Origin of the sequence: Yinghuangia soli (assembly GCF_021502675.1) — a bacterium.
Taxonomy (GTDB): Bacteria; Actinomycetota; Actinomycetes; order Streptomycetales; family Streptomycetaceae; genus Yinghuangia; species Yinghuangia soli.
In genome coordinates this window covers 269,346-357,212 of the sequence record NZ_JAKFHA010000005.1, presented here as the reverse complement: position 1 = coordinate 357,212, position 87,867 = coordinate 269,346, and the positions used below count along the sequence as shown (strand labels likewise).

Here is an 87,867-nt window from a genome sequence, read left to right as displayed (position 1 = left end):
CCCCCCTCGCTCCGTCAGCCGCCGCGCCCGCCGCGGGCCGGGGGGCGGGGGGGGGGGGCGCCCCCCCCCCGGGCCGGGGGGGGGGGCGGCGCCCGCCTGGTGTGTCCTGGGTGTGTCGTGGTTCTGAAGGTCAGAGCTTGCGGCAGAGCAGGGCGTCCGGGGTCTTGCCCTTGGCCCAGGCGCCGGTGAACGCGATGCCTGCGGCGTACTCGTCGGTGGCGCACTGGCCCTTGTAGTTGCCGGAGGCGAACTCGCCGCCGGGGTTGCCGGCCGGGCGGTTGTCGCCGCGGTCGAACCACACGGTGCGGCCGCTGGTGCCCAGGGCCCGGACCGCGGTCGCGCACAGGACGCCCGAGACGGCCTGTCCGCGCACGCTGTAGCCGGTCATGACCTGGTTCGGCGCGCACTGGAACTTGGTGTAGCCGCCTGCCCAGTCGCCCTGCTGGACGAAGCGCTCGTCGCGTACGACGGTGAGCGCGCCGGACGGGTCGACCAGGCCGGGCGCGCCCGCGTCGGTGCACAGGCCGCGGCCGCCCTTGTGCGCGACGCCGACGACCCGCTGCCCGTCCGGGCAGACCGCCTTGCGGGCGCCGGAGTCCCAGTCGGGCATGCTGCGGACGCGGCGCGACTGCACGGCGTCCGCGAAGTCGAGGTTCAGCATGTCCCACGTGGACGTCGCGGCGACCGGTCCGGTCCGGCCGGCCGCGGAGACCAGCCGCTGCCAGTCGGCGGCGCGCCAGTCGCCGCCGTCGAGGATGCCGTCGCGGGTGCCGTCGGTGCGGTACTCGAGCAGGTTCCACGAGTTGTGCCCGGCGAACCCGAGTGCGGGCCAGTACGCGAAATCGGTGTCGTTCGCGACGAGGTAGTCCACGAAGTTCGTGAACCAGGTGCGGGCCTGCGGATTGGTCTCGGCGGCACCGATGCCGAACTCGCTGATCCACAGCGGCGCGGTGTAGTGCTGCCCGGTGTCCGCCGCGACGAAGAACGCCTGGCGCTGCAGCGTCGCGAACAGGTCCGTGCGGGACAGCTCCTGGTAGCGCCAGTCGTGCGTCTCGCCGGTGCCGGTCGCGCCGGTGTGGTTGGGGCCGGTGTACCCGTAGAAGTGCGCGGAGTAGACCAGCTTCCCGGAGTCGACCAGCGTGTGCGAGAGAGTCCGGGCCGGCTCCAGGGTGGGCCGCCAGTGCGAGAAGCCGTCGGCGGGGATGCCCTGCCAGTTGATGCCTTCCACGACGATGAGCAGGTCGCGGTTGACCTGGGTGAGGATGCGGTCGGCGACGCGCTGGGATGCGGCGTACCAGTCGTGGTCGTTGCCCCAGCCCCAGTTGGCGTCGTCGGTGATCGTGCGCCGGACCTCGTTGTAGAGGTCGACGCCGACCACGCGCTTGTTCGCCTTGTAGCGGTCGGCCATGAACAGCCAGTCGGCTTCCCACTGGGCGGTCGACTGCGAGGTGTTCCAGCGTTCGTTGCCGTCCAGGCCGCAGCACCAGCGCGAGGTGTTGGTGTGGTTGTTGAGGACGACCGCGAAGCCTTCCGCGGTGCTTGCCGCGATCACCGCGTCGAAGACCTGGAGCGGTGTCTTGCCGCGCAGCTGCGGGTTGGCCGCGACGGAGGCGTCGGACACCGGCCGCTGGTCGTGCAGCATCTCGTTGGAGAACGGCAGCCGGAAGCTGTTGACGCCCAGGCTGCGGAAGTCCGCGAGGATGGCCGCGATGGGAGTGCGGTCCAGGCCGAGCGGCATCTGGTCGGACTTCTCGCCGGCGTTGTGGTTGGCCGGGTCGGCGATGTCCCCGGAGCCGGTCCACGAGCCCTGTGCGCCATGCCAGTTCGCGGACTTGAGCTTGAAGCGGTCGCCGTTCGCGTCGACGATGTAGCGCCCGCGGGTGCTGAGCGGGGGCGCCCACGTGTCGGCGAGCGGTACGTTCGCGGACGCGCTGCCGGCGGCATTGCCGTCGGCGGGCGCGCCCGAGGCGGCGCTGCCGGTCGCGGGGGCGGCGAGTGCCCCGGCGAGCAGGCCGCCGGCCAGCACGGCCCCGATGAGGGTCTTCTTCACGATGTCCTTCGGTCGGTCAGTCCGGGGCCGGGGGCATGCCGAGGCTGGATCCGTCGTACGCCCTCGACCCGATGGGTAGATGCGTGAAGCGGTAGTGCGTGGTCGAACGGTGGAGCTCCCCGGGCCGCAGGACGGTCGGGGGGTAGGTGGGCCGGTTCGGCGCGTCCGGGAAGTGCTGGGTCTCCAGGCACACCGCGGAATGGCTGCCGAAGGGCGGCGTGGGGCCGTTCGCGGTGTAGACCTGCAGGCCGGGTTCGGTGGTGGCCACTCGGAGGATGCGGCCGCTGCGCGGGTCGGCGAGGCGGGCGGCGAGACGCGGCGCGGAGGGCTCTTCGCCGCCGGAACGCCGTAGGACGAAGCAGTGGTCGAGGCCGCCTGCTGCGGCGAGTTGCGGGTGCCGGGCGCGGACGTCCGGGTCGAGCACGTCGCGCAGCGGCTGCCCGTGCCGGGCGAGGGGCGTGCCGTGGAGCGGCACTTCGGGACCGTACGGGATGCCGTGCGCGTCCACCGGGAGGTAGGTGTCCGCGGCGACGTCGAGCAGGTGGGCGCCTATGTCTCCGTTGTCTCCGTTGCCTCCGTCGGCGCTTCGGTTTCCGCTGCCGGAGAGGTTCCAGTAGGCGTGCTGGGTCGGATTGACGACGGTCGGCCGGTCGGTGCGGGCCTGGTAGTCGACGGCGAGCGTTCCGGAGCGGTCGACCGTGTAGGCGACTTCGATGTCCAGGGCGCCGGGGAAGCCCATGTCGCCATCGGGGCTGTGCAGGCGCAGGCGTACGCCCACGCGGTCGGCGCCGACGATTCCGGCGCTCGTCCAGACGCGGCGGTGGAAGCCGTCGGGTCCGCCGTGCAGGGTGTTGCCGCGGTCGTTGGCGGGCAGGCGGTACTCGGTGCCGTCGAGGACGAAGCGGGCGCCGGCGATGCGGTTGGCGTAGCGGCCGACGAGGGCCCCGAGGTAGGTCTCGTCGGCGGCGTAGTCGGCGACTTCGGGAAGGCCGAGGACGACGTCCCCGGGCACGCCGTCCCGGTCCGGGACGCGGCAGGACTGGAGGATGGCGCCGTAGGTGAGGACGGCCGCGGTGACTCCGGCCGGGTCGCCGAACGTCCAGCGGTACACGGGAGTGCCGTCGGGGGCGGGGCCGAAGGGTTCGCGGCGCAGGGTCAGCGGTCCGGGTGCCGGGTGCGCGAGGAGGGCCATCACCTCGTCCTCCCCCGCCGCGGTCAGGTTTGCGCTCACACCGCCACGCGCCGGGCTCCGGCCGCCGGGGCCACCGGGAACACCTCGGGGGCGGCGAGGCGGCGGCGTTCGGCGGCGGACTGCACGATGTGGGTGACCCACTCGCGTTTTCCGGCGTCGACGAGGGCGACCGCCGAACCTCCGAAGCCGCCGCCCATCATGCGGGCCCCGTACGCGCCTGCGGCCAGGGCCGCTTCGACCGCGGTGTCGAGTTCGGCGCAGGAGACTTCGTAGTCGTCCCGCAGCGAGTGGTGCGAGGCGGTCAGGAGCGGGCCGAGGGTGCGCAGGTCCGCGCCGGCGTCCAGCAGGGCGATGGTGTCCAGCACCCGGGTGTTCTCGGTGACGACGTGCCGGACGCGGCGGGCCGTGACGGGGTCGAGCACGGCAAACGCCCGGGGCAGGTCTCCGGCGTCCAGGTCGCGCAGGGCGGCGACGCCCAGGGCCGTGCAGGCCTCGGCGCAGCTGCGGCGGCGGCGCGCGTACTCGCCGTCGACCAGGCGGTGCGGGGCGCGGGTGTCGATGACGAGGAGTTCGAGTCCGGCCGCGGCGGGGTCGATCGGGACCTGCCGGGTGGCCATGGCGCGGGTGTCGAGGAAGAGTGCGTGCCCCGCGGTGCTCAGCACGGATGCGGCCTGGTCCATGGCGCCGCACGGCATGCCGACGAAGTCGTTCTCGGCGGCCCGGGCGATTTCGACCAGGGTGAGCGGGTCGAGACCGAGGGACCACAGGTCGTCGAGTGCGGTGGCGGTGGCGCATTCCATCGCGGCGGAGGACGACAGACCGGCGCCGGGCGGGACGTCGCCGTCGATGCGGATGTCGACGCCGGCGACCGGCAGTCCGCGGCGGCGCATCTCCCACACCACCCCGGCCACATACGCGATGCCGCCGCCGACCACGCCGGGGGCGAGCGCATCGAGCGGTATCTCGGCGGGCTCGCCGCCGAGTTGGGCCGAGACGATGCGCACGAGTCCGTCGGTGCGGGCCGCGACCTGGGCGGTCACGCCGTACGGGATGGCGGCCGGGAGGACGAACCCGTCGTTGTAGTCGGTGTGCTCGCCGATCAGGTTGATGCGGCCCGGGGCGTGCCAGGCCAGGTCGGGGGTGCGGCCGAAGGCTTCGGCGAAGCCGGTCATGTGCGCTCGTTTCGGGTGCTGGTGCGGCGGGCGGAGGACCGGGCATCCACGGCGATGCGGTACGGGCCGCGGGTCATCGGTCCGGCTCCCCTGCCGTGCGCAGCATTTCGGCGGCGCGTTCGGGGGTGATGTCGTTGATGAACACGTCCATTCCCGCCTCCGAGCCGGCCGGATGCTTGAGCTTGCCCGGGGCGCGCCGCGAACTGAACAACTCCAGGTGCAGCCAGGCCAGTTCGCGGTCGGCACGGACGGGCGCCTGGTGCCAGGCGGCGACGTACGGCATCGGCACGCCGAACAGGGCGTCCAGGCGGCGCAGTACGTCGAGGTAGAGCCGGGCGAAGTCGTCGCGTTCGGCGTAGTCGAGGGCGGGCAGGTCGGGCACCTTGCGGTGCGGGTAGAGGTGGATCTCGAACGGCCAGTGCGCGGCCTCCGGCACGAATGCCGTCCAGTGCTCGGTGCGGGCCACGATGCGGCTGCCGTCCGCGTGTTCGGCGTCGAGGCGCTCGGCGTGGAGGTCGCCGCCGGTGCAGTCGCGGTGGGCGCGGACGATGTCCAGGGTGCGGCGGGTGCGCGGGGTGACGAACGGGTAGCCGTAGATCTGGCCGTGCGGGTGGGCGAGCGTGACGCCTATCTCCGCGCCGCGGTTCTCGAAGACGTAGACCTGCTCCACGGACGGCAGTTCGGAGAGCGCCCGGGTGCGTTCGGCCCAGGCGTCGACGACGGTCCGGGCGCGCAGCGGGGTCAGGTCGCGGAACGAGGCCTGGTGGTCGCTGGTGAAGCAGACGACTTCGCAGCGTCCGGTGTCCCCGGCCAGGGACGGGAAGCGGTTCTCGAAGACGGCGACGTCGTAGGCGTCCGCGGGTATCTCGGTGGCGCGGTCCGCGGTGGACGGGCACAGCGGGCACTGGTCGTCGCTGGGCAGGTGGGTCCGGGTCTGGCGGTGGGCGGCGACGACCACCCACTCACCGCGCAGCGCGTCGTGGCGGAGTTCGGACCGCGGTCCGCCGGTCTCGGCAAGGTCGCGGGTGTCCGCGGGGACTCCCGCGGCGGGTGCCGCGGTGTCGAAGTAGTAGATGAGCTCGCGCCCGTCGGCCAGCCGCGTCTCGATGCGTTCCATGGTTCGCTGTACCTGGTCCTGTTCCTGGGGGCCGGCTTCGTTCCCGGGGGCCGGCCTCGGTCAGTCGGTGCGGGGAGCGGAGAGTGCGGTGCCGCCGAGGACGGCGACGGCGCGCGGGGCGAGGGTGACGCGGCTCAGGGCGGGGCGGTCCGCGGCGAGCATGTCGCAGCGCTCCAGGGGGAGTTCGATCTCGTGCTCGTCCTCGGTGTGGTTGAGCAGGATGAGCACGTCGTACGCCGGGCCGCTGTCGGGGGTGCTGTGCCGGATGACGGCCTGGACGCCGTGCGGCAGTCCGGGCAGGACCGGGGCGACCTTGGCGTCGGCCAGGGCGCGGGCGGTGAGTTCGGCCATGGTGGCGGGGTCGGGCCGGGTCGCGATGTACCGGGCGGTGCCGGCGCCGTACGTGTGCACGGTGGCGGCGGGGCGGTCGTCCCAGTCGGGTCCGGCGAAGAGGAGTTCGGGGCGGGCGCCGTGCAGGGCGACGTCCTCGCGCCACAGGGATGCGGCGCCGGCCGGCTCGGGGGTGCCGTCGGCGGCCCGCACAGGTATGCCCTCGCCTTCCGCAGTGGGCCAGAACTCCTCGACGCGCACCCCGAGTACGTCGCGCAGCGGGCCGGGGTACCCGCCCAGGTGCACGCGGTCGTTCTCGTCGACGATGGCGGAGAAGAAGGTGGCCAGCAGCGAGCCGCCGCGTTCGACGAACTCGGCGATGCGGGCGGCGTTCTCCTCGGAGAGCATGTAGAGCCCGGGGAGGACGACCAGTTTGTAGCCGCTCAGGTCGGCGGACGGGTGGACGACGTCGATGCCGACGCCGTGCGCGAACAGCGGGGCGTACAGGTCGAGGACGCGGTCCAGGCACTGCACGGCGTCCGAAGGGTGCGAGTCGAGTTCGACGGCCCACCAGGAGTTCCAGTCGAACAGCACGGCGACGTCGTTGCGGGTGCGGGTGCCGACCAGCTCGGGGGCGAGGGCGAGTTCGCGACCGAGAGTGCGGACCTCGCGGTACACGCGGCTCTCTTCTCCGGCGTGCGGGACCATGCCGGAGTGGAACTTCTCGGCGCCGCCGCGGGATTGGCGCCACTGGAAGTACATGATGGCGTCCGCGCCCTGGGCGACGGCCTGCCAGCTCCACAGGCGCATCTTGCCGGGGACCTTGCCGGCGTTGCGGGCCCGCCAGTTGACCGCGGAGGGGGCCTGCTCGGTGAGCAGCCACGGCTCGCCGCCGGTCGCGCCGCGGAGGGCGTCGTACGAAAGGGCCGCACCGATGTGGGCGTGCTCCCAGTGCGGGTCGGGGTAGCTGTCGAGGGCGGCGACGTCCATTTCGGGGGCCCAGGCGTACCAGTCGACGGTCTTGTGGCCGGCCAAGAAGTTGGTGGTGACCGGGACGTCGGGGGTGATGCGGCGCAGCGCGTCGCGTTCCAGGCGGAAGCAGGCGAGGAGGGCGTCGCTGCTGAAGCGCTTGAAGTCGAGCTGCTGCGAGGGGTTCGGGTAGGTCGGTGCGCTGCGCGGTGGCAGGATCTGGTCGAACGACGTGTAGCGCTGCGACCAGAAGTCGGTGGACCAGGCGGCGTTGAGCGCGTCGATGCCGCCGTAGCGGTCGGCGAGCCAGCGGCGGAAGTCGGCGGCCGAGGTGTCGCAGTAGCACTCGGCTATGTGGATGCCGTACTCGTTGCCGACGTGCCACAGGCCGAGTGCGGGGTGGTCGCGGTAGTGGGTGGCGACCGCTTCGACGAGGCGGACCGCGCGGTCGCGGAAGACGGGGCTGGAGGGGCAGTAGTGCTGGCGGCCGCCGGGCGACAACACGAGGCCGTCGGCGGTGACCGGGAGGATCTCGGGGTGCTCGGCGGCCAGCCAGGCGGGCGGGGAGGCGGTCATGGTCGCGAGGTCGGCGACGATGCCGTTGGCGGCGAGGTCGTCCATGACGGCATCGAAGTAGCTGAAGTCGTAGGCGTCGCGCGCCGGTTCGACGCGGCCCCAGGCGAAGATCGCGAGGTTCACCAGGTTGACGCCGGCGGCGCGCATGAGGCGCATGTCCTCGGCGCGGGTGGCGTCGTCCCACTGCTCGGGGTTGTAGTCGCCGCCGAAGCCGATGCCGCCGAGGCGGTCGCGGAGGCGGCGTACGCGCTGGGCGGGGGTGGCTTCCGGAGTACTCACGTGGGTCCTTCGCAGGAGAGTTCGGTGGATGTCGGCTCGGCACACGCCGGCCGAACACGTTCAGTGGCCACCGGCCGCCGGGCATGTTAGCGCTAACATCACCAGGCGTGCGGATGCGATGCCACCGGAACAGCCCTGAGGGGCCGGTCCTATGACGCAGCGTCAGGAGCGGGGGGCGGAGCCGCGCGGAGAAGCATCCGACGGGGGACGCGCCCGCCGGGTGGTGCTGGACCGGACGACGATCCGGGGGGTGATCGTGGTGACCCCGCGGGCCTCCGGGGTGTCCGTGCCGGCCAGCTGCGCCATCAGCAGCTCGACACTCTCCCGGCCGATGGCCTCGAAGTCCTGGTCGATGGTGGTCAGCGGGGGGAGGAAGTAGCCGGATTCGGGGATGTTGTCGAAGCCGACGATGCTGACGTCGCCGGGGACCGACCGGCCGGCTTCGTGCAGTGCGCGCATCAGGCCCAGGGCCATCTGGTCGTTGGCCGCGAACACCGCGGTCATCTCCGGGATCCGGGCCATCTCGCGGCCCACCTCGTATCCGGAGGCCGCCGTCCAGTCCCCGTACAGGACCTGGGGAACCGGGCGGTCGGCGTCGTTGAGCGCGGCCAGCCAGGCCTCGGCCCGGCGGCGGGCCGGGATCGAGAGGTTCGGTCCGGCCAGGTGCCAGACCGTCTCATGGCCCAGGTCCAGCAGGTGGCGCACCGCGATCGCGGAACCGGCGGCGTGGTCGGTCTGCACTCCGCGGTACCGGTGCTCGATGTCGCCGTCCACGACGACGACCGGCACTCCGGTGGGCAGCGACAGGAAGCTGTCGAGGACCTGCGCCTGGTTGACGATGATCCCGTCCACGTTCTGCCGGCGGAGCCGCTGGAACGCCTTGGCGATGTCGCCTTCGTTCGAGTGCTTCACCGTGACCACGTCGACCGAGTAGTCGTGCGACTGCGCGCGGGCGACGATCGCCTGCAGGGCACGGGCGTTGCCGTACGCCTCCAGGTCGAAGCTGATGATGCCGATCATCTTGTTCCGGCCCGTGGCCAGCGCCCGGGCGGCGCTGTTGGGCTGGTAGTTGATCATGCGCATGGCCCGCTCCACGCGGTCCTGCGTCTCGGGGTCGACATTGCGGCTGCCGTTGACCACCCGCGAGACGGTCTGCGCGGAAACACCCGCAAGTGCCGCGACGTCGGCCATGGACGGCGGACGACCGCGGTGATTCTCGACGGCCTTGCGGCGGCCGGCCTCAACCATGAACGGCATCCTCTCACTTCGGCACCCCGGGCGTCGTGACGACCGGGAGGCGCGTCGTCATGTTTGCGCAAACATGACGGAGAGGTCAACAGGCCTGGCGAAGCCGCCCCGGATGCCCCGCTGCGGGAATCATCCCGCGCTTATTTCATTCCAAATACGGATTGTTCGCCCAACCAGAATCACGGAATGCCTTCCTCTTGACACTATCGGAGGCCGGTGGACACACTTCCGATCGCGCAGCCATGTTTGCGCTAACACGACACGGAGGACTTCCCGTGAGAGTCGAGCAGGCCCCGGGCCACCGCCGGGGCCACCACCGGGGCCGGCGGTGAGGCGCAGCGCCGTCCGGCGCAACCTCACCGCACACGCCTTCTTCCTGCCGTTCCTGGCGGTCTTCGCCATCGGCGTGGTCGCCCCGCTGGTCTACGCGGTCAACCTGAGCCTGTATCAGGAGCGGATGATCGGCGGCACGTCGTTCGTGGGCCTGGACAACTACGCCAAGGCCCTCGAGGACACCCTGTTCCACGTGGGCCTGGGCCGCGTCGCGCTGTTCTTCGCGATCCAGGTCCCGCTGATGCTGGGCCTCGCCCTGCTCGCCGCCCTGGTCATCGACAGCGGCCGGCTGCGCGCGCCGGGGGTCTTCCGGATCGGCATCTTCGTGCCGTACGCGGTGCCCGGCGTGGTCGCCGCACTGATGTGGGGCTACATATACGGCGACCGCTTCGGCCTGGCCGGCGAGGTCGAGGACCTCTTCGGCGTGGACCTGCCGGACTTCCTGGCGAGCGGCTGGATGCTCGCCTCGATCGGCAACATCGTCACGTGGTCGTACGTGGGCTACAACATGCTGATCTTCTACGCGGCGCTCCGGGCGATCCCCGACGAGCTCTACGAGGCTGCCGAGATGGACGGTGCAGGATCCATCCGAAAGGCGTGGAGCATCAAACTCCCGGCGCTGCGGCCCGCGTTGCTGCTCGCCACGATCTTCTCGGTGATCGGCACGTTCCAGCTGTTCAACGAGCCGAGCGTGCTGCAGGCCCTGGCCCCCGCGGTCATCACCACGAACTACACGCCCAACATGTACGCGTTCAGCCTCGCCTTCGAAGGCCGGCAGTTCAACTACTCGGCGGCGATCGCGGTGATGCTCGGGCTGGTGACGGTGGTGGTCGCGTACGTCGTGCAGCTGGTGACCGCCCGAAGGGAGCGCATGCTGTGAGCGCAGAGACCACCGAGGCGCAGCCGTCGGCCGCTCCCGTCCCGGGTCCGCGAAAGAGGCCGGTCCGCCCGCTGAGCCGCAAGCCGCGCCGCCGGCGCGGCAAGAGCACCGCGCTGACCGTGGCCATGGGTCTGATGCTGGCGTACGCCCTGGTCCCGCTCGTGTGGCTGACCATCAGCGCCACGAAGTCGAACCAGACCCTGTTCGACTCCCCCGGCCTGTGGTTCGGCGACGGCTTCCACCTCTTCGAGAACATCCACGACGTCTTCACCTACGACGACGGCATCTACCTGCGCTGGTTCGGCAACACCCTCCTCTACTCGGTGGTCGGCGCCGGCGGTGCGGCGATGATCGCCACGATGGGCGGGTACGCGCTGGCCAAGTACGACTTCGTGGGCCGCAAGTTCCTGTTCGCCCTCGTGCTCGGCGCCATCTCGATCCCGGCGACCGCGCTCGCGGTCCCGACGTACCTGCTGTTCAGCGAGATGGGCATCGTCAACACTCCGTGGGCGGTCCTGCTGCCCACGCTGGCAAGCCCGTTCGGCCTGTACCTCATGCAGGTGTACGCCAAGGACGCCGTCCCGGACGCGATGCTCGAAGCGGCCCGCATCGACGGGGCCGGCGAGCTGCGCATCTTCTTCACCATCTCGCTGCGCCTGCTCGCCCCCGGGTTCGTGACCGTGCTGCTCTTCACGCTCGTGGCGACCTGGAACAACTACTTCCTGCCGCTGATCGTGCTCAACGACCCGGACCTGTTCCCGCTGACCGTCGGCCTGCACCAGTGGAACTCGATGGCCCAGGGCGGCAGCGGCGCCGGCGCCATCCCGATCCTGCCGCTGGTGCTGACCGGCAGCCTGCTGGCCATCGTCCCGCTGGTGGTCGCCTTCCTGTTCCTGCAGCGCTTCTGGGAGTCCGGCCTGTCCGCGGGCGGCGTCAAGCAGTAAGCGCACCGCACCGCGCCCCGTCCCGGGCGCCCCCATACGCACGTCCCCCGATCGCTCACACCTGCCTTTGGAGTGCCCGAAATGCGCAGTTCGATGAAGCATGCCCTGACGACGGCCACGGCGGCCGCGCTGGCCCTGGCGCTGGCCGCGTGCGGCGGCGGCTCGGGCGGCGGCAAGTCCGACGACGGCCCCAAGGTCGACCCGGCCGCCGTGCAGGGCGCGCTGGACAAGCCGGCCACGATCACCTTCTGGTCGTGGGTGCCGAACATCGAGAAGACCGTCGCGCTGTTCGAGAAGAAGTACCCGAACATCAACGTCGAGGTCGTCAACGTCGGCCAGTCCAAGGACCAGTACACCAAGCTCACCACGGCCATGAAGGCCGGCAACGGCGCCCCGGACGTCGCGCAGATCGAGTACTTCGCCCTGCCGCAGTTCGCCCTCACCAAGTCGCTGGTCAACCTGGCCGACTACGGCGTGGGGAGCCTCAAGGACAAGTTCGCCGCGTCCGCGTGGTCGCAGGTCAACGTCGCGGGCGGCATCTACGGCGTGCCGCAGGACACCGGGCCGATGGCGATGTTCTACCGCAAGGACATCCTCGACAAGCTCGGCGCGGCCGCCCCGAAGACGTGGGAGGAGTTCGCCGCGCTGGCGAAGAAGGTGCACGAGGCCGACCCGTCCTCGTACGTCACCTACGTCGACCCGGGCGACCCGGGCACCGCGACCAGCTTCATGTGGGACTTCGGCGGCAAGCCGTTCAAGGTCGAGGGCACCACCGACGTCACGGTGAACCTGAAGGACGACGCGGGCGCCAAGGCGTATGCGGACACCATGGGCCCGCTGATCAAGGACAAGCTGATCGACGTCACCGGCAGCTGGAACGACGAGTGGTGGAAGTCGATGGCGGCCGGCAAGTACCCGATCTGGATCACCGGGGCGTGGGCGCCGGCGGTGCTGGAGAAGAACATCCCGCAGAGCAAGGGCCAGTGGTCGGTCGCCCCGATGCCGGGCGGCGCCAGCGCGGAGAACGGCGGCTCGTCGGTCGCGGTGACCACGCAGGCCAAGAACAAGGAGGCCTCGGTGGCCTTCGCGCAGTGGCTGAACTCCGACCCGGAGGCGGTCAAGTCGCTCAACAGCGAGGTCGGCCTCTTCCCGGCCACCAAGGTGCTGCTGGACGACCCGGGCTTCCGCTCCGCCGAGGTGCCGTTCTTCCCGGGCAGCAAGCCGAACGAGGTCTTCGCGGACATGTCGAAGGCGGTCCGCCCGGACTGGCAGTACCTGCCGTTCCAGGTGTACGCCAACAGCGTCTTCAAGGACACCGTCGGCCAGTCCCTGCAGGGCGGCGGCGACCTGGGCCAGGGCCTGGCGGCCTGGCAGGAGCGCATCAAGACGTACGGCAAGGAGCAGGGCTTCACCATCAAGTAGCCGGGACGGCCGGCCGGGCCGAGACGCGTGCAGTACGTCTCGACCCGGCCGGTCCCCTGGGCGCTGCCCCCGATCGAGGGGCGTATTCACCCGGACGATTCCAGGAGCACCCCACTCATGACCGCCGTACGCGAGACCGCCCCCGGCACGCCGCTCACCCTCCCGCTGCTCGACGGCGAACGCTGGTGGGGCGGCGCGTCCGCGGAAGGGCGCAGCATGCCGTACCCGGCGGGCTACTCCTTCGACCTGCGCGACCTGCTCGGCAACCAGGGCATGCCGCTGCTGCTGTCGAACCGGGGGCGCTGGGTGCACAGCACCGACACGTTCTCCTTCACGGTCGGCACCGAAGAGCTGACCGTGACTCCCCACTCCGCCACCGCGGTCCTCGAATATGCCTCCGAATTCGGCGACCTGCGCGGCGCGTACCGAGACGTCCTGGCCCGCCACTACCCGGCGAGCGGCACGATGCCCGAGCCGCTGCTCTTCACCGCGCCGCAGTACAACTTGTGGATCGAGACCGTCTTCGAGCCGACGCAGGAGAAGGTCCTGGCGTACGCCGAACGCGTACTCGCCGAGGGCTTCGCGCCGGGCGTCATCATGATCGACGACCAGTGGAGCAACGACTACGGCAACTGGACGTTCCATCCGGGCCGTTTCCCCGATCCCGCAGCAATGGTCGCCCGGCTCCACGAGCTCGGCTTCAAGGTGATGCTGTGGCTGGTCCCGTACGTCACCCCCGACTCGCCGACCGCCCGCACCCTCAACGACGCGGACCTGCTGGTCGCCGACCCAGAGGCGCGCTACCGGGCGGCAGTCGGGCACTGGTGGAACGGCTGGAGCTCGGCACTCGACCTGCTCAACCCCGAGGCAGTCACCTGGCTGCAAGACCAACTCACCCGTCTCCAGTCCGACTTCGGCATCGACGGCTTCAAGTTCGACGGCGGCGACGCCGAGTGGTGGCGGCGGATGGGGATCGCCGATCCCGAGGCGTACGTCCTGGCCTGGAACCGCATAGGCCTCGCCTGGCCGCTCAACGAATACCGCGAGGCCTGGCGTACGGCAGGCTTGCCCCTCGCCCAGCGCCAGCAGGACAAGTACCACCAGTGGGAGGACCGCTTCGGGATCGAGAGCCTGATCCCAAACGCGCTGGCCCAGGCCGTCACCGGCCACGCGTTCACCTGCCCGGACATGATCGGCGGCGGCGAATTCCGCTTCGTGCCCTCCGATGACGGCGACGGCTTCGACGCCGAACTCTTCGTCCGCTACGCCCAGATCGCCGCCCTGTTCCCGATGATGCAGTTCTCGGCCGCGCCGTGGCGCCTGCTCTCCCCCGAACACCTGGAGATCGTCCGGCAAGCCGCGGCCCTGCACACCGCCTTCGGCGCCGAAATCCTGGCCATAGCCGAAGAGTCGGCCAAATCCGGCGAACCCATCCAGCGCCCCCTGGAGTGGGCGTACCCCGACCAAGGCTACGCCGACGTCACCGACCAGTTCCTGATCGGCGACACCCTGATGGTCGCCCCCGTGACCATCCAGGGCGCCACCACCCGCACCGTCGAAATCCCCCCAGGCACCTGGACCGCCGACGACACCCGGACATACGAAGGCCCCACAACAGTGACAGTAGACGCCCCCCTCGCCCGCCTCCCCTATTTCAGGCTCACGGCGCCCGCGTCGAACTGAGCAACGCCGCCCATGCGGGCGCCGGTATACCCGGCGCCCGCATGGGCTTCTTGCTGTCCGGGAACCGCCGCAGCGCGCGGCGGCACCGTGCCACCCGCTAGTTCGAGCCGCTCCAGGCGGCGGGGGTGATGACCCAGACGACTTCGGTGGTGCCGTCACCCGTGTTGCGCCAGGTGTGGGGTTCGCCGCCGGGGAAGGTCAAGGTGGCGCCGGGGCCCAAGGGGACCTCGTGACCGGCGAAGACGACGGTCAGGGCGCCGGAGATGACGTGCACGACCTCGACTTCGCAGTTGATGGTGTACAGCCGCTGGCCGCCGTCCGCGCCCGGCTTCAGGGTGGAGCGCAGGACCTGGACCTTGGCCTGGCCGCGCGGGGTCACCATGCGGTCGGTGGCGCCGGTGCCGCCCAGGTTGACGAGGGGGGCGTCGGCGAGTTCGACGGTCGCGGTGTCCGCTTCCTCGAACAGTGAGCCGATCGGCAGCGACAGGACCTGGCACAGCGTGACGAGGGTCGCGACGCTCGGGGACGTCTCGTCGCGCTCCACCTTGCTGATGAAGCCCTTGCTGAGCCGGGTCGCGGCGGCGACCTGCTCGACCGTCATGCCCTGCGCGAGGCGGCTGCCGCGCAGCTTGGCCCCGATTCTGACCGGCGAGTCGGAGGCTTCCGGGCCGACCGCTCTCATCGCCCCTCCATCTGGCTCGTCCACGGGTCTCCACATCTTGACAGAGCTTTCCGGCGCTCGGATACTTGCCCGAGTTTCTCAGTAGACATCAAAAGTTTCTTATTTGGAAACATGCAGAGCGGCGGCCCGGCCGGGAGCCGCCGCCGCTCCGTCTCCTCCGAGGAGTCCTGCCCCATGAGTCGCCATCTGCGCCTGACCCTTGTCCAGGCCGCCGCCGAGTCGTTCGCCGACTTCGCCGAGGGCCTGCGCCGCCGCATGAAGTCCCCCAATGCCGGACAACTCGTCGTCTATCCGGAGCTCCACCTGTGCTCGCTCGGCCTCGGCGAGATGTCGGACGAGGAATTCACCGCCCGGTACGCCGAGCCTCTCGACGGACCGCGCGGCCGAGCACTCGGCGACCTTGCCCGCGAGCTCGGCATCTGGCTGATCCCCGGCACCGTCCTGGAGCTGACCGACGACGGCCGGGTCTTCAACACCGCCGTGGTCTACGCCCCGGACGGCCGCCTGGTCGCGAGCTACCGCAAGATCTTCACCTGGCGGCCGTACGAACCCGTGGACGTGGGAAGCGAGTTCGTGGTGTTCGACATGCCCGGCACCGGTCGCGTCGGACTCTCGATCTGCTACGACGCCTGGTACCCGGAGGTGACGCGGCACCTGGCCTGGATGGGTGCCGAGCTGGTGGTCAACATCGTGCAGACGCCGACCGCCGGCCGGGCCCAGGAGATCCCCGTCAACCAGGCCAACGCCATCGTCAACCAGATCTGGGTGGCCAGCGTCAACGGCGCGGCGCCCACCGCGGTCGGCAAGACGCTGCTGGTCGACCCGGAAGGCAACATCCGGGTCGCGACGTCGGGCAGCGAGGACGCCACGATCCTCAGCGTCGTCGACTTCGACCACGTCCCGGCTGCCCGGAAGTTCGGGACGAGCGGCGACTCATGGCCCTGGGACCACTTCCAAGACGGCGACTCGCCACTCGAACTCCCGCTCTACAACGGCCGTATCGACCCCGCCACCTGGCGCCCGGCGATCTCCCCCGAGACGCCGGAGCCCCTGCGTCCGGCTGCTCCGGCCGTGTTCCGCCGCCCCGCGGCAGCCAAGGAGGACGCGTGAAAGCGAGCAGAACAGGCGGGAGTGCACCGGCCACCGATGCAGACGCCGGCCGGCTGGCTCCGACGCTTTCGCTGGGTTCCGTGGTCGCGTTCGGGGTCGCGTACATGTCGCCCGGCATGGTCATGGCGATCTTCGGGGTGATCGCGGCGAGCAGCAACGGCACGGCCGCCGGCGCACTGCTCCTCGCCACGGCGGCGATCAGCCTCACCGCCTTCAGCTACGCCAAGATGGCACGCGCCTATCCGGTCTCCGGATCGGCGTACGTCTACGCGCGCCGCACGCTCGGTGCACCGGTCGGGTTCCTCGTCGGCTGGAGCGTACTGCTCGACTACCTGTTCCTCCCGATGGTCGCGTGGCTGCTGCAATCGCTTTACCTGAACGCCCAGTTCCCCGGTATCCCGGTGTGGACGTGGCTGCTGGTCAACGCGGCGCTGACCACCGCGGTCAACATCGTCGGACTCGCCCTGTCGGACCGGGTCAACAAGGTGCTGACCGGGCTCGCGTTCCTGCTGGTCCTGGTGTTCGTCGCGTACTGCCTGGTGTTCCTCGTCGACCACCCGCCGGCGTCGTACGGCGCGCCGCTGTGGAACGCGGAGAGCAGCGCCGCGGCGGTCACGGCGGCTGCAGCGGTCGCGGCGTACTCGTATCTGGGCTTCGACGCGGTCACCACGCTCTCCGAGGAGACGCGTGATGCACAGCGGACCATTCCCCGGGCCGTGGTCCTGGTCGTCGCGATCGGCGGCGTGCTGTTCACCACCGCCGCTTTCGTCATGCAACTGGTGCACCCGGGCGGCGTGTTCGAAGACCCGGAGATCGCCGCGTACACGATGTCCGTCCAGGTCGGCGGCGAGCGGTTCGCCGACTGGCTGAACATGGCGACCATCGTGGGCGGGTTCGCCTCGGGGCTTGCCGTCCAACTCAGTTCGAGCCGGCTGCTGTACACCATGGGCCGCGACGGGGTGCTGCCCAAGCGGGTCTTCGGTGCACTGAACGGCCGTACCCGGACGCCGGTGTTCTGCGTGCTCGCCACCGGGGCGATGTGCCTGCTCGGGCTGGGGCTCTCGCTGGAGACGGCCACGTCGTTCATCAATTTCGGGGCGTTCACCGCGTTCACGGTCGTGAATCTGTGTGTGGTGACCCACTACTTCCGGAACCGCCGCGGACACCGGCTGCCGGTGTTCGGGTACGTGGTGCTGCCGGCGGCCGGCGCGCTCGCCACGGTGTACATGCTCACCCGGCTCAGCGGGACGGCAGTCGCGATCGGTGCATGCTGGTTCTCGGTCGGCGTCGTGTACCTGCTGGTCCTCACCCGCGGGTTCCGCCGGCCGACGCCGAAGCTGAGCGCGTCCGGCGCCGCCCCGCCCCCGGACCTCCCCGGTCCTGCGGGCCACGGCTCGAACCCGGCGTCCGCTGCTCCTGCCCAGTCGACCTGACCGGCTGCCTCCCCGACCGAAAGACCGAAAGCCGATGAACCACCACCCCCGCGGCCCCGTCGACTCCTCCCGGATCCCGCGGTACGCCGGACCGGCGACCTTCGCCCGCCTCCCCCGGCTGGACGAAGTCCCCCGCGCCGACATCGCGGTCGTCGGGATCCCCTTCGACAGCGGTGTCTCCTACCGCCCCGGCGCACGCTTCGCGCCGACCGCGGTACGCGAGGCCTCCCGGCTGCTGCGCCCGTATCATCCGGGTCTGGACGCCGAGCCGTTCGCGGTCCGGCAGGTGGCGGACGCCGGGGACATCGCGGTCAATCCGTTCGACATCGGGGAGGCGATCGAGGCCATCGAGCACGCCGCGGACGAACTCCAGGCGGACGGGACCCGCTTGGTGACGATCGGCGGCGACCATACGGTCGCGCTGCCGCTGCTGCGAGCCGTCGCGAAGCGCCACGGCCCGGTCGCCGTCCTGCACTTCGACGCGCACCTCGACACCTGGGACACCTACTTCGGTGCCGAGTACACCCACGGCACCCCGTTCCGGCGCGCCGTGGAGGAGGGCGTCGTGGATACCGAGGCGCTGAGCCACGTCGGCACCCGCGGCCCGCTCTACGGCAAGCGCGACCTGGAGGAGGACCGCCGCCTCGGGTTCGGCATCGTGACGTCGGCGGATGTCATGCGGCGCGGCGTCGACGAGACCGTCGGTGCGCTCCGCGACCGGATCGGCGGCCGCCCGCTATATGTCTCGATCGACATCGACGTCCTGGACCCCGCGCACGCGCCGGGCACCGGCACGCCGGAGGCGGGCGGCATGACGTCCCGCGAACTCCTCGAGATCTTGCGGGGGTTGGCAGGACTGAACCTCGTCGGCGCCGATGTGGTCGAGGTCGCCCCGGCGTACGACCACGCGGAGATCACCGCGGTGGCGGCCTCGCACGTGGCGTACGACCTGGTCACGCTGCTCGGCCTGGGGGCTGCCGAAGAGGTGACCGGCCGGGCCGGCGCCGGGGCAGCTGCACACGCGGCCGCCCCGGCGCCGGCATGCGCTGCTGCCGGGGAGCGGCGGCAAACTGCGATGCGGGTGGGGTGTTGCGTCTGGAAGCATGCGCAGGATGGTTCACCCTCTGGATGCCCTCGTCGTACGCCACACGCTTCGCATACCCCTGCCTGCCGGACCTTCCGGAAGGGGCGAGGTCGCTGCTCGGCAGTTCGATTCCGCGTTGATGTCGGTGGGCTTCAAGCTCTCCGCGGAGCTGCTCGAACGGCTTTCGGCGCTGGCTGACGGTGTCGTCGTCGAGATCGCGCGGCAGACGCTCCCGGTCGTGGGCGAGATGGTCGGCAGCCACGTCGCGCACAACAGCTACTTCATCGACTTCCCGGCAAACGTGCCGGACACCATCGACTTCTGGACCAGTCTGGTCGTCAAGGCGCTGGCCATCGACATCCTCCGGCCCGGTATCGAGGAGCAACTCAGCTACGGCACGCTCAACTTGCTGACGCTTCCGGGCTACGGGACGTACCAGCACACGTACGCCGAGATGTTGGCCGCGCACGAAGAGCTGATCCCCGCGGCGGGCGACCGCGTGACCGTGCTGCACGCGGGCGGCGACTCCGCGGCCGAGGCCACCGCGCTGTACCTCGCCCTGGCCGGCAGCACCACACCGCTGGACAAGCCGGCGCTGGGCAGCCTCGCCGTCCTGGCCGGACACTGCGCGGACGGCCCGCAGCCCGAGGCGATCCCGGTGCGCGAGAACCGCGCCGTCGTCAACTTCGTACGCCTGGAGGCCGGTGCGGAGCTGCTGGTCGACACCGTCACGGATGTGCTGCGGCTGGCGTGCGTGGTGTCCGACGGTGATGTCGCGCTGGTCGTGCCCACCCGGTTCAAGTCGTTCCCGCGCCGCATCCGCCGCGCGCTGCTCACTGCGCTCGACGGCGTCGTCGCGGCGTCCCCGGCGAAGCTCGCGGACGCGAACCTGCACCGGGAGCCGTTCAAGCGCCTGGGCGAGCGGCTGCACCCGCACGAGTTCCCGAAGCTGCCGCATGCCGCGCAGGTGTTCGCGGTCGCGCGGGGCGAGCTGGCGGCGCCGACGTTCGACAGCCGCGTCGAGGAACTGCTCGCGGCACGCGATGTCGCCGGTGCGGCACGGCTGCTGGCCGGCGCACCGGGCCGGCTGATGCGCGCGTCCGACCGGCTGCTGCGCGAGGCGCGCAGCTTCGAGGAGTGCGACGCGGTCACCGCGTCCGTGGAGTCGGCCATGCCCAAGGTCTCCGGCCGCGTCCTGCTGTCGCTGCGCGAGCACTTCGCCAACCGCGCGACGGACGCCGGGACCGGCAACCTCGATGCCGACCAGCCGCGGCGCATCTTCGTGAACCGGTTCGGCGGTGCCTGCGCGGTCGAGGACACCCGCGCGCCGGTGCCCGCCGACGCATGCGTACGGCTGACCGCCGCCATCGATGCCGAGATGCGGCGGCGCCTGCCGGCTCCCGGGCACCTGCTGGTCGACCCGGAGATCCTGGACGTGGCGGTCCCGATCAGCGGAAAGGCCACGTCCGGCGGCTTCGGCTCGCTGCCGCGCGGGTCGGTGAGCCGGGTGGACGGCGAGCTGCTGCGCTTCTTCGTGTACTGGAAGCAGACGTCCCACCGCACCGACTACGACCTGTCCGCGCTGCTGCTGGACGAGGCGTACGGCAACGCGTCGTGGCTGTCGTACACCGCGCTGACCGGCGCGCACGGCGAGCACTCCGGCGACATCACCGATGCCCCGGACGGGGCTTCGGAGTTCATCAACCTGCGGCTGGGGTCGGTCCCGGGCGGCTTCATCGTGCCGCAGGTGAACATCTACTCGGGCGAGAGCTTCGAGCAGTGCGAGGAGTCGTTCTTCGGGTTCATGCTGCGCGAAGGCGAGCAGAAGGGCCGCCCGTTCGAGCCGCGTACAGTCCGCATGAAGTCGGAGCTGCGCGGCCCGGGCCGCGTCGCCCTGCCGCTCGCCTTCCGGCGCGGCGAGGACGGGTCCTGGTACGCCAAGTGGCTGCACATCTACCTGAACGGCAGCCCGTACGCCAACACGGTCGAGGGCAGCCAGGCCTCGGTGGCGGCGCTGCTGCGCAGCATCTTCGACCACACGCCGCTGACGATCGCGTACCTGGTCGACCTGCTGACCGAGCAGGCCACGGAAACCACGGTGTGGGACGGCGATACGCTGCCGGAGGGGCCGGTCACGTACCTCGGTCTGGAGCGTCCGGCCGGCCTGCACCCGGACTCGCGCGTCTTCACCCCGGAAAATCTGCGCGACCTGATCCCGGGCTGACTGATAGCGTCGACCTCGACGAGGCCATGAACGGGCTTCCTTCTCATCTTTTTCTGCCTTAGTCCGTTCGCTTTCCTCGCACAGACGGCGTCGCGGTCCCCAGGACCCGGCGCCGACGCTTTTCCCGGGTACGTTCTGCTCTCACACGACCCCGCACCACGCGGCGGCGCAAGGCAAACTGCCCGTATGGAGCTGATCGCACGGGGGCGGGACGCGGACGTATACGCCCTGGACGAGTCCCGAGTACTACGCCGCTACCGGCACGGCGGGCCGACAGAGGCCGAGGCCCGGCTGATGGCGTACCTGTCGGAGCGCGGATTCCCCGTACCGCAGGTGTACGAGCACACCGAGACCGACATGGTGCTGGAGCGCCTGACCGGGCCGACGATGCTGGACGAACTACCCCGACGCCCTTGGCGGGCCCACACGTTGGGCCGGCAACTGGGCGCCCTCCACGACCGCCTGCATGCGCTGCCCGCACCCGACTGGCTGCCCAGGCGCTTCCCGACGGCTGCCGGCGGGCCGGGCGACCGGATCCTCCACCTCGACTTCCACCCGGGCAACGTCATCCTGACCGGCCGCGGCCCGGTGGTCATCGACTGGCGCAACGCGCACGCAGGCGACCCGGCCGCGGACCTCGCCATGACCCTGGCGGCAGTCGGCGCCGCCCAGGTCCCGGGCTTCGCGGCCCGCCGCATCCGCAGCACCCTGCTCCACGGCCTGCACCGCGGCTCCCACACCGACCCGGCACCCCGCCTCCGCGAGGTCATCGAGGCCCGCCTGACCGACCCGAACATCACGCCGGCGGAGGCCACTTGGCTGACCCACCGCGCGGATAGCCTGCGGTAGACGTCCGCCCACCTGCTGGAACCACTGCGGTACTCGTCGGGATTCATCGCGACGCCAAAGCGTGGTGCGGTCATCCGCAGGCCATGATGGGGACCATGTCGAATCACACGCCGAACCCCGACCTGTCCGAAGAGCTTCGTACTGCCGAGCGGCGTTTGCAGGCCGCCCAGCTGGCTTCCGACGTCGACGCACTGGCGGAGCTGATCGACGATGCCCTCTGGTTCACCGGTCCGGACGGGCAGATCTACTCCAAGCAAGACGACCTGGATGCGCACAAGTCGGGGCAGCAGGTGCTGCACCGTGTCGAAGAAGAGGAACTGCGCGTACGGGCCACCCCGACTACGGGCGTGACCTGGTTCCTCGGCGTGCTGGAGGGCGCCATCGGCGGCCAGCCGTTCGCTGCCCGCATGCGCTACACCCGGACGTGGACTCGCGACGAGCAGACCGGCTGGAGGCTCATCGCCGCCCACGCCACACTGCTTGCGGACCTCACTGGCGACCAGCCGGGTTCAAACGACGACTGACTTCGAAGGCCAGGGGCGCCCTGCCCGACCTTGACGCGCCAACGCCGGCCTCCGCGCGGACAGTGTGGCCGTACCGCGTGCGGGTGGGGTGGCCGCCGGCTGCCTACCTCGTCGACGGCCACCTGCCCGAGTCGGTCGGCTTCATCTCTGAGCCGGTCCGACAGGCGTCCTAGCTCTTCACCATCGCGTGGACGGGGTAGACCTTCGGCTGCGCGTCGGCGACGCCCAGGCCGTTCAGGATCGGGATGATGATCTCGCCGAACTGGCGGAACGCCTCCTCCGATTCCCAGACGTCCACCACGAACCACCCGTCGGGAGTGGGGCCGGCGGTGTGCGACAACAGGCCGGGGACGGGCCAGTCCGTGACGTTCTGCACCGCCCCGCGGCCGCCGGTGACCGCGTCCGCGCTCTGGTCGTACTGGGCCTGAGTCATGCCCGGGATCTGGAAGATGACGGCGATCGCCACGGCGAAGTCCATTTCAGGAGATAGCAAGAGGACTCTTCAGTCTCGCCACGGCGCGGAGCGCGTCGCGCGTCGGCTTGGGCCGAATGGGGCAGTCCCCACCCGCGTGGGCTAACGCCCCGTCGCCCACCCGCCGCCGAGCCCGGCTAAAAGGTGATCACGGGTACGGAGTTGTCGGGGGTATCCAGCCACGCCGTCTGGGCGTCCCCGCGGACGGTGAGGCCGTAGCGCGTGCGGGTGGGTCGGCCGTTGGCCGTCCACCAGGCAACCGCCTGCTCGACGTCGGTGACGATGTCACGGGGGCCTGCTGCGCGCGCAGTGAATTCCTCTGCGTCCACGACGTGTTCGATCGCGGCCCAGGAACCGGACCCCGGGTCGGTCAGGGTCAGGGTGAAGTTGTCGAGCGGCGTCTCGGCACCGCCGCCGTACGGCCGGGTGACGTGCCCGGTGATGCCAGGGACCAAGAGTCCGACCGCGAACGCCGCATCGCGATCGCCGGCAAGTTGCCAGGGGTCAAGGCGGGTCGTGCGCTGGACGGTAGCGCTAGCGGTGTGCGCCGGGAGCTCCGGTGGTTCCGTGCTGAGGCCGCGTTCCCACATGAAGGCCGCGTCGCCGATGACCCTGCCCGCCGCAAACTTGCCTTCGGCATCCTCCCCGACATCGAGCGCAAGCAGGACGCCGTTGTAGAACGCGCTGGCCCAAGGAGTGACGATCCGTCCGCCGGGACGCGTCTGGTCGACCCAGGCCCAGGGCACGCGGTGGACCGCAAACGTCGACAACAAGCGGTCGTACGGAGCGCGTTCGGGCCACCCCGCGGTGCCGTCGCCGACGCCGAGGTGGGGGTGGCGTCCTGAACGCGCCAAGACGTCGGCGACGCGGGCGCCGATCCGCGGGTCGACTTCCACAGAGGTGACGCGGTCGTCGCCGAGGCGTTCGCCGAGCAGTGCGGCGCCGATGCCGACGCCGGTGCCGATTTCCAGCACGGTGTTGCCGTCGGCGGTGCCGAGCGCCGCCATCAGGCGCGCGACCATGCGCGGCATGCTGGCGCTGCTGGTGGGGTGCCGGGAGAACTCCGGTTCGGAAGCGCCCCCTTCGACCTGCGTCACGAGCGCGGTGTCGGTGTGGACGAGGGAACGCCAGCGAGCCGGGTCGTCGGCGCGGTCCAGGCGCCGGTAGCCGTCGGGATCGGGCACCCAGACGCGTTCGGGGACGAAGTGCTCGCGGTCGACGGCCCGCCAGGGACCTTCCCATTCGGGCAGGAGGTAGCCGCCCGCGACGAGTTCGTCATGGAGAAGCTCCGCGGTGCGTTCGGCTCCAGCGGTCCCGGAAGGTCGCACACCTTCGGTTTCGCCGGCCGCTGCGGCGTAGCCCGCGCCGACGACCGGCCCGGGCTCCGGCGCAGCGTCCGACGGAGCTTGGTCGCCGGGATTCTCCGAGCGGCTCCCAGATGTGACCATTGTCGACCAACTTCTCGCAGAATCGGACGGATTCCGCCCCAATCTAGCCGACCAGCACACCGCTCTCCGGGACCTCGACCACCCACCCTGCCTCGACCGACCGGCGGCTGCGTACCGGATCGTCCCCCGCACTCGCGAACAGCGCAGCGAGCAGCGGCACTCCGTGCGCCAGCGCGGCGTCCGGCAGCGGACCTCCGGCGACGAGCGAGGCCAGACCGTGCCCGATCACCCAGCTGCGGGTGGCCAGCTCGACAGCGTCCACGTCGGGGCGGAACCGCCCGTCCCCCTTGGCGCGTTCGACCGCGTCGACCAGGCGGTGCAGGGTCGCGTCGGCGGCCGCGGCGTCCTCGAGGTCGAAGCCGGCGTCGAACATGACACGGTAGATATCCGGGTCGGCAAGGGCATTGGACATGTACGCGGCACCCAGCGCGGTCAGGTCGCGCACCGAGTCCGCGGTGGCGTCCACGGTGTCCAGCCGTGCCGCCAGACGCCGGAAGCCCTCCTGGCGCAGCGCGGTCCACAAGCCGTCCATGCCACCGAAGTACGTATAGACCGCCATCGTGGACACACCGGTGCCGTCGACCAGCGAGCGCAGGGTGACCGGCTGCCGGGTGCGCAGCATGTGCGCGGCGCGCTCCAGCAGCAGGGCGCGTACCGCCGGATCCTTGCTCCTTGCCATGGCCCCAGAATACATAACGTTGCTATGTTAAGCGTCGTCGGACCTGTCCGGACATCGCAGAGGAGTGGTCATGAGCGTGCAGCTGATCAACCCCGAAGGCCTTCCGCAGCCCGAGGTCTACCGCCAGCTCTCGATCGCGACGGGGTCGCGGATGGTGTTCCTGGCCGGCCAGGTCGCCCGGGACGCGGACGGCAACAAGGTCGGCGAGGGCGACTTCGCGGCGCAGGTCGAGCAGGCGTTCCTGAACGTGAACACCGCGATCACCGCGATCGGCGGCACGTTCGAGGACGTCGCAAAGCTGACGGTCTACGTGGTCGATTGGACCGCCGACAAGATGCCGCTGCTGGGCGAGGGCATCGGCCGGGCCGCGGCAAAGGCCGGCATCGACCCGGTCAAGCCGATCACCCTGCTGGGCATCGCCACCCTCGCCGAGCCGGACTTGATGGTCGAGGTGGAAGCCATCGCCGTACTCCCCTGAGGACGCGGCCGCCGTCCTATCGGGCGTCGGGAAGTGCCGCGGTGAGGTCCACCTCGACGAGCTGCCCGGTGTAGCCGAGTTGGGCGACCCCCAGCAGCGTGCTGGCGGTCGTGAACGCGGCGCCGATGGGCGATGCGACGAGGCGCCTCCAGGCGGCGGACAGAACCGGGTTGCTGTCGCTCCGTACGTAGATCACCGAGCGGACGACGTGCTCAGGCCCGGCCCCCACCGCAGCCAGGGCGGTCAGGGCATTGGCGGCCACCTGGTCGATCTGCGCGTCGAGGTCGCCGGGACCGACCAGGGCGCCGGACGCGTCGAGAGGGCACTGCCCGGCCAGGAACGCCGTCCGGCCGGCTTCCACGACAGTGATGTGGTGGTAGCCGGCCGTTTCGTGGAGTTCACCGGGGTTGATGCGGGTGATCTGCGGGGTCATGGCACCGAGTCTGCTGCGCAGGAACCGCAGCCGCACCGGGATTTCGCGGCAGCCCGCCCCCGGTCGCTTCCAGCCAGGTCAGGACGGGTGGGGGCGCGTCGGGTCGCTCGAGTCGGGTCACGGAGTGTCGTGCGTAATGACGACCTTGCCGAAGGCGGCGCCGGAGCGGTGGTGGGCAAACGCTGCCGCGGCGTCGGCGAAGGCGAACCCCTTCGGATCGAGCACCGGACGCATGCGGTGCACCTTCATCGCACGCAGGACCTCGTCGAACTGGGCGCGGCTGCCTACCGCGACGCCGCGAATGCGGACGCCGGAGTCGAACAGCGTACGGGCGTCCACCGGGGCCGCCGCGCCAGTGCCGCCGACGCCGTAGCCGACGTACGCGATTTCGCCGCCGAGCGCGGCCGCACGCAGGGAATCGGCGACGGTGCCGGCCACGTCGACGACGAGGTCGGCGCCGCGGCCGCCGGTGAGATCGCGTACCGCGGTCGCCCAGTCGGGGTGTTCGGTGCGGTCGACGACGTGGTGCGCGCCGAGTTCGCGCAAACGGGCGGCCTTGGCGCCACTCGAGGTCGTGGCGACGACCTGCGCACCGGACACGACCGCGAACTGCAGGGCGGCCAGGGCCACTCCGCCCGACCCGAGGACGAGCACCGTCTCGCCGGGCAGGATGCGCCGGCCGCCGGTAAGGGCGTTCCACGCGGTGACGGCCGTAAGCGGGAGAGCTGCCGCCTCCTCGTACGACAGATACTCGGGGACGGGGACAACGGCCTGCTCCGAGACCACCGCGTACTCGGCCAGTACGCCGTCGCGCGTCCCGCCGAGCTGGGCGGCGTACTCGAACCGGAACGGCCCGTCGATCCAGTCCGGGAAGACGGTGAGAGCAACGCGGTCACCGGGCTTGGCGCGGGTCACCCCGGCACCGATCGCCACGACCTCCCCCGCGCCTTCGCAGCCGGCCACGACGTCATCGAGGACCGGCAGCGGATAGTCGCCCGCCTGCACGAGCGCATCGCGGAATCCGACCGAGTTGGCCCGCATCCGAACCAGCACCTGCCCGGGCCCCGCAGTCGGAATCTCGCGCTCCCGCAACGTCAACTCGGCAGTTCCGTCAGCGTTTCGGACCAGGTGGTAGCTCTGCATGATGACCTCTCCGTGGTGGCGACTGGCGAGGCCTTGATCGTGCTGCGGAGCTGTACCTGCCGACAATTCCCCACGAGGTATCGCAACGGATCTTCCGGCAGCTTCGCGCTCCCGACGCTCAGCTGCCGCCTACCACCGGCCCGTCCCCATACAAGGCTGCGAGGTCGACCAAGAGCAGGTCCGGGCGTCGAGCAGCGGCCTTCTGCACGTCGGGGTGGAAGCCGTGGAGGGAGTACAGGGCCAAGGCCGCGTCCTCGGTGCGGTGCCCCAGACCGGCCAGCAGGTCCCGGATGTGTTCGAGACGCTCGACGTCGCGCAGGCCGCGCGGTTGAACGGTGGCCTTGGCTTCACCGATGAGGGTGATCCGAGCGTGTGCCGACTGAGGGCGTTCCCCCGGCGCGAGGGCGAGCACATCCACCTCGTGCTTGGTTCTGCCCACCTGGTCAGGCACCTCTGTCGCACCGACCGTGCCGACCCGCACGGCGGTCTCATCCGGAGCGAAGGCGCGGGTCCACCAGCGGGCAATTTCCTCGAAGTGCGGGCCGAGGATCTTGGAGTGGAACGTCGGCCGGGATTCCTGCCATGCCTGTTCGGCTCGGCCGTGCTCCACCATGTCCACCAGCGGCAACGTGATCAGCTGATTGAAGCGGATCACCGGATCGGCGACCGTGATCACGGGATTGCGGGCCTTGAGGAGGTCCTGTTCCTTGCGCAGATACCCGGTGGACTCCAGCACCTCCAGAGGAGGCACCACCGCCGAACGCTGACGCTCGAGTAGGGCTCCGATCCGCGCCGCAGAGGAGGCGCCCTGGGCGACTGCGGACAACAGGTCGTAATACAGGGTGCGATGGGTGATCCGCGGGTCCTCGCGAAGCAGGAACTCCGCTTCCACCCTTGAGTACAGGGCACGGCCGGGGTCCAGCAACGTCCGTTGGACCCAACCGTCGAACTCCGCCGTGTCCTGCGGGGCGGCTCCGAGCGCCAACGGCCGGTACCCGGGCGCGCCGCCCAGACAAGCGTCCACCAGCAGTGCCGTCTCGGGGTTCGCGACGCCCCAATGCGTCCGAGCGGTGCGGAAGTCGAACGCCGGCATACGCAGATCCAGCACGGCCCGGCCCCGCAGCGGTTTGGTGCCCGACAACAGTTCGCTCATCACGCTCATCGCCGAGCCGCACAGGACGATCCGGCCACCGGGTGCCTTCCCGGACTGCGAACGGTCGTACAGCAGTTGCAGCAGCCCGGGGATCTCCGGCGAATGCTGCAACAGGTAAGGCAGCTCGTCGATCACCAGCAGCGGAGCTCGGGGCGAGCGATTGACCACATCCAGCGCAGTGGAGAACACCTCCTCCCATCCACCGAGGCGCAGCGCACCCGCCGGCACACCGGCATGCTCGGCGACCGCCTCACTGAACCGCTGGAGCGCCAGCACCCTCCCCTCTTCCTGCACCGCAGCCAGGTACAGCCCACCCGCCGCCTCCGTGAGCGCCTCCAACAGGAACGACTTCCCATTGCGGCGGCGCCCCGACACGATCGCCAGCCTCAGCTGCGGCGCCGGGTCCGTCACGAACTCCGACAGCAGAGCCCATTCCCGGTCCCGGTCCAGCACGCGCGCCGGCTTGCCCAGTAGTTCAGTCACACCTAAACCGTTTCCGTTCAGTTCAACCTATACGGATTCCGTTAAGGTCAACCTTAACAAGATTCAGGGGCAACGCCGGATCCGACGCGCGTGCGCACAACCCTGACTCCAACAACGGAACGAGAGGCCCTCGGCCAGCTCCGCCCCCGGGGTTGGGCAGATAGCCAGGCTGCTGCCGCGTCCGCCGATGAGGGCAGGACCGGAAGAGACAGGGGCCGGCGCCGGCAAATCTTGGCGACCCCGATAGAGCGGGAGGGTCAGGTTGCCGGCATAGCGGGTAGATCAGGCTGCCGGACGGGATGCGGCTGCTGCGCGGGATTCGATGGTGGGTAGGCCGGGGCCGGTGAGTCGGGGTAGGGCTGCGGGGGTGCGGCCGGCGAGGAGGAGAAGGATCGCCGACATGGGGCCTTCGACCGTGGGGCCCTCGCCTTCGGCCCAGGTGTGGTCGGTGGCTACCAGGCGTACCGGGCCCAGCTTGCGGCGTGGGCGGAACAGCCACTGAGCCGACCAGACGCGCGTGGCCGCGGTGGCTGCCGCGGCGGTGGGCATCGGGAGGTCGCGGGCCAGGGGGATGGCGATGTCCTGGCCGTGCACGAGGCTGTCGATGAGCGGTTCCAGCGGGGTGATGAGCGGGGCGGTACGGCGCGAGCCGACCATGGCGCGCAGCATGGGGGCGAACTGCTCGGCGGGTAGCCGGGCTTGGCGTACCGCGGTGTCGCGGATCATCCGGTGGAAGCTGCCGCGGGCGCGCAGGACGGCCAGCGTGGCGCGTCCGGCGGGCATGTGTGCGAGTGTCAGGTGCGCGGCGACGTCGCGGACGCGCCAGGCGCTGCACAGCGACGGGACATCCCATTCGTCCGGGGCCAGGTCGTCGAGCAGATCGGCGATCGCCGCCCGCTGCGCGTCGACCGCGCGCCAGACCTCGTCATGGTCCGCCATGGCCGGCTCCTCACCCTCGGCGCGGTTCATTTTAGTACGAGCCTCTGACTAATATTGGTCAGAGGCTCGTACTAAAGTCAAGGGATGAACGGCACAGCGACATGAGCGTTGGGGACGGCATAGGCGAGATGGACAGCGTGGACGGCGTGGATGGTGAGAACGACGACTCTGCGGCAGTGGGCGCGGAGTCGGACGGTATGAACCTCGGGCTGCTGTGCTTCATCGCGTACCGGGCGATGGAGACGAGCGTGGTCGACGCCCTGGCGGCGGCCGGGTACGGCGATCTCACGGTGGCCCAGGGCCGCCTGTTCGCCCGGATCGGTCCGGGCGGGACGCGGATATCGGAACTGGCCGAGCAGGCCCGGGTCACCAAGCAGACCGCGGGGTTCCTCGTCGACCAGTTGGAGCGGGCGGGGTACGTGCGGCGCGTCCCGGACCCGGCCGACGCGCGGGCCCGCCTGGTGCAGATCGCACCGCGCGGCGAGGCTGCGGTCGCCGTCGCGCGGGTCGCGGAGGCGGAGACCGAGGCGGCCTGGACGAAGCATCTGGGCAAGCGTTCCAGCAGCCAGCTGCGCACCGCGCTCATCCGCCTGAGGGAGATCGCCGACCCCTACGCCTGACCCGTCCACCTAAGGTCAGGAGGGCGTCGACGGACCTGCCCGCCGCCGGTGGCCGGTCAGGCGCTGCCGACCGGGTCGTACGCCTCCAGTTCGTCGAGGAACCGGTCGACGATGCGGCGTTGAAGTGCGGCGTCCCGCAGTGATTCACCGACGATGCGACCGGCCAGGTCGGCGGCCAGCCCGCCGATGTCCTGACGCAGAGCAGCCGAAGCCTGCTTGCGGTCGGCCTCGATCTGGGCATGGCCGGACGCAATGATCTCGTCCTTGGTGCGGGCAGCCTCGGCGCGCATCTCGGCGTACACCGCGGCGCCCTGTGCGCGGCCGTCTTCGGTGAGGCGCGCGGCTTCGCGGCGGGCGTCCGCCAACAGGTCGCGACAGCGGGCTCGTTCGGACTGGGCTTCGGCCTGCGCCTCGGACGCGCGGGCGAGGCCGCCTACGACGGCGTCGGTGCGGTCCTCCAGCGTCTGCCGGATCCTGGGGAGGAGGACCTTGGCCAGGAAGTAGAAGACGATCAGGAACGCCACGCCGCCGATGACGATTTCGTCCAGCGGCGGGAGCAGCGGGTCCATGGGCTCTTGCTTCGGAGGGCACGGGATCGTCGGGTCCTGCGTCGGGAGGCAAGGGGTCGCCTCCTGACCGCCTGAGGCAAGGTACGCCACGATGGGTTCCTTCCGTCGGGAGATCCTCGGATGGTTCCTGTCTCGCGTTCGGATGCTAAGCCGGGACGCACCGACCAGCGCAGCCGCTTGCAGTTGCACGCGGCGGACTGTCCGTACGGCGAATTCCCTTGCCCGGACAGGTCATTCGTGTAACGAAAGCTGCCGCTCAGGCGTTGGGGCGGCAGACCCGAGTACAAGGAGCGGCAACCGCGCCCGGGATGGTTCCCCGGATGCCGGGGACCGGATAGACGTACGGCCCCACCCCCGGTCGGGGGTGGGGCCGTAGTGGTCCTGCGGGGTGCTGTGTGTCGTACGTGCGCTACTTGGCAGGCTCCGCCGCCGCTGCTGCATCAGCGGTCGGCGCGGCCGCATCGGCCTTCGCCGCGTCCTCGTCGATCGCGTTGTCCGCCGCGCTGTCGGTGGCGCTGTCGGCCGCCTCGTCAGCTGCCTTGCCGGCTGCCGAAGCGCTGCCGCCCAGCCGGGCCAGGTAGGCGTTGTACGCGTCGAGTTCGGCGTCGCCGTCGCGGTCCGCGGCGCGGTCCTTGCGGCGGGCCAGGCGCTCCTCGGAGCGCATCCACTGCGAGAAGATCACCAGCAGCACGATGACCGTCGGCACCTCGCCGAACGCCCACGCGATGCCGCCGCCCATCTGCTGGTCGGCCAGGACGTCCGTGCCCCACGCGGCGGGCGGCTTGGCGAACGAGTCGACGATCAGCGACGACGACATCATGACCGCGACGCCGAAGAACGCGTGGAACGGCATCCCCGCGAACAGTTCGAGCATCTTCATCACATAGCCGTGCTTCCGCGGCGCCGGGTCGATGCCCATGATCGGCCAGAAGAACAGCAGGCCGACCGCGAGGAAGTGGATCATCATCCAGCGGTGGCCCCACATGTTGCCCATCGCCAGGTCGAACAGCGGCGTGAAGTAGAGCACGTAGAGGCTGGCGATGAACAGCGGGAGGGTGACCGCAGGCGACGACATGACCGCCGCGAAGCGGCTGTGCAGCACGGCAAGCAGGATCTCGCGCGGGCCGCGCTTGGCGTTGCCGTCCTGGTCCCGGCCGGCCGGCTTGAGGGACCGCAGGGCCAGGGTGATCGGCGCGCCGAGCAGCAGCAGGATCGGCGAGAGCATGCTCAGGATCATGTGCTGGATCATGTGCACGCTGAACAGCGCGGTGCCGTAGGCGGCGAGTCCGCTGGAGGTGGAGAGAAGCACCGAGGCCACGCCGGCGAGCCAGGCGAGCGTACGGCCGATGGGCCATTTGTCCCCGCGTCTGCGGAGCCGCGCGATCCCCGCACCGTAGATCAGGACGGCGGCGATGCTGCCCGCGACGAACAGCGGCTCGGGGTACCAGCCGAACATCCGGTCCAGAGTCGGCTCGCCGAGTGCGGCGGCCATCCCGGCCATGCCGCTCATCGTGCCGTGCCCGTCGTGGGCCGAGCCGGAGCCGTGCAGGTCCGACATGCTGTCGCCGGTCATGATCGCGCCGAGGAAGAGCGCGATGCCCAGCGCGACCAGCGCGACGACCCGGAAAGCGCCCGGGCCCGGGGCGCGTCCTGGAGTGCGAGGAGATGGAGCCATGGCATCCACTGTGACCTACGGCGCCCGGAGGCCCTGCACCGGGTCGCTTCAGGGGGTGGTGGTGTCGCCCGTTCCGGTGATATAGGCCGGTCCGGGTGGACAACGGAGCCGGAGCCGGAGCCGGAGCCGCAGCTCCGCGGCCGGTCGACGGGCGACCGGCCGCAGAGCTCTCGTACGGATATGAGCCGGCGTACGGCCGGGTCAGTGGGCGCCCACGCCGGTGAGCGACCGTACCTCCAGTTCCTCGAAGGCCACGTCGTCCTCGTCGGTGCGGCGCCGGCTGCTGAGCCAGGTGCCGGCCGCCGCGCACACGAATCCGACCGGGATGGAGATCAGGCCGGGGTTCTCCAGCGGGATCGGGGCGACCTTGGTGCACGAGACGAGCGCGGTGGCGTTGCCGACGGACGTGGACGCGGCCGGCACTCCGCACTTGTCGGCCTGGGCCGCGGTGAGGGTGACCGCGGGCTTGGTGCTGCTCGCGCCGCCCCACACGATCGGCGACAGAGCGACCACGACGATCGCCGAGATCAGGCCGCCGAAGACGCCCGCGATCGCGCCGGTCTTGGTGAAGCGCCGCCAGAAGAGCGAGAAGACGATCGCCGGGAGGTTGGCCGAGGCGGCGATCGCGAAGGCCAGCGCGACCAGGAACGCGACGTTGAGCTCGCGGGCGAACACCGACAGGGCGATGGCGACCGCGCCGATGACGATCGCGGCGATCTTGGCGACCCTGACCTCGCCGGCGTCCGTGGTCCGGCCGCGCCGGAAGACCCCGGCGTACAGGTCGTGGGCGAAGGAGGACGACGAGGCCAGGGTGAGCCCGGCGACCACCGCGAGGATGGTGGCGAAGGCGACCGCGGCGATGAAGGCGAGCATGACGGCGCCGCCGTTGCTGCCCGGTCCGCCGCCGAGGTGCTCGGCGAGGCGGGTGGCCGCGGTGTTGCCGGACGGGTCGGCGGTCTTGATGGCCTTGCTGCCCACCAGCGCCGCCGCGCCGAAGCCGATGACCAGCGTCATCAGGTAGAAGCTGCCGATGATGCCGATCGCCCAGTTGACCGACTTCCGGGCGGCCTTGGCGTCCGGCACGGTGTAGAAGCGGACCAGGATGTGCGGCAGTGCGGCGGTGCCGAGGACGAGCGCGATGCCGAGGCTGATCAGGTCGAGCCGGGACCAGCCGTCGGTGGCGCCGTACTTGAGGCCGGGCTGCAGGAAGCCGTCGCCCTTGCCGGACTGGTCGGCGGCGGCGCCGAGCAGGTGGGAGATGTCGAAGTCGAACTTCGCCAGCACCCACACGGTCATGACGCAGGCGCCGATCATCAGCAGGACGGCCTTGACGATCTGCACCCAGGTGGTGCCCTTCATGCCGCCGACCGTGACGTAGAAGATCATGAGCGCGCCGACCGCGACGATCGTCCAGATCCGGGACGCGTCCGAGGACACCCCGAGCAGCAGCGAAATGACCGAGGCTGCGCCGACCATCTGGGCCAGCAGGTAGAAGATCGAGACGACGATCGTCGAGATGCCCGCGGCGACCCGGACCTGCGGCGAGCGCAGCCGCTCCGAGATGGCGTCGGCCATGGTGAACCGGCCGCTGTTGCGCAGCGGTTCGGCGACCAGGAGCAGCGCGACGATCCAGGCCACCAGGAAGCCGATGGAGTACAGGAAGCCGTCGTACCCGGAGAGCGCGAGGATGCCGGCGATGCCCAGGAAGGACGCGGCGGACATGTAGTCGCCGCCGATGGCCACGCCGTTCTGCAGCGGGGAGAACGACCGGCCGCCCGCGTAGAAGTCGGCGGCGCTGCGGGTGCGGCGGCCGGCCACCACGGTGATGGCGAGGGTCGCGACGATGAAGACCGTGAACAGCGCGACGGTGAGCGTCTTGTGGTCGGTCACGCGGCTGCCCCCGCCATCGGGTCGGTGGACCGGGCGGCCGGGGCGCCCGCAGCCTGCGCGCGCAGCTGCGCGGACAGCGGGTCGAGGCGGCGGGCGGCGAAGCGCGAGTAGATCCACGCGGTCAGGAACGTGGCGGCGAACTGGCCGAGACCGAACACCAGGGCGACGTTGACGTTGCCCGCCACCTTGTGGGCCATGAAGTCGCGGGCGTACGCGCACAGCAGCACGTACAGCAGGTACCAGGCCAGGAAGATGGCAGTGACCGGGAAGACGAACCAGCGGAACCGGCGGCGGAGTTCGCGGAACCGGGGGTCGTTGTGCAGGGCGGCCGCGGACGGCACCGGGCCGGCGGGCGGCGCGGCGGCGTCGGTCTGGGCGGTCATCCGCGCCTCTCCGAGGCGGTGCGGACGGGGGTGTTCATGGTGAGTCGTACTCCTGTTGCAGGCGTGACAAGCGGAGGATTTCGGCTTTTTTCAGCCGGACAGCCCAACGATCGCGGCCGGTGATAAACACGCATTGAACGGCTGCAGGGCATGCGCCGGGAACCGCCGGACGGCTGACTCGGGGGCATTGCGGGGCGTGGCGCTCGCCCGGGAAGCGGGGCGGGGCGCTCGCTCAGGAAGCGGGGGCGTGCGGCCGGGCGGCCCGGTGCCCGGTGCTCCCCCGGCCGTCCTCGGCCGTCCTCGGGCGTCCTCGGCCCGGACCGCCGAGCCGCGCCCGCGGGGGCCGTGTCACCCCTTCGTGGGAACCGTCCGGCCGGGCGGTTGGGGGTTCCGGACCAGGGAAGGAGCCGCGGCATGCGACTCGACCACGTCTCCTACGCCGTCTCCCCCGGGGAGTTCGTCTCGACCGTCGGGCGGCTCGGCTCGATGCTCGGCGCGCCCTTCCAGGACGGCGGTGTGCACCCCCGCTTCGGCACCCGCAACTTCATCCTGCCGCTGGCGGGCGGCACGTATCTGGAGGTGGTCACGCCGCTGGACCACCCGGCGACCGACCGGGCGCCGTTCGGGCGGGCGGTGAAGCGGCGCGCCGAGCTCGGCGGCGGCTGGCTGGGCTGGGTGGCGCGGGTCGACGACATCGCGCCGGTCGAGGAGCGGCTGGGGCGGGCCGCGGTCGACGGCCACCGGGTGCGGCCGGACCGCTACGACCTTAAGTGGCGTCAGATCGGGGTCCTGGACCTCATGGACGACCCGCAGCTGCCGTACATCATCCAGTGGCTGGACATGGCGCAGCACCCGTCCGCGGACGTCCGCACCGCGGTGCGGATCCGCAAGCTGGCGATCGCGGGCACCCCGGCGGCCGTGTCGGAATGGCTGGGCGAGCCGGAGAACCACCCGCTGGACGATGTGGACGTGGACTGGAGCCCGCCGGGCGACGAGGACGACGCGGGTCTGACCGCGGTGTACTTCGAGACCGACGAGGGAACCGTCCGCATCGACTGACGGCGCAATGCGGGTCCGCCCTGTACGGGCCTGCGCAGATGTGTGGCCCGCGGACCGACCGTCCCGCGGGCCACACGTCTGAGCAGGGGGTTTCCGTACGGTCCCTGCGTCGCTTGGCGCCGCGCCGCGCCGCGCCGTGTCGCGTCGTGTCGCGTCGTGTCGCGTCGCTTCAGCGCACGCCGCAGGCGGACACCACGGGCAGCAGGACCAGCATCCCGGCGAGGGTGAGCACGGCAGTGCGGCGGCCGCGTCCGACCGGTTCGGCGGGACGCAGCAGCCGGGTGATGCGCAGCAGAACGTCGTCGCGGCCCGCGGCAAGCGCGGCGCGCGGGGCGTTGCCTGCGGCGACGGTGTACAGCGCGGCGGCCAGGATGTGGCGGCCGTGCGCGCGGGCGGCCTTGTCGTCGGCGGTCATCTCGACCAGCAGTGGGGCGTCGGCGGCGAACCCGGCGGCCAGCGGCACGCGCGGGAACGCCCGGCCGAACGCCTCCGCCAGGCCGAGGAGCACGTGGTGCCGGCCGCACAGGTGCGCGTGCTCGTGCGCGACGACGGCGGCGAGGGCCTGCGCGTCGAGCAGTTCGAGAGCCCCGCTCGTGACGACGATGCGGCGCGTACGGCCGGGGAGGCAGTAGACGGCCGGGGACGCATGGGTGAGGACGGTGAGTCCGGGGCGGATCCGGGTGTCGCCGACCAGCGTGAGGGTGTCCGCGTGGCGGCGGCGCTCGCGGGCGGCGCCGACGAAGGCCGCGCCGACCTCTGCGGCCACATGGGCGAGCAGCCCTACTGCCGCGGCGACCGGCGCGGCGACCCGCAGGTCGGCTCCGCCCGGCTCGGCGAGCGCGGCCGCGACCACACCCGCGCAGTCCGCGAACCAGCCGGTGGGCGCGGCCAGATGGACCAGCACGGACACGACGGCCAGCACGAACGACAGCGCAAGCGCGCCCCACAGGGCGAGGCCGACGCGCGGGGTGCGGTGCGTCCAGTCGGCGTACCGCATCAGGCGGGGGCCGGAGCAGGCCACCGCGGTCGCGTACGCGACGAGCAGGATGGCCGCGGTCATCGCGGCGCGGCGGCGTCGGCCGGACCGGACGCGTCGGCGGCCGCCCCCGGCACGCCGCCGATCCGCTGCAGCGCGGTCCGCAGGGCCTCGGCCTCCTCGTCGCTCATGCGCTCGACGAAGTGCTGCAGGGCGGCGGCCCGGTCGCGGCTCTCGCCGAGGGCGTCGCGCATGAGGCCGGCGGTGTACTCCTCGCGACCGGCGGTCGGGCAGTAACGCCAGGCCCGGCCGTCCTTCTCGCGGGTGAGCCAGCCCTTGCGGAAGAGGATGTCCATGACGGTCATCACCGTGGTGTAGGCGATGTCGCGCTCGCGGGCGATGTCGTCGACGACTTCGCGGACGGTGGCGGGGCGGTCCCAGGTCCACAGGCGGTCCATGATCGCCGCTTCCAGGTTCCCGAAACTGCGCACCTCGTCCGCCTTCCGGTCCCGGCACCCTTGCTACGAAGCTCCATCGTAGGGGTAGGCTCTGCGGCACCTCACACTAATCTACTTAGTAGATTCACATTCGGACCCGCATCCGATCGGCTGCCACCGAAAGGCCCGCCCGTGCCGCTCGCTTCCCTCCCCAGCCCCTCGACCGGTGTCCTCGAACTCGGGCCGCTCCCGCTGCGGGCGTACGCCTTCTGCATCATCCTCGGCGTGGCGGTCGCCATCTGGCTGGGCAACCGCCGGTGGATCGCCCGCGGCGGCCGGGCCGGCGACGTGGCCGACATCGCCGTCTGGGCCGTGCCGTTCGGCCTGGTCGGCGGCCGGCTCTACCACGTGGTGACCACGCCGGGCCCGTACTTCGGCGCCGACGGCGACCCCGTCAAGGCGCTCTACATCTGGGAGGGCGGCCTCGGCGTCTGGGGCGCCATCGCCCTCGGCGCCTTGGGCGCCTGGCTCGGCGCCCGCCGCCTCGGCATCGCCCTGCCGCCCTTCGCCGACGCCGTCGCCCCGGGCATCGCCCTCGCCCAGGCGATCGGCCGCTGGGGCAACTGGTTCAACCAGGAACTCTTCGGCAAGCCCTCGACGCTGCCCTGGGCCGTCGAGATCTCTCCCGACCGCCCGGACACCATCCCGGGCGTGGCCACGTACCACCCGACGTTCCTGTACGAGTTCCTCTGGTGCGCAGGCGTCGCCGCCGCAGTCATCTGGGCCGACCGCCGCTTCACCCTGGGCCACGGCCGCGCCTTCGCCCTGTACGTCGCGCTCTACACCCTGGGCCGCGCCTGGATCGAAGCCCTCCGCATCGACGACGCGCATCGCCTGTTCGGCATCCGCCTCAACGACTGGACGTCCCTACTCCTCTTCACCGCCGCCGTCGCCTACATCGCCTACTCCACCCGCCGCCACCCCGGCCGCGAGACTGCCGACGAACTCGCCGCTCCTACCGGTGCCTTCACTCCCAAGCACCCAGCAGACGCGCCGGGTCGTACACGTACGGAAGCCCCGGCAACGACACCCCCGAACGGCTGACGACGAGAGGCGGGGTGTCGTCCGTCGCACCGGGAAGTTGTGTCCGATGCACCAGTAGCCGGGACAGGTCACGGCCGTCGAACGGGCTGTTCTCCAGCCATTTGATCGACCCGACTGCGGCAACGTGCTTGGCCACCGGCTCGCGGTCCGCAGCCACCAGGTCGATCTCGGGGTCGTTGGTGCGCGTCCAGTACCCCCCGAAGACCTGGCATCCGGGCGGGAGTTCATTCTCCGGAAGCCGCGCCAGAGCCTCCCGGACGATCGGCTCGACGGCACGGCCGCGCCACGACGGCCAGGCCCGCCGCAGGCGCTCGACGACCCGGTCGCCGCGGCCTCGCTCGATCTCCGGAAGGTACGGGCCGACATGGGCGAGCCACAGCCGGAGATGCGGGTCCGCGACGCGGTAACGGGTCTCCCTCGACGGTTTGGTGGACAGCGGATGCTCCCCCGCGACGATGCGCTTGTCGGTCAGCGTGCCGAGCCCACGCCCCACAGCTGCGTTCGTAATGCCGCCGGCCGCCTGGCCGATGTTGGTGAAGCTCCGCTCCCCGAGCCGATCACCAAGACAGGCAACCGCGACAGCACGCGATCGAAGACCTTCTGCAAGGTGGCTTCGAGCGCCGGATCAGCGGCGACCAGCTCCGGCAGCCCGTCCAACACCAGAATGCAGGGAGCATCGCCGACCGCCGCAGTGGCGAACAGTTCGAGCGCGGACTCCCAACTGTCAGGCCGCAGGTCGTCGAACAGGTACGCAGCATGGAGATTCGAAGCCGCGGCTGTGCGTGCGAACAGTTCCAGTTGCTCGGCCGTACAGCCGGTCGACGCCGTGAAGAACACTGCGGGAACGCCGGCGCGCTCGACAAACTCCTCGGCCAAGCGCGACTTCCCCACCTGGCGTCGACCACGCACGAGGATCGCCCGCCCCGGACGCTCTCCCGGGCCTATCCGGCGCCGCACCGCACTCAGCTGGCGATCAAGCTGCGCCAGCTGCCACACCCGCCCGATGAATGCGGTCACGACCAGCTCCCGTGGCATGCCGAGACGTTGATGGCCGTGCATCCGCGCTCACAGGGACGCCAGTCCCCCGCGGGAACCATCGCCACGGTTCATTCTCGGGCGGGGCGGCCTACTCGAGGTCGTAATGGGCGGAGAGTTCACGCCCAGGAGCGAGTACGTCGACGGCGTACTCAGTGGCGTCGCCGTGTTGGTCCCAGTAGAGGTTGGTCATCGTCAAAGCGGCTGCGCCCGGGGCGATGCCGAGGATGGCTGCCGCGTCATCGGGGGCGGGGCGGACTGCCACGACATCACGTCGGCGCGCAGCGCGGCGGCCGGTTCGTTCTTCGACGAGGCCGAAGGTCATGGCCGGTAGTGGCTGGGCAACGAGTAGTTCCGGAGCGGCGTCGGCGAAGGCGCCCGGCAGCCATGACGTGGAGACGGTGACGACGCCCTCGTCGTCCCGGTAGAGCCTTTGCCGCCGTACGACTTCGGCGCCTTCGTCCATACCGAGCGCGTCGGCGACATCGGCCGGCGCTGCGGCGAGTTCGGCGCCGACGATCTCGACGTTCTCGCCGGACCTGAATCCGGAGCCCGTGGCGCGCAGCAGGGCCAGCCGGTCGGGGCCGCTGGTCGACTTCTTGGGGACGGCAACGATGGTGCCGACGCCAGGGATGGAGTGGGCGTAGCCGTCAGCGCGAAGTACGGCCGCGACCCGCGTCGCGGTGGCTGTCGAGACGCCTTCGTCGGCCATGATCTCGCGCACCGACGGAATGCGGTCGCCGGGCCGGAGTTCACCGCGGTCGATGCGCGCACGGATTCCGGCGGCGATGCGCTGATACGGCGGCAGGGCTTCGGGGCTGATCACAGCAACTCCTGTTCTAGAGCACTTCAGAACAATGCCTTGACGATGCTCACTGCTCTAGAACACTATAAATCGGTGGTCACCCACTGCCACAAGAGGTGACTTTCGGCGATTGGCCATGCCCGACATCGGGAGCTGCGATGCACAAGAAGCGGCCTCAGGCTGTGCGCGTCAAACCCACCGGAGACCCGGACCGACCAATCGAGATCGCGCTCGACGGTCATCACGGCTCTGTCGCCGAAGCCGGCTGGGACTGCTTCCATCTCACTCGGACGCAGGCTCGCACCGTGATGCTCGCCCTCACGGCCGAACTTGGGAAAGCAGTCTCCGAACGGCCCGTCGAGCACGATGGGCCGAGCGAAACTGCTCCGCGACGGCCGAGCCGTCGCAATGCGAGGCCGTCGCCACGCGAGATGACGATGCGGGTGTACCGGGTCGACGCCGAGAGCGGCGAGGAAGTCCCTCTCGTGGAAAGGAGGTTGACCCGGGCCGGCGAACTTCCCTTGCTGACGACCATGGCGTACCCGCCTTGCTATTGCAGGCGGTGCGAGCCCGCACCCCGGGATACGGCGCCGCCGCATGGCTACTGAGGTGCGCCGTCGTCGGGTATTCGGAGGCCGTGTGAGCATCGGGCCGATCTGACGACCGTCTGGGCGCAGGCCCCCGCAGGGCCCTTGAATATGCGGGGCGCAAGGTACCGTCCGAATATGTCTGTGCCGGAAACGGCCGAGGCCCGTATCGAGGATGCCTGCCACGTCCTGGTGGCACCGTCGGCAGTGCACGGCGACGGCCTGGCGGCAGACTTCTTCGGATCGGTGATCACGCCGGAGGATCTTGCCTCGGGTGCGTATGACCTGACGCAGAAGACCGTGTACCTGTGCGGCGACGTTTCTGCGATCGACCGCAGCCGACTGCACGGCGCCGCCCGGGTATTCGTGGTCCGCGAGTTGTCGGATGGCTATCGCGAGGACGGCGGTGAGCCTTGGGCTGTCGTCGGTCGCGGCCGGGTTCCTCTGCGCGTCCACGGTGTCGGGGTGTACTACCCCCGCTTCTTCGAACCCGCCGATGACCACTTCGGGCGGATTCGTGCGGAGCACGTGTTCCAGGCTCTGACGGAGTCCACGAAGCCGGGTACGGCACATCGCAGCGGGATCTATCTGACACCGGTCAGCAGGAACGGCGACGAGCTGCACTTCCGGCTGCTTCGGTGTTCGACGAATCTCTCAGGGCCGACCGAGGGCTTCGGAGCAACCGATGCGGACATCGTCGGGGCGCTCAATCGTGAGGCCGCGGCCGTGTTCCAGGGGCAGGCGCCGCTGAACCATGTCCTTGCGCAGATCTACCACAACACCCTTGCCACGGCTGAGCGCAAGCAGTCCAAGGCGCGGATCTCGGCCCACGCCGACAAGACCAAGGACATGCCCGCCGACGGGATCATGGCCTTCTGTACGTTCTACGACCGGCTCGACCATCTGCAGCCGTTGGCTGAGGGCCCGTTCGACCTTGGCTTGAAGGGTGCCAGTGCGCTGACGCGGCTGCGCTTTCGGCTCAAGGAGTCGGCAGAGGGGCAGGATGTGCGCGGGCTTCCTGAGCAGTTCGGTGTGACGCTCCATCCTGGCTCTGTGTTCTTCATGCCGCTGTCCACCAACCGCCTGTACACGCACGAAGTCCGGCCCTCGGGACTGGATCCCGAGGCCCTCCCGACCCGCCTGGGCTACGTCGTACGTTGTTCGAGCACAGAGGCCGTCCACAGGGACGGTCGTACGTTCCTCAAGGCGGCCTCGGGCCTGGTGGCGTTGGAGCCGCCCACGGAAGCCGGCATGGACGAGCTGCGCCGGCTGTACGCCGAGGAGAACAGGACCGCGTCGTTCATCGACTACGGCGACAGATTTCGCTTCAGCATGAACTCCGGGGACTACGTTGCGCCCCGGGGCTAGGCTCGCGGACGAGATCATCCTGGCTGGGGTGCCGGCCGAGGACGATCTGTACGCGGAACTGTCCGCGTCGGTGCGCTGGGAGGACTTGGGAAAAGGGCGGCGCGGGGCCGTGCTGACCAAGGTCGACGAGGCGGGCGGCGTCCCCCTCGTCCGGACCACCACCCGGTACGGCAATCCCGCACAGTGCTTCCGCGCGGTGCATGAGCGCCTTGCGCGGAAGGTCCAAGAACGGGCGGGGATTTCGGCCGCCTTCGACAATGCGCTGATCGAGGGCTACACGAACGCCTACCGGACCATGGGCGGCCATTCCGACCAGGCACTCGATCTGGCCGACGGGTCGTACGTCGCCGTCTTCTCCTGCTACCAGGACGCCGACGCGGGCCCGTCGCGGAAGCTGGTCTTCGCCGCGAAAGAGTCGGGCGAGAAGCTCGAAGTGCCGCTCGCGCACAACAGCGTCGTCGCGTTCTCGGTGGACGCGAATCGCCGTATGACACACAGGATTCTGTTCGACGCGTCGGCGCTCGATACGGCGGACAACCCTTGGCTGGGCGTGACGTTCCGGACCTCGAAGACCGTCGTCCGGTTCCGCGACGGGCAGCCGTATCTTCCCCAGGGCGCGCCCCTGGTATCGGCCGATGAGGAGCAGCAGCGGGAGTTCTACCGGCTGCGCCGCCGGGAGAACGACGAGGCGGACTTCGTCTACCCCGAGCTGACGTACACGGTGAGCGATACCGATCTGGTGCCCCCGGTTTCGTGGCCCTGACGCCGCGGCTGCGGTCGCTCAGCGGGTCGTCAGCCGCAGGATGAGGGCGGCAAGGGCCACCAGGGCCAGCACGACGGGCGCCGGGGCGGTCTTGAGTTCGCGGGCGCGGACGTGGAACGCGACGGCGCCCAGGAAGTACAGGATCACGCCGATCGCGGCGGCTACTCCCAGGGGCCACCAGAACAGGCCGATGACGAGGCCGCCCGCGCCCGCGAGGAGGAGGACGGCCAGGTAGTCGAGCTTGTCCTCGGGGACGCCGAGGGCGGCGTACTGCTGCACGATGTCGCGCTTGTGGCTCATCTTGAGCAGCGCGGAGGCGGTGAGTGCGGCGGCGAGGAGTGCCGAGACAAGCACGGTGGCGACGAACACGGCGCGCCTCCTGGAGACACGAACTCGTGGACGGAGCTGACGAGTTCCAGCGTCCCGCCGGAGTGGCGCGAATACCAGACCCGGGCGCGCTGCGGTCAGTCTGCGGGGCCGAGGGCGAGGAGGTAGGGCTCGTGGGCTGCGCGGACCTTGTCCAGAGCCTCGGCCTCGTCCCAGAGGTCGTACCACTCGTTGTCGTGCGGCATGAAGGCGCGGGCGAAGGCGGCGCGGGCGAGGCGGCGCAGTTCCGGGTCGGCTTCGAATGCGAGCGTCTCCAGGTGGTCCTTGCCGTTGGGGTCGGTCATGACCGAGGGGTCGACGCGGCCGGCCACGAGGCAGGCGGCGGCGAGTGCGTTGCCGATGTCGTCCACTTCGAGGTACTCGTCGGACGTGGCGGCGTCGCGCATGGCGGCGGCCAGGGCCGGGACGACGCTCTCCGGCGGCAGGTCGCCGAGGTCGCCGGCGAAGTCGAGTGCGCTGTCGTTCTCGAAGGGTCCGAAGCCCCAGGCGCCCATGTGCTCGTCCTTCCGTCGCCGGCTGTCGGCGGTCGTTCTTGATCGATGGGGCGGGACGCTATCCGCCCGCGCCGACACGCAGGACCGAGGCAGTTCCGTAACGGAGTTCGGGCCCGTTGCTGCCGTACCCCTCGAAGGGGCGGGCCAGGTCAGGAGGCCTTGCGGCGGCGCAGCCGGGCTGCGGTGCGCTGCCAGTCGACGCAGGCGAGCACGCCGTACAGGGCGATCAGGCAGACGGCCAGCTCGGGCCAGTAGCCGACCCGGTCGGCGAGGGTGGTGCCGGCGCGCAGTGGGACGGTCTCGACCAGGACGCCGGGTTCCCACAAGCCGGTGCGCGACATGATCGCGCCGTCCGGGGCGACGACCGCGCTGATGCCGACCGTGGAGACGACGACGGTGGCGCGGTTGTGCTCGACGGCGCGGATGCGGGCCATGTCGAGCTGCTGCTCGGACTGGCCGAAGCTCACGCCTCGCTCGTACGTCGCGTTGTTGGTCTGGATGACCATGAGGTTGGCGCCCGGGGTGACCGTGCTGCGGACGTTGCCGTCGTACCCGACCTCGTAGCAAATGGTGTCGGCGAGCACGATCGGGCCGGTGCGGAACAGGACCGGGTCGTCCTGGCCGGGCTCGAAGTCGCGCGGGATGAGCTGCAGGTCGCCCAGGCCGCCGAGGACGTCGCGCATCGGGATGTACTCGCCGAACGGCACGAGGTGGCGCTTGGCGTACCACTCCCCCGGGCCCGGCTGCGGGTCGGTGCTCGGCCGCCACATCAGACCCGCGTTGTACGGACGGCCGTCGGGGCCGCCGTCCAGGATCGCGCCGACCAGGACCGGGACGCCGACCGCGTCGACGGCCTGGCGGACGAGGGCGCCGAGGTACGGGTCCTCGCGCGGGTCGGAGTCGGTGGCGTTCTCCGGCCACATGACCAGCTCGGGCTTGGGGACCTTGCCGGCCTTGATGTCGGCGGCCAGCTGCAGGGTGGCCTTGACGTGGTTCTCGGTGACGTTGCGGACCCGGGTCTGCTCTTCGAGGTTGCGGGCGCGCGGGACGTTGCCCTGGACGGCGGCGACGGTGGTGGTCGGGCCGCCGCCGGTGGCGTCGGGCAGGAGCAGCGGGCCGGCGCCGACCACGGCGAGCGAGCCGACCAGGGCCGCGACCGCGGGCAGCGGGCTCTTGCGGGCGGTGAGGACCAGCCACGCGAGGGCGACCGGGACGAGCACGACGACCAGGCTGAGGCCGGGTGCCCCGGCGACGGTCGCCCAGCCGAGGGCGGGCGAGTCGGCCTGGCTGAAGGCGAGGCGTCCCCAGGGGAAGCCGCCGAGCGGCTCGCGGCCGCGGATCGCCTCGACGGCGATCCACCACGCGGCGATCCACACCGGCCACGCCTTGCGGCGCAGGAGGGCGGGGACGGGCATGGTGAGCAGGCCGAAGAGGGCGGACTCGGCGAGGGTGAGGGCCACCCACGGCAGCCACCCCAGGTTCGCGAGCCACAGCACGAGCGGGGCGAAGAGGGCGAGGCCGAAGACGAAGCCGTAGCGGAAGGCGACCGCGGGACGGCGTCCCTTGAGGGCCACGATCAGCAGGGCGGGGCCGACGAACGCGAGCGGCCACAGGTCGACCGGCTCGAACGAGGCGAAGAGCAGGACGCCGCCGAGCAGCGCGAGCAGGAGGCCCCAGCGGCCGGGCACGAAGGGCGCGGGGACGCCGCCCGCGGCAGGAGCGGCGGGGGTCTCCGCCGCGTCGGCCTCGCCGTCCGCGGCCGCCGCCTCACTAACACCCTTAGTACTCATCGGGGTATCTCACCACACCGCCCGCGGCGCACTCCACTGTCCCCTGACCGGCCCCGCGCGAGGGCAGGCGCCCGCCGCGCGCCACCCGTCACGCCGTGCCGCTCGGCCGGCCTCCCTTGATCTCCACGATCGGCAGCCGCAGCGCCCCCGGCGCATCGGCCGGGACCGCCGGAGTCCTCGGCTCGACGTACGCGATACGCCGGTACGGCTCCCCGAGGTCCGGCCGCATGTCCAGCTCGCCCTTGTTGGGCCACAGCGCGACAGCGCGCTCGGCCTGCGCGGTGATGGTCAGCGACGGGTTCACCCCCAGGTTCGCACTCACCGCGGCGCCATCGAGAACGTGCAGCCCCGGGTGGCCGTACACCCGGTGGTACGGGTCGACCACACCTGTCTCCGGCGAGTCGCCGATCACGCACCCGCCCAGGATGTGCGCGGTCATCGGCACGTTGAACAGATCGCCCAAAGTCCCGCCCGGGATGCCGTCGATGCGCTTGGCCAGGCGTTCCATGGCCTCGTGGCCGACCGGGATCCAGTTCGGGTTCGGCTCGCCGTGGCCCTGCCGGGTGGTGATCTTGGTACGGCCGAGCAGGCCCTTCTTGCGGTAGACGGTCAGCGAGTTGTCCAGCGACTGCATGACGAGCGCGATGATCGTGCGCTCGGACCAGTTGCGGACGCTGAGCATGCGGGCCTTGCGCGGGTCGCGGGCCAACTGGCCGAAGAACTGGCGCAGCCGCGGGCGGTCGCCGTCCGTCAGGAGGGTCTGCAGCAGGCCCATCGCGTTGGAGCCCTTGCCGTAGCGGACCGGCTCGATGTGGGTGTTCTCGTCCGGGTGCCAGGACGAGGTGATGGCCACCCCCGCGGTGGCGTCCACGACGCCCGTCTTCAGCGCCGCGGCGCCGATGAGGGCCTCGGAGTTGGTGCGGGTGAGTTCGCCGAGGCGGCCGGAGAGCCGCGGCAGGGTGCCCTCGTCGGCCATCCGGTGCAGGAGCCGCTGGGTGCCGAGAGTGCCGGCCGCGAACACGACCTGGTCGGCGGTCCAGGTCCGCAGTGTGCGCCGCGCAGTGCGCCCTGTCCGCGCGCCGGTGTGCACAGTCTCGACGGCGTACCCCCCGCCTGCGAGCGGACGTACGCGCCGGACCGTGCGCTCGGCGTGCACTTCCGCGCCCGCGCGCTCCGCGAGGTGGAGGTAGTTCTTCAACAGGGTGTTCTTGGCTCCGACACGGCACCCGGTCATGCACGAGCCGCACTGCGTGCAGGTGGTACGCCGCGGTCCGGCGCCGCCGAAGAACGGGTCGTCGACCTGCTGACCTGGGCGTTCTCCCTCCCGCGGGAACAGCACGGCGACCGGGGCGAGGTGGAAGGTATCCCCCTTGCCCATCTCCTCGGCGACCGCCTTCATGTGCTCGTCGGCGGGCGTCATGTGCGGATTGACGACGACGCCGAGCATCCGCCGGGCCTGGGCGTAGAAGGGCGACAATTCCTCTTGCCAGTCGGTGATATGCCCCCACTGCCGGTCGCGGAAGAACGGCGCGGGCGGTTCGTAGAGCGTGTTGGCGTAGTTGAGCGAGCCACCGCCGACACCCGCACCGGCCAGCACCACGACGTCCTTGAGCACATGGATGCGCTGGATTCCGAACATCCCGAGCCAGGGCGCCCACAGGTAATTGCGCAGGTCCCATGAGGTGCGCGGGAGGTCGGCATCGGAATAGCGGCGGCCCGCTTCCAGGACACCGACCCGGTATCCCTTCTCGGTCAGCCGCAACGCGCTGACCGATCCGCCGAATCCCGAGCCGACAACCAAAACGTCGTAGTGGTGCCGGGACGTCCGCGGCGGGGTGAACGTGCGGTCCGCGGAGTTCTCGCCGGTGCGCTGCTCGCTCGTCATGCGCGCACATTACTTCCCGGTAACCGTGTGCGGAACCCCTTCGAGGGACCCTCGCGACGCGCACCCGGCAGTGCGCCCCTAACCTCGGCCTGTCGGCATCCGATCGGTTTCTGCCTCCGCAAAGGGGTAGCAACTGGCGACAATTGCCTGTGAATTGCCGATCAGGTCACAGTGGGGACACCCACGGTAATTCGGCGGTATAGGAACCTTGCGGGGCCTTCCCCCCAGGGGTAGAGGTTGGGCGAGCCGTGGGAACCATGGTTCGAACGGCTCGGGTGGGAGCCGGGGCATCGCGTCGCCGGCTGAGTCGGACGGAGACTTCCAATGCCGCAATCAGTTCATTTCACGATCCCCTTCGCCTCGCGGGTCAGCCCGGACCTGGATCGGGCGCGGGTCCGCAATCTCGACTGGACGTGGAGGCACGGTCTGGTGCGCGGAGAGGCGGGTCTGCGCGAGTACGCCTCGTGGGACCTCGCCCAGGCCGCCGCACGCACATACCCGTACGCACTGGCCGACGACCTGGACATGCTCGTCAACTGGTTCGGGTTCGCGTTCTTGTTCGACGACCAGTTCGACGCCTCGGGCGACCGCCCGGCGCAGGTGTCGGCGGTGGCGCGCGAGATGATCGCGATTCCGTTCCGGCCGCTGGGCACCGCACCGGACATCGTGTGCCCGGTGACGCTGGCCTGGGTCGAAATCTGGCCGCAAATGTGCGAGGGCATGTCCGAAACGTGGCAGAACCGGTTTGCCAGCAACTGGGCCCGGTTCATGGCCGCCGCCGTGTGCGAGATCCATCTCGCCGCGCACCGCGAGGTGCTCGACCTCGAGGGCTACGCGGCGCTGCGCCAGCACACCGTGGGGCTGCAGCACTCGCTCGACGCGGTCGAGCGGATCGGCCGGTTCGAGGTACCGCCGCAGGTCCAGGCGCATCCGGTGATGCGCCGGCTGCGGCACGCCACCACGGACTGCATCGCGTACATGAACGACGTGCACTCGCTGGACCGCGAAGAGGAGCGCGGCGACCAGCACAACCTCGTCACCGTGCTGCAGCGGCACCTCAAGTGCTCACGCAGCGGGGCGCTGGACGAGGCGATCCGCATGACCTACGACCTGCTCGACGAGGTCGTCGGACTGCACGGCCGGATCCCCGGCATGTGCGACGAACTCCAGCTCACCGAGGCCGAGCGGACCTCGGTCGACCGGGCCGTGGAAGGCACCGGGAACTGGATCCGCGGCAACTACGAATGGGGGCTCGACAGCGGCCGCTACGAAGTAGGCGGCCACGCGCAGATATCCGGGCCGGCACCGTATCTGGAGACCCGGGGCGGCCTGGAGTCGCTGCCGCAGGCCGGCTGAGCGGGTACGCCGGTCGCGGCGATCGCGGCGGCGCCGGTTCGGGGGGCACCCGGGCCGGCGCCCGACCGGACGCCGCCTGCCTGGTGAGCGACCGCCCGGGGAGCGCGGCCGCCCGCCCTACCGGGCGAACGGTCGGGCGACCGGGTGGACCACCGGATCACCCGGCTCGGCGGACATCCCCGCGACCGGCTCGCGGACCGGATCGGCACCCGGCCCCGCGGCCGGAGCCGGGACCGGGACCGACCCGGCGGGCGGCTCAGTGGCCGGCTCAGTGCCCGGCTCAGTGGCCGACTCGGTGGCCGGCTCGGCGCGGGGACCGCTGCGCGGTTCGGCGACCGGTTCGGCGGTGACCAGCAGCAACGCGGTGTCGTCGTGCAGGTGGCCGCCGACGTGCCGGAGCAGGTCCGCATCGATGCCGTCGAGGACCTGCTCGGGCGCGGCGCGCCGGTGGTGCCGGGCGAAGCGGTCGGCGACCGGGAAGAACTCCCCGGCCGCGTCGCGCGCCTCGCCCGCGCCGTCGGTGTAGAAGAGCAACTGGTCGCCGGGCCCGAACGGGAGTTCCTCCGGGTCGGCCGCGGCGAAGCCGGGGTGCGCCGCGAAGCCGTGCAGGCCCAGCGGGAGCCGCGGGGCGCCCAGGCGTACCGGGGCGACGGTGCCGGCGTGTGCGAGCAGCGGCGGTTCGTGGCCGTACGCGAGGACCCGCACGCCCCCGCCGGGCGGGAACTCGGCCAGGACCGCGGTCACGAAGTCCTCGGCGCCCAGATGCCGGGCCAGGCTGGTCTCGATGCGCTCCGCCACGGCGGGCAGCCGGACCTGGTCGAACGCGGCCTCGCGGAACGCGCCGAGGACGACCGCGGCGGTCTCGACCGCGCCCAGCCCCTTGCCGCGCACGTCGCCGAGCAGCAGGCGCACCCCGTAGGGCGTGTCGAGGACTTCGTACAGGTCTCCGCCGATCCGCGCCTCGGCGGCCGCGGCCTGGTAGCGGACCTGCAGGCGCAGGCCCGCGAGCCGGTCCGGGACCGGCCGCAGCACGGCGCGCTGGGCGACCTCGGCCACCGACCGGACCTGGACGAGCTTGGCGTCGTACCGGCTCCGGTCGCGGGCCGCCCAGCAGCCGACCGCGGTGACCACGATGGTCGCGCACACGATGCCGATCATGCGGACGTCGTGCGCCGTCTCCTCGGCGGCGTGCACGGCGAAGACCAGGCCCAGGGCGAACACCCCGGCCACCACCGTCAGCACGGCCCGGTAGGTGAGCGCGACCATCGCCGGGACGGCGATCAGCGCGGAGTGCAGGTGCACGTCGTACGGACCGTAGAGGTCCGCCGCCATCACACCGCACGCGTACAGCGCGGTCAGCGCCAGCACCTTGCGTGACGTCCGGGGTGGTCGCGGCATTGCATGCCTCCCGCTTCCTCTGCTCTGCCGGGGCCTCGGTCGGTGTCCGCCCGGCCGGGTCGCGGCCCGCCGGGCGGCATGTCGTCGCCTCCCAGGTTCACCGGCGATCCGCCTTCCGCCCAGGGCCGAAGGTCCCGAACCGGGCCCCGGGCCGCCTACTCTGGAGGGGACCGGAGGGAAACGGACAGTTCCAGGGCCCCGGCCGGACCGGTCGGGCGCCCACGCCACAAGGCAATCGGAGCCTGCCATGGCCGTTCTGCTCGTCATCGCAATCGTGGCCCTGATCGGGCTGCTGACCGCGGCCCGCGGCGCGCGCGTCATCCAGCAGTACGAGCGGGGCGTGGTGTTCCGGCTGGGCCGCGTCCAGGCGGAGACCCGGCCGCCCGGGCTGACCATGGTCGTCCCGGTCGTGGACCGGGTGCGCAAGGTCAACGTGCAGATCGTCACGATGCCGGTGCCCGCCCAGGAGGGCATCACGCGCGACAACGTGACCGTGCGGGTGGACGCCGTGGTGTACTTCCGGGTCCGCGACCCGGTCCGCGCGGTCGTCGAGGTCCAGGACTACGTGTACGCGATGTCCCAGGTCGCGCAGACCTCGCTGCGGTCCATCATCGGCAAGAGCGACCTGGACGATCTGCTCACCAACCGCGAACCGCTCAACCAGGGCCTCGCGCTCATGCTCGACTCCCCCGCGGTCGGCTGGGGCATCGAGATCGACCGGGTCGAACTCAAGGACGTCGCCCTGCCGGAGTCGATGAAGCGGTCCATGTCCCGGCAGGCCGAGGCGGAGCGCGAGCGGCGCTCCCGGATCATCACGGCGGACGGCGAACTCCAGGCCTCCGAGAAGCTCGCGCAGGCCGCGAAGCGCATGTCGGAGAACCCCAGCGCGCTGCAACTGCGGCTGCTGCAGACGATCGTGGAGGTGTCGGCGGAGAAGAACTCGACGCTGATCCTGCCGTTCCCGGTCGAACTGCTGCGCTATCTCGACAATGCGGCCGAGGATTTGGCCCGCCGCGCGGCGACTGCCCCGACGTCCCCGACAGCCTCGCCGGCTGCGCCGGTCGAACCCGCCGAGGGGGCTGCGCCGATCGAATCCGCCGAGCCGGCCGCGCCTGCTCTCCCGGCCCCTGCGGACGGCGCGGCCGACGCCGCCGGTGCCCGCGCGGTGTCAGCCGACGGAGCGCCCTGACGACCCGGGGCTCTCCGCGCTGCCCGGCCGGACCGCGCCGAGCGCGCCGGCGACGAGCCCGGCCACCACGAGTGCGGTGGCCGCGGCGCGCATCCGGGATCCGCCCGAGCCGCGCAGGTGCTCGGCGTTCGCCTCCATGCGGCCGCCCGAGGACCGCCACGACAGCACCGACCAGCGCGAGCAGGCGGACAGCGCCGAACCGACGCTGAGCCAGGAGCCGACCGACAGCGCGGACAGTGCGGAGCCGACCGAGGCCACCGAACCGGCCGAGCCGACCGACCCGATGGAGAGCACCGAGCCTTCCGATCCGATCGACAGGACCGAGCCGCGCGACCACAGCGACAGCACCGAACGCTCCGACCCCACCGACCACTTCGAGGTCGCACAGCAGCCCGCGTCATACCGGGGCGGGCAGGCCGGACGGGCGGCGCGGCCGGCCCGGACCGGACGGGCGGAACGGGTGTAGCGGGGCACGGAGGCGGTCATGGCGTCTTCCATGACGCCATGGTGCCGTACCGGTGCGGCGAATGCCCGGATCCGCGGCCCTTGCCGCGGCCGGGGCCGGCCCGCCGAGCAGCCTCGCGCTGCCGCGGCCGGGCCCGGACGCGCGAGGGCCCCCGCGTCCACGGAAGGAGACACGGGGGCCACGGCGCGGGCCCCGGAGGACCCTGGGCATCAGGTGATGCGTCAGCCGTTGTAGCAGAAGTTGCCGAACGCCGGGTTCAGGGCGCCGATGACGTTGACCGAGTTGCCGCAGACGTTCACCGGGATGTGGACCGGGACCTGGACCAGGTTGCCCGACAGGACACCAGGCGATCCGGCGGCCACACCGTGCGCCCAGGCGTCGGCCTGCGCGGTGCCCGCACCGAGCGCCAGGACGGCACCGGCGGCGGCGATGGTGACGGCAGTCTTCTTGACCCAGCTGGTCACGTGTTCTCCCTTGGACGATGCGGAACCGCCGTGCGGCGGCTCCGAGACCAAGGTCGGGCCGCCGCCGCGCCGCGATCAACCAACACCGCCGCGGAGTCACCCGGACTGATGTACGCCAGGGCGCATCATCAGCCGAACGGCCCAGCGCGGAGGCCTCCGACAGGGTGCCGCCCGGTGCGCGGCCGCCCAGAATGGGTCCGGGGCCGCTCCTGAACCGGTCCGGGAGCCGGTGCCGAGCCGGTCCGGAGCCGGTTCGGGAAGGGACGGGTGCAGGCCCGGAAGCGGCCGGACCGGTCGGCTCGAACCCTGCACGGAAGCGGCTCAGGGCCGCCGAGCGGCGGCCCCGGAGCAGCTCAGAGCCGGTCGACGCCGGTGACCCGGACCACCGCGCGGCCCTCCTCGTCGGATGCGGCGAGGTCGACCTCCGCGCTGATGCCCCAGTCGTGGTCGCCCTCGGGGTCGTCGAAGATCTGCCGGACCTGCCAGCTCCACTCCTCCTCCTCGACGAGGAGCATCTTGGGGCCGCGCGCGTTCGGTCCGGTGCCCAGGTCGTCGTGCTCGGCGTAGTAGCCGGCCATCGCCTCGGCCCAGCGGTCCGCGTTCCAGCCTGTCTCGGTGTCCAGTTCGCCGAGGTCGAAGTACTTGCGCAGGGCCGCGAGTTCGACGCGCCGGAAGAGCGCGTTGCGGACCAGCACGCGGAACGCGCGGGCGTTGGAGGTGACCGGGCGGGTCTTCTCGTCCAGCACGTCCGGACCGGCCTCGGCGGCCTCCGGGTTGGCGAGCTGCTCCCATTCGTCCAGGAGGCTGGAGTCGACCTGCCGGACGATCTCGCCGAGCCATTCGATGAGGTCGAGCAGGTCGTCGGTCTTCAGGTCGTCCGGCACGGTCTGCTGCAGGGCCTTGTACGCGCTCGCCAGGTAGCGCAGCACGATGCCCTCGGCCCGGGCGAGTTCGTAGTGGTTGGTGAACTCCACGAACGTCATGGCCTGTTCGTACATGGTCCGGACGATCGACTTGGGGCTCAGCTCGTGGTCGCCGACCCACGGGTGGCCGGTGCGGTAGACCTCGTAGGCGTGCTCGAGGAGGTCCTCGAGCGGCTTCTCGTACGTGATGTCCTGGAGCAGCTCCATGCGCTCCTCGTACTCGATGCCGTCCGCCTTCATCTGCCACACCGCTTCGCCGCGCGCCTTGTTCAGCTGCGCGGCCAGGATCTGGCGCGGGTCGTCGAGGGTGGCCTCGACGACCGAGACGAGGTCGAGTGCGTACGACGGGGATTCGCGGTCGAGGAGTTCGAACGCGGCCAGCGCGAACGTGGACAGCGGCTGGTTGAGCGCGAAGTTGTCCTGCAGGTCGACGGTCAGCCGGACCACGCGGCCTTCGGCGTCCGGGGCTTCGAGGCGCTCCACGATCGCGCCGTCGAGGAGCGAGCGGTAGATGGCGATGGCGTCGCGGATGTGGCGGCGCTGCGCGGGCTTGTCCTCGTGGTTGTCGGTGAGCAGCCGGCGCATGGCGTGGAAGGCGTTGCCGGGGCGGCCGATGACGGACAGGAGCATCGCGTGGCTGACCTTGAAGCGCGAGGTCAGCGGCTCGGGTTCGGCGGTCTGCAGGCGGTCGAACGTGTCGCCGCTCCACGACACGAAGCCCTCGGGGGCCTTCTTGCGGACCACCTTGCGGCGCTTCTTGGGGTCGTCGCCGGCCTTCGCGAGGGCGCGGAGGTTCTCGATCTCGTGTTCGGGGGCCTGCACGACGACGTGGCCGACGGTGTCGAAGCCGGCGCGGCCCGCACGCCCGGCGATCTGGTGGAACTCGCGGGCCCGGAGCCTGCGCACCCGCACCCCGTCGTACTTGGACAGGGCGGTGAACAGCACCGTGCGGATGGGCACGTTGACGCCGACGCCGAGGGTGTCGGTGCCGCAGATGACCTTGAGGAGCCCGGCCTGGGCCAGGCGTTCGACCAGGCGCCGGTACTTGGGCAGCATGCCGGCGTGGTGCACGCCGATGCCGTGCTTGACCCAGCGCTCCAGGTTGCGGCCGAACTTGGTGGTGAAGCGGAAATGGCCGATCAGGTCGGCGATCGCCTTCTTCTCCTCCTTGCTCGCCAGGTTGATGCTCATCAGGGACGCGGCGCGCTCGACGGCGGCGGCCTGCGTGAAGTGCACGACGTACACCGGCGCCTGGCCGACGCGCATCAGCTCTTCGAGGGTCTCGTGGATCGGCGTGGTGACGTACTCGTACGTGAGCGGCACGGGCCGGACCGCGGAGCGCACGACGGCGGTGGCGCGGCCGGTGCGGCGGGTGAGGTCCTCTTCGAAGCGGGTGACGTCGCCGAGGGTGGCGGACATGAGCACGAACTGCGCGTGCGGCAGCTCGATGATCGGGATCTGCCAGGCCCAGCCGCGGTCGGGCTCGGCGTAGAAGTGGAACTCGTCCATGACGACCTGGCCGACGTCGGCCTCGTCGCCGTCCCGCAGCGCGATCTGGGCGAGCACCTCGGCGGTGCAGCAGATGATCGGCGCAGTGGCGTTGACGCTGGCGTCGCCGGTCATCATGCCGACGTTGGAGGTGCCGAAGACCTTGACCAGGTCGAAGAACTTCTCGGAGACCAGCGCCTTGATGGGCGCGGTGTAGAACGTGCGTTTGCCGCGGGCCAGCGCGTAGTAGTGCGCGCCCAGGGCGACCATCGACTTGCCCGAGCCGGTCGGGGTGCTGAGGATGACGTTCGCCCCGGAGACGACCTCGATGAGGGCTTCCTCCTGAGCCGGGTACAGGCTGATCCCGCGCTCTTCGGTCCACGCGGAGAAGGCCTCGAAGAGGCTGTCGGGATCGGTGTCGGAGGGGAGCCGGTCGATGAGGTTCACCCCACCATCCTGCCTGCTCGCCCGGGTGTCCGGGGCCGCGGGGCGCGGCTCGGCCCGGGAATCCGGGCCGGACGGGCCGGACGGGGCCGCGGAGGCCCCGCGGGTCACCGGGTCAGGATCACCACGCGGCCGTCGACGTTGACCACGTGGCCGCCGCCGAGGCGGGCCAGCGGCCGGTCCCAGTGCACGTGCCCGCACACCGTCAGTGCCGCGGAGCCGTCCGCGAGCCGGGCGCTGATGACCGGGTTGCCGTACTGCTCGCGGCGGGCGCCGTGCGGGCCCTCGTGCAGGACGAGCACCTCGGGGGCGGCCTTGCCGACCTCGGCGAGCAGCGCCAGGAACTCCTCCTCGGCGCGCCGGTCGGTGCGGCGCGGGTCCCCTATGACGCCGCTGACGCCGCCGAAGCGCACGCCGCCGTACTCGACCGTGTCGCCGTCCAGGAGGGTGGCGTCGCTGCCCAGGCCGGCGACCTCCTCGGCGGTGAGCAGGTCGTGGTTTCCGGCCACGCCGACGATCCATGCGCAGCCGGTGGCGGCGAAGGCCAGCCACACGTCCAGGACCTCGCCGGACGCGCCGCGGCGGTTGGCGCGCGGCGCGGCGTACAGGTCGCCGGCGAGGACGACGCCGACCCGGTCGAGGGGCGGCAGCATGCCGCTGGCCGCCCACACGGCCATGTGGTCGGCGAGGGCGATGCCGAGGAGGACGTCCTCGCCGCCGTAGGGGGACGGGGCGATGCCCTGGAGGTCGCCGGTGAGCACGACCGCGTCCACGCCGTCGGGAAGGCTGTCGACGCGCAGCTGCTCGACCGTGAGCAGGGCGCTCTCGGTGCCCCCGCCGCGGCGGGCCCGCAGGTATCTGACCTGGGTGATCGGCTCGACTTTGCCATTCAGGACGCGCATGCACTCCACGGTACGACGTCCGCCCCGGCGTACGCCCGGGTGGATCACCGGTCGAACGCCTTCGCCCGGGTCCGGGCGGCCCGGTGCGCCCCCGGGCGTACCCGGCAAGCCGTCTGACGGTGGGTCAGGCGACGCGGGCGGCGGTGTCGCGGGCCTCGGGGGTGCGACGGTCCGCGTCGGGTCCGTCGGCGGGCCGGCCGCGTACCCAGGCGAGCAGCATCACGGAGGTGACCGCGGCCAGGGCGCACCAGGTGGAGGCGAATTCGCGGGTCCAGATCCAGGCACAGATCGCCGCGCCCACCAGGCCGACGGCGCCGAACCGGACGAGCATCTTGTCGCCGGACGCGATCAGCGCGCCGAGGGTGGCGGCCAGGTAGCCGCCGATGATGAGGATCTCGGGTTCGGGGATGCCGATGGCGTACTGGACCGTGTGGCCGCGGATCGTGGCGCGCACCGGACCGTCGGCGAGGGCGTAGCCGAGGCCTGCGGCGGTGACGAGGCCGAGGCCGAAGAATCCGGCGAGGACGGCGCGCCGGTTGCGGGACACGGTCGGCCACATCGCGAGGAGCACGCCGAGGGGGACGAGGAAGGGCAGCAGCGGGAAGGCTATGAAGGCCCATATGAAGCGCGCCAGTTCTGCGGCGTCTTCGGTGGCTTTGCCCTCTTCGCCGCGCCACACCACCGCCTCGACGAGCTGGTGGAAGCCGAGCACGAGCGGCAGTGACGCCAGCGCGATGTCGCGCGGTCGGCGTACCGAGGCAAGTGTCGCGGCGCCGACCGCGCTGACGGCGGTTCCGGCGACTAGATCGGCAGTGGCACTCCAGCACATATGTCTCGACGCTCCTGAATCCCTGGTCCCAGCGTGGCACGCACCGTCCCGTCCCGCTCGCGCGGACCGCGGCCTGCAACCGCGGCATACATCCGTGTCCGGCGTGGTTCACGCATAACCGCCTACCGCGCGGCTTGTCTGCGCGAACACGAGCCAGGAGGACACCGATGGCAGCGCGCTCCCCCGAACACCGCTACGCCGTCCAGGTCGAGTGGACCGGGAACACCGGGGACGGTACGGCCGACTTCCGTTCCTACAGCCGCGACCACGACGTGCGCATTCCCGGCAAGCCGACGCTTCTGGGCTCCGCCGACCCGGGGTTCCGCGGCGACGCGGCGCGCTGGAACCCGGAGGACCTGCTGGTCGCCTCGCTGAGCGAGTGCCACATGCTCTGGTTCCTCGCGCTGGCCGCGCAGGCCGGCGTGGTGGTGACCGCGTACACCGACGACGCGGAGGGCCTGATGGTCACCGAGCCGGGCGGTGCGGGCCAGTTCACCGAGGTCGTGCTGCGGCCGCGCGTGACCGTGGCCGATCCGTCGACCGCGGACAAGGCCGAGGCGCTGCACGCCACCGCGCACGCCAAGTGCTTCATCGCCCGGTCGGTGAACTTCCCGGTGCGGGTCGAGCCGGCGACGGCCGCGGAGGCCCGCGACCTGGGCTGACGATCCGTCACAGGTGGGGCATAGTGCGCCGATTCGTCACCCGATCCGACTTAAGCCTTCCTTAAATCGGCCGGTTCAGGTGTTCAAGCGGGTTGCCAGTCGTTAACGTAGCTGCGCAGGCCGACCCGGAATTCACGGGGCTCCCCCCCTCCGGGCGGCCGAGGCTCGACCCAACCCCCCAGGGTCTGTGCCATTAAAGGGGATGCACTCCCCTTGGCGCGGACGCACCCACCCCCACCCGGTGCGTCCGCGCCCCTTTTTGTGCGCCCACCCCTTTTGCATGCCCCTCGCGCGGGCGAATTCGCCGTGCCCGGCTTGGAGTTCGGGGAGTTTCAGGCGTTCTGCCCGGTACGCCGCTTCCGGGCCCGGCGGCCGCGCCGTGCGGCCGGCACCTGGCGGCCGCCCGCGGCGAACCGGACCGAGACCTGCGCGCCGCCCAGCACCGAGCGCTCCACGCGCACTTCGCCGCCGGTGGACTCCGCGACGCGGCGCACGATGTCCAGCCCGAGGCCCGTGGAGCCCTCGCCGCCTTGGCCGTGCCCGCGGCGCAGTGCGGCCTCCGGGTCGGCGATGCCGGGGCCGCCGTCCGCGACCAGCAGGATGACGGTGTCCCCGGCACCCGGCCCGCCGACGTGCAGGGTGACCGCGAACGGGGTGCCCTCCGCGGTGTGCCGGAAGACGTTGCCGAGCATCGCGTCGACCGCGGCGGCCAGTTCGGCGCGCGGTACGGGGATGCGGACCGGCCCGTCCGCCTCGGCGGCGCCGTCCAGCCGCCAGTCGCGGTCCTCGTCCTCGGCGAGGGCGGACCAGAAGGCGATGCGGTCGCGGACGACCTCGGCGAGGTCGCTGCCGACCGGTTCGGCGGCGGCGGACTGGCGCCGGGCGGTGAGGATGATCTGGTCGACCTCGCGTTCGAGCTGCGCGACGGCGTGCCGGGTCTGGTCGGCGACCGCGGTGTCGCCCAGCGAGGCGGCGTTGAGGCGCAGTGCGGTCAGCGGGGTGCGCAGCCGGTGCGAGAGGTCGGCGGCGCGTTCGCGTTCGGCCGCCATGAGCTTCTCGACGCGGTCCGCCATGCTGTTGAACGCCGCCGCGGCTTCGCGCAGCTCGGTGGGCCCTTCGGGGGCGATGCGGACCGACAGGTCGCCGCCGCCGAGGGTGCGGGCGGCGCCGGCCAGGCCCTTGGCGGAGCGGACCACGCGGGCGCCGAGCCGGTCGGCGACCACCAGCGAGCCGCCGACCAGGGCGACCGCGACGCCCGTGAGGACCAGCCAGGCGGTGCCCACGCCGCGCGAGGTGTCGCCCTCGGGGATGTGGACCTCGATGACGGTGATGCGGCCCTCGTCCAGCACCACCGGCTGGAGCAGCGACCAGCCGCCGCCGGTGCGCACCCGGAAGGCCTGGGCCCGCTCCTTGGCCTTGGCCAGGGCGGATGCGGCGACGTGCGGGGCGCCCAGGACGCCGCCGTCCGGCAGGTGGACGGCCACCCGGCCGTCGGCGCCCGCCGGGACGCTGCCCAGGGCGCGCTCCAGGGCGGCCCGGTCGGTGGTGATGACGAGGGCGGGCTGCAGGGCCGCGGCCTGCCGTTCGGCGTCCGCGAAGGCCCGGTCGCGGGCGATCTCGCGGACCACCAGGCCGAGGGGTATCAGGAAGGCGAGGGCGACCATCGTGGTCACCGCGAGGGCGACCCGGACCAGCGTCCCTCTCACGCGGGGGCCTCCAGCTTGACCCCCACGCCGCGCACGGTGTGCAGGTAGCGGGGCTGGCGGGCGGTCTCGCCGAGCTTGCGGCGCAGCCAGGACAGGTGGACGTCGATGGTCTGGTCGTCGCCGTACGCCTGGCCCCACACCTCGGCGAGGATCTCGCGGCGCGGGACGACGGTGCCGGCCCGCGAGGCGAGGAAGGCCAGCAGGTCGAATTCGCGGCGGGTGAGGTTGAGGACGGTGCCGTCGAGTTCGGCCTCGCGGCGGCGCACGTCGATGCGCAGGCCGCCGGTCTGCAGGGCGTCGCCGCCGGTGGCGCGGCCGCGCGAGCGGCGCAGCACGGCCGACATGCGGGCGCCGAGGTGCTCGCCGGAGAACGGCTTGGTGACGTAGTCGTCGGCGCCCGCGTTGAGCAGCCGGACGACCTCGGCCTCGTCGTCGCGGGCGGTCGCGATGATGACGGGGACGTCGGATATGCCGCGCAGCATCTTGAGCGCCTCGGACCCGTCGAGGTCGGGGAGCCCGAGGTCGAGGATGACGACGTCGAACCGGTACTGGGCGACCTCGCGCAGCGCCTCCAGCGCGGTGCCGACGCTGCGGACCCCGTGTGCTTCCTGGGAGAGGTAGCGGATCAGCGCCGAACGGACGAACTGGTCGTCTTCCACCACGAGCACCTGTGCCATGGCCCGAAACCGTACCGTTCGGCCCGCGGCGGACGGGCACGTACGTCCGAATCACCACCTCGCCCCCGGCCGCCGGGGGCGGCAGGGCAGGATGGGCGCGTGCAGCGCGGGGTGGCGAGGGTCGGGGTGTGGGTGGCGGTGACGGCCGCCGCTGTGGCGCTGTCCTGGTTTGCGGTGCGGACGGTGCTGCGCGACACGGTCTTCGAGGCGCCGCGGGCGCCCGCGCTGGGCGCCCAGGCCGTGGAGGGCCGGGGGCCGGTCCTGGTGTCGGCCCCGGCGACGATCTCGGCCACCTCGTTCGCGTCCCGGACGCCGAGCCCCCGGCCGTCCGGCACCACCCCCGCGGCCGCGACCCGGGCGGCGTCCCCGACGGCCGCCGCGACGACCGCGGCTCCGGCGTCCTCGGATGCGGCCGCGCCGCCTGACCAGGGGTCCGGTTCGACGCGCAGTTTCGAGGTCAAGGGCGGGCGGGCGTCGTTCTCGTTCGCGCCGGATTCCGCGTCGCTGATCGCGGCCACCCCGAATTCGGGGTGGGCGGTCAAGGTGTGGCCCGGAGACCGCTGGATCCGGGTGGACTTCACGCGCGGGGACCGGACGTCGTCGATTTTCGTCACCTGGAACGACCATCCGCCGCTCGGCGAGACGTACGAGGCCTGACGCCGGACGCCGCCCGGCGGCGCGCCGGAAGCGGAACCCGTCGTACCGCGCAATTCGCCTGTCGTTCGGACATACGTCCGATTGTCGTAAGCATGCGGACTCCGGCGAACGGGTAGGCGGCTCCTGGATCGTCTTCCGATCGGCTCATTCCTCCCAGGAGGCGTCAGATGTCCCAGGCTTACCTCGACGCGCGCAGCGGCAACGGCGCCGGGCGGATATCGACCCGCGACCCGGTCGGCGACCCCGCACCCCTGACCGAGTCGCAGGCCGAGAGCCATGCGGCCGAGACATGCTTCCGGACCGGCCCGCCGCACCGGGTGGGCGTGGAGATCGAGTGGCTGGTCCGGGACGAGGCCGATGCCGCGTGGCCGGTCACCGGCGAGCGGATCAGCGCCGCGCTGGACGGCAGCCCGCTGCCGGGCGGCGGACGCGTCAGCCTGGAGCCCGGCGGCCAGTTGGAGCTGAGCTCGTCGGCGCAGCCGTCCCTGGCCCGATGTATCGAGGCGGCGTCCCTGGACGTCGCGCTGCTGCGCGACACGGCCGCCGAGGCCGGCCTGGTCCTGGCCGGCGCGGGCGTGGACGCCTACCGGGCCCCGCACCGCACCCTGCAGCATCCGCGCTACGTCGCGATGGAGCGCTATTTCGACCGGTCCGGGCACTGGGGCCGGGTGATGATGTGCAGCACCGCATCCGTGCAGGTGTGCCTGGACCCCGGGGACGACTCGTCGAGCTCGGCCGGGATGCGGCACCGCTGGGCGCTGGCCCACCGGATCGGCCCGGTGCTGCTCGCCGCGTTCGCGAACTCGCCGCACCACGGCGGCCGCTCGACCGGCTGGGCGTCGACCCGGCAGCTGGCCTGGTCGCGGCTGGACGCAACCCGCACCCGGCCGCCCGCGCACGACCCCGATGCCGATCCGCGCGCGGCCTGGGCCGCGTATGTGCTGGACACGCCGGTGATGTGCGTGAGCCGGCCCGAGCCGGACGAGTGGACGGTGCCCGACGGCATGACGTTCCGGGACTGGACGCGCGGCGCGCTGGACCCGGCGCCGACCACCGCGGACCTGGAACTGCACATGTCCACGCTGTTCCCGCCGGTCCGCGCGCACGGCACGCACCTGGAGCTGCGCATGATCGACGCGCAGCCGGACGACGGATGGACGATCGCCCTCGCGGTGGCCACCGCGCTCCTGGACGACCCGGTGGCCTCGGCCCGGGCCTGGGAGCACACCGAGCAGCTGGCCCGCTCGGCCGCGGCCGCGCCGCCGTACGCGTGGTGGCTGCGGGCCGCCCGGTTCGGGCTGGCGGAGCCGCTGCTGCGGACCACCGCCCGGGCGCTGATGGCGGCCGCTTTGGACGCCTTGCCGGGAATGGGGGTGTCCGCGGAAGTGTTCAGCGACGCCGTGGAGTTCTCCTACCGCTACACCGATCGGGGCCGCGCCCCCGGCGACGACCTGACGCCGGTCGTCCGCGCCGGGGACTTCCGCGAGGGGGCCCGGCATGCCGCATCCGCACACTGACCGGCGCGCCGGCGCCGCCGGGAGCAGTGCTTCCGGCGGCGGGGCCGGCGCCGCCGAAGGGGCGGGAGGCACCGAGGACGCGTGGCGCGCCCTCGACCGCGCCCGGCGCCGCACGCAGCTGCTCACCGACGCGGTCGACGACGCCGATCTGACGCGCCAGCACTCGCCGTTGATGTCGCCCCTGGTATGGGATCTCGCGCATATCGCCAGCCAGGAGGAGATCTGGCTGCTTCGCGGGGTGGGCGGCCACGAACCGCTGCGACCGGAGATCGACGACCTGTACGACGCGTTCCGGCATCCGCGCGCGTCGCGTCCGCAACTGCCGCTGCTGGGACCGGCCGAGGCCCGCACGTACGCCCGCGACGTCCGAGGGCGGGTGCTGGACCTGCTCGACCAGGCGCCCGGGGACGATCCGCTGACCCGCGACGCGTTCGCGTTCGGGATGATCGCGCAGCACGAACAGCAGCACGACGAGACGATGCTGGCGACCCATCAGCTGCGCGCGGGGGCGCCGGTGATCGATGCGCCGGACCCGCCCGCGGCCGTGGACCTCCTGCCCGACGAAGTAGTGGTCCCGGCAGGCGCGTTCACGATGGGCACCTCGACGCACCCGTGGGCGCTGGACAACGAGCGCCCGGCGCACCGGGTCGAGGTGGCCGCGTTCGCCCTCGACACGACGCCGGTCACCTGCGGCGCGTACCTGCGCTTCATGGACGACGGCGGCTACGACGACCCGCGGCTGTGGACCGCGGAAGGCTGGGCGCACCGCGAGCGCGAGGGCCTGGAGGCCCCGGGCTTCTGGATCCGCGACGGCCGCGACTGGCTGCGGCGGCGCTTCGGCGTGCTGGAGCCGGTGCCGGCCGGCGAGCCGGTGGTGCACGTGTCCTGGTACGAGGCCGACGCGTTCGCGCGCTGGGCGGGCCGCCGGCTGCCGACCGAGGCGGAGTGGGAGAAGGCCGCCCGGCACGACCCGGCGACCGATACGTCGCGCACGTACCCGTGGGGCGAGGAGGAGCCGACCGCCGAGCACGCCAACCTCGGGCAGCGGCACCTACGCCCTGCGGCTGCCGGGGCGTACCCGGCAGGTGCGTCGGCGTACGGGGCGCGGCAGATGCTCGGCGACGTGTGGGAGTGGACGTCGTCCGACTTCGCCGGCTATCCGGGCTTCGCCGCGTGGCCGTACCGCGAGTACTCCGAGGTGTTCTTCGGCGGCGACTACAAGGTGCTGCGCGGCGGTTCGTTCGGGGCGGACGCGGTGGCCTGCCGCGGCACGTTCCGCAACTGGGACTACCCGCAGCGCCGCCAGATCTTCGCGGGATTCCGCACCGCCCGCGACGCGGGGCCGCACTGATGTGCCGCCATCTGGCGTACCTGGGCGCGGAGACCACGCTGCGCGACGTCGTCGTGGTGCCGCCGCAGGGGCTGTACGAGCAGTCCTGGCAGCCGCGCATGCAGAAGTACGGCACGGTCAACGCGGACGGCTTCGGCGTGGGCTGGTACGCCGACGGCGACCCGCAACCGGCCCGCTACCGCCGGGCAGTGCCCATCTGGGCGGACGCGTCGTTCGCCGACGTGGCCCGCGTGACCCGCACCCGGGCACTGCTCGCCGCGGTGCGGTCCGCGACGGAAGGCACCAGCCAGGGCGAGGACGCCGCCGCCCCGTATGCGGACGGGCCCTGGCTGTTCAGCCACAACGGGCGCCTGGACGCCTGGCCGGACGGCGTCGGCGCGCTCGCCGCACTGCTGCCCCCCGCCGAACTGCTGCGGCTCGAATCGCGCTGCGACTCGGCGCTGCTGTGGGCGCTGCTGCGCCGCCGCCTCACCGCGGGCGAACCCGCCGGGGACGCGATGGCCGCGGTCGTCGCAGCAGCCGCGGCCGCCACCGAGGGCCGGTTCAACCTGCTCCTCACCGACGGCCGCACCATCACCGCGACCGCCTTCGGCGACACCCTCTTCATCCGCGAAACCCCCGACAGTGTGCGCGTCGCCTCGGAACCGGACGCCGACGGCGTCTGGACCGAGGTGCCCGACCGCACGCTCGTGACGGCCACTCGGGAGGCCGTCCACCTCCACCCGTTGCCGGACAGGAGCTGAGGAATACCCGTGTCTCGAACCGCTCGTACCACCAGGCTCAAGGTGCACGGACACCTGCCCGAGGGCTACTTGGCCGACGCGCTGCGGCGCGACGCCGCGTTCGGCCTGACCTCCGCCCCCAAGTGGCTGCCGCCCAAGTGGTTCTACGACGCCCGCGGCAGCACGCTGTTCGAGGAGATCACCCGCCTTCCCGAGTACTACCCGACCCGGGCCGAGCGCGAGATCCTCGAACGGCACGCGGCCGATGTCGCGGCCACCCTGCCCGCCCACACCCTGATCGAACTCGGCTCGGGCTCCTCGGAGAAGACCCGGCTGCTCCTCGACGCGCTGCGCGCCGCCGGCACGCTGGAGCGGTACGTCCCGGTGGACGTCAGCGAACCCGCGCTGGTCGAGGCCGCCGAGGCGCTGCTGCGCGAATACCCGGGGCTGGCCGTCGACGCGGTCGTCTCGGACTTCGACGCCGAACTCGGCATCCCGGACGAACCCGGCCCCAAACTGGTCGCGTTCCTGGGCGGCACGCTCGGCAACCTGAACCCGGACGAACGCGCGGCGTTCCTGGCCGCGGTGCGCGCGAAGCTGCGCACGGGCGACGGGCTGCTGCTCGGGGCCGACCTGGTGAAGGACCCCGAGGTGCTGGTCCGCGCGTACGACGACGCGCAGGGCGTCACCGCCGACTTCAACCGCAACGTGCTGCGGGTCCTCAACCGCGAACTCGACGGGGACTTCGACGTCGAGCGCTTCGAGCATGTGGCGCTGTGGAACTCCGAGCAGGAGTGGATCGAAATGCGGCTGCGCTCGCGCGGCGACCAGGCGGTCAAGCTGCGCGACCTCGACCTGGCCGTGGAGTTCGCGGACGGCGAGGAGCTGCGCACCGAGATCTCGGCGAAGTTCCGGGTGTCCGGACTGACCATGGAGCTGGAGCGGGCGGGCTTCGTGGTGAGCCGCTGGTGGACGGACCGGGAGAACCGCTTCGGGGTGGCACTGGCAATGCCGTTCTAGCGACGGCGGGCCGCCTTTGGGACCACCGGCCCCCGCCCGCCGGCCCGGCAACGGGCTCCGGCGGGCGGGGGCCGTTCCGTTGGCGGTTTCGATCCCCTTGCGCAGGCCGCATCGCCTACGCTGGCCTGGGAGTTTTCCGGTCACTGCGGCCTGCTGCCGCGCTTGGGGGAGGATCGGCATGGACGCGTTCGTGGTCAGTGTCGTCGCCGCAGCGGACGAAGAAGCCGACGAGTTGGAGCAACTCGCCCGGCTGCTCCAGGACGACCTGCTGGAGGAGGACGTCGAGTCGGCTGAGCCGCTCTCCGAGGAGTCCGCCCCCGACCTGTCCAAGGGCTTGGGCGTCGTGGCCGGTTCGCTGGCGGTCCGCATCGCCGCGACGACCGCACTGCGGGCGCTGGTCGCCCGGATCCGCAAGTGGGCGGCGCGTACCGAACGTTCGGTGGAGATCACCATCGACGGCGACACCCTCAAACTGACCGGCGCCACCGAGGAACAGCAGGAGCAGCTCATCAATGTCTGGCTTGCCCGCCACGGTTCCGGCGCCTGACCTTCCGGCGGGGCCGCGCGCGGCCCTGATCGTCGCCACCGCGGCGTACGCCGACCCCGGGCTGAGCAGGCTGCGGGCACCCACGCAGGATGCGGCAGGCCTGGCCGAGGTGCTCGGCGATCCGGCAGTGGGCGGCTTCGAGGTGCGCACGGAACTCGACCGCAAGGCGCACGAACTCAAGCTCGCCATGGAGGACTTCTTCGTGGCGCGCAAGCGTGCCGACCTCGCCGTCGTGTACTTGAGCTGCCATGGCGTACGCGACGCCCGCGGGCGGCTCTACTTCGCCGCGTCCGACACCCGCAAGGACCGGCTGGCCGCGACCGGCGTCGAAGCGTCCTGGCTGGTCGACCAGTTGGAGTGGTGCAAGGCCCGGCAGCAGGTCGTGATCCTGGACTGCTGCTTCAGCGGGGCGTTCGCCGCCAACTCGAAGGGCGACGGCAAGCTCGACCTGGCCGAGCACTTCACCGAGGCGCGCGGGCGTGTGATCCTCACCGCCTCGCGGGCCGGCGAGTACTCGTTCGAGGGCGAACCGCTGCCCGACCTGTCGCCGACCGGCTCGGTGTTCACGAACGGCCTGGTCGAAGGCCTTCGGACGGGTGCCGCGGACCGCAACCACCGGGGCCTGGTGACCGTCGACGAAGCCTTCGAGTACGCCGCGGCTTCGGTCAAGGCGACGGACCGCAAGCAGACCCCGCAGCGCTGGCTGACCGCGGGAGAAGGCCAGATCATCCTGGCCCGCAACCCGGCCGGAGTGCCGCTCCAGCGCCTCGAACTGCCGGAGTCCCTGCGCCTGCCGCTGGACAGCCCGCATCCCACGATCCGGATCGGTTCCGTCCAGCAGTTGGCGGAATGGCTGACCTCGGACGACCCGAACAAGGTGCACACGGCCCTGCTCGAGCTCCGGGAGGTCGTGGAGAACGACGCCGCCAAGGTCGCTGCGGTCGCCCGGGAGATCCTTGCGGCACACGCACCGGCGAACGAGGCGGCCGTGGCGGCAACGGCGGCGGCGCCCGATCCGGTACTCCACGAGAAACTCGCCACGGCTTTCGTGAAGACGGTGGTGGGACGGACGATCGAGGAGTTTGCGGACGACGATTCCAGAACTGAATGGGACGGCTTGGAAGCTCGGTTGCCCGTCCCCGCACCGACACCGGCACCGGCACCGGCACCAAGGGTCCGTCAGCGCTTGACCATCCCCGACAACACATTCCGATATGTCCGGCGGGTGGACGTGCGCGTCGCCTGGACCGTCGACTCGACGAGTGCCCTCTCCTTCTCTCCCGGCGCGGTGGCCTTCACGCCCAACGGCAGCGCCGTGGCGGTCCCGGGGCCTTACGGCCAAGTCCTGCGCTGGGACAGTGCATCGGGACTCGAGCTGGACGCCCTGAGTCCGGCCATGGGCATGGTCGGCGCGCTGGCGTCCGATCCGGTGGACAACATCATGGTGGTCGGGGACACGGACGGCCGGGTCGTGGTGATGGATCCCGAGGAGGACGTGCGGCTGTTCGTCGTTCCCGACCGGTCCTCCGACGGTGCAGACGTGACCGTGCTCGCCTGTGCGCTCGGGAAAGGCGTGGCAGTGGTGGGCCGGGACGACGGCCGCTGGGAGGTCCTGCGTACGGATCAGCCGGTCAGACCGGTGTCCGGCGGCCAGCGGCCCGGGCGTGTCCGGGCCGTCGCGCTCGCCGGCGACGGCCGTGCGCTCGCGGCGCTCTCCTTCGTGGGGAACGTGGTGTGCCAGCGGCTGGACGGCTCGTACCGGCCCAGCGGGTTCATGCCGCTCTCCGTGCGCGGCGTGACGGCGATCGCCTTCCACCCTCGCGATCCGCGCCTGCTGCTCACCGCGGACCAGCACTCCAAGCTCAGGTACCACAAGGTCGGCGCCGCCGGTGCCCTGCAGCGGCTGACCGACACCGGGCAGGGCGGGATCACCGCACTCGCGCTCGACGTGGCAGGCAACTTCCTGGCCACGGCCGGAGCCGATCGCAGCGTCAAGATCTGGGATTCGTACGCCGGAACGCATCTCGGCACGGCGACCGGCCCCGACGAGGGGTTCACCAGTCTGGCCTTCGACCCGACCGGCACCTTGCTCGCCGGGCGGACCACGCACGGCGCGCTGGTTGTCTGGACCGTGCACCCAGAGGATTCCTGAGCGATGTCCGCCCGCGCCGCCCTCATCGTGGCCACGACCGTCTATACCGACGAATCGCTGAGCAGGCTCCGCGCGCCCGCGCAGGATGCCGACGCGCTCGAACGCGTCCTTGCCGATCCCAATATCGGCGGCTTCGAGGTCAGCCGCAGCACCGACCGGAACACCCAGGAACTCAAGGAAGACTTCGAGGACTTCCTGTCCGGCCGGAAGCCTGACGACGTCCTCGTCGTCTACCTGACCTGCCACGGGCTGCGGAACGCGCGGGGCAATCTGTTCTTCGCGACGACGAACACCCGCAAGGACCGGCTGGCCTCCACCGGCCTCGAATCCTCTTGGCTGCTGCACCAGTTGGACGACTGCCGGGCCCGGCAGCAGATCGTCATCCTCGACTGCTGCTTCAGTGGCGCGTTCGCGCACGGAGCCAAAGGCGACACCGAGGTGGACGTGCGCGGACAACTGGTCGGAAACTCCCGCGGGCGCGCGATCCTGACCGCCTCGCGCGGCACCGAGTACTCCTTCGAGGGCGAGACTCTGTCGGAGGCCTCCCCGGTCGGCTCGGTGTTCACGACGGGTCTCGTCGAGGGCCTGCGCACGGGCGCGGCTGATACCGACGCCGACGGGATCATCTCGGTGCGGGACGCGTACCAGTACGCCTTCGAGCACGTGCGGAAGAGCGGGACGGAGCAGACCCCGCAGTTGTGGCTGTACGGCAGCGAGGGCGAGATCCCGCTGGCCCGGAACCCGTCCGAGATGCCGCTGATTCCGCTGGAGGAGGACGTCCGGCAGGCCCTGGAAAGCCGCCGCCCGTACCTGCGCATCGGGGCCGTCCTGCACCTGGGAAGTCAGCTGACCGTAGGCACTCCTGCCGAGCGCTCATCGACGCGGCGGCGCCTGGAGGAGGTCGCGCAGCATGATGCCCCGCTGGTGGCCAAGGTCGCCCGGGGTCTGCTCGACGGGCGGCCGGCGGCCGAATCCGTGTCCGAATCCGTGTCCGAGTCCACCAGCACACCTGTGCCCTGGTTGCCCCCGACGGCGGTGCAGCCTGGCAAGCCCGTAATGCCGCAGCCTGGACCACGCCTCGACGAGCCCCGCGTCCTGAAAAGGCTTCGCCGCGAATCGGGCCATTTGCGAACCGTCGCCATCAGCCCTTCCGGCAGGTACCTCGTCGAAGGCGGGCATGACGTGCCTGTTGTCGTCCACAAGCTCCGGAACGGCGAGGTGGCCCGGACGATGAGCATCGGCTACGGGTCTTCCACTCTGAGCTTTGACTTCGAGCCGACCGAGGGGCACCAGCTCGTGGTGGCCGACATGGCCGGGGTCATCCAGGTCTGGGATGCGGCGTCCGGAAGCACGGTCACGCACATCGGCCACGCGGCCGGGCCGGTTCATGCACTGGCCTGCAGCCGCGACGTCAGCTTCGTGGCAGCAGCCGGACAAAGCAGCGACATCCAGTTGTTCGGCCGTCAGGTCGGCAAACTGCACGCCCTTTCGCGGCACACGGACACCGTCCTCGGTCTCGCGTTCGACCGCAGCGGCTCACTCCTCGCCAGCGCCGGCGCGGACGGCATCGTGGTCTTGTGGGACATCCTGACGCTCGAGCCGATCGCCGCCCCGCTGACCGAGGCCGAGGGAGCTTTCCACAGCGTGGCGTTCGATCCGAGGGGCAGTGGCACGATCGTGGCCGTCGGTGCCGATGCCCGACTCCACGTCCGGAACTGGATGACCGACGAAGGCCTCGATCTCCGTACTCCCCACACGACCCAGATCCTGTCGGCTGCCTTCCGACCCGATGGCCGCATGCTGGCGACCACGGACCAGGATGGGCTCCTGGTCCTGTGGGACACCTCCGGACCGGAGTACGTCGTGGACAGGATGTACACGACGCACTCTCCTGTACCTTCCGTGACGTTCAGCCACGACGGCCGGCAGCTCGCCACCGTCACGCACGACAACACCCTCCGCATCTGGGACGTGCCCGGAATGTGAGCCGCTCCCCTGCGGTTGTCGCATCCGGCGCGGGCCATATCTCGTCCCGGCGGTGCCGCACGCCGGGGCGCCTCGTACGATGGCCTCACCGCGGATGTGAGGAGAAATCAAGATCGGCACGGAACAGCACACCCGGTTCATCTCTCCGCTGACCCTCCTGGACGAGTGGTCGCAGCGTGAGGACGTGTTGCACGACGCGTTGGTGCTCGGTACGGCCGGAGACCTCCCCCTGCTGGAGAAGACCGCGGTGTCCGCGGTCCGCGGCATGCGCGGCGCCCGTACCGCGGTGATCGGCGATGCCGCGCACGCGGGATTCGACCCGGCCGACGTCAGCCTCGCGGGGCGCGACTACCTGTACGCGCTGGCCGCGAGCGACACTCCCTTCCGCCCCGCCGCCGTCCTGCTGCTCGGCGGGCACAGCAGCCGCCTGGCCATCGGCCCAGGCGGGCCCGCCTCCGCGGCTGCCGCGGACCGGGCCCCGGACGACGCTGCCTGGACGGTCGTCGAGTGCGAGGGCGGCGCGTCGCACGCGCTGCTCGCGGACTTCGCCGACTGGCTGGACGCGCTGCCCGACGCGGTCCGCCTCGCCCCCTGGGCCGCGGACCATCTCCGGGAACTGGCCCTGCAGTTGACCGAGCGCCACATCACCGCGCCGACCGGCGCGGGCCCCGAGGCGCGGCTGCTGCACAACCTCGGCGGGCCGCTCATCGACGGGCTGCCGTCCGGTCCGGTGGACGAACTCCACGTGTACGCAGGCGTCATCGAGCCGGGCGCGGCCGCGCTGCGCGCGCTCGTCGCGCGGCTCGACCCTGCGCACGTGGTGCTCGGGCTGCGTCCGCAGTGGCCCGCGGACCAGCGCGACGCGGCGCTTGCCGCGCTCACCGGGCGTACCAGCGCGGTGCGTTACCTCGCTCCGGGCGAGCTGCGCCGCGGGCAGGTCGCGCAGTGGCGGATCGGCGACCGGTGGTTCTCGCTGACCGGCAGTGCCGAGCTGACCGAGGCGGCGCTGACGCGGTCGGTCGCCGACGGCGGCAACTGCGAACTTGCCGTGGTGCTGCCGGGGGCGAAGGCCTCCACGTTGGCGCAAGAAGGTCTGGCCGCGGACGCGGTCGCCGAGCCCCTGCCGGTCCGCGACGCTGCCGCGCCGGTGCTGCTCGGTGCCGCCGCCGAGGGCGGGTCGCTGCGGGTGGCCCTGGCCGGCGCCGGGACTGCCGCGGTCACCATTGCGGTCTCCCCCGACGCCTCGGCCGGGTCGTGGCGGACGGTCGGGACCGTTCCGGCCGGGCGGGCGGAGCACGTCCTCGCTGCCGAGGTCGCGCCCGGGACTGCGGTGCGGGCGTCGAGCCCGCGGGCGGACGGCGGGTCTGCGGACTCGGCGGTCGTATACGCGTACGGAGCGGCTCAGGCGGCGCAGCGTGCGGCGTCCGCAGGGGCTGCGGCTGCCCGGGTTGCCGCTGCTCCGGCGGTTCCGGTGACGCCTGTCGCTCCCGTTGCACCTGTCGCTCCGGTTGCACCTGCTGCACCTGTTGCCACTCCGGCCCCGGCCGCCGTTGCGCCCGCGACGAGTGCGACGGCCGCTGCGGCCGCTGCCGCGCCGGTGTCGTCGGCCTCGGTCACGCCCGCGGCTATCGCCCCGGCAGTTGCGCCGCGGCCGGTGGCGGCGCCCGAGCCGGTGCGCCCGGTGTCGGCGTACGCCTCGTCCGGCACGGACAGCCTGATCGGGGACGACGACGCGGAGCCGAGCGAGGCGCTGCTCGAACTCCTCGTCGAGCATGCCGAACTCGAGGAACTGCTCGACTCGTTCCGCTCGTCCGGCTGGTCGGTCGCCTACGACGACGGGCTGTGGGAGCTCTCCGGGACGTGGACGAACCCGGTGCCGGTGGCGGCGCGGGCGGCCGAGCAGATCGGCCGGATCGTCCCGGGCAGCACGCTGCTCCGGGCGCAGGGCAAGAGCACCTGGGTCTTCCTGGCGTGGGACGCGCCGGATCTGGCGATGCTGCTGTCGAACCAGCAGATCTGGCGTTCGTACACGTTCGCCGCGCCCTCGTCGCCGGCGAACAGCTTCGCGAGCGGCGACATCGCCGGTGCGCCGAGCCTGAAGAGTCCGCGGGCGAAGGGCGCTCCGCCCGCGCTGGCCCGCATCCTCGAGGCCGCCGGCCTGGAGTACACGGAGCTGCTGGACCTGCTGTACGCCTGACAGCCGCACGCGGCAGGGCCCGGGTGTCCTCCTGGAATTCCAGGGGATGCCCGGGCCCTGCCGCGTTCCGAGGCCGGCGGGTGTCAGGCCGCCGGGACCGCGGTGAGGAACTCGCGGATGATCGGCCCCGCGGCCGAGGAGCCCGAGGCGCCGCCTTCGACGTAGACCGCGACGGCGATGTTGCCGCGGAAGGCGACCATCCAGCCGTTGGTGGCGTCGCCGACCTCGGCGGTGCCGGTCTTGGCGCCGACGCCCGGCATGCCGCGGAAGACGTCCTTGGCGCTGCCGGTGGTGGCGCATTCGATCATCATGCTCTTGATCGCCTTGCTGACGTTCGCGGGCAGCTTCGCGGACGTCGTGTGGACGGGCATGCCGCGTTCCAGGACCGGCTGGTGGAACTGGCCGGTGACGGCCGTCGCGACGACCGAGGCCATGGTCAGCGGGTTCATCTTGAGGGCGCCCTGGCCGATCATCTGGGCGGCCTTGTCGTTCTCGCTGGTGGCGGGCGGCACGACGCCGTCGACCGAGCCCTGGCCGGTGGCCACCTTCCAGGCGTCGCTGTTGAGGCCGAAGTACTTGGTCGAGAACTCGGAGAGTTCGCGGTCGCCGATGCGGCCGCGCAGGTCGATCAGCGCGGTATTGCAGGAGTGCGCGAAGTCCTGGCGGAAGGTGGCGGCGGGCATCGCCATGCCCTTGATGTTGCCGAACGCCTGCCCGTTCACGGTGCTGGTCGCCGGGCAGGGCACGCGGCCGTCCGGGGTCACCACGCCCTTGTTCAGCAGCAGCGCGGACGTGACGATCTTGAATGTGGAACCGGGCGCGACCGCGCCGGACATCCCGGCCTGCCGGTGCACCGTCGCGGCGATCTCGCCGTTGCGCATGTCGAGGGCGATCAGCGCGGCGGCCGTGTTCTGGCCGACGGCCCGCTCGGCGGCGGTCTGCAGGGCGGGTACCAGGGTCGAGGAGCCCGGTCCGGTGGCGGGTGCCTTGCTGGACGGCTTGGCCGAGGGCGAGGCCGACGCGGATGCCGTCGGGCCGGACGGCGGGGCCGCGGAGGAGCTTGCGGCGGCCGGCGGAGTCGTACTGCCCGCTGCCGAGGCGCCGCCGTCGCCGGTCCCCAGGCCGCATCCGGCCGCGGCCATGCAGGCCCAGGCGGCCAGCACGGCACGGAAGGGGGCGCGCCCGGATATGCCGCCGCCGCGCGCGGCGCGACGGCGTTCGGTGTGAACGGTCATACCGGCCACAAGATCAGACGCCCGTCCGGCATGTCCAAGACCAATATCAATGAACAATTGATATGCGGATCGATATCATTGCTGCTCATGAACCTCGTGGCGCACCTGACGTGCTTCGTCGCGGTCGCCGAGGAACTCCACTTCGGCCGGGCCGCGGCGCGGCTCGGGATGGCGCAGCCGCCGTTGAGCCAGCGCATCCGGCGGCTGGAGGCGGAGCTCGGCGTGCGGCTGTTCGCGCGTTCCAGCCGGCATGTGGCGCTGACCCCCGCGGGGCGTGCGCTGGTGGACGAGGCGTACGACATCCTCGCCCGCGTGCAGCGGATATACGCGCTGGGGTCGGAGGCGGGCGGGGGCCTGCGGGCCGGCATTCCCGGCGACCTCGACGGGTCGGTGGTCGCGGCGCTGATCGCCGCGTTCCGGGCCCGGCGGCCGGACCTGCTGCTCGACCTCGTCCCGCTGGCCACGCCGGAGCAGGCACGGCGGATCGTCGCGGGTGCGCTCGACGTCGGGATCGTGCGCCATCCGTGCGAGGCGCCGGGGCTGGCGTTCGGGCCGATGCTGGCGCAGCCGCTCGGCGTGCTCCTTCCGGCGGACGCAAGGGACGAGGAGGGCAGGTCGGGTGCTGCCGCGGACGGGCCGTCCGGCGGTGGTCCCGAGCTCCATCTCCCGGACCTGAACGGCCGTGCGGCGGTGGTGTTCCCGCGCGACGAGGCACCAGGGGCCTACGACGAGTTGATGGCCGCGTGCCGGCTGCACGGGTTCGCGCCGGGCGTCGTCCACGAGGCGCCGAGCCCGCAGTTCGCGCTCGGCCTGGTCCTTGCCGGGACGGCGCTCGCGCTCGTGCCCCGCGGTGCGGAGGCACCGGGGACGGTGTGGCGGACGGTGGCCGGTGCGTCGCTTGCGCTGCGTACTTCTTGCGTCTGGCGGCACGGTGACGAATCCCCGCCCGGAGTGGAGGACTTCGCGGCGGTGGCCGCTGAGGTGCTGTGCCGTGAAGCGGGCATGAGTCGGCTGGACGCGGCCGCGCCGCGCCGCGTGGTCGTGCGTCCCGCATCGGGGTTCTTCGCATGAGCCCGCGCCAGGCCGTCGAGGCGGTCTTCCGGGATGCGGGTGTCGTCGGCTGCCTGCATGCCGTCGACATCGACCGCGGGCGGGAGTTCGGCGTGGGAGCGGACGAACCGGTGGTGCTCGCCTCGGTGTTCAAGCTGCCGCTGCTGGTGGCGTTCCACCGGGAGGTCGCGGCGGGCGTGCTCGATCCGCGGAGTCCGGTCACGCTGCTGCCGGACGAGCGGTATGCCGGGCCGACCGGTATCTCGATCCTGGCCGACCCGGTGACGATGTCGCTGCGCGACCTCGCCGCGATGATGATGACGGTGAGCGACAATGCCGCCGCCGACGAGGTGTTCGCGCACGTCGGTGCCGATGCGGTCGCCCGTACGCTGCAGGAGTTGGAGCTGCGCGGCACGCGGGTGGTCGGCGACAGCCGGACCGTCCACGACTCGCTGCTCGACGACAGCGGCGCCGCCGGAGCCGCTGAGCTGTGGGAACGCCTGGGCACGCCGGGTGTGCTGTCCCGGGTGCGCGCACTCGACCCGCTGCGGACGAGTGCGACGACCTGCCGCGACATGACGAGACTGGCCGCGGCGATCTGGCGTGACGAGGCCGCGCCGCCCGAAGAGTGCGCGCAGATGCGCAGGCTGATGGGGCTTCAGGTGTGGCCGCACCGCCTGGCGTCCGGATTCCCGTACGACGACGTCATGGTGAGCGGCAAGACCGGGACACTGCCGACCATCCGCAACGAGGCGGGCGTCGTGGAGTATCCGGACGGCGGGCGGTACGCAGTGGCCGTGTTCACGCGGTCGCACGCGCTTGCGGCGGTGGCGCCGCGAGCGGACGCGGCCATCGGGACGGCGGCGCGCTTGGCCGTGCAGTACTTGCGCGCCGCCGGGTGAGCGGCCGGAACAGGTCGGACTCGGTCTAGGCGGGAGGCCTCACTGCCGTGCGCAGTTCGGTGAGGGTCCGAGTGCCGCCCGGGTCCGCTTCCGTCGCGGCCGGGACGACGACGAACTCGTCGACGCCTGCGGCGGTGTACTCGGCGACGCGGGCGGCCGGGTCCGCGGTGACCGCGACGACGTCGACGAGTTCGCGGGGTACGGCAGCCAGGAGGTCGCGCGGGTGGGGCGCGGTGCGGGCGTAGGCGACCACTTCGCCGAAGCCGGCCCGGGTGAACATGTCGGCGTAGCCGGGGGCGGCCAGGTAGGGCACGAGGCCGCGGCGCAGTTGCTCCACGCCCGGCGGCACGTCGCCGGCGCCGGTGTCCGGGGCGGGCTGTGCCGCCGCGCCTTCGAGTGCGGCGCACACCCAGACGGCGACCGCGGGGCGGGGGCGTCCGACTTGGCGGGCGGCCTTTTCCAGGTCGGCGATCAGGTCGGCGGCGGTCTCGGGCGAGACGAGGTTGAGGACGAGGCGGTCCGCGTGCCGGGCCGCGGTACGCAGTGCCGCGGGGCCGAATGCGGCGATGGTGAGCGGTCCGGGCACCGCGGGCAGCCGCAGCCGGAAGCCGCGGCAGCGCAGCACCTCGCCGTCCAGGTCGGCGCGCCCGCCGGCCAGCAAGGTGCGTACTGCGCCCGCGGATTCGTCGAGGGCGCGGGCGGCGCGGGCGCGTGAGCGGCCGTGCCAGTCCTCGACCACCACGGTCGAGGACGTGCCCAGCGCGACGCCGACCGGGCGGCCGGTGAAGTCGGCGACGGAGGCGGCGCCCATGGCGATGGTCGCGGGGTCGCGCACGGTCACCGCGAGCGGTCCGATGGTCAGCGGGATACGCGTGGTCCGCGCTGCGGCGGCGACGGCCAGTGCGAAGGCGTCGTAGGTGGCCATCTCGCCGATCCACAGCTCGTCGTAGCCGAGGCGGTCGGCGGCTTCCGCGGTGGCCAGGGCCTCGCCGGGCGGCCGGTCCTGCCAGAGTCCGAGGGACACGGACAGCTTGGCCCCGGGCGCTCCGCCCGGGACGGCGCGCGCCGTGTCGGCACCCACTTCGGAATCCGGCGTCGCCGTCATGATGCTGCCTCCAGGATCACCGCACTGCCCAGACCGGCCGCGCCGCTGACCGCGGCGGCTCCGAACCTACCTCCCGACCGGGCGAGTTCGTCGGCGCAGGCGCCGATGAGGATGGCCCCGGTGGCGCCGAAGGCATGGCCCATCGCGATGGTGCCGCCGTTGACGTTGAACCGGTCGTCGCCGAAGCCGAGTTCGTCCTGGATCTTCAGGCACAGCGCGGCGAACGCCTCGGCGTATTCGATCACGTCGAGGTCGCCGGGTTGCTGTCCGGCGCGTTCGAGCGCCCGGACCAGGGCGGTCTGCCCGGCGACGAGCATGCGGACGGGGTCGGCGCCGGCCGAGGCCGTGGCGGCGATACGGGCCCGCGGCGCCAGGCCGAGCCGTTCCGCGGCGTCCGCGGTCCCGATCAGCATCAGGCAGGCCGCGTCCGCGACCGACGGAGAGGTGCCGCGGGTGTGGAGGTGGCGGATCTCCTTGAGGTGCGGCAGGTGGTGCAGGGCGAGAGCGTCCTGCCCGTCGGCGCCGAGCTCGGTAAATGCCGGTTCGAGTGCGGCGAGTTGGTCGTACGTCGTGCCGGGCCGGACGTGTTCGTCGTGGGCGAGCAGGACGGTGCCGTCGGCGGCCGCGACCGGGACCACGGCCGGAGTGAACCGGCCTTGCTCCCAGGCGGCTGCGGCCCGCTGCTGGGTGCGCACGCCGTACTCGTCCAACTCGGGGCGCTCCCGGCCGTCTTCGGTGGCGACGACGTCGGCGGCGATGCCCATGTGCACGCTGCCGACGCCCCGGACCACCGCAGGGTCGGTCCACAGCGGTCCTTCGTCGGCGAACATCGGCACGCGGGAGCTTGATTCGACGCCGCCCGCGACGACCAGGTCGGCCTGCCCGGACCGGACCAGTGCGGCCGCGGCGGCGACCGCGTCGATGCCGGAGGCGCAGAACCGGTTGACGGTCTGCCCGGGGATGGCGTGCGGCCATCCGGCCACCAGGACGGCGGTGCGGGCGAGGTTGGCGCCCTGGTCGCGGACCTGGCCCGCGCACCCCAGGATCACGTCGTCGACGTGCGCGGGGTCCAGGCCGGTGCGCGCGACGAGGGCGTCGAGGAGTCCGCGGACCAGGTCGAGCGGAGGCACCGCGGCGAGCCCTCCCCGGGCGGACGCCTTGCCGCGGGGGGTGCGGACGTACGCCAGCAGGTGGGCGTCCGGATTGCGGACCGTCACGCATCTCCTCCTCGGGTGACCACGGTGGCGACCGCGGTGGTGAACGAGCCGCCGATGTTGAGCGTCAGGGCGGTGCGGGCACCGTCGACCTGGGCGGCGCCCGCGGTGCCGGCGACCTGGCGGGCGGCGTCGTGGAGCATGCGCACGCCGGTGGCGCCGACCGGGTGGCCGAGGCCGAGCAGGCCGCCGCCGGGGTTGATCGGGAACGGGACGGGTTCGCCGGCCTCCGCCGCTTCGACCAGGCGGCCGCCCTGGCCGGGGCCGATGCCGGGCAGCCCGAGGTGTTCGTAGGCCACCAGGGCCGAGATGGTGAAGCAGTCGTGGAGTTCGGCGACGTCGACGCCGGCCGCGCCGCGCAGTCCGGCCCGCCGGTACGCGTCCGCGACCGCGCCGGCCAGGTGCGGGAACATCGTGCCGTCGGGCGTGCGGCGGGCCAGCTTGTCGGACAGCAGCAGGGTGTCCGTGGTGTGCCCGAACCCGGCGAGCCGCGGGACGTCGCCGAGGGTGCGGCGGTGCGCGGTGGCCCAGGCCGCGGCGTAGCGGGGCGAGGCGAGCAGCACGGCGGCCGCGCCGTCGGTGATGCGGCCGCAGTCGGTGCGGCGCAGGCGCCCTTCGACGAGCGGGTTGGCGGTGTCGTCGGCGGTGAATGCGGCGGGTTCGAAGTTCCAGTCGCGGGCCTGGGCCTGGGGATTGCGGCGGGCGTTCGCGAAGGCGCTGCGGGCGATGGCACCGAGGTGCTCCGCGTCGAGGCCCCAGCGCTGGTCGTACGCCTCCGCGACGTCGGCGAACAGCGCGGGCCACGGGAAGGTGGCGCCGACGGCCTCGCGGCCGGCCCAGGCGGCGCTGCCGAGATTGGCGGCGGCCTGGTCGGCGGGCACGTTGCGCATCAGCTCGACGCCGACGACCAGGGCCAAGTCGTAGCGTCCGGCCGCGATTTCGGCGTCCGCAGCGAGCAGGGCGATGCTGCCCGACGCGCAGGCGGCTTCGTGCCGGCTTGCCGGGAGTCCGGCGAGGTCGGGCAGTGCCGAGGCAGTGAGTCCGCCCAAGTGGGACTGCCCGGCGAAGAGTTCGCCGGCGTGGTTGCCGACGTGCACGACGTCGACGTCGGCCACGTCGACCATCGCGTCGGCCAGGGCCCCTTCCGCGGACTCGCGGATCATGTCCACGAGGCCGAGGCCTTCCTTGGCCCAGTTGCGGGCGAAGTCGGTCTGGGCGCCGCCCAGGATGTACGCGGTCACGGTCCCTCCTCGGTCCGGTCCGGGGCGGTGGGGGCTGCGTCGCGGTAGCGGGCGCGCAGCTCGGTCTTGAGGACCTTGCCGACGGGGTTGCGGGGCAGCACGTCGACGGTCTCCAGGCGTTCGGGCAGCTTGTAGGTGGCGATGCGGCGGTCGCGCAGGAAGTCCACGAGGCCGCCGAGGCCGAGTGCCGAGCCGGGGGTGGTCACGACCACGGCGCAGGCGCGTTCGCCCAGGACGGGGTCGGGTACCGCGACGACCGCGGCGTCGGTGATCTCCGGGTGGGCGAGGATGTGGCCTTCGAGTTCGGCGGCCGAGATGTTCATGCCGCCGCGGACCACGATGTCCTTGGCGCGGTCGACGTAGCGCAGATAGCGCGGCTCCCCCGCGGCGGCGGAAGCCGAGGGCTCCTCCCCCGTGGCGTACGCGAAGATGTCGCCGGTCCGGAACCACCCTTCCGCATCGAAGGCGTCGCCCGGTTCGCGGCCGAGGTAGCCGGCGAAGACCCCCGGCCCCTTGATGCGCAGCTCGCCGGGCCGGTCGGCCTCGGTCACCTCCTCGCCGGTGGCCAGGTCGACCAGGCGGGTCTGCATGCCCTGGGCGGCGCGGTTGGCCCAGGTGCGGCCGGGGGCGCCGAAGCGCGGGAAGTACCGGGCCCGGTCCCGGTGGTCCGGCACGGTCCGCGGTCCGGAGACCAGGCTCGCCCCCTCGTTGGAGCCGAAGAAGTTGAGCACCTCGATGCCGAACCGGTCGGCCCAGCCGGTGGTCATCGCCTCGGTGAGCGGGGCCGCGCCGGAGCCGACGACGCGCAGCGAGGCCAGCGCCCCCTCCGGGAGTCCGGCGGTGCCGAGGACCATGGCCAGCAGCGCGGGCGGCACCACGGTGTAGGTGACCTGCTCGGCGGCGATCTGGCCGAAGAACACCGCCGGGTCGAACGGGTGGTGCTGCACCAGCACCGCGCCGGTCATGAGCCAGGGCACGAACATGCCGCCCAGCCCGGCCATGTTGACCATCGGGAACGGATTGAGCAGGACGTCGGCGGCGGTCAGCGCGGCCTCGTCGACGCTGCCGAGCGCCATCGGATGCCAGTCGTCGGCGCAGCGCGGCACGCCCTTGGGGACGGCTTCGGTGCCGGAGGTCCAGCACACGGTCACGCAGTCGCCGGGGTGGCGGGTGAACGACTTGAGGTGGGCGGCCAGCGCGCTGTCGTCGGGGTCGTCCGCCGCGGCGGCGAGTGCGGCGTCGAGGCCGACCACGCCGTGCGGGAAGGCCGGGATGCCCGTGGTGCCGTCGGCCTCGGCTGCCCCGGCGTCCCCCGCTGCCCCGGCCGCGCCTGCTGCGTCCCCGAAGGCCAGCACAGTGACGTCGGCCGGGTAGATGTCACGGGCGTTCTGCGCCGCGGGACGTTGCCCGATGCGCCGCGAGGTCAGGAAGTGCGTGACGCCGGCCAGGCTGCCGAGGGTGCCCAGTTCGTGCTCGCGGTGCTGCACGGGGAACGGCGTCACGATGCCGCCGAGCCGTCCGACCGCGAGGTAGGCGGCCACGAGGTCGGTGCAGTTGGGGAGTTGGACGCCGACCATGGTGTCGACGCCGACCCCTCGGGCGAGCAGGACGCGCGCCAACCGGTCGACGTACGCGTCGAGTTCGGCCCAGGTGAGGCGGCGGGGCGGGCCGTCGAGGTGGACTTCGCGGTCGGGCGGGTCGACGACCGCGGTGGCGTCCGGGCGTTCGGCGGCCCGGGCGCGGAACATCTCGTCCCAGGTCGGAGCGCCCCACCAGCCGGCCTCGGTGTAGGCGGCGGTGCGTGCTTCGGGGTGGAGTCTCACCGGGCCTGCTCCAGTTGGTCGGCGCGGACCCAGCAGGAGTGGAAGCCGGTCGGCACGCGCTGCGGGAGCAGGATGCGGCACACCGGTCCGGCGGCGAGGTCGGCGGCGTCCAGGACGACGACCTCGGAGCGGTTCTCGCGTTCGTCGTGCACGAAGGTGACCAGGTAGCCGTCGTCTTCGGCGGTGCCGCCGTCGCGCGGCGCGAAGGGCGCCTCGGAACCCCAGCGGCCCGGGCCGAAGCGGTGGTCCTGGCGGGCGCCGGTGTGCAGGTCGTAGCGCACCAGGCCGTCGAAGAGCAGGGTGTCCTCGCGGGCGATGTGCACGGCGTACCCGTACTGGTTGCGGCGGCCGACGACGCGCGAGTCGACCATCGGGAACTCGGTGTTGTCATCGTCCCGCGGGCCTTCCCGGGTGGTCCCGGTGCGCAAGTCGAACCGGTAGCGCCACAGTTGGGCGTCGAGCCGCAGGTACGCCAGCATGCGGGCGAGCGGGTGCGTGATGCGGGGCTGGTGCTGCGGGTCCTTGACCCGGCAGACATCCATCACGATCTCGTGGCCTTCTTCCCACGCGTTGACCACGTGGTAGATGTAGCCGGGCGCGGCCTCGAACCAGCGGACCTGGGAGCCGTCGCCCTTGCGCGGCAGGACCGCGAACCGGGAGGGGAGTTCCCGGTCGAAGTGGATGCGGTAGCGGCCCCGGCGGCGGGCTTCCTGGTCCTGGATCAGCGGCAGGTCCATGAGCACGGCGTGGTTCTCGGTGATGGCCATGTCGTGCGGCAGGCGGGGGCCGGGGATGTCGATCTCGGTGGTGTGCACGACCTTGCCGTCCGGGCTGACCACGCCGTAGCGCAGGTACGGCGGTTCGGGCCCGTAGTCGAACCAGAACAGCTCGCCGGTGGCCTCGTCGACCTTGGGGTGGGCCATGAAGTCGCCGGTCAGGGTGCCGAGGAAGTTCTCCGGGCCGAGGGTGCGCAGCGAGAGCGGGTCCATGCTCATCGGGGTGCCGCACAGGTACCAAGTGGACAGCAGGCGGCCGTTGAAGAACACCACGTCGGTGTTGGCCGAGTCCTTGAGGCCGAGGCCGTGCCCGTTGCCGAACGGGTTGCCGGCGGGGTCCTCCATGACGCCGCTCCACAGGCCGTGCCCGGCGGCGGTCTCGGCGTCGAAGGCGGCGGTGCGGACCCACTTGTTGGTGTAGCGCGCCCGGCCGTTCTCGAAGTGCAGGGCGTGGATCATGCCGTCGCCGTCGAACCAGTGGTAGCGGCCCGGCACGGCGAACCGCCGGTTGGGCCCGTTGCGCAGGTAGACGCCGTTGAGGTCGCGCGGGACCTCGCCGATCACTTCCAGATCGTCTGCGACGATCTCGGTCCCGACCGGGGCGTACACGCCCAGCAGGTACGGGTTCTCCTCACCGTCCGCGACCGCCTGGGAAGCCGGTACGCCGTTTCGGGTTTCGCTCATCAACGCCTCCGCCGAGCACAAGATCCTGGCCGGTTCCGGTGTGGTGCGTCGTGCGTGGTACTGCCCCGGACGTTACTGCCACTCGGTGAATACTTCCAGAGACGAAGTGACTCGATCGATGCTCCGGCGGGCTTCGGAGCACGCCGCGGCAGGCTTTCGAGTGCGCCGGGGCGGGCACGGTCGCGGCGCGGGGGCCGGACCCTGGATACTGCGCGTGATGACATCGCCCGCCGCGGCCCGGCCGCCCGCACCGCCCACGACGCCCGGCGCGTCCGCGCCCGCCGCGCCCTCCGCGGCGCCGGCGGCGCAGCCGCGCCCGACGTCGCTGGGCCACGGGCTGCTGGTCATGGGCGATCTGTGGAACCTGCTGCTGGTACGCAGCCTGCTGACCGGCGGACCGGCCCGCTTCCTCGACCTGAAGGCCGCGCTGGGGATCTCGGACCCGGTGCTGAGCCGCCGGCTGCGCGACCTGGCCGCGGACGGCGTGATCGCCGGGGAGGAGTACACCGCGTCGCCGCCGCGCCTCGAGTACCGGCTGACCGGGACGGGTGCGGACCTGTGGCCGGTGTACGTCGCGCTGCACGTGTGGGACCGGCGCTGGGCGCCGGCATCGCCGCTGCGCCTGCATGCGGCGCTGCGGCACGCGAAGTGCGGGCGCCGGACCGACCCGGTGTTCGGATGCGGCGCGTGCGGGGCGATCGGGCTGAGCGCCCGCGACACGGCCGCCGAGGTGGACACCTCGATCCCGTTCGCGTCGGCCAACCCGCGGCGGCGCTACCACCGTTCGGCGAGCGCCGCGGGCGCGGCAGGCGACCCGTCCGCAAGTACGGGTACGGGTGCCGGGGCGGCGGCGGCTGCGTCCGCGGGTGCGGCAGCAGGTACGGCGAGCGCCGCGGTCCTGGCGGACCGGACGTCCACATCCCTGCTGGCCGCGGCGTTCCTGGGGAACCACCGGTTCGGGGACTTCCAGGCGCTGCTGCACGACACCGCGCCGCAGACCCTGACCGCGCGCCTGGGCCTGCTCACCGAGCAGGCGATCCTGGCGAAGACGCCGCTGCGCGAGGGCGGCCGGCGGCACGGCTACCGGCTGACCCCCAAGGGCCACGACTTCTTCCCGACGTTCGCATTCCTGATCGCCTGGTCGGGGCGCCGGTTCCAGGACGACGGACGGCCCGGGGTGGCGATCGTGCACCGCGCGTGCGGGCAGCCGCTCGTCCCGCGCTGGACCTGCAACGCGTGCAACGAGCCTTTGGACGGCGCCGAGTTCACCGCCGACGCCTAGGCCAAGTCGGCCGGAAGCGGCGAGGCCCCGGGGCTCGCCCGCGTGATGCGGGCGGGTCCCGGGGCCTCTGCGTACCGACCGGTCGCGCGGCCCGGATCAGTCGCGCGCGGCCGGGCCCGCAGTGCCGCGGGCGGTGTACATCGCCACGGTCAGGTCGCGGACGAACTCGGTGCGGCCGTCCTCGTCCAGGCGTACGAGCGCCCGCCGGGTGAACTGGTCGACGGCCTGCGACACGGTGTCGACGACGTCGTCGAGGACCGCGGTGCGGGTGGCGGCGTCCAGGCTGGCGATACGGCGGCGCAGCATCGACTCGGCGACCTGCGGCGCGTAGTCGATGTGCAGGGCCTGGACGGAGTAGACCTGCACGCCGGCCGCGGTCATGGCACCGGCCAGCCGCCGGGTCATCTCCTCGCCGATGTGCTCGGTGTCGCGCAGCGAGGGGGCGCCGCGCGTGAAGCTGTCGCACGGGAAGGACGCGGTGACCGCGCTGACCGCGGCCTCGATCTGCTGGCGCAGGTACTGCTCGTGGTCGCGGACCGCGAAGCGCGCCCGGGCGCTGTCCCGGATCTGCCAGACGACCAGCACCATGACCTGGAGCGGAGTGCCCTGACGGTCGGTCAGGTCCATCGGGCGGCTGCGCCAGTGCCGCAGCCGCACGTCGATCCGGCGGCGCCGGTTGAACGGTGCCGCCCAGACGAGGCCGGTGCGGCGGACCGTGCCGTGGTAGCGGCCGAAGCGGCTGAGCACGCGCACGCTGCCGGCCGGCACGACGGTCAGGCCCAGCAGCAGGACCAGGGCGAGCGCCGCGGCGGCCGCGCCGATGCCGACCGCGACCTGCGGCGAGACGTCCAGGAGGGCGCTGCCGCGCAATTGTCCGGGGAGCCGGCCGTCGATGCGCCCGGAGGCGGCGGCCGCCCAGGCAGCGGTGGCCACCGCGGCCAGCAGGACGGCGCCGGCCAGCCAGCCGGGGAGGGTGAGGGCGCGGCGTTCGCGCAGGTCCTGGTCGGCGCGCGGGAACCGGGCGCGGACCACGGTGGTCGACGGCTCGCCGCCGGGTCCGGTGCCGTGCGGTGCGTCGTCGTGGGTGACGGGCTGGAGGGCGGTCCGGTCCGCCGTGCCGTCGATGCGGTTCGCCATGTGGTCGCCTCGTTCCAGGGAGCCCGGGTCCGCCAGGTGCGCCGCCGGGGCGGCGGTGCCGAGTCCGGACGCGGTGAGCGCCCGGACTTCGGCGGTGTCCAGCACCCGCCCGTCGATCGCGCGGTCCGCGACCGCCGGGCCGGCCGCGGCGTCGCGGTCCAGGACGGTGACGATCACCGGCCCGTCCGCGCCGCCCGGCTGCGGGCGGCCCCCCGGCCCGGCCGCACCGCCCATCGGCTCTTCGCGTGTCAACCTGTGCTCCTCACGCGCCGTCGCCGGCGCCGGTCTGCGGCGGAGGACCTGCCGCCGGGGTGGTTCCTGGTCCTGTGCTTCTGCTGCGCCGGTGGTCCGGCGCCGCCGCGGCGCGTCTTCCGGTACGCCGTGCGGTGCTTGTGGCCGCCGGGCACGCGGCCGGCGGGTCGGAAGGTCGGGGTACCCCGCGGGGTCCGCGGTGATCCGTGGCGATCGGGGGTGATCCCAAGTCAGCGCATGAGCAGGGCCCAGGTGTCCTTGCCCGGTATTCCGTCGGCCTCGTCGCCGCGCCAGCCTTGCGCGCGCTGGAAGGCCGCGGTGGCCTGCTGGTCGGCGGCGCCCCAGGTCGGGCCGGGGCCCTGCCGGTAGAAGCCGCCGTACCCCTTGCGGACCAGCGCTTGGCCGAGCTGCGTGATGTACGCGTTCGACTTGCCCGGCCCGAAGTACTGCGCACCCGGGAAGGGCGTGGCACCGGGCGTGGTGGGCGGCGTGGTCTGCGGGGGCGTGCCGGGATTCGCACCGCTGGTTCCGCCGGTTCCGCCGCCGGTGGTGGCGCCGGCCATCAGGCGGCTCCAGGTCTCCTTGCCGGGGATGCCGTCGGCGTCGTCGCCGGTCCAGCCCTGCGCGCGCTGGAACGCGGCGGTGGCCTGCTGGTCGGCGGCGCCCCAGGTCGGGCCGGGGCCTTCGCGGTAGTAGCTGCCGTATCCCTTGCGCACGAGGGCCTGGCCGAGCTGCGTGATGTAGGCGTTCGACTTGCCCGGCCCGAAGTACTGGGTGCCGGGGAACGGGGTGACGCCGGGGGCGGTCGTGCCGCCGCCCGGGGTGCCGCCGTTGTTGCCGGCGCTGCCGCCTTCGCTGATGTTCTTGTAGCGGTACGGCTTGTAGCTCGACGCGTAGTTGAAGTACGCGTACGGGATGGTGCGGTGCTTGGTGCCGGGCTGGGTCTGCTCGTAGCCGACGTAGCCGGTGCGCGAGGAGTCGGTCCACCGCTCGAAGATGACGACGTGCGACCCGCGGACCGGGTTGGCGTAGTTGTGGAAGAGCAGGATGTCGCCGGGCTTGAGGTCGCTCTTGGCGATCGGGTAGGCGTAGTTGGCGAGGTTGCCGGTCCAGGCGTTCTCGCTCAGTCCCCAGGCCATCGACACGAAGCCGGAGCAGTCGGTGCGGTAGCCGCCGCGGTAGGCGGACTGGCTGTAGGGCACCACGATGTCGGACCACGTGCGGGCCCGCTCGAGTATCTGCTGGCGGGTGACCGTGGTGAGCGCGTTCAGGCCGGGTGCCACCGCGGGGGTGACGGTCTTGCCGCCGCTCGATCCGAGGCGCAGCGGGCCGGGTTCGCCCTGCGGGCTGCCGGGCGTGCCGTCGTCCCAGGCCGCGAAGTCGGGTCCCGCGGCCGGGGGGTGCTGCTCCTGGACCTGCTCCTGCTCCTGGGTGCCGTCCGCCAGCGGCCGGCGCGGGCCCGCGTCGTCGAGCGTGGTGTCGGGGTCGAGGGCGCGGGCCAACGCGGGGGCGACCCCCGCCGCGACGAACCCGGCGGTCACGACCGTGGCCGCGGTACGGCGGGCGCGGCGGACGGGACTGCCGCCGCTGCGCAGGGCGAGCGACTCCAGGCGGCGCGCCGATACGCACGCGAGGCACGTGCAAGAGGGGTCGGCGACGTCGTCGAATACGGGGGCTTCCATGTGCACCTGCCTCGCCGTTGCGCTTGTGGGCGCTGGTCTGCGCTTGTGTCTGCTCACTGCTCGCCGGCCCGCGGGAGGGCCGGACATCGGAGTACCGAGGATGGAACGATCAAGACGATTGAACACCATTAATCACACAAGTCACGCCCATTCGGTCCAATTCGGTCATTAATTCACTAGAGCCTCATAAACCTCAGGTCACCCATTGGGACGCTTCCGGGTGCGGCGCGCGGGGCGATGTACCCGCCGGGCTGCGCAGGCCTGGTGACGGCTCGTCAGGCACGGCATACTGCGGCCGATGTCACCTGCGGGGAGGGGCGCCGCCATGCACGCGACCGACCGGATCGACGCAGAGACGTACCACCGGGACATCGTGCCGGGCCTGCTCGCCGGCACCCGCGGCACGCTGGCCGCGGCCGGACTCGCGGGGCTCGACCCGCTGACCCTCGTGGTCGGCGACGCCGCATGGACGTACCGCGCCGACGACGGGCGGCTGCGCGTCGAGCCGGCCGACGGCGAGAGCGGTGCGCGCGACACCGGAACCGGGACCGCGGCCTCGCCGGACGCCGGGAAGGGGTCGGTCTGCGTGCTGTCCCCCGACGCCTGGACGGACTTCGTCACGCAGTTGCGGACCGCCGCGGCCCTGGCCATCGCCGGGGACGTCGAGGTGCGGCGCGGCACGGTGCTCGACCTGTTCGCCTGGGAGCCCGCGCTGCGCGCGCTCTACCAGGGCATTCCGATCTACCGGTCGACGGGCCCGACCGTCACCGACGGCGCGGGCCGGCCGGTGGATCTGGAGCGGGCGTGGACGCTCGGCGACACGGATGCCGACCTGGCCGCGTTCTTCGAGGCGACCGGCGTGATGCGGGTCCGCGGCGTGTTCACCGCCGAGGAGATCGCCGCATTCAACGCCGAGGTCGACCGGCTGGCGGACCTGGCCCGGACCGACGACGGGCGGTCGTGGTGGGCGGCCGCCGAGGACGGCACCGACATCCTGTGCCGCATGGTCTACGCGAACGACCACTCGCCGCTCATCGCCGGCCTGGCGCGCGACCCCCGGCTGCTGCGGCTGTCCGGACTGCTGCACCCGGACCTGGCCGCCTGCACGGACCGCATGGAGGGCATCTCGGTCCTGCTCAAGCCCCCGGGGCGGCTCAAGGGACTGGCGAACATCCCGTGGCACACCGACTGCGGCCTCGGCGGGCACCAACTGCGCTGCCCGGCGGTCGCGGTCGGCATCCAGCTGACCGGCTCGTCGCCGGAGAACGGCTGCCTGGAGGCGATCGCGGGCACGCACGGCAAGACCTGCCCGGCGCCGGAGAAGGACGACCTGGCCGGACTGCCGCACATGTCGGTGCCGACCGACCCCGGCGACGTCACCGTGCACATCGCGGACGTCCTGCACGCCTCGCCGCCGCCGACCGGGACCGGCGGGCGGCGCACGATGTACGTGACGTTCTACCCGCCGTCGCTGTTCGAGACGGTCGGCAAGGGCCTCGCGGCCAACGACCTGATCCGCAGCCGGAGCGCGAGCGAACTGGACGCAAGCCTGGGGCGCTGACGTACGCGCGCCGCTCCCCGTCCTGCGGGAAGCGGCGCGACTGCGGTCGCGGGCCGCCCGGGGGGGGCGGCCCCCGGGGGCGCCCCTGGTGCGCGGCGGGGGGGTCGGCTCCGC

General features: G+C 72.0%; 74 protein-coding genes and 1 pseudogene. 32 read left to right on the top strand and 43 right to left on the bottom strand.

Annotated features, from left to right (window positions below; all coding sequences use genetic code 11):
- Positions 1–130: 130 nt before the first annotated feature.
- The 6 genes from LZ495_RS12825 to LZ495_RS12800 form a co-directional block, all read right to left on the bottom strand.
- Positions 131–2,050, bottom strand: coding sequence for a glycoside hydrolase family 5 protein (locus tag LZ495_RS12825; protein WP_235052254.1), 1,920 nt, complete (start codon positions 2,048–2,050; stop codon positions 131–133).
- A gap of 16 nt (positions 2,051–2,066) precedes the next feature.
- Positions 2,067–3,242, bottom strand: a complete 1,176-nt coding sequence (locus LZ495_RS12820; protein ID WP_235052320.1) for an aldose epimerase family protein — start codon at positions 3,240–3,242, stop codon at positions 2,067–2,069.
- Positions 3,243–3,277: 35 nt separating this feature from the next.
- Entirely contained in the window at positions 3,278–4,414 is a 1,137-nt protein-coding gene (galK, locus tag LZ495_RS12815; RefSeq protein WP_235052253.1) for a galactokinase, read from the bottom strand.
- A 73-nt stretch (positions 4,415–4,487) separates the two neighbouring features.
- Positions 4,488–5,531, bottom strand: coding sequence for a galactose-1-phosphate uridylyltransferase (galT, locus tag LZ495_RS12810; protein WP_235052252.1), 1,044 nt, complete (start codon positions 5,529–5,531; stop codon positions 4,488–4,490).
- A 60-nt stretch (positions 5,532–5,591) separates the two neighbouring features.
- A complete protein-coding gene (locus LZ495_RS12805) occupies positions 5,592–7,685 on the bottom strand; it encodes a beta-galactosidase (protein WP_235052251.1) in 2,094 nt (697 codons plus the stop codon).
- Positions 7,686–7,847: 162 nt separating this feature from the next.
- Positions 7,848–8,933, bottom strand: coding sequence for a LacI family DNA-binding transcriptional regulator (locus LZ495_RS12800; RefSeq protein WP_235052250.1), 1,086 nt, complete (start codon positions 8,931–8,933; stop codon positions 7,848–7,850).
- 328 nt (positions 8,934–9,261) lie between these two features.
- Between LZ495_RS12800 and LZ495_RS12795 the strand changes: the two genes are divergently transcribed.
- The 4 genes from LZ495_RS12795 (at position 9,262) to LZ495_RS12780 (ending at position 14,195) form a co-directional block, all read left to right on the top strand.
- On the top strand, positions 9,262–10,146 hold the full coding sequence (locus LZ495_RS12795; protein WP_235052249.1) for a carbohydrate ABC transporter permease: 885 nt from the start codon (positions 9,262–9,264) through the stop codon (positions 10,144–10,146).
- Positions 10,143–11,090, top strand: coding sequence for a carbohydrate ABC transporter permease (locus LZ495_RS12790; RefSeq protein WP_372498563.1), 948 nt, complete (start codon positions 10,143–10,145; stop codon positions 11,088–11,090). Before LZ495_RS12795 ends, LZ495_RS12790 begins: the two co-directional genes overlap by 4 nt.
- 81 nt (positions 11,091–11,171) lie before the next feature.
- Positions 11,172–12,512 (top strand): ABC transporter substrate-binding protein, encoded by a 1,341-nt coding sequence (locus tag LZ495_RS12785; protein WP_235052248.1) that lies wholly within the window; start codon positions 11,172–11,174, stop codon positions 12,510–12,512.
- A gap of 117 nt (positions 12,513–12,629) precedes the next feature.
- Positions 12,630–14,195, top strand: a complete 1,566-nt coding sequence (locus LZ495_RS12780) for a glycoside hydrolase family 31 protein (protein WP_235052247.1) — start codon at positions 12,630–12,632, stop codon at positions 14,193–14,195.
- Positions 14,196–14,292: 97 nt separating this feature from the next.
- Here the strand turns inward: LZ495_RS12780 and LZ495_RS12775 are convergent, their stop codons facing one another.
- A complete protein-coding gene (locus tag LZ495_RS12775) occupies positions 14,293–14,877 on the bottom strand; it encodes a cupin domain-containing protein (RefSeq protein WP_235052246.1) in 585 nt (194 codons plus the stop codon).
- Positions 14,878–15,051: 174 nt separating this feature from the next.
- Here LZ495_RS12775 and LZ495_RS12770 point away from each other — a divergent pair, with 174 nt between their 5' ends.
- The 6 genes and pseudogenes from LZ495_RS12770 to LZ495_RS12745 all read left to right on the top strand — a co-directional run bounded on the left by LZ495_RS12770 (position 15,052) and on the right by LZ495_RS12745 (position 22,101).
- Positions 15,052–15,987, top strand: coding sequence for a carbon-nitrogen hydrolase family protein (locus tag LZ495_RS12770; RefSeq protein ID WP_235052245.1), 936 nt, complete (start codon positions 15,052–15,054; stop codon positions 15,985–15,987).
- Positions 15,984–17,420: an APC family permease gene (locus LZ495_RS12765; protein ID WP_235052244.1), complete on the top strand. Its 1,437-nt coding sequence runs from the start codon at positions 15,984–15,986 to the stop codon at positions 17,418–17,420. The genes LZ495_RS12770 and LZ495_RS12765 overlap by 4 nt, the downstream gene beginning before the upstream one ends.
- 34 nt (positions 17,421–17,454) lie before the next feature.
- Positions 17,455–18,402 (top strand): annotated as a pseudogene (gene speB, locus LZ495_RS12760) (agmatinase); the annotation flags it as partial.
- Between the two features lie 130 nt (positions 18,403–18,532).
- A complete protein-coding gene (locus LZ495_RS12755) occupies positions 18,533–20,728 on the top strand; it encodes a TerD family protein (RefSeq protein WP_235052243.1) in 2,196 nt (731 codons plus the stop codon).
- Between the two features lie 186 nt (positions 20,729–20,914).
- Positions 20,915–21,577 (top strand): phosphotransferase, encoded by a 663-nt coding sequence (locus LZ495_RS12750; RefSeq protein WP_235052242.1) that lies wholly within the window; start codon positions 20,915–20,917, stop codon positions 21,575–21,577.
- A gap of 95 nt (positions 21,578–21,672) precedes the next feature.
- Entirely contained in the window at positions 21,673–22,101 is a 429-nt protein-coding gene (locus LZ495_RS12745; protein ID WP_235052241.1) for a nuclear transport factor 2 family protein, read from the top strand.
- A 169-nt stretch (positions 22,102–22,270) separates the two neighbouring features.
- Here the strand turns inward: LZ495_RS12745 and LZ495_RS12740 are convergent, their stop codons facing one another.
- The 3 genes from LZ495_RS12740 to LZ495_RS12730 all read right to left on the bottom strand — a co-directional run bounded on the left by LZ495_RS12740 (position 22,271) and on the right by LZ495_RS12730 (position 24,700).
- Positions 22,271–22,579 (bottom strand): hypothetical protein, encoded by a 309-nt coding sequence (locus LZ495_RS12740; RefSeq protein WP_235052240.1) that lies wholly within the window; start codon positions 22,577–22,579, stop codon positions 22,271–22,273.
- Positions 22,580–22,710: 131 nt separating this feature from the next.
- A complete protein-coding gene (locus LZ495_RS12735) occupies positions 22,711–23,901 on the bottom strand; it encodes a methyltransferase domain-containing protein (RefSeq protein WP_235052239.1) in 1,191 nt (396 codons plus the stop codon).
- A gap of 163 nt (positions 23,902–24,064) precedes the next feature.
- Positions 24,065–24,700, bottom strand: coding sequence for a TetR/AcrR family transcriptional regulator (locus LZ495_RS12730; protein ID WP_235052238.1), 636 nt, complete (start codon positions 24,698–24,700; stop codon positions 24,065–24,067).
- 70 nt (positions 24,701–24,770) lie between these two features.
- On the opposite strand from LZ495_RS12730, the gene LZ495_RS12725 reads away from it, so the two are divergent.
- Positions 24,771–25,178 (top strand): RidA family protein, encoded by a 408-nt coding sequence (locus LZ495_RS12725; protein ID WP_235052237.1) that lies wholly within the window; start codon positions 24,771–24,773, stop codon positions 25,176–25,178.
- A 16-nt stretch (positions 25,179–25,194) separates the two neighbouring features.
- Here LZ495_RS12725 and LZ495_RS12720 read toward each other — a convergent pair whose 3' ends face one another.
- The 4 genes from LZ495_RS12720 to LZ495_RS12705 form a co-directional block, all read right to left on the bottom strand.
- Positions 25,195–25,611, bottom strand: coding sequence for a RidA family protein (locus LZ495_RS12720; protein WP_235052236.1), 417 nt, complete (start codon positions 25,609–25,611; stop codon positions 25,195–25,197).
- Positions 25,612–25,728: 117 nt separating this feature from the next.
- Complete coding sequence (locus LZ495_RS12715; protein WP_235052235.1) at positions 25,729–26,754, bottom strand: zinc-dependent alcohol dehydrogenase family protein; 1,026 nt, start codon at positions 26,752–26,754, stop codon at positions 25,729–25,731.
- A 118-nt stretch (positions 26,755–26,872) separates the two neighbouring features.
- Complete coding sequence (locus LZ495_RS12710; RefSeq protein ID WP_235052234.1) at positions 26,873–28,390, bottom strand: AAA family ATPase; 1,518 nt, start codon at positions 28,388–28,390, stop codon at positions 26,873–26,875.
- 282 nt (positions 28,391–28,672) lie between these two features.
- Positions 28,673–29,329 (bottom strand): maleylpyruvate isomerase family mycothiol-dependent enzyme, encoded by a 657-nt coding sequence (locus LZ495_RS12705; RefSeq protein WP_235052233.1) that lies wholly within the window; start codon positions 29,327–29,329, stop codon positions 28,673–28,675.
- A 101-nt stretch (positions 29,330–29,430) separates the two neighbouring features.
- Here LZ495_RS12705 and LZ495_RS12700 point away from each other — a divergent pair, with 101 nt between their 5' ends.
- Positions 29,431–29,949, top strand: a complete 519-nt coding sequence (locus LZ495_RS12700; RefSeq protein WP_268822669.1) for a MarR family winged helix-turn-helix transcriptional regulator — start codon at positions 29,431–29,433, stop codon at positions 29,947–29,949.
- Positions 29,950–30,005: 56 nt separating this feature from the next.
- Here LZ495_RS12700 and LZ495_RS12695 read toward each other — a convergent pair whose 3' ends face one another.
- The 4 genes from LZ495_RS12695 to LZ495_RS12680 all read right to left on the bottom strand — a co-directional run bounded on the left by LZ495_RS12695 (position 30,006) and on the right by LZ495_RS12680 (position 34,466).
- The gene (locus LZ495_RS12695) at positions 30,006–30,518 is read right to left on the bottom strand and encodes a F0F1 ATP synthase subunit B (protein WP_235052232.1); all 513 of its coding nucleotides are present in this window, start codon (positions 30,516–30,518) and stop codon (positions 30,006–30,008) included.
- Positions 30,519–30,927: 409 nt separating this feature from the next.
- Positions 30,928–32,076, bottom strand: coding sequence for a cytochrome c oxidase assembly protein (locus LZ495_RS12690; protein WP_372498564.1), 1,149 nt, complete (start codon positions 32,074–32,076; stop codon positions 30,928–30,930).
- 318 nt (positions 32,077–32,394) lie between these two features.
- Positions 32,395–34,083 (bottom strand): monocarboxylic acid transporter, encoded by a 1,689-nt coding sequence (locus LZ495_RS12685; protein WP_235052231.1) that lies wholly within the window; start codon positions 34,081–34,083, stop codon positions 32,395–32,397.
- Positions 34,080–34,466: a DUF485 domain-containing protein gene (locus LZ495_RS12680; protein WP_235052230.1), complete on the bottom strand. Its 387-nt coding sequence runs from the start codon at positions 34,464–34,466 to the stop codon at positions 34,080–34,082. The genes LZ495_RS12685 and LZ495_RS12680 overlap by 4 nt, the downstream gene beginning before the upstream one ends.
- 414 nt (positions 34,467–34,880) lie before the next feature.
- On the opposite strand from LZ495_RS12680, the gene LZ495_RS12675 reads away from it, so the two are divergent.
- Positions 34,881–35,525 (top strand): VOC family protein, encoded by a 645-nt coding sequence (locus LZ495_RS12675; protein ID WP_235052229.1) that lies wholly within the window; start codon positions 34,881–34,883, stop codon positions 35,523–35,525.
- 169 nt (positions 35,526–35,694) lie between these two features.
- On the opposite strand, the gene LZ495_RS12670 is transcribed toward LZ495_RS12675, so the two are convergent.
- Both LZ495_RS12670 and LZ495_RS12665 read right to left on the bottom strand, forming a co-directional pair.
- Positions 35,695–36,585 carry a M56 family metallopeptidase gene (locus LZ495_RS12670; RefSeq protein ID WP_235052228.1) on the bottom strand — a complete coding sequence of 297 codons (891 nt, stop codon included), beginning with the start codon at positions 36,583–36,585 and terminating at the stop codon, positions 35,695–35,697.
- On the bottom strand, positions 36,582–36,992 hold the full coding sequence (locus LZ495_RS12665; protein ID WP_308268011.1) for a BlaI/MecI/CopY family transcriptional regulator: 411 nt from the start codon (positions 36,990–36,992) through the stop codon (positions 36,582–36,584). The genes LZ495_RS12670 and LZ495_RS12665 overlap by 4 nt, the downstream gene beginning before the upstream one ends.
- A 138-nt stretch (positions 36,993–37,130) precedes the next feature.
- Here LZ495_RS12665 and lgt point away from each other — a divergent pair, with 138 nt between their 5' ends.
- Positions 37,131–38,042, top strand: coding sequence for a prolipoprotein diacylglyceryl transferase (lgt, locus tag LZ495_RS12660; protein ID WP_235052227.1), 912 nt, complete (start codon positions 37,131–37,133; stop codon positions 38,040–38,042).
- Here the strand turns inward: lgt and LZ495_RS12655 are convergent.
- The 3 genes from LZ495_RS12655 to LZ495_RS12645 all read right to left on the bottom strand — a co-directional run bounded on the left by LZ495_RS12655 (position 37,966) and on the right by LZ495_RS12645 (position 39,903).
- Positions 37,966–38,535: a DUF234 domain-containing protein gene (locus LZ495_RS12655; RefSeq protein ID WP_235052226.1), complete on the bottom strand. Its 570-nt coding sequence runs from the start codon at positions 38,533–38,535 to the stop codon at positions 37,966–37,968. The two genes, lgt and LZ495_RS12655, sit on opposite strands and share 77 nt — an antisense overlap.
- Positions 38,511–39,059: an AAA family ATPase gene (locus tag LZ495_RS12650; protein ID WP_235052225.1), complete on the bottom strand. Its 549-nt coding sequence runs from the start codon at positions 39,057–39,059 to the stop codon at positions 38,511–38,513. The genes LZ495_RS12655 and LZ495_RS12650 overlap by 25 nt, the downstream gene beginning before the upstream one ends.
- A gap of 109 nt (positions 39,060–39,168) precedes the next feature.
- The gene (locus LZ495_RS12645; RefSeq protein ID WP_235052224.1) at positions 39,169–39,903 is read right to left on the bottom strand and encodes a GntR family transcriptional regulator; all 735 of its coding nucleotides are present in this window, start codon (positions 39,901–39,903) and stop codon (positions 39,169–39,171) included.
- A gap of 704 nt (positions 39,904–40,607) precedes the next feature.
- On the opposite strand from LZ495_RS12645, the gene LZ495_RS12640 reads away from it, so the two are divergent.
- Both LZ495_RS12640 and LZ495_RS12635 read left to right on the top strand, forming a co-directional pair.
- On the top strand, positions 40,608–41,837 hold the full coding sequence (locus LZ495_RS12640; RefSeq protein WP_235052223.1) for a hypothetical protein: 1,230 nt from the start codon (positions 40,608–40,610) through the stop codon (positions 41,835–41,837).
- Between the two features lie 28 nt (positions 41,838–41,865).
- Entirely contained in the window at positions 41,866–42,600 is a 735-nt protein-coding gene (locus LZ495_RS12635) for a hypothetical protein (protein WP_372498562.1), read from the top strand.
- Positions 42,601–42,618: 18 nt separating this feature from the next.
- Here the strand turns inward: LZ495_RS12635 and LZ495_RS12630 are convergent, their stop codons facing one another.
- From LZ495_RS12630 to LZ495_RS12615, 4 genes are all read right to left on the bottom strand, one after another.
- Positions 42,619–42,969 (bottom strand): DoxX family protein, encoded by a 351-nt coding sequence (locus LZ495_RS12630; protein WP_235052221.1) that lies wholly within the window; start codon positions 42,967–42,969, stop codon positions 42,619–42,621.
- A 95-nt stretch (positions 42,970–43,064) separates the two neighbouring features.
- Positions 43,065–43,481, bottom strand: a complete 417-nt coding sequence (locus LZ495_RS12625) for a DUF4259 domain-containing protein (RefSeq protein ID WP_235052220.1) — start codon at positions 43,479–43,481, stop codon at positions 43,065–43,067.
- 149 nt (positions 43,482–43,630) lie between these two features.
- Complete coding sequence (gene lnt, locus LZ495_RS12620; protein WP_235052219.1) at positions 43,631–45,271, bottom strand: apolipoprotein N-acyltransferase; 1,641 nt, start codon at positions 45,269–45,271, stop codon at positions 43,631–43,633.
- 88 nt (positions 45,272–45,359) lie between these two features.
- Positions 45,360–47,156, bottom strand: coding sequence for a GMC oxidoreductase (locus LZ495_RS12615; protein WP_235052218.1), 1,797 nt, complete (start codon positions 47,154–47,156; stop codon positions 45,360–45,362).
- Between the two features lie 324 nt (positions 47,157–47,480).
- Between LZ495_RS12615 and LZ495_RS12610 the strand changes: the two genes are divergently transcribed.
- Positions 47,481–48,512, top strand: a complete 1,032-nt coding sequence (locus tag LZ495_RS12610; RefSeq protein WP_235052217.1) for a terpene synthase family protein — start codon at positions 47,481–47,483, stop codon at positions 48,510–48,512.
- A gap of 117 nt (positions 48,513–48,629) precedes the next feature.
- On the opposite strand, the gene LZ495_RS12605 is transcribed toward LZ495_RS12610, so the two are convergent.
- The gene (locus LZ495_RS12605) at positions 48,630–49,910 is read right to left on the bottom strand and encodes a SpoIIE family protein phosphatase (protein WP_235052216.1); all 1,281 of its coding nucleotides are present in this window, start codon (positions 49,908–49,910) and stop codon (positions 48,630–48,632) included.
- A gap of 247 nt (positions 49,911–50,157) precedes the next feature.
- Between LZ495_RS12605 and LZ495_RS12600 the strand changes: the two genes are divergently transcribed.
- Positions 50,158–51,099, top strand: a complete 942-nt coding sequence (locus LZ495_RS12600; protein WP_235052215.1) for a slipin family protein — start codon at positions 50,158–50,160, stop codon at positions 51,097–51,099.
- Here the strand turns inward: LZ495_RS12600 and LZ495_RS12595 are convergent.
- From LZ495_RS12595 to LZ495_RS12575, 5 genes are all read right to left on the bottom strand, one after another.
- On the bottom strand, positions 51,079–51,597 hold the full coding sequence (locus LZ495_RS12595) for a hypothetical protein (protein ID WP_372498561.1): 519 nt from the start codon (positions 51,595–51,597) through the stop codon (positions 51,079–51,081). The two genes, LZ495_RS12600 and LZ495_RS12595, sit on opposite strands and share 21 nt — an antisense overlap.
- Positions 51,598–51,786: 189 nt before the next feature.
- The gene (locus LZ495_RS12590) at positions 51,787–52,029 is read right to left on the bottom strand and encodes a chaplin (RefSeq protein ID WP_235052214.1); all 243 of its coding nucleotides are present in this window, start codon (positions 52,027–52,029) and stop codon (positions 51,787–51,789) included.
- 353 nt (positions 52,030–52,382) lie between these two features.
- Entirely contained in the window at positions 52,383–54,887 is a 2,505-nt protein-coding gene (locus LZ495_RS12585; RefSeq protein WP_235052213.1) for a DEAD/DEAH box helicase, read from the bottom strand.
- A gap of 104 nt (positions 54,888–54,991) precedes the next feature.
- Complete coding sequence (locus tag LZ495_RS12580) at positions 54,992–55,786, bottom strand: metallophosphoesterase family protein (protein WP_235052212.1); 795 nt, start codon at positions 55,784–55,786, stop codon at positions 54,992–54,994.
- Between the two features lie 124 nt (positions 55,787–55,910).
- The gene (locus LZ495_RS12575) at positions 55,911–56,615 is read right to left on the bottom strand and encodes a DUF6629 family protein (RefSeq protein ID WP_235052211.1); all 705 of its coding nucleotides are present in this window, start codon (positions 56,613–56,615) and stop codon (positions 55,911–55,913) included.
- Between the two features lie 167 nt (positions 56,616–56,782).
- Here LZ495_RS12575 and LZ495_RS12570 point away from each other — a divergent pair, with 167 nt between their 5' ends.
- Complete coding sequence (locus LZ495_RS12570; RefSeq protein ID WP_235052210.1) at positions 56,783–57,277, top strand: OsmC family protein; 495 nt, start codon at positions 56,783–56,785, stop codon at positions 57,275–57,277.
- A gap of 332 nt (positions 57,278–57,609) precedes the next feature.
- On the opposite strand, the gene LZ495_RS12565 is transcribed toward LZ495_RS12570, so the two are convergent.
- Positions 57,610–58,983 carry a sensor histidine kinase gene (locus LZ495_RS12565; protein ID WP_235052209.1) on the bottom strand — a complete coding sequence of 458 codons (1,374 nt, stop codon included), beginning with the start codon at positions 58,981–58,983 and terminating at the stop codon, positions 57,610–57,612.
- Entirely contained in the window at positions 58,980–59,660 is a 681-nt protein-coding gene (locus LZ495_RS12560) for a response regulator transcription factor (RefSeq protein WP_235052208.1), read from the bottom strand. The genes LZ495_RS12565 and LZ495_RS12560 overlap by 4 nt, the downstream gene beginning before the upstream one ends.
- Before the next feature lie 99 nt (positions 59,661–59,759).
- Here LZ495_RS12560 and LZ495_RS12555 point away from each other — a divergent pair, with 99 nt between their 5' ends.
- The 9 genes from LZ495_RS12555 (at position 59,760) to LZ495_RS12515 (ending at position 71,809) form a co-directional block, all read left to right on the top strand.
- A complete protein-coding gene (locus LZ495_RS12555; RefSeq protein WP_235052207.1) occupies positions 59,760–60,317 on the top strand; it encodes a hypothetical protein in 558 nt (185 codons plus the stop codon).
- A 167-nt stretch (positions 60,318–60,484) separates the two neighbouring features.
- On the top strand, positions 60,485–61,834 hold the full coding sequence (egtA, locus tag LZ495_RS12550) for an ergothioneine biosynthesis glutamate--cysteine ligase EgtA (RefSeq protein WP_235052206.1): 1,350 nt from the start codon (positions 60,485–60,487) through the stop codon (positions 61,832–61,834).
- The gene (gene egtB, locus LZ495_RS12545) at positions 61,815–63,185 is read left to right on the top strand and encodes an ergothioneine biosynthesis protein EgtB (RefSeq protein WP_235052205.1); all 1,371 of its coding nucleotides are present in this window, start codon (positions 61,815–61,817) and stop codon (positions 63,183–63,185) included. Before egtA ends, egtB begins: the two co-directional genes overlap by 20 nt.
- Positions 63,185–63,928 (top strand): ergothioneine biosynthesis protein EgtC, encoded by a 744-nt coding sequence (gene egtC, locus LZ495_RS12540; protein ID WP_235052204.1) that lies wholly within the window; start codon positions 63,185–63,187, stop codon positions 63,926–63,928. The genes egtB and egtC overlap by 1 nt, the downstream gene beginning before the upstream one ends.
- 9 nt (positions 63,929–63,937) lie before the next feature.
- On the top strand, positions 63,938–64,927 hold the full coding sequence (gene egtD, locus LZ495_RS12535) for an L-histidine N(alpha)-methyltransferase (RefSeq protein ID WP_372498560.1): 990 nt from the start codon (positions 63,938–63,940) through the stop codon (positions 64,925–64,927).
- 178 nt (positions 64,928–65,105) lie between these two features.
- Positions 65,106–65,474: an effector-associated constant component EACC1 gene (locus LZ495_RS12530; protein ID WP_235052203.1), complete on the top strand. Its 369-nt coding sequence runs from the start codon at positions 65,106–65,108 to the stop codon at positions 65,472–65,474.
- Positions 65,440–67,626 carry a caspase, EACC1-associated type gene (locus LZ495_RS12525; RefSeq protein ID WP_235052202.1) on the top strand — a complete coding sequence of 729 codons (2,187 nt, stop codon included), beginning with the start codon at positions 65,440–65,442 and terminating at the stop codon, positions 67,624–67,626. Before LZ495_RS12530 ends, LZ495_RS12525 begins: the two co-directional genes overlap by 35 nt.
- 3 nt (positions 67,627–67,629) lie before the next feature.
- On the top strand, positions 67,630–69,612 hold the full coding sequence (locus tag LZ495_RS12520; RefSeq protein WP_235052201.1) for a caspase, EACC1-associated type: 1,983 nt from the start codon (positions 67,630–67,632) through the stop codon (positions 69,610–69,612).
- A 184-nt stretch (positions 69,613–69,796) separates the two neighbouring features.
- Complete coding sequence (locus LZ495_RS12515) at positions 69,797–71,809, top strand: hypothetical protein (protein ID WP_235052200.1); 2,013 nt, start codon at positions 69,797–69,799, stop codon at positions 71,807–71,809.
- An 83-nt stretch (positions 71,810–71,892) separates the two neighbouring features.
- Here LZ495_RS12515 and LZ495_RS12510 read toward each other — a convergent pair whose 3' ends face one another.
- Positions 71,893–73,044, bottom strand: coding sequence for a penicillin-binding transpeptidase domain-containing protein (locus LZ495_RS12510; RefSeq protein ID WP_235052199.1), 1,152 nt, complete (start codon positions 73,042–73,044; stop codon positions 71,893–71,895).
- A gap of 87 nt (positions 73,045–73,131) precedes the next feature.
- Here LZ495_RS12510 and LZ495_RS12505 point away from each other — a divergent pair, with 87 nt between their 5' ends.
- The gene (locus LZ495_RS12505; RefSeq protein ID WP_235052198.1) at positions 73,132–74,115 is read left to right on the top strand and encodes a LysR family transcriptional regulator; all 984 of its coding nucleotides are present in this window, start codon (positions 73,132–73,134) and stop codon (positions 74,113–74,115) included.
- Positions 74,112–74,996 carry a serine hydrolase gene (locus LZ495_RS12500; RefSeq protein ID WP_235052197.1) on the top strand — a complete coding sequence of 295 codons (885 nt, stop codon included), beginning with the start codon at positions 74,112–74,114 and terminating at the stop codon, positions 74,994–74,996. The genes LZ495_RS12505 and LZ495_RS12500 overlap by 4 nt, the downstream gene beginning before the upstream one ends.
- 25 nt (positions 74,997–75,021) lie before the next feature.
- On the opposite strand, the gene LZ495_RS12495 is transcribed toward LZ495_RS12500, so the two are convergent.
- From LZ495_RS12495 to LZ495_RS12475, 5 genes are read right to left on the bottom strand one after another with little or no spacing between them, the layout of a single operon-like run.
- Positions 75,022–76,101: an LLM class F420-dependent oxidoreductase gene (locus tag LZ495_RS12495; RefSeq protein ID WP_235052196.1), complete on the bottom strand. Its 1,080-nt coding sequence runs from the start codon at positions 76,099–76,101 to the stop codon at positions 75,022–75,024.
- Positions 76,098–77,318, bottom strand: a complete 1,221-nt coding sequence (locus LZ495_RS12490) for an acetyl-CoA C-acyltransferase (RefSeq protein WP_235052195.1) — start codon at positions 77,316–77,318, stop codon at positions 76,098–76,100. Before LZ495_RS12490 ends, LZ495_RS12495 begins: the two co-directional genes overlap by 4 nt.
- The gene (locus tag LZ495_RS12485; protein WP_235052194.1) at positions 77,315–78,556 is read right to left on the bottom strand and encodes an acetyl-CoA acetyltransferase; all 1,242 of its coding nucleotides are present in this window, start codon (positions 78,554–78,556) and stop codon (positions 77,315–77,317) included. Before LZ495_RS12485 ends, LZ495_RS12490 begins: the two co-directional genes overlap by 4 nt.
- Positions 78,553–80,379 carry a class I adenylate-forming enzyme family protein gene (locus LZ495_RS12480; protein WP_235052193.1) on the bottom strand — a complete coding sequence of 609 codons (1,827 nt, stop codon included), beginning with the start codon at positions 80,377–80,379 and terminating at the stop codon, positions 78,553–78,555. Before LZ495_RS12480 ends, LZ495_RS12485 begins: the two co-directional genes overlap by 4 nt.
- A complete protein-coding gene (locus LZ495_RS12475; RefSeq protein ID WP_235052192.1) occupies positions 80,376–81,839 on the bottom strand; it encodes a carotenoid oxygenase family protein in 1,464 nt (487 codons plus the stop codon). Before LZ495_RS12475 ends, LZ495_RS12480 begins: the two co-directional genes overlap by 4 nt.
- A 217-nt stretch (positions 81,840–82,056) precedes the next feature.
- Here LZ495_RS12475 and LZ495_RS12470 point away from each other — a divergent pair, with 217 nt between their 5' ends.
- A complete protein-coding gene (locus tag LZ495_RS12470; RefSeq protein ID WP_235052191.1) occupies positions 82,057–83,121 on the top strand; it encodes a winged helix-turn-helix transcriptional regulator in 1,065 nt (354 codons plus the stop codon).
- A 96-nt stretch (positions 83,122–83,217) separates the two neighbouring features.
- On the opposite strand, the gene LZ495_RS12465 is transcribed toward LZ495_RS12470, so the two are convergent.
- Together LZ495_RS12465 and LZ495_RS12460 are read right to left on the bottom strand one after the other, a co-directional pair.
- The gene (locus LZ495_RS12465) at positions 83,218–84,510 is read right to left on the bottom strand and encodes an SPFH domain-containing protein (RefSeq protein WP_235052190.1); all 1,293 of its coding nucleotides are present in this window, start codon (positions 84,508–84,510) and stop codon (positions 83,218–83,220) included.
- A 230-nt stretch (positions 84,511–84,740) separates the two neighbouring features.
- A complete protein-coding gene (locus tag LZ495_RS12460; protein ID WP_235052189.1) occupies positions 84,741–86,192 on the bottom strand; it encodes a peptidoglycan-binding protein in 1,452 nt (483 codons plus the stop codon).
- 325 nt (positions 86,193–86,517) lie between these two features.
- Between LZ495_RS12460 and LZ495_RS12455 the strand changes: the two genes are divergently transcribed.
- Positions 86,518–87,753 carry a phytanoyl-CoA dioxygenase family protein gene (locus tag LZ495_RS12455; protein WP_235052188.1) on the top strand — a complete coding sequence of 412 codons (1,236 nt, stop codon included), beginning with the start codon at positions 86,518–86,520 and terminating at the stop codon, positions 87,751–87,753.
- Positions 87,754–87,867 lie beyond the last annotated feature (114 nt).

Excerpts from the sequence above, each read along its gene's own strand:
- LZ495_RS12595 (WP_372498561.1), bottom strand. The coding sequence starts at position 51,597 with ATGGAAGACGCCATGACCGCCTCCGTGCCCCGCTACACCCGTTCCGCC.
- LZ495_RS12610 (WP_235052217.1), top strand. The coding sequence starts at position 47,481 with ATGCCGCAATCAGTTCATTTCACGATCCCCTTCGCCTCGCGGGTCAGC.
- LZ495_RS12475 (WP_235052192.1), bottom strand. The coding sequence starts at position 81,839 with ATGAGCGAAACCCGAAACGGCGTACCGGCTTCCCAGGCGGTCGCGGAC.
- LZ495_RS12715 (WP_235052235.1), bottom strand. The coding sequence starts at position 26,754 with ATGCAGAGCTACCACCTGGTCCGAAACGCTGACGGAACTGCCGAGTTG.
- LZ495_RS12770 (WP_235052245.1), top strand. The coding sequence starts at position 15,052 with ATGAGTCGCCATCTGCGCCTGACCCTTGTCCAGGCCGCCGCCGAGTCG.
- LZ495_RS12740 (WP_235052240.1), bottom strand. The coding sequence starts at position 22,579 with ATGGACTTCGCCGTGGCGATCGCCGTCATCTTCCAGATCCCGGGCATG.
- lnt (WP_235052219.1), bottom strand. The coding sequence starts at position 45,271 with ATGAGTACTAAGGGTGTTAGTGAGGCGGCGGCCGCGGACGGCGAGGCC.
- LZ495_RS12460 (WP_235052189.1), bottom strand. The coding sequence starts at position 86,192 with ATGGAAGCCCCCGTATTCGACGACGTCGCCGACCCCTCTTGCACGTGC.
- LZ495_RS12695 (WP_235052232.1), bottom strand. The coding sequence starts at position 30,518 with ATGGACCCGCTGCTCCCGCCGCTGGACGAAATCGTCATCGGCGGCGTG.
- LZ495_RS12500 (WP_235052197.1), top strand. The coding sequence starts at position 74,112 with ATGAGCCCGCGCCAGGCCGTCGAGGCGGTCTTCCGGGATGCGGGTGTC.
- LZ495_RS12745 (WP_235052241.1), top strand. The coding sequence starts at position 21,673 with ATGTCGAATCACACGCCGAACCCCGACCTGTCCGAAGAGCTTCGTACT.
- LZ495_RS12520 (WP_235052201.1), top strand. The coding sequence starts at position 67,630 with ATGTCCGCCCGCGCCGCCCTCATCGTGGCCACGACCGTCTATACCGAC.
- LZ495_RS12525 (WP_235052202.1), top strand. The coding sequence starts at position 65,440 with ATGTCTGGCTTGCCCGCCACGGTTCCGGCGCCTGACCTTCCGGCGGGG.
- LZ495_RS12730 (WP_235052238.1), bottom strand. The coding sequence starts at position 24,700 with ATGGCAAGGAGCAAGGATCCGGCGGTACGCGCCCTGCTGCTGGAGCGC.
- LZ495_RS12785 (WP_235052248.1), top strand. The coding sequence starts at position 11,172 with ATGCGCAGTTCGATGAAGCATGCCCTGACGACGGCCACGGCGGCCGCG.
- LZ495_RS12680 (WP_235052230.1), bottom strand. The coding sequence starts at position 34,466 with ATGACCGCCCAGACCGACGCCGCCGCGCCGCCCGCCGGCCCGGTGCCG.
- LZ495_RS12495 (WP_235052196.1), bottom strand. The coding sequence starts at position 76,101 with ATGACGGCGACGCCGGATTCCGAAGTGGGTGCCGACACGGCGCGCGCC.
- LZ495_RS12690 (WP_372498564.1), bottom strand. The coding sequence starts at position 32,076 with ATGTCGGACCTGCACGGCTCCGGCTCGGCCCACGACGGGCACGGCACG.
- LZ495_RS12700 (WP_268822669.1), top strand. The coding sequence starts at position 29,431 with ATGAGCGTTGGGGACGGCATAGGCGAGATGGACAGCGTGGACGGCGTG.
- LZ495_RS12725 (WP_235052237.1), top strand. The coding sequence starts at position 24,771 with ATGAGCGTGCAGCTGATCAACCCCGAAGGCCTTCCGCAGCCCGAGGTC.
- LZ495_RS12570 (WP_235052210.1), top strand. The coding sequence starts at position 56,783 with ATGGCAGCGCGCTCCCCCGAACACCGCTACGCCGTCCAGGTCGAGTGG.
- egtB (WP_235052205.1), top strand. The coding sequence starts at position 61,815 with ATGCCGCATCCGCACACTGACCGGCGCGCCGGCGCCGCCGGGAGCAGT.
- LZ495_RS12720 (WP_235052236.1), bottom strand. The coding sequence starts at position 25,611 with ATGACCCCGCAGATCACCCGCATCAACCCCGGTGAACTCCACGAAACG.
- LZ495_RS12530 (WP_235052203.1), top strand. The coding sequence starts at position 65,106 with ATGGACGCGTTCGTGGTCAGTGTCGTCGCCGCAGCGGACGAAGAAGCC.
- galT (WP_235052252.1), bottom strand. The coding sequence starts at position 5,531 with ATGGAACGCATCGAGACGCGGCTGGCCGACGGGCGCGAGCTCATCTAC.
- LZ495_RS12820 (WP_235052320.1), bottom strand. The coding sequence starts at position 3,242 with ATGGCCCTCCTCGCGCACCCGGCACCCGGACCGCTGACCCTGCGCCGC.
- LZ495_RS12615 (WP_235052218.1), bottom strand. The coding sequence starts at position 47,156 with ATGACGAGCGAGCAGCGCACCGGCGAGAACTCCGCGGACCGCACGTTC.
- LZ495_RS12775 (WP_235052246.1), bottom strand. The coding sequence starts at position 14,877 with ATGAGAGCGGTCGGCCCGGAAGCCTCCGACTCGCCGGTCAGAATCGGG.
- LZ495_RS12780 (WP_235052247.1), top strand. The coding sequence starts at position 12,630 with ATGACCGCCGTACGCGAGACCGCCCCCGGCACGCCGCTCACCCTCCCG.
- LZ495_RS12580 (WP_235052212.1), bottom strand. The coding sequence starts at position 55,786 with ATGCGCGTCCTGAATGGCAAAGTCGAGCCGATCACCCAGGTCAGATAC.
- galK (WP_235052253.1), bottom strand. The coding sequence starts at position 4,414 with ATGACCGGCTTCGCCGAAGCCTTCGGCCGCACCCCCGACCTGGCCTGG.
- LZ495_RS12470 (WP_235052191.1), top strand. The coding sequence starts at position 82,057 with ATGACATCGCCCGCCGCGGCCCGGCCGCCCGCACCGCCCACGACGCCC.
- LZ495_RS12625 (WP_235052220.1), bottom strand. The coding sequence starts at position 43,481 with ATGGGCGCCTGGGGCTTCGGACCCTTCGAGAACGACAGCGCACTCGAC.
- LZ495_RS12575 (WP_235052211.1), bottom strand. The coding sequence starts at position 56,615 with ATGTGCTGGAGTGCCACTGCCGATCTAGTCGCCGGAACCGCCGTCAGC.
- LZ495_RS12505 (WP_235052198.1), top strand. The coding sequence starts at position 73,132 with ATGAACCTCGTGGCGCACCTGACGTGCTTCGTCGCGGTCGCCGAGGAA.
- egtC (WP_235052204.1), top strand. The coding sequence starts at position 63,185 with ATGTGCCGCCATCTGGCGTACCTGGGCGCGGAGACCACGCTGCGCGAC.
- LZ495_RS12640 (WP_235052223.1), top strand. The coding sequence starts at position 40,608 with ATGTCTGTGCCGGAAACGGCCGAGGCCCGTATCGAGGATGCCTGCCAC.
- LZ495_RS12800 (WP_235052250.1), bottom strand. The coding sequence starts at position 8,933 with ATGGTTGAGGCCGGCCGCCGCAAGGCCGTCGAGAATCACCGCGGTCGT.
- LZ495_RS12705 (WP_235052233.1), bottom strand. The coding sequence starts at position 29,329 with ATGGCGGACCATGACGAGGTCTGGCGCGCGGTCGACGCGCAGCGGGCG.
- LZ495_RS12755 (WP_235052243.1), top strand. The coding sequence starts at position 18,533 with ATGGTTCACCCTCTGGATGCCCTCGTCGTACGCCACACGCTTCGCATA.
- LZ495_RS12605 (WP_235052216.1), bottom strand. The coding sequence starts at position 49,910 with ATGCCGCGACCACCCCGGACGTCACGCAAGGTGCTGGCGCTGACCGCG.
- egtA (WP_235052206.1), top strand. The coding sequence starts at position 60,485 with ATGTCCCAGGCTTACCTCGACGCGCGCAGCGGCAACGGCGCCGGGCGG.
- LZ495_RS12600 (WP_235052215.1), top strand. The coding sequence starts at position 50,158 with ATGGCCGTTCTGCTCGTCATCGCAATCGTGGCCCTGATCGGGCTGCTG.
- LZ495_RS12560 (WP_235052208.1), bottom strand. The coding sequence starts at position 59,660 with ATGGCACAGGTGCTCGTGGTGGAAGACGACCAGTTCGTCCGTTCGGCG.
- LZ495_RS12750 (WP_235052242.1), top strand. The coding sequence starts at position 20,915 with ATGGAGCTGATCGCACGGGGGCGGGACGCGGACGTATACGCCCTGGAC.
- LZ495_RS12670 (WP_235052228.1), bottom strand. The coding sequence starts at position 36,585 with ATGACCGCGGCCATCCTGCTCGTCGCGTACGCGACCGCGGTGGCCTGC.
- LZ495_RS12675 (WP_235052229.1), top strand. The coding sequence starts at position 34,881 with ATGCGACTCGACCACGTCTCCTACGCCGTCTCCCCCGGGGAGTTCGTC.
- LZ495_RS12455 (WP_235052188.1), top strand. The coding sequence starts at position 86,518 with ATGCACGCGACCGACCGGATCGACGCAGAGACGTACCACCGGGACATC.
- LZ495_RS12510 (WP_235052199.1), bottom strand. The coding sequence starts at position 73,044 with ATGACCGTTCACACCGAACGCCGTCGCGCCGCGCGCGGCGGCGGCATA.